At 66.6% G+C, this 101,301-nt stretch carries 75 protein-coding genes and 1 pseudogene; 50 read left to right on the top strand and 26 right to left on the bottom strand.

Translation table 11 applies throughout. The features are described 5' to 3' along the window. From Q0672_RS03970 to Q0672_RS03945, 6 genes are all read left to right on the top strand, one after another. Positions 1-1,604, top strand: a 1,604-nt coding sequence (locus Q0672_RS03970; protein WP_298619974.1) for a DNA polymerase III subunit gamma/tau C-terminal domain-containing protein, incomplete at its 5' end; no start/stop codon positions are given. Positions 1,605-1,628: 24 nt separating this feature from the next. Next, positions 1,629-1,952, top strand: coding sequence for a YbaB/EbfC family nucleoid-associated protein (locus Q0672_RS03965; RefSeq protein ID WP_284187768.1), 324 nt, complete (start codon positions 1,629-1,631; stop codon positions 1,950-1,952). Between the two features lie 6 nt (positions 1,953-1,958). Then, positions 1,959-2,555: a recombination mediator RecR gene (recR, locus tag Q0672_RS03960; RefSeq protein WP_298619971.1), complete on the top strand. Its 597-nt coding sequence runs from the start codon at positions 1,959-1,961 to the stop codon at positions 2,553-2,555. A 25-nt stretch (positions 2,556-2,580) separates the two neighbouring features. Then, the gene (locus Q0672_RS03955) at positions 2,581-3,780 is read left to right on the top strand and encodes a CaiB/BaiF CoA-transferase family protein (RefSeq protein WP_298619969.1); all 1,200 of its coding nucleotides are present in this window, start codon (positions 2,581-2,583) and stop codon (positions 3,778-3,780) included. Between the two features lie 81 nt (positions 3,781-3,861). Continuing rightward, positions 3,862-4,881 (top strand): UDP-glucose 4-epimerase GalE, encoded by a 1,020-nt coding sequence (gene galE, locus Q0672_RS03950; RefSeq protein WP_298619966.1) that lies wholly within the window; start codon positions 3,862-3,864, stop codon positions 4,879-4,881. Next, the gene (locus tag Q0672_RS03945; RefSeq protein ID WP_153161202.1) at positions 4,878-5,261 is read left to right on the top strand and encodes a DUF2237 domain-containing protein; all 384 of its coding nucleotides are present in this window, start codon (positions 4,878-4,880) and stop codon (positions 5,259-5,261) included. The genes galE and Q0672_RS03945 overlap by 4 nt, the downstream gene beginning before the upstream one ends. On the opposite strand, the gene dacB is transcribed toward Q0672_RS03945, so the two are convergent. After that, positions 5,262-6,692 carry a D-alanyl-D-alanine carboxypeptidase/D-alanyl-D-alanine-endopeptidase gene (gene dacB, locus Q0672_RS03940; protein ID WP_298619961.1) on the bottom strand — a complete coding sequence of 477 codons (1,431 nt, stop codon included), beginning with the start codon at positions 6,690-6,692 and terminating at the stop codon, positions 5,262-5,264. 266 nt (positions 6,693-6,958) lie between these two features. Here dacB and petA point away from each other — a divergent pair, with 266 nt between their 5' ends. The 8 genes from petA to Q0672_RS03900 all read left to right on the top strand — a co-directional run bounded on the left by petA (position 6,959) and on the right by Q0672_RS03900 (position 12,842). After that, entirely contained in the window at positions 6,959-7,552 is a 594-nt protein-coding gene (gene petA / locus Q0672_RS03935; protein WP_153161204.1) for a ubiquinol-cytochrome c reductase iron-sulfur subunit, read from the top strand. Positions 7,553-7,555: 3 nt separating this feature from the next. After that, entirely contained in the window at positions 7,556-8,821 is a 1,266-nt protein-coding gene (locus Q0672_RS03930; RefSeq protein ID WP_284187773.1) for a cytochrome bc complex cytochrome b subunit, read from the top strand. Beyond that, positions 8,821-9,579: a cytochrome c1 gene (locus tag Q0672_RS03925; protein ID WP_153161206.1), complete on the top strand. Its 759-nt coding sequence runs from the start codon at positions 8,821-8,823 to the stop codon at positions 9,577-9,579. Before Q0672_RS03930 ends, Q0672_RS03925 begins: the two co-directional genes overlap by 1 nt. A 108-nt stretch (positions 9,580-9,687) precedes the next feature. Continuing rightward, entirely contained in the window at positions 9,688-10,284 is a 597-nt protein-coding gene (locus tag Q0672_RS03920) for a glutathione S-transferase N-terminal domain-containing protein (RefSeq protein ID WP_153161384.1), read from the top strand. 148 nt (positions 10,285-10,432) lie between these two features. Beyond that, complete coding sequence (locus tag Q0672_RS03915; RefSeq protein ID WP_298619957.1) at positions 10,433-10,879, top strand: ClpXP protease specificity-enhancing factor; 447 nt, start codon at positions 10,433-10,435, stop codon at positions 10,877-10,879. 104 nt (positions 10,880-10,983) lie between these two features. Further along, positions 10,984-11,490, top strand: coding sequence for a hemerythrin domain-containing protein (locus Q0672_RS03910; protein WP_298619954.1), 507 nt, complete (start codon positions 10,984-10,986; stop codon positions 11,488-11,490). 24 nt (positions 11,491-11,514) lie between these two features. Further along, the gene (locus tag Q0672_RS03905; protein ID WP_298619952.1) at positions 11,515-11,907 is read left to right on the top strand and encodes a DnaJ family domain-containing protein; all 393 of its coding nucleotides are present in this window, start codon (positions 11,515-11,517) and stop codon (positions 11,905-11,907) included. 53 nt (positions 11,908-11,960) lie between these two features. Further along, on the top strand, positions 11,961-12,842 hold the full coding sequence (locus tag Q0672_RS03900; RefSeq protein WP_298619949.1) for a flagellar brake protein: 882 nt from the start codon (positions 11,961-11,963) through the stop codon (positions 12,840-12,842). A gap of 19 nt (positions 12,843-12,861) precedes the next feature. Here the strand turns inward: Q0672_RS03900 and Q0672_RS03895 are convergent, their stop codons facing one another. Beyond that, positions 12,862-14,127 carry a D-amino acid dehydrogenase gene (locus Q0672_RS03895; RefSeq protein WP_298619946.1) on the bottom strand — a complete coding sequence of 422 codons (1,266 nt, stop codon included), beginning with the start codon at positions 14,125-14,127 and terminating at the stop codon, positions 12,862-12,864. A gap of 132 nt (positions 14,128-14,259) precedes the next feature. Here Q0672_RS03895 and Q0672_RS03890 point away from each other — a divergent pair, with 132 nt between their 5' ends. From Q0672_RS03890 to Q0672_RS03875, 4 genes are all read left to right on the top strand, one after another. Further along, the gene (locus Q0672_RS03890; protein ID WP_298619944.1) at positions 14,260-15,261 is read left to right on the top strand and encodes a class 1 fructose-bisphosphatase; all 1,002 of its coding nucleotides are present in this window, start codon (positions 14,260-14,262) and stop codon (positions 15,259-15,261) included. Between the two features lie 69 nt (positions 15,262-15,330). After that, positions 15,331-17,070, top strand: a complete 1,740-nt coding sequence (locus Q0672_RS03885) for an autotransporter assembly complex family protein (RefSeq protein WP_298619941.1) — start codon at positions 15,331-15,333, stop codon at positions 17,068-17,070. A gap of 151 nt (positions 17,071-17,221) precedes the next feature. Then, a complete protein-coding gene (locus Q0672_RS03880; protein ID WP_153161213.1) occupies positions 17,222-17,536 on the top strand; it encodes a c-type cytochrome in 315 nt (104 codons plus the stop codon). 500 nt (positions 17,537-18,036) lie between these two features. Next, positions 18,037-19,218 (top strand): porin, encoded by a 1,182-nt coding sequence (locus Q0672_RS03875; protein ID WP_298619938.1) that lies wholly within the window; start codon positions 18,037-18,039, stop codon positions 19,216-19,218. A gap of 177 nt (positions 19,219-19,395) precedes the next feature. On the opposite strand, the gene proB is transcribed toward Q0672_RS03875, so the two are convergent. The 9 genes from proB to Q0672_RS03830 all read right to left on the bottom strand — a co-directional run bounded on the left by proB (position 19,396) and on the right by Q0672_RS03830 (position 29,554). Beyond that, on the bottom strand, positions 19,396-20,514 hold the full coding sequence (gene proB / locus Q0672_RS03870; RefSeq protein ID WP_298619935.1) for a glutamate 5-kinase: 1,119 nt from the start codon (positions 20,512-20,514) through the stop codon (positions 19,396-19,398). After that, the gene (gene obgE, locus Q0672_RS03865; RefSeq protein ID WP_298619932.1) at positions 20,495-21,661 is read right to left on the bottom strand and encodes a GTPase ObgE; all 1,167 of its coding nucleotides are present in this window, start codon (positions 21,659-21,661) and stop codon (positions 20,495-20,497) included. Before obgE ends, proB begins: the two co-directional genes overlap by 20 nt. A gap of 87 nt (positions 21,662-21,748) precedes the next feature. Further along, the gene (gene rpmA / locus Q0672_RS03860) at positions 21,749-22,012 is read right to left on the bottom strand and encodes a 50S ribosomal protein L27 (protein ID WP_153161217.1); all 264 of its coding nucleotides are present in this window, start codon (positions 22,010-22,012) and stop codon (positions 21,749-21,751) included. 12 nt (positions 22,013-22,024) lie between these two features. Beyond that, complete coding sequence (gene rplU / locus Q0672_RS03855; RefSeq protein ID WP_153161218.1) at positions 22,025-22,336, bottom strand: 50S ribosomal protein L21; 312 nt, start codon at positions 22,334-22,336, stop codon at positions 22,025-22,027. A gap of 84 nt (positions 22,337-22,420) precedes the next feature. After that, positions 22,421-23,281: a nuclear transport factor 2 family protein gene (locus Q0672_RS03850; RefSeq protein WP_298619928.1), complete on the bottom strand. Its 861-nt coding sequence runs from the start codon at positions 23,279-23,281 to the stop codon at positions 22,421-22,423. A 152-nt stretch (positions 23,282-23,433) separates the two neighbouring features. Next, entirely contained in the window at positions 23,434-23,850 is a 417-nt protein-coding gene (locus Q0672_RS03845; protein ID WP_228111850.1) for a hypothetical protein, read from the bottom strand. A 22-nt stretch (positions 23,851-23,872) separates the two neighbouring features. Next, complete coding sequence (locus Q0672_RS03840) at positions 23,873-25,117, bottom strand: hypothetical protein (RefSeq protein ID WP_298619926.1); 1,245 nt, start codon at positions 25,115-25,117, stop codon at positions 23,873-23,875. Between the two features lies 1 nt (position 25,118). Then, positions 25,119-27,560: an EAL domain-containing protein gene (locus Q0672_RS03835; RefSeq protein WP_298619924.1), complete on the bottom strand. Its 2,442-nt coding sequence runs from the start codon at positions 27,558-27,560 to the stop codon at positions 25,119-25,121. A 269-nt stretch (positions 27,561-27,829) separates the two neighbouring features. Then, a complete protein-coding gene (locus Q0672_RS03830; RefSeq protein ID WP_298619921.1) occupies positions 27,830-29,554 on the bottom strand; it encodes a glutamine--tRNA ligase/YqeY domain fusion protein in 1,725 nt (574 codons plus the stop codon). Between the two features lie 262 nt (positions 29,555-29,816). Here Q0672_RS03830 and Q0672_RS03825 point away from each other — a divergent pair, with 262 nt between their 5' ends. The 4 genes from Q0672_RS03825 to Q0672_RS03810 are packed head-to-tail and all read left to right on the top strand — an operon-like array spanning position 29,817 to position 37,306. Beyond that, the gene (locus Q0672_RS03825; protein ID WP_298619919.1) at positions 29,817-31,841 is read left to right on the top strand and encodes a TonB-dependent receptor; all 2,025 of its coding nucleotides are present in this window, start codon (positions 29,817-29,819) and stop codon (positions 31,839-31,841) included. A gap of 10 nt (positions 31,842-31,851) precedes the next feature. Then, the gene (locus tag Q0672_RS03820) at positions 31,852-32,409 is read left to right on the top strand and encodes a YfiR family protein (protein ID WP_298619916.1); all 558 of its coding nucleotides are present in this window, start codon (positions 31,852-31,854) and stop codon (positions 32,407-32,409) included. Further along, complete coding sequence (locus Q0672_RS03815) at positions 32,409-35,162, top strand: response regulator (RefSeq protein ID WP_298619912.1); 2,754 nt, start codon at positions 32,409-32,411, stop codon at positions 35,160-35,162. Before Q0672_RS03820 ends, Q0672_RS03815 begins: the two co-directional genes overlap by 1 nt. Continuing rightward, positions 35,159-37,306, top strand: a complete 2,148-nt coding sequence (locus Q0672_RS03810) for an EAL domain-containing protein (protein WP_298619909.1) — start codon at positions 35,159-35,161, stop codon at positions 37,304-37,306. The genes Q0672_RS03815 and Q0672_RS03810 overlap by 4 nt, the downstream gene beginning before the upstream one ends. A gap of 12 nt (positions 37,307-37,318) precedes the next feature. Here Q0672_RS03810 and Q0672_RS03805 read toward each other — a convergent pair whose 3' ends face one another. From Q0672_RS03805 to Q0672_RS03785, 5 genes are read right to left on the bottom strand one after another with little or no spacing between them, the layout of a single operon-like run. Further along, the gene (locus Q0672_RS03805; protein ID WP_298619906.1) at positions 37,319-38,641 is read right to left on the bottom strand and encodes an HD domain-containing phosphohydrolase; all 1,323 of its coding nucleotides are present in this window, start codon (positions 38,639-38,641) and stop codon (positions 37,319-37,321) included. Then, positions 38,638-40,440: an ATP-binding protein gene (locus Q0672_RS03800; protein ID WP_298619903.1), complete on the bottom strand. Its 1,803-nt coding sequence runs from the start codon at positions 40,438-40,440 to the stop codon at positions 38,638-38,640. Before Q0672_RS03800 ends, Q0672_RS03805 begins: the two co-directional genes overlap by 4 nt. A 7-nt stretch (positions 40,441-40,447) precedes the next feature. Continuing rightward, entirely contained in the window at positions 40,448-41,287 is an 840-nt protein-coding gene (locus tag Q0672_RS03795) for an HDOD domain-containing protein (RefSeq protein ID WP_298619900.1), read from the bottom strand. Further along, a complete protein-coding gene (locus tag Q0672_RS03790) occupies positions 41,284-41,598 on the bottom strand; it encodes a hypothetical protein (RefSeq protein WP_153161231.1) in 315 nt (104 codons plus the stop codon). Before Q0672_RS03790 ends, Q0672_RS03795 begins: the two co-directional genes overlap by 4 nt. Continuing rightward, the gene (locus Q0672_RS03785; protein WP_298619897.1) at positions 41,595-43,139 is read right to left on the bottom strand and encodes an EAL domain-containing protein; all 1,545 of its coding nucleotides are present in this window, start codon (positions 43,137-43,139) and stop codon (positions 41,595-41,597) included. The genes Q0672_RS03790 and Q0672_RS03785 overlap by 4 nt, the downstream gene beginning before the upstream one ends. A gap of 115 nt (positions 43,140-43,254) precedes the next feature. Between Q0672_RS03785 and crcB the strand changes: the two genes are divergently transcribed. From crcB to Q0672_RS03765, 4 genes are all read left to right on the top strand, one after another. Further along, positions 43,255-43,659: a fluoride efflux transporter CrcB gene (gene crcB, locus Q0672_RS03780; RefSeq protein WP_298619895.1), complete on the top strand. Its 405-nt coding sequence runs from the start codon at positions 43,255-43,257 to the stop codon at positions 43,657-43,659. Between the two features lie 27 nt (positions 43,660-43,686). Further along, complete coding sequence (gene hrpA / locus Q0672_RS03775) at positions 43,687-47,766, top strand: ATP-dependent RNA helicase HrpA (protein WP_298619892.1); 4,080 nt, start codon at positions 43,687-43,689, stop codon at positions 47,764-47,766. Between the two features lie 548 nt (positions 47,767-48,314). After that, positions 48,315-50,948, top strand: a complete 2,634-nt coding sequence (locus Q0672_RS03770) for a GAF domain-containing protein (protein ID WP_298619890.1) — start codon at positions 48,315-48,317, stop codon at positions 50,946-50,948. Next, positions 50,941-52,668, top strand: a complete 1,728-nt coding sequence (locus Q0672_RS03765; RefSeq protein ID WP_298619888.1) for an EAL domain-containing protein — start codon at positions 50,941-50,943, stop codon at positions 52,666-52,668. The genes Q0672_RS03770 and Q0672_RS03765 overlap by 8 nt, the downstream gene beginning before the upstream one ends. A gap of 97 nt (positions 52,669-52,765) precedes the next feature. Here Q0672_RS03765 and fusA read toward each other — a convergent pair whose 3' ends face one another. Beyond that, positions 52,766-54,817 (bottom strand): elongation factor G, encoded by a 2,052-nt coding sequence (fusA, locus tag Q0672_RS03760; RefSeq protein WP_298619886.1) that lies wholly within the window; start codon positions 54,815-54,817, stop codon positions 52,766-52,768. Positions 54,818-54,919: 102 nt separating this feature from the next. Beyond that, on the bottom strand, positions 54,920-56,662 hold the full coding sequence (locus Q0672_RS03755; RefSeq protein WP_298619884.1) for a SulP family inorganic anion transporter: 1,743 nt from the start codon (positions 56,660-56,662) through the stop codon (positions 54,920-54,922). A gap of 301 nt (positions 56,663-56,963) precedes the next feature. On the opposite strand from Q0672_RS03755, the gene Q0672_RS03750 reads away from it, so the two are divergent. Together Q0672_RS03750 and Q0672_RS03745 are read left to right on the top strand one after the other, a co-directional pair. Further along, entirely contained in the window at positions 56,964-61,688 is a 4,725-nt protein-coding gene (locus tag Q0672_RS03750) for a PAS domain S-box protein (protein ID WP_298619882.1), read from the top strand. Positions 61,689-61,752: 64 nt separating this feature from the next. Continuing rightward, on the top strand, positions 61,753-62,982 hold the full coding sequence (locus Q0672_RS03745; RefSeq protein WP_298619878.1) for an MFS transporter: 1,230 nt from the start codon (positions 61,753-61,755) through the stop codon (positions 62,980-62,982). On the opposite strand, the gene Q0672_RS03740 is transcribed toward Q0672_RS03745, so the two are convergent. The 3 genes from Q0672_RS03740 to Q0672_RS03730 form a co-directional block, all read right to left on the bottom strand. After that, complete coding sequence (locus Q0672_RS03740) at positions 62,983-64,113, bottom strand: GNAT family N-acetyltransferase (protein ID WP_298619876.1); 1,131 nt, start codon at positions 64,111-64,113, stop codon at positions 62,983-62,985. It lies immediately after the preceding gene. A gap of 72 nt (positions 64,114-64,185) precedes the next feature. Further along, complete coding sequence (locus Q0672_RS03735) at positions 64,186-64,629, bottom strand: hypothetical protein (protein WP_153161242.1); 444 nt, start codon at positions 64,627-64,629, stop codon at positions 64,186-64,188. Positions 64,630-64,871: 242 nt separating this feature from the next. Continuing rightward, positions 64,872-65,351: a M23 family metallopeptidase gene (locus Q0672_RS03730; protein WP_194271193.1), complete on the bottom strand. Its 480-nt coding sequence runs from the start codon at positions 65,349-65,351 to the stop codon at positions 64,872-64,874. 202 nt (positions 65,352-65,553) lie between these two features. On the opposite strand from Q0672_RS03730, the gene Q0672_RS03725 reads away from it, so the two are divergent. Continuing rightward, positions 65,554-67,173 carry an NAD+ synthase gene (locus Q0672_RS03725; protein ID WP_298619872.1) on the top strand — a complete coding sequence of 540 codons (1,620 nt, stop codon included), beginning with the start codon at positions 65,554-65,556 and terminating at the stop codon, positions 67,171-67,173. Between the two features lie 71 nt (positions 67,174-67,244). Further along, positions 67,245-67,583: a P-II family nitrogen regulator gene (locus tag Q0672_RS03720; RefSeq protein ID WP_284187328.1), complete on the top strand. Its 339-nt coding sequence runs from the start codon at positions 67,245-67,247 to the stop codon at positions 67,581-67,583. 86 nt (positions 67,584-67,669) lie between these two features. Here Q0672_RS03720 and Q0672_RS03715 read toward each other — a convergent pair whose 3' ends face one another. Continuing rightward, positions 67,670-68,533 (bottom strand): peptidoglycan-binding domain-containing protein, encoded by an 864-nt coding sequence (locus tag Q0672_RS03715; protein ID WP_228111851.1) that lies wholly within the window; start codon positions 68,531-68,533, stop codon positions 67,670-67,672. Positions 68,534-68,557: 24 nt separating this feature from the next. Next, complete coding sequence (locus tag Q0672_RS03710; protein WP_298619867.1) at positions 68,558-69,643, bottom strand: hypothetical protein; 1,086 nt, start codon at positions 69,641-69,643, stop codon at positions 68,558-68,560. Positions 69,644-70,183: 540 nt separating this feature from the next. Between Q0672_RS03710 and gltX the strand changes: the two genes are divergently transcribed. Then, on the top strand, positions 70,184-71,581 hold the full coding sequence (gltX, locus tag Q0672_RS03705; protein ID WP_153161247.1) for a glutamate--tRNA ligase: 1,398 nt from the start codon (positions 70,184-70,186) through the stop codon (positions 71,579-71,581). Between the two features lie 97 nt (positions 71,582-71,678). Here the strand turns inward: gltX and Q0672_RS03700 are convergent, their stop codons facing one another. Together Q0672_RS03700 and mnmC are read right to left on the bottom strand one after the other, a co-directional pair. Next, positions 71,679-72,497: a glycine zipper 2TM domain-containing protein gene (locus tag Q0672_RS03700; RefSeq protein WP_298619861.1), complete on the bottom strand. Its 819-nt coding sequence runs from the start codon at positions 72,495-72,497 to the stop codon at positions 71,679-71,681. A gap of 100 nt (positions 72,498-72,597) precedes the next feature. Further along, positions 72,598-74,511, bottom strand: coding sequence for a bifunctional tRNA (5-methylaminomethyl-2-thiouridine)(34)-methyltransferase MnmD/FAD-dependent 5-carboxymethylaminomethyl-2-thiouridine(34) oxidoreductase MnmC (gene mnmC / locus Q0672_RS03695; protein WP_298619858.1), 1,914 nt, complete (start codon positions 74,509-74,511; stop codon positions 72,598-72,600). A 211-nt stretch (positions 74,512-74,722) separates the two neighbouring features. On the opposite strand from mnmC, the gene Q0672_RS03690 reads away from it, so the two are divergent. The 19 genes from Q0672_RS03690 (at position 74,723) to Q0672_RS03600 (ending at position 100,518) form a co-directional block, all read left to right on the top strand. Then, positions 74,723-75,658, top strand: coding sequence for a glycosyltransferase family 2 protein (locus Q0672_RS03690; protein WP_298619856.1), 936 nt, complete (start codon positions 74,723-74,725; stop codon positions 75,656-75,658). Positions 75,659-75,822: 164 nt separating this feature from the next. Beyond that, positions 75,823-76,599 (top strand): ABC transporter permease, encoded by a 777-nt coding sequence (locus tag Q0672_RS03685; RefSeq protein ID WP_298619854.1) that lies wholly within the window; start codon positions 75,823-75,825, stop codon positions 76,597-76,599. Continuing rightward, entirely contained in the window at positions 76,589-77,941 is a 1,353-nt protein-coding gene (locus tag Q0672_RS03680) for an ABC transporter ATP-binding protein (RefSeq protein ID WP_298619852.1), read from the top strand. The genes Q0672_RS03685 and Q0672_RS03680 overlap by 11 nt, the downstream gene beginning before the upstream one ends. A 3-nt stretch (positions 77,942-77,944) precedes the next feature. Continuing rightward, a complete protein-coding gene (locus tag Q0672_RS03675; protein ID WP_298619850.1) occupies positions 77,945-80,644 on the top strand; it encodes a methyltransferase domain-containing protein in 2,700 nt (899 codons plus the stop codon). Between the two features lie 46 nt (positions 80,645-80,690). Beyond that, entirely contained in the window at positions 80,691-83,045 is a 2,355-nt protein-coding gene (locus Q0672_RS03670; protein WP_298619847.1) for a glycoside hydrolase family 99-like domain-containing protein, read from the top strand. Beyond that, positions 82,945-83,391, top strand: coding sequence for a glycoside hydrolase family 99-like domain-containing protein (locus Q0672_RS03665; protein WP_367179929.1), 447 nt, complete (start codon positions 82,945-82,947; stop codon positions 83,389-83,391). Before Q0672_RS03670 ends, Q0672_RS03665 begins: the two co-directional genes overlap by 101 nt. A 99-nt stretch (positions 83,392-83,490) precedes the next feature. Next, a complete protein-coding gene (locus tag Q0672_RS03660; protein WP_298619845.1) occupies positions 83,491-86,199 on the top strand; it encodes an acyltransferase family protein in 2,709 nt (902 codons plus the stop codon). A gap of 58 nt (positions 86,200-86,257) precedes the next feature. After that, on the top strand, positions 86,258-87,922 hold the full coding sequence (locus tag Q0672_RS03655; RefSeq protein WP_298619843.1) for a hypothetical protein: 1,665 nt from the start codon (positions 86,258-86,260) through the stop codon (positions 87,920-87,922). A 63-nt stretch (positions 87,923-87,985) separates the two neighbouring features. Then, complete coding sequence (gene rfaE1, locus Q0672_RS03650) at positions 87,986-88,924, top strand: D-glycero-beta-D-manno-heptose-7-phosphate kinase (protein ID WP_298619841.1); 939 nt, start codon at positions 87,986-87,988, stop codon at positions 88,922-88,924. A gap of 9 nt (positions 88,925-88,933) precedes the next feature. Further along, the gene (rfaD, locus tag Q0672_RS03645) at positions 88,934-89,935 is read left to right on the top strand and encodes an ADP-glyceromanno-heptose 6-epimerase (RefSeq protein WP_298619805.1); all 1,002 of its coding nucleotides are present in this window, start codon (positions 88,934-88,936) and stop codon (positions 89,933-89,935) included. A 13-nt stretch (positions 89,936-89,948) separates the two neighbouring features. Beyond that, positions 89,949-90,545: an SIS domain-containing protein gene (locus tag Q0672_RS03640; protein ID WP_298619802.1), complete on the top strand. Its 597-nt coding sequence runs from the start codon at positions 89,949-89,951 to the stop codon at positions 90,543-90,545. 70 nt (positions 90,546-90,615) lie between these two features. Then, positions 90,616-92,049 carry a UbiA family prenyltransferase gene (locus Q0672_RS03635; protein ID WP_298619800.1) on the top strand — a complete coding sequence of 478 codons (1,434 nt, stop codon included), beginning with the start codon at positions 90,616-90,618 and terminating at the stop codon, positions 92,047-92,049. Beyond that, positions 92,046-93,368 (top strand): FAD-binding oxidoreductase, encoded by a 1,323-nt coding sequence (locus tag Q0672_RS03630; RefSeq protein WP_298619798.1) that lies wholly within the window; start codon positions 92,046-92,048, stop codon positions 93,366-93,368. The genes Q0672_RS03635 and Q0672_RS03630 overlap by 4 nt, the downstream gene beginning before the upstream one ends. Continuing rightward, positions 93,365-94,102 carry an SDR family oxidoreductase gene (locus Q0672_RS03625; protein ID WP_298619796.1) on the top strand — a complete coding sequence of 246 codons (738 nt, stop codon included), beginning with the start codon at positions 93,365-93,367 and terminating at the stop codon, positions 94,100-94,102. The genes Q0672_RS03630 and Q0672_RS03625 overlap by 4 nt, the downstream gene beginning before the upstream one ends. A gap of 55 nt (positions 94,103-94,157) precedes the next feature. Continuing rightward, a complete protein-coding gene (locus Q0672_RS03620; RefSeq protein WP_284187344.1) occupies positions 94,158-95,096 on the top strand; it encodes an NAD(P)-dependent oxidoreductase in 939 nt (312 codons plus the stop codon). A 3-nt stretch (positions 95,097-95,099) separates the two neighbouring features. After that, positions 95,100-96,389 carry an NAD(P)/FAD-dependent oxidoreductase gene (locus tag Q0672_RS03615; RefSeq protein ID WP_298619789.1) on the top strand — a complete coding sequence of 430 codons (1,290 nt, stop codon included), beginning with the start codon at positions 95,100-95,102 and terminating at the stop codon, positions 96,387-96,389. Next, entirely contained in the window at positions 96,386-96,787 is a 402-nt protein-coding gene (locus Q0672_RS03610) for a GtrA family protein (protein ID WP_298619786.1), read from the top strand. The genes Q0672_RS03615 and Q0672_RS03610 overlap by 4 nt, the downstream gene beginning before the upstream one ends. 6 nt (positions 96,788-96,793) lie before the next feature. Continuing rightward, complete coding sequence (locus Q0672_RS03605; protein WP_298619783.1) at positions 96,794-97,726, top strand: lysylphosphatidylglycerol synthase transmembrane domain-containing protein; 933 nt, start codon at positions 96,794-96,796, stop codon at positions 97,724-97,726. Positions 97,727-98,046: 320 nt separating this feature from the next. Then, positions 98,047-100,518 carry a hypothetical protein gene (locus Q0672_RS03600; protein WP_298619781.1) on the top strand — a complete coding sequence of 824 codons (2,472 nt, stop codon included), beginning with the start codon at positions 98,047-98,049 and terminating at the stop codon, positions 100,516-100,518. Between the two features lie 667 nt (positions 100,519-101,185). On the opposite strand, the pseudogene Q0672_RS03595 reads toward Q0672_RS03600, so the two are convergent. Further along, positions 101,186-101,301: pseudogene (locus tag Q0672_RS03595) on the bottom strand (protein translocase subunit SecF); the annotation flags it as partial.

The raw sequence follows: 101,301 nt of genomic DNA, 5'->3' as shown, positions 1-101,301 counted from the left end.
TCTACATGATCGACGAAGTGCACATGCTCACCGGGCATGCCTTCAACGCGATGCTGAAGACGCTCGAAGAGCCGCCCGAGCACGTCAAATTCATCATCGCGACCACCGACCCCCAGAAGATCCCGGTCACCGTGCTGTCGCGCTGTCTGCAATTCAACCTCAAGCAGATGCCGCCGGGCCACATCGTCGGCCACCTCACGCGGCTGCTCGAGGCCGAGGCCGTGCCCTTCGAGCCGGGCGCGCTGCGCCACATCGCCAAGGCCGCCAACGGTTCGATGCGCGATTCCCTGTCGCTGCTCGACCAGGCCATCGCCCACGGCGCCGGCAAGGTCGAGGAACAAGCCGTGCAGGACATGCTCGGCACGGTGGGCGACGACCACCTCTACGCCGTGCTGGACGCGCTGGTCGCCAATGACGTGGCCGCGCTGATGGCCGCTGTCGATGGCATGGAGGCGCGCAGCCTGTCCTTCGAATCCGCGCTGCAGTCGCTGGCCGCGCTGCTCCACCGCATCGCGCTGGTCCAGCTGGCGCCGGCGGCGGTTGCCGACGAGTTCGAAGCGGCCCGCCTCGCGCCTTACGCGCAAGCCTTCGACGCCGAGTTCCTGCAGCTTGCCTACCAGATCACCATCCACGGCCGCGACGAGCTGCCGCTGGCCCCCGATGAGACCACCGGTTTCTCGATGACCCTGCTGCGCCTCTTCGCCTTCCGCCCGGATCAGCCGGCCGGACTGGGCGCGGTGATGGCGGGTGGCGGTGGTCAGGGGCAGGCGCGCCCGGTGCCGGCCCGTCCTGCGGCACCCGCACCCGCTGCGCCTGCGCCGCGGCCGGTTGCCGCTCCGGTCGAGCCGCCTGCTGCTGCGCTGGCGCCCGTGCCCGCACCGGAACCCGTGCGTGCGCCCGAGCCTCCGCCCGTCAGCGCCGAGGTGCCGCCGCCTGAGCCGGTTCGTGCCCCCGAGCCCGCCAAGCCGGCCGAAGTCGCCAAGCCGGTCGAATCCAGTGGCCCCGATTACGGCAGCAGCGTGCCGCCCTGGGAGGATCTCCCGCCGGAAGCCCACGAGATCGCGCCGGCGCGCCCGGTGCCCCAGCCGGCGCCGCCCCGCGAAGCGCCGCCGGTCGCCGTCGCCCCGGAGCCCGAGCCCACCGCGATCCGCCAGCCGGAACCTGAGCCCGAACCCGCCAGGCCTGCGCCGCCCGCAGCCCGTCCGGCGCCGGCGATGTCCGGCAGCGTCGATTGGCACGGTCTCCTCAACGAGCTGGGCCTTGGCGGCCTCAACCGCGAACTCGCCCAGCACTGCGAGCTGCTGGGCACGGCCGACGACACCTTCAAGCTGCGCCTGTCCCACACCCATCGGCACCTCTTGCAGATCAACAAGGGCGGCGCCGAAAAGCTGCAGGACGCGCTGAGCGCCCATCTCGGCCGCCCCATGCGGGTGGCCATCGAGGTCGGCGAGATCGCCACCGAAACTCCCGCCCAGCGCAACCAGGCCGAGAAGGCCGAGCGCCATGCGGCGGCGGTGGCGGCACTGGAGCAGGATCCTTTTGTTCGCGAACTGATCGAACGATTCGATGCGACGCTCGAGGAAGCGTCGGTCAAACCCCTCTGAACCCAACTCTCTGGAGAAGTCACCATGATGAAAGGCGGCATCGCCGGCCTGATGAAACAGGCCCAGCAAATGCAGGAAAACATGAAGAAGATGCAGGACAGCCTCGGCGGCATCGAGGTCGAAGGCCAGTCCGGCGCTGGCATGGTCAAGGTCCAGATGACCTGCAAGTACGACGTCCGCCGGGTGAGCATCGACCCGTCGGTGATGGACGACAAGGAAATGCTCGAAGACCTGCTGGCCGCCGCGGTGAACGACGCCGTGCGCCGCGTCGAGACCACTACCCAGGAGAAGATGTCCGGCTTTACCGCCGGCCTCAATCTGCCGCCGGGCTTCAAGATGCCGTTCTGATCGGCCGTGAGCGCACCTTCCAGCCTCGACGCCCTCATCGAAGCCCTGCGCTGCCTGCCGGGCGTGGGGCCCAAGTCCGCCCAGCGGATGGCCTACCATCTGCTGCAGCGTGACCAGCGCGGCGCGGCGCGGTTGGCCACCGCCCTCGGGCATGCCCTCGAGGTGCTGCGCCACTGCGCCCGCTGCAACACCTTCTGCGAAGACGAGGTGTGCGCCCGCTGCGCCAACCCGCAGCGCGACGCCAGCCAGCTGTGTGTCGTCGAGATGCCCGCCGATCTGGCGATGATGGAGCAGACCCACAGCTTCCACGGCCTGTATTACGTGCTGATGGGCCGGCTGTCGCCGCTGGACGGCATCGGCCCGCGTGAGCTGGGGCTGGAGAAGTTTCTCCATCGCGCCTGTGACGGCGTGGTGCAGGAAGTGATCCTTGCCACCAACTTCACCAACGAGGGCGAAGCTACCGCCCACATGATCTCCGAGCTGCTGCGTAGCCGCGGCATCAAGGTGAGCCGCATCGCCCGGGGCATTCCGGTCGGCGGCGAGCTGGAGCACATCGACACGGGCACCATTGCCCAGGCGCTGGTGGAGCGCCGCGCCCTCTGATTTCGTCCCCTTCGGGAGTCCCACGATGGTCCAACCGGCCAAACCCCTCGCCGGCGTCAAGGTGCTGGAACTCGGCACGCTGATCGCCGGCCCGTTCTGCACCCGCATCCTGGCCGAATTTGGCGCCGAGGTGATCAAGGTCGAATCGCCCGATGGCGGCGACCCGCTGCGCCAGTGGCGCAAGCTGCACGAAGGCACGTCCCTGTGGTGGTCGGTGCAGGCGCGCAACAAGCGCTCCTTCACGGCGAACCTCAAGGACCCGGACGGCCTCGCCGCGGTGCGCAAACTGGCGGCCGAGGCCGACATCGTGGTCGAGAACTTCCGCCCCGGCGTGCTCGAAAAGCTCGGCCTGGGCTGGGACGTGCTCTCCGCGGCTAATCCCGGCCTGGTGATGGTTCGCCTGTCCGGCTTCGGCCAGACCGGGCCGTACAAGGATCGCCCCGGCTTTGGCGCCATCGGCGAATCCATGGGCGGGCTGCGCTACATCACGGGCTTTCCGGATCGTCCGCCGGTGCGCACCGGCATCTCCATCGGCGATTCGATCGCCGCCCTGTGGGCCGCCATCGGCGCGCTGATGGCCTTGCGCCACCGCGAGGTGAACGGCGGCGCCGGGCAGGTGGTGGATGTGGCGCTTTACGAAGCCGTGTTCGCGATGATGGAAAGCATGGTGCCGGAGTTCGACGTGGCTGGCTTCGTGCGCGAGCGCACCGGCAACGTGATGCCGGGCATCACCCCGTCCAACACCCACACCACGCGGGACGGCCGCCACATCATCATCGGCGGCAACGGCGATGCGATCTTCAAGCGGTTGATGAACGCCATCGGCCGCGCGGATCTGGCCGACGACGCGAGCCTTGGCAACAACGCCGGCCGCGATGCCCGCGCCGACGAGCTCTACGCCGCCATAGACGCCTGGGTGCGCGAGCACGACGGCGATGCCGTGCTCGCGGCGATGGAGGCAGCCCAGGTGCCCGCCAGCGCGGTGCTCTCGGTGGCCGACATGTTCAAGGACGCCCAGTTCATCGCCCGCGACATGTTCGAGCAGGTCAATCTGCCCGGCGGCCAGCCCATGAAGATTCCCGGCATCGTGCCCAAGCTCTCGGATACGCCGGGCAGCACCGAATGGCTCGGGCCGAAGCTCGGCGAGCACACCGACGAGATCCTCGCCAGCCTCGGCTACGCCCCGCAGGAAATTGCAGCCCTGCGTGAAAAAGGCGCGGTCTGATCGCTTTCCAGCAGGCCAGTCGACGGCGCTGCCGCGGTATCATCCTGGCATTCCCGATCACTCTTCATCGCGACTGATTCAATGGCTACCATCCTCGTGACCGGCGGCGCCGGCTACATCGGCTCCCACACCTGTGTCGAACTCCTCGCGGCCGGCTACGACGTGGTCGTGGTGGACAACTTCAGCAACAGCAAGCCCGAGGCCCTGCGCCGCGTCGAGGAGATCGCCGGCCGCAAGCTGGCGGCCTTCCACCGCGCCGACATCCGCGACAAGGCGGCCCTGCGTGAGATCTTCGCCGCCCACGCCATCGAGTCGGTGATCCACTTTGCGGCCCTCAAGGCGGTCGGCGAATCCGTCGCCAAGCCTTTGATGTACTACGACAACAACATCGCCGGCACGGTGGCCCTGGCCGAGGTGATGGCCGAGGCGGGCGTGAAGTCGCTGGTGTTCAGCTCGTCGGCCACGGTGTATGGCGACCCGGCCAGCGTGCCGATCCGCGAGGATTTTCCCACCGGCCCGACCAATCCCTACGGCCGCACCAAGTGGATGATGGAGTTCGTGCTGTCCGACCTCGCCGCGGCCGACCCGGAATGGCGCGTGGCGCTGCTGCGCTATTTCAACCCGGTGGGTGCCCACGCCAGCGGCCGCATCGGCGAAGACCCCAACGGCCTGCCCAACAACCTGATGCCCTACGTGAGCCAGGTGGCCGTCGGCCGCCTGCCGCAGCTGCGGGTGTTCGGCGGTGATTACCCGACGCCCGACGGCACCGGGGTGCGCGACTACATCCACGTGGTGGACCTGGCCGTTGGCCATGTGGCGGCAGTGCGCCGTCTGGCCGAACGCCCGGGCGTGCTCACCGTCAATCTCGGCACCGGCGCCGGCTACAGCGTGATCGACGTGATCAAGGCCTTCGAGAAGGCCAGCGGCCGTCCGGTGCCCTACGAGATCGTCGCCCGACGCCCAGGCGACGTGGCTCAGTGCTACGCCGAGCCGACCCTTGCCGCTGAGGAGCTCGGCTGGCGTGCCACCCGTGGCATCGACGAGATGTGCGCCGACGCGTGGCGCTGGCAGAGCAGCAACCCGCAGGGGTATCCGGATTGAGCGACCTTCCTCCCAGCGACGCCCTCAACGTGCTCGGCGGGCCGCTGCTCGCCTGCAGCTACGCGCCCCTCACCGGCTGGATGCGCACCGGCTGCTGCGAGGCCGACCCCAACGACATCGGCCGCCACCACGTGTGCGTGAAGGTGACGGCCGAGTTCCTGGCCTTCAGCAAGATGCGCGGCAACGATCTTTCCACGCCGCGGCCCGAGTTCCGCTTTGTCGGCCTCAAGCCTGGCGATCGCTGGTGCCTGTGCGCCCTGCGCTGGCGGGAGGCCTGGGAGGCGGGCATGGCGCCACCGGTGGTGCTTGAATCCACCCACATGGCGGCGCTCGAGGTCATCCCTTTCGACGCCCTGCGGCGCCACGCCTACCAGGGCTGATCACAGCCCGGCGACCCACTCCATCAGCGCGTCCTGCGCCTCCCGCGCCGCGCCGGCGTTGGGGTGATTGATCATCAGTACCACCACGTAGCGCCGGCCGCTGTTGGCGAGCACGTAGCCGGCAATGCTGCGCACGCCGTCAAGGGTGCCCGTCTTGACGTGGGCCGAACCCGCCGCGGCGCTGCCGGCCAGCCGTTTGCGCGCGGTGCCGTCGATGCCGGCCACCGGGAGCGACGAGATCAGCTCCGGCATCGTCCGACTGCGCCACGCCGACTGCAGCATCTGGCCGAGGGTGGCGGCGGTGATCCGCTCGTTCCGCGACAGCCCGGCGCCGTTCTCGATCACCAGCCCGGCGGTCGGGATGCCGTTGCTGGCCAGGCTGCGCTGGGCCGCCCGCGCGCCCGCGGCCACCGAATCCTCGCCCGGTTCGCTCACCGCGCCGAGGGTGGCGAGCACCTCCCGGGCGATCACGTTGTTCGACCACTTGTTCATGTCCCGCAGCACTTCCGGCAGCGCGGGCGAGACCGTCTCGACCAGCAGGCGGGCGTCGGGCGGCGTGCGGCCGTCGCGGAAGCGCCCGCCGATCTCGCCGCCGAGCTCCTTCCAGATCGCCCGGAACATGCCCTCGAAGAGGCGGTCCGGCGGCAGCGGCGCGAGGTTCCAGTCGAAGGCCTCGGTGCAGCCCTGGGGAAGTGCACCTTCCAGCGTCAGGCGGACGCCGCTGGCGCCTTCGGCCTTGGTGGCCACGAGGGTGTTGGTCGGATCGCCGCAGCTGCCGTTCTGGCCGCGGCGGATCCGGTTGTCGATGACAAGGCCGGCCGGCATGGGCTCGCTGCTCACCCCGGCGCCGCCAGCGGTGGGCTGCACGCGCACCCGGATCGCCCCGTAATCGATGGAAAGCGCGTCGGCGCCGGCGTTGTAGGGGCGCAGTGGGCGCTGGTCGAAGACGCCCGGGTCGTGGGGCGGCAGGCGGAAGAAGCTGCGGTCGGTGATCACGTCGCCGTCGATGCGCCGCACACCCTGGGCGCGCAGGTCGCGCAGGGCCAGCCACAGGCGCTCGCGGGACAGCCTCGGATCGCCGCCGCCGGTGATGTGAAGATCGCCGTGGAGCGTCTGCTGGCGGATCTCAGCGCGGGTGGCGAAGCGGGTCTTCCAGGTGAAGGCCGGCCCGAGGCGGTCGAGGGCGGCGAAGCTCGTTACCAGTTTCATCACCGAGGCCGGGTTCATCGGATCCTGGACACGCTGGGCGATGACCGGCGGCGTGGCGTCCATGTCCTGCACCAGCACCGCTGCGGCGCTGCGGGGAATGCCGGCCCGGGCGAGGCTGGCGTCCAGCGTCGCGGGCCAGCTCTCCGCGAAGGCGGGCAGAGCGCCGCCGAGCAGGGTGGCGAAGAGGATCCTTTGGGCGAGGCGGCGGGTCAGGGCGGGCATCAAATGGCGTTCCGGCGGCAACAGGGAGGCGGCCGCGATTATGCCCGACGGCCTTCAAGCCCTTGCTGCGGCGCCAAAAAAATTGCGCCTGACAGGGCGCAAAGTTCGATCCGGATGCCCTCCGGTTAGCCCCGAAACCCGAATAATCTCCAATGCTGGCGCGGGTTTAGCAGGCTGGCCCTTTTTTTAGGGCGGGTATTTCGCTATACTCCGCAGGTTTTCCGTATTGCGATCTTCGAAGTCTCTTTTATTGAGGTTAGTGGGCCATGAGCGTGGATCAAAAAGTGGATGCGGGTCGGCGCCAGCTGTTGCTGGTGACGTCGGCTGCGGGGGGCGTGGGCGCTGTAGCCGCCGCCGTACCGTTTGTCGCGAGCCTGACGCCGTCCGAACGAGCCAAGGCAGCCGGTGCTCCGGTTGAGGTGGATATCAGCAAGCTGCAGCCCGGTCAGATGATGACCGTCGAGTGGCGCGGCAAGCCGGTCTGGATCATCAACCGGACCAAGGAAATGCTGGATTCTCTGAAGAAGACCGATAGCGAGGTCAGCGATCCGAAATCCGAGAAGCCGATGCAGCCGGCTTATGCCCAGAACGAAACCCGTTCCATCAAGCCGGAAATCCTGGTGGCGGTCGGTATCTGCACGCACTTGGGCTGTTCGCCGTCCGATAAGTTCAAGACTGGCGCCGAAAGTGGTGTCGCGGCCGACTGGCCGGGTGGCTTCCTGTGCCCCTGTCACGGTTCGACCTTCGACATGGCTGGTCGGGTTTACAAGAGCAAGCCGGCGCCGGACAACCTCGAGATCCCGCCGCACAAGTATCTGAGCGACGCCAAGATCATCATCGGCGAAGACGGAAAGGCATAAACGATGACGACCAAATCTCAAGCGGTTTTGGACTGGATCGACGCGCGCTTCCCGCTGACGTCGACCATCAAGGGCCACCTGACCGAGTATTACGCGCCCAAGAACTTCAACTTCTGGTACTTCTTCGGCTCGCTGGCCCTGCTGGTGCTGGTGATCCAGATCGTGACCGGCATCTTCCTGGTCATGCACTACAAGCCGGATGCCTCCCTGAACGCCTCCGGCGTGCCGGTGGCCTTCGCCTCCGTCGAGTACATCATGCGCGACGTGCCGGGCGGCTGGATCATCCGCTACATGCACTCCACCGGCGCTTCGGCGTTCTTCATCGTGGTGTACCTGCACATGTTCCGCGGCCTGCTCTACGGTTCCTACCGCAAGCCCCGCGAACTCATCTGGATCTTCGGTACCCTGATCTTCCTGGCGCTGATGGCTGAAGCCTTCATGGGCTACCTGCTGCCCTGGGGGCAGATGTCCTTCTGGGGCGCCCAGGTGATCGTGAACCTGTTCTCCGCGATCCCCGTCATCGGTCCCGACCTCTCCGTCGTGATTCGTGGCGACTTCGTGGTGTCCGACGCGACCCTGAACCGCTTCTTCTCCTTCCACGTCATCGCCGTGCCGCTGATCCTCATCGGCCTGGTTGCCGCCCACATCGTTGCCCTGCACGAAGTCGGCTCCAACAACCCGGATGGCGTCGAGATCAAGAAGAAGAAGGGCGCTGATGGCCACCCGCTGGACGGCATCCCCTTCCACCCGTACTACACCGTGAAGGACATCGTTGGCGTCGTCGGCTTCCTGATCGTCTTCTCCTTCATCGTGTTCTTCGCGCCTGAAGGCGGCGGCTACTTCCTGGAGTTCAACAACTTCATCCCGGCCGACCCGCTGAAGACCCCGCCGCACATTGCGCCGGTCTGGTACTTCACCCCGTTCTACTCGATCCTGCGTGCCGTTACCTACCCGCTGTTCGGTATCGACGCCAAGTTCTGGGGTGTGGTCGCCATGGGCGCCGCGGTGGTGATCATCGCCTTCCTGCCGTGGCTCGACCGTAGCCCGGTGAAGTCGATCCGTTACAAGGGCGGCCTCTTCAAGCTGATCCTGACGGTCTTCATCATCGCCTTCTTCATCCTCGGCTACCTGGGCGTGCTGCCTCCGACCCCGGGCCGCACCATCGTTTCGCAGATCTGCTCGGTGATCTACTTCGGCTTCTTCCTGCTGATGCCGTGGTACTCCAAGATGGACAAGTGCAAGCCCGAGCCCGATCGTGTGACCGGTTAATGAGAATGAAAGCCATGAAAAAACTTTTGACGTCTCTTCTGTTCGCACCGCTGCTTGCGCTGGCCAGCGGCCCCGAACTGCACCTGGACAAGGCTCCGGTTTCCACCGAGCCGGCTGCGCTGCAAAACGGCGCCAAGCTCTTTGTCAATTACTGCCTGAACTGCCACGGCGCCAGCTACATGCGCTACAACCGGCTGCAGCAGATCGGTTTGTCCGAACAGATGATCAAGGACAACCTGATGTTCACCGCCGACAAGATCGGCGAGCCGATGCGCATCGCGATGCAGCGTGACGAGGCCAAGGTCTGGTTCGGTGCTGCGCCTCCGGATCTGACCGTGATCTCCCGCTCCCGCGCTTCCGAGTTCGGCAGCGGCGCCGACTGGCTGTACACCTACCTGCGCGGTTTCTACCGTGACAGCGAGCGTCCGACCGGCTGGAACAACGTGGTTTTCGAGAACGTCGGCATGCCGCACGTCCTCTACGAACTGCAGGGGGAGCAGGTTGCCAAGGTCGAGGAAAAGGATGACGGTCACGGCGGCAAGACCAAAGTGATCCATCTCGAGCAGGGCAAGCCCGGCACCATGTCCAAGGAAGACTACGACAAGTCCGTTGCCGACCTCGTCTCCTTCCTGACCTGGATGGGTGAGCCGATGGCTGAAACGCGCAAGTCGATCGGTTCGATCGTCATCGCGTTCCTTGGTGTTCTTTTTGTCCTGTCGTATCTTCTGAAGAAGAACTACTGGAAGGACATTCATTAATCGGCCGGTGCATTCAAGCCGATGCAATCTCTTGCTGCAACTGAGCAAGACGCACCACGCGCCCGGCGCGTGGTGCGTGATTCAGAGTATCCGTGGGGTAACACAACGATGATGAATTTGTATTCCGGAACGACAGATCCTTTTAGTCACCGGTGTCGTATCGTGCTCTTTGAAAAGGGCATGGATTTCCAGGTGATTGATGTCGATCTCTTCAACAAACCGGAAGACATCGCCGTCATCAACCCGTACAACCGGGTTCCTGTGCTGGTTGATCGTGATCTCGTGCTTTACGAGTCCAACATCATCAACGAGTACATCGACGAGCGTTTCCCGCATCCCCAGCTGATGCCGCCCGACCCAATCATGCGTGCCCGGGCCCGTCAGTTGCTGCATACCTTTGAACTTGAGCTGTTCTCCCACATTGACGCCCTCGAAAAAAATCCCAAGGGTGCCGAGAAGGAACGTGCTCACGTTCGCGACCAGCTGACCCAGCTGGCGCCCATGTTCACCAAGCAGAAGTTCCTGCTGGGCGAAGAGTTCTCGATGCTCGACGTGGCGATCGCACCGCTGCTGTGGCGTCTGGATCACTACGGCATCGAACTGCCGCGTTCTGCGGCGCCGCTGATGAAGTACGCGGAGCGCATCTTCAGCCGCCAGGGTTTCATCGACGCGATGACCCCGTCGGAGAAGGTGATGCGGCGCTGATTGCCGATTCGGGGCCGCTTCAGACGTTGCGGCCCCGATGCTTTTCTGGTGCCCGTTCCGACCGCCTTCAGGCAGTGTCCTTCAAGCAATTCCCGCGACCACCGGACGGTCGGCTCGTCAGGGTTAAACTGGCTGGAAAGTTCGACTCATGAGTGAAATCTCCACCAAGCCTTATCTGGTCCGTGCCATCTATCAGTGGTGCGCCGATCAGGGTCTGACGCCCTACATCTCGGTCGCCGTCGATCGGCACACGATGGTGCCCCGGCAGTTCGTCCAGGATGGGCAGATCGTCCTCAACATCAGCCCCGACGCCACCCAGAGCCTCGTGATCGGCAACGAGCTGATCGCCTTTCAGGCGCGTTTTGGCGGCATCGCGCAGAACATCTCGGTTCCGGTCGACAACGTGACCGCGATTTACGCCCGCGAGAACGGCCACGGCATGGCCTTCGAGGTGGCCGGTGTGCCCACTCACGACGCCGAGCTCGAGGCCGAGACCGAATCCGTCGTTTCCGGCGAGGCGCCTGAACTGTCCGCAACCGATGAGCGGCCCGAGCCCCCGAAGGGTGGCCGCAGCCACCTGAAGCTCGTCAAGTAAGGTCTGCCGCCGGCGGCTTGATCTGGCTCAGGGAGCAGCGTGTCCGCGCGGGCGTAAAGTAGCTCCCCTTATCCGCATTAACCCACGCTTTGAGGTTTCCCGACATGGCTGCCATGGAATGGTCTGAAAAACTCGTTCTCGGTCTGGCGCCGATGGATCAGACCCACGTCGAATTCGTCGACGCCTACAATCGTCTGCTCAATGTTTCGGGTGCCGAACTGCTCGCCGAGATGGACGTGTTCATCGCCCACACCGTCGAGCACTTCGACCAGGAAAATCGCTGGATGGAGCAGATCGGCTTCCCGGCCTGCCACAAGGCCGAGCATGATCGTGTGCTGGCCGTCTGTCAGGATGTGCGCAAGCGCATGGAGCGCGGTGACGAAGCGCTCGGCCGGCAGCTGATCCGCGAACTGCCCGTGTGGTTCGACAATCACGTGGCGACGATGGACGCGGCCCTTTCGTCCTACATCGAATCCATCGGTTTCGATACCGAGACCGGCGAGGTCCGCAACCCGCCGCAGGCCGACTGCGAGGATGGCTCGTCCTCCTGCTGCACGCCGCCCGCCAAGGCGGAAGAGGGCGCGCCGGCGGCTGAAGGCCAGCCGGCCTGATCCTCGCGTTTGGCGGGGCTGGCGATGAGCATCTTCGACGTCCTTGCCGAAGAGCGCATCCGCGCAGCGCTGGCCCGGGGTGAGCTGTCCGGGCTGCCCGGTGAAGGGCGGCCGCTGGTGTTCGAGGATGACTGCCTCGTCCCCGCCGAGGCGCGGATGACCAACAAGATCCTCCGCAACGCCGGCTATGTTCCTCCGGCCCTGGCGGACCTGAAGGAACTCCGGACCCTCGTCCAGAGCCTGGCAACGGTGCAGGATGCAGCCACGGCGGCCCGGCACATGCGCCGGATGACCCGGCTCCTGTTGCAGCTCGAGGCAGCCGGACTCTCGCATGTGTCTTCGGCACTCCTGAAACGCGTTGGCGGGCCCGCCGATTTGCCGAAATTGCATTCCTCTGGCGAATTGCCCCTAAAGTAGTGGCGCCCTGCTGACGATATGTCGCTCACTCGTGTTCACATGGCAGGTGGGTGATGTCTTTCGTTCGTGTCAATAGTGGTGAAGTGGAGATCGGGCAACCGGTTCCTTGGGCGCTATACGACGACAGGAAGCAGCTGCTGCTTGCTCGTGGCGTTGTCGTCGAGACGGAAACCCAGAAGAGGGCGCTGATGGAGCGTGGCTTGTTCCGCAAGCTGCAGATCAGCGAGACCAAGCTCAACACCGAGAGCGGTGGTGACAAGCCGAGCGAAAGTTCGTTTGCCTTCGATGACGTACGGCTCGATATCGGCGACACCCTCCAGCTCCAGTCCCAGGGCGACACGGCCCAGTCGCGCTACTACGTCAAGCTGATTGGCTATCTCAAGGGCAAGAGCATCATCGTGTCCACGCCCTCCGTGGATGGCAAGGTGCTCCTGATGCGTGAAGGGCAGGCCTTTGTCGTCCGGATGTTCTCCGGCAAGAGCGTCTACGCTTTTGGCACGACGATCTACAAGGTCGCCAACGTGCCGTTTCCGCATCTTCATCTGAGCTATCCGAACCAGGTGCGCGGGCTGGTGGTCCGTCGCGGGGCCCGGGCGTGGGTCAATCTGATCTGCGCGGTCACCGGCTCGGATGGTCGCGCCCACGCTGCGTCGTTGGTGGATCTGAGTACCGGCGGTGCGATGCTCACCGCCAAGACGCCGGTGGGGAAAAAGGATGACAGTATCTCGATCAAGTTTCGGGTGACGGTGAGTGATGTGGAGGAATATCTCACCGTACCGGCCGTGCTCCGTTCTGTGCATGCTACCGCGGTCGCCGAGGGCGAAGTTCCCCAGGTGACTCACGGCGTTCAGTTTGGCGATATTCCCTATTCCGAGCAGGTCGTGCTCTCGGCCTTCGTCTATCGCGCCCTGTTCGAGGAGACCGCCGAGGTCTGATTTCGTCGGACCTCGGGCCTCAGCGGCCCTTGTCCAGCAAAAACGGAAAGTCGGGCCGGGGCTGCCGGCCGGTGACGATGTCGCTGAGTGCCTGGCCCGAGCCGCAGGCCAGCGTCCAGCCGAGGGTGCCGTGGCCGGTGTTGAGGAACAGGTTATCCACCCGCGTCCGCCCGATCAGGGGCACGTTGCTCGGCGTTGCCGGGCGCAGGCCGCACCAGTGTTCAGCCTGGCCAAGATCGGCGGCGCCGGGCAGGTGATCTTCAATCCATTTCACGATGGCCGCGCTGCGGGCGGGGTTCGGTTCCAGGTTGTAGCCATTGAGTTCTGCCGTTCCCGCCACCCGCAGGTGATTGCCTAGCCTGGAACACACGATGCGGCGGGATTCGTCGGTCAGGCTGAGGCGTGGCGCCCGGTCGGGATCGAGGATGGGCGCCGTGATCGAATAGCCCTTGACCGGGTAGATCGGCAGGTGGATGCCCAGCGGCCGGGCGATCTCCGGGCTGTAGCTGCCAGCAGCCAGCACGACGGCGTCGGCCCGCAGCACGCCCGCCCGTCGGGCGCCGTCCAACACGCGCACGCCGGTGATCCTGCCGTTGATGGTGTCGAACGACTGAAGAATGCTGTTCAGGCAGAAGCGTACGCCGGCGGCCTCGGCCCGCTTTGCGAGTTCGGTGCAGAACAGGTGCGCGTTGCCGGTTTCGTCGTCGAGGCCATGCAGGACGCCGGCCAGGCGCGGACGTAGCCCCGCCAGCGCGGGCTCGAGGCTGATCGCTTCGTCCGGGTCGAGAATCCTGCCGTGGATGCCGAGCTTTTGCAGTTGGTGAAGCTTGGCGGGCAGGTGGGCAAGCTCCCGCCGGGTTTCGAACAGGTGCAGGATGCCGCCGGTGCCGGCTTCGTATTCGATGCCTGTTGCTTCGCGCAGCGCCCGCAGCTCATTGCGGCTGTAGACGGCCAGGTTGGCGATGGCCGCTGTGTTGCGGGCCGTGCGTCCGGGCAGGCATTCGCGCAGGAAGGAGAAGGCCCAGCGCCACTGGGCGGCATCGGCCCGCCAGCGGAAAAGCAGCGGGGCGTCGCTGCGGCCGAGCCAGCGCAGCACGGTGGCCGGCGCCGCCGGATTGGCCCACGGTTCGGGGTGGCTGACCGAGATCTGCCCGCCATTGGCGAAGCTGGTTTCCATGCCCGGGCCGGGCTGGCGATCGATGACGGTGACGCGACATCCGGCCTGGGCGAGGTACCAGGCACTCGTGACGCCGGCGAGGCCGGCGCCTATGACCAAGACTTCCATGATGACTTGCGAAGAGTGCTTCTCGAGGGGCGGTGGCCCGCTGCCAAAAATCGATCCGCAATCATAAACGACGGAAGGCCCTGATCCGGGCGATAATCTCCACTTTTACTGGTTATTCCGGAGATCCGAGTCATGCGTCGAGTCACGCTCACCCAATTCCTGATCGAGCAACAGCGCAAGGGCCTGATGGGCGCCGATCTGCGCCTGCTGATGGAAGTCGTCGCCCGTGCGGTCAAGGCCATTGCCGTCAATGTTTCCAAGGGCGCCCTCGCCGGCGTGCTGGGCGAGGCTGGCAGTGACAATGTGCAGGGTGAGGCCCAGAAGAAGCTCGATGTCATCGCCAACGACATCCTGATCCAGGCCAACGAATGGGGCGGCCACCTGGCGGCGATGGCCTCCGAGGAAGTCGAGGAGATCCGCCCGATTCCCAGCGACTACCCGAAGGGTGGCTTCCTGCTGCTGTTCGATCCGCTGGACGGTTCGTCCAACATCGACGTGAACATCTCTGTCGGCACCATCTTCTCGGTGCTCCGCTGTCCCGAAGGCAGCGCGGCGGCTACCGAGGCCGATTTCATGCAGCCGGGTACGGCGCAGGTGGCGGCGGGTTATTCGGTATATGGCCCGTCCACCCAGCTCGTCCTCACCGTGGGCGATGGCGTGCATGGCTTTACGCTGGATCGCGAGATGGGCAGCTTCATCTACACCCATCCCTACATGACGATTCCCGAAGACACCAAGGAATACGCCATCAACGCGTCCAACCAGCGTTTCTGGGAGCCGCCTGTCCAGCGTTACGTGGCCGAGCTGCAAGCCGGCAAGGAAGGCCCCCGCGAGCGCGACTTCAACATGCGCTGGGTGGCCTCGATGGTGGCCGACGTGCATCGCATCCTCACCCGTGGCGGCATCTTCATGTATCCGCTCGACAGCAAGATGAAGGACAAGGGTGGCAAGCTGCGCCTGATGTACGAAGCCAACCCGATGGCGATGATCGTCGAAGCCGCTGGCGGCGCCGCCACCACCGGCCGCGAGCGCATCCTCGACATCCAGCCGAATCAGCTCCACCAGCGCGTACCGGTGGTGCTCGGCTCGAAGAATGAAGTCGAGCGCGTCACCCGCTACCACCTCGAAGGCTGATCACCTTCAGCGCAGCCCGGCACACCCCGTCCAGCCGGGTGGGGGCGGGTGCCTGCTAGAATCCGCCCCGTGCCGTTTCATGTCCTTGTCCTTCGCCTGCTTTGCGTGCTGATCGCCCTTGCGCCGATCGGTGCGCGCTCGGCAGAAGGTGGCGTGACGCTGGTGGCGCCCGACGAGCTGAGACCCCTGCTCGTCAGGCATCTGGATTTCCTCGACCGCAGCGCCGATGGCGCACTCGACGAAGGCGGGCGGGTGGCGCTGCTGCGCCGGGCCCGCAAGGAAATCGGCGACATCCTCGCCACCGAAGGCTATTTCTCGCCTGGCATCGAAGGCGAAGCCGGGTCGGACGGCGGATACCGGATTGTCGTCAAGCCGGGGCAGCGAACCCGGATCGCCCGCGTCGAGATCGGCGTCACCGGCGATCTGGCCCGCGACGAGGGCGACCGGGCCGCAAGGCTCGCCGCCATCAAGGCCCGCTGGGATCTGCCGGTGGGGCAGCCCTTCCGGCAGGCCGACTGGAGCACCGCCAAGCAGCGGCTGCTCGACGCCATCAGCACCCGCGACTACGCCGCGGCAACGATCACCGACAGCGAGGCGGTGATCGATCCGGTCTCCGCCGAAGCCGTGCTGACCGTGCAGGTGGATTCCGGGCCGGCCTTCCGTTTCGGTCCGCTGGAGGTGACCGGGCTGGTGGATTACGACCAGTCCCTCATCGAGCGTTATCGCCCACCCAAGGCTGGCGAGCCCTACAGCCAGGAACGCCTGCTGCTTTTCCAGACCGCGCTCCAGAACACCAGCTACTTCGCCTCGGTGGTCGCCGACATCGATCGCCACAGCGAAACCCCTGGCGCGGCGCCTGTCCGCGTGCAGGTCATCGAGGCCAAGCCGCGGCGGCTCGGATTTGGTGTGGGCGTGAGCAGCAATACCGGCTACCGGGTCGAGACCAGCTACCGGGATGCCAATTTCCTCGGCGAACCGTACAACCTCGTCAGTGGCCTGCGGATTGAGCAGCGCCGCCAGCTGGGTTACATGGACGTGTTCCTGCCGCCTACCCCGGATGGCTACCTGGACAGCGTCGGCGCGCTGGCCGAGCACACCAACATCGCCGGCCTGCAGACCCGCCGGCAGTCGATTGGTGTCGTTCGCACCATTCCGCGGGGAAAGATCGAGAACCGCTTCTCCCTCAACTACCAGCACGAAGTGCTGATCCCCGAAGGTAGCCTGCGCACCAGCCGGGGCGCGCTGACCGCGAACTGGTCGTGGACCCATCGCAACGTCGATAGCGTCCTCGATCCCCGCCGGGGCCATGTGTTCAATGTGCAGGTCGGCGGCGCGTCCCAGGCGCTGATGTCCGACCGCAACTTTGCCCGCTTCTACGGGCGCTACCAGCGCTTCATCCCGGCCTTCGGGCGCGACGTGGTGATCGTGCGCGCGGAAGGCGGCATCACCGCGGCGCAATCCCGCGAGGGGGTTCCCCAGGATTTCCTCTTCCGCACCGGCGGCGCCCAGACCGTGCGGGGCTATGCCTACCAGAGCCTCGGCGTGCAGGACGGCAACGCCACCGTCGGCGGCCGCTACCTCGCCGTGACCAGCGCCGAATACGTCCATTGGGGCTGGGGCGACTGGGGCATTGCCACCTTTGTCGACGCCGGCAACGCCAACGATGAGCGCAAGCTCTTCAAGATGAATGTCGGCTATGGCTTCGGGCCGCGCTGGAAGAGCCCTGCCGGCCCGATCGCCGTCGATCTGGCCTACGGTCAGAGCGACCACCGGGTGCGGCTGCAGTTTGCGGTGGCGATCGCGTTCTAGCCTGCGGACGTCAACGTGCCCGGGCTGCCGCGCGTTGTCGGCATGCGACTGTTTTCAACGGACGGTGCGATTTCGGGTCGCATTGGCAAACGTCCGGGCTGGGTTTAGACTCCGTTAATATTTCCCTGCATCACCACTTGAGAGGATCACAATGAAAAAACTCGTTGCTGTTGCCGCCATCGCTGGCCTGATGGGTTCCACCGCCGCCTTCGCCGACGCCGGCGCCGATCTGGCCAAGGCCAAGAACTGTCTCGCCTGCCACGCCGTCGACAAGAAGCTCGTCGGCCCGGCTTACAAGGACGTGGCTGCCAAGTACAAGGGTGACAAGTCCGCTGAAGCCAAGCTGATCGAGAAGGTCCAGAAGGGTGGCGTTGGTGCCTGGGGCCAGGTTCCGATGCCCCCCAACCCGCAAGTCAGCGCGGCTGACGCCAAGACCCTCGTGGCCTGGGTGCTCAGCCAGAAGTAAGGCTGCCGCGGGTCGGCAGGAAGAGAACGCCCCGGCATCTCTTCTCTGCACTCGGCAACAACGCCCTGCTCACGCAGGGCGTTGCTTTTTGGGGACGCAGATCAGCCATTGTGGATTGGCGTGGCGACGCAGGCTGAGCGGGGATGGCTGATGGCGTCCAGCTTTTCCATGGGCTACGGAGGTGGCTTCAGTGGCCGTCAGGGTGGCGTCCTTCGTGGCTTTTCAGGCGAATGGAAGGCCCGGTTGCCAACCTGGACAGGCGCTTCGACGCCCCTGATCCCGGCCGTCCGTTGCTGCTTGAGTACCCCCGCGCCGGCGCCGCCTTGTCTTGTTGCGAACTTGCAACAGTCCACCCGGCGGGCGCATCCAAAAAACAACGCTGTCCTTGCCCTGGGCTTCCCTTCGCACAGACAATGCAGTCCAACTTCTCGTTAGAGAGGTGAAATTGGTCGGCCCCGCGAAAGCGGCGCGTGCCAGTCTTCAATCAAGAGGAGAATCATATGCAAAAGAAACTGATCGCTCTGGCCGTTGCTGGCCTGGCTTCCACCGGCGCCTTCGCTCAAGCCAACGTCACCGTCTACGGCGTGGCCGACGCTTCCTTCGACGTTGTTCGTACCTCCAACGCCGTCAGCGAACTGGGCAACACCACCCGCGTTTCCACCAACTCGTCCCTGATCGGTTTCAAGGGCGCTGAGTCCCTGGGCAACGGCCTGACCGCCGTGTTCCAGTACGAAAGCGGTGTCGGTTTCGACAACACCGGCGCTCTGGGCGCTACCCGTGACAGCTTCGTCGGCCTGGCTGGCGGTTTCGGTACCGTGGTTCTCGGTAACCTGACCGGCCCGACCCGTGCTCTGGGTGCTGCTGTCGACGTCAACGCTGGCGCTACCGGCATCGGTGCCAACTCCGCGCTGCTCGGCAAGCTGGGCAACAACCTGCTGGGCACCACCAACACCACCAGCGGCAGCTACACCGCGGCTGGCAATGCCAATTGTGACCGCAACACCACCTGCACGTCGATCTTCGACACCCGTTGGAAGAACGCCATTGCCTACGTCTCCCCGACCTTCGCTGGCCTGAACGTGACCGCTGCTTACGTCGCCAACGAAAACAAGACCTTCAACAACAACGGGTTCGGCACTGCCTACAACCCGTCCAACACCAAGGGCTACGACGTTGGTCTGAAGTACGCCAATGGCCCGGCCATGGCTGCTGTCACCTACAATGCCGTTTCCCTGGGTAACGAAGCCAACACCGACGTCAGCGACTTCCGCGTTGGTGGTGTGTATGACTTCGGTATGGCTTCCGTCCGCGCCGTGTTTGATCGCGCTCGTGCTGACCACTTCGGTGGCAACACCGTTACCCAGAACGTCTTTGGTCTGGGCGGCACCTTCAACGTGACCCCGGCTGGCAAGCTGCTGGCTCAGGCTTACTTCGCTCGTGACCTGAAGGTCAACGGCTCCTCCTCCAAGGACTCCGGTGCCAAGCTGTTCGAAGTTGGCTACGAGCACAGCCTGTCCAAGCGCACCATGCTGAAGGCTGTTTACGCTCACCTGAACAACGACGACAAGGCCTCTTACGACTTCGGCATCAACGCCGTTGGCGTGAATTCCACCTACAATGGCGGCGCCACCGGCGGTGCGACCATTCAGGGCGTTCAGCTGGGCCTGCGTCACTCCTTCTAATTCAGACTTCGTCTGAGTCAGAAATCAACGGGCACCTTCGGGTGCCCGTTTTTTCGTTTACGAAGGCTGCTGGCTGTGACGTGATGCCGACAGTTGCCTGCCTGACGTGACGAGTGTGTCACCCCAAATGAAAAGGCCACCCGGAGGTGGCCTTTTCATTTGGGGCTTGAGTCGATCTCAGCCTATCAGGATCAGATTGTCCCGGTGGATGAGTTCGGGCTCTTCGATGAATCCCAGCAATGACTCGATCTCGCCCGAGCCGTGGCGGACGATTCGGCGGGTGTCGTTGGCTGCGTAGTTCACCAGGCCGCGGGCGATCTCCCTGCCGTCGCGGGTGCGGCATGCGACGACCGCCCCCCGGGTGAAGTCGCCATCTGCCGCGATCACGCCGATCGGCAGGAGGCTCTTGCCGGACTTCAGGGCTTCGATTGCGCCATCGTCGAGGGTGAGGCTGCCGGCCAGTTGCAGGTGGTCGGCCAGCCATTGCTTGCGGGCAGCGAGCGGGGTGCTGGTGGCGTAGAGCAGGGTACCGAGCTGCTCGCCCCGCGCGACACGCAGCAGGGCGTCCGGCTCGCGGCCGCTGGCGATGCAGGTGTGAGCGCCACTGCGGGCCGCGCGTTGGGCGGCACGCACCTTGGTGATCATGCCGCCTTTGCTGATGCCGGAGCCGGCACCGCCGGCCATGGCTTCCAGGGCGGTGTTCTCGGCGCGTTCCTCGCTGATCAGCGTGGCGGACGGATCCTTGCGGGGGTCGGCGGTGTACAGCCCCTGCTGGTCGGTGAGGATGACCAGCGCGTCAGCGTCGATCAGGTTGGCGACGAGGGCGCCGAGGGTGTCGTTATCGCCGAACTTGATCTCGTCGGTGACGACAGTGTCGTTCTCGTTGATGATCGGGATGACGCCGAGTTCGAGCAGGGTGACGAGGGTCGAGCGGGCGTTGAGGTAGCGCGTGCGATCGGCCAGGTCGGCATGGGTCAGCAGGATCTGGGCGGTGTGCAGGCCGTTGGCGGCAAAGACGCTTTCGTAGGCCTGGGCAAGGCCCATCTGGCCGACGGCGGCCGCTGCCTGCAGCTGGTGCATCTCTTGGGGGCGGCTGGTCCAGCCGAGGCGCTGCATGCCGGCGGCGATGGCGCCCGAGGAGACCAGGACGACCTCGCGGCCTTCGGCGCGCAGGCCGGCGATCTGCCGGGCCCAGTCGGCGAGGGCGTCGATGGCGAGGCCTTCGCCGTTGTTGGTGACGAGGGCGCTGCCGACCTTGGCGACCAGCCGGCGGGCGTTACGGATTGCGGTTCTCATCGTCGTCTTCGTCTTCGTCGTCGTAATCTTCGTCGTCGGCGTCATCGGTGGGGATGTCGTCGTCTGCTGCTTCGAGGTCAGGGTTTGCGGCGGCCTCGAGGGCGGCGGCGTCGGCCGCGGCCTGGGCGGCAGCCTTCTCTTCGTCGAGGAGATCCTGGATTGCGAAGACCACTTCCTGGCAGCCCTGGCGGCTGATGGCCGAGACTTCGAAGTGGCGCTCGATGGGGCCGTAGGCTTCGAGGAAGGCGGCGATGCGTTCCCTGCGCTCTTCTTCGTCGGGGATCAGGTCGAGCTTGTTGAGGACCAGCCAGCGGCGCTTCTGGTAGAGGCTTTCGTCGTACTTGCGCAGCTCTTCGACGATCGCGTGGGCGTCATGGACCGGATCGGCTTCGGGGTCGAAGGGGGCGAGATCGACGATGTGCAGCAGGATGTGGGTGCGCTGCAGGTGGCGCAGGAACTGGTGGCCGAGGCCGGCACCGTCGGCCGCGCCTTCGATCAGGCCGGGGATGTCGGCGATCACGAAGCTGCGGTTTTCGGAGGTGCGCACCACGCCGAGATTGGGGGCGAGGGTGGTGAAGGGGTAGTCGGCGACCTTCGGCTTGGCGGACGAGACCGCGCGGATGAAGGTGGATTTGCCGGCGTTGGGCATGCCCAGCAGGCCGACGTCGGCCAGCACCTTGAGCTCGAGGTTGAGGCTCTTGCGCTCGCCTTCCTGGCCCATGGTCTTCTTGCGCGGGGCGCGGTTGGTGCTGGTCTTGAAGTGCAGGTTGCCCAGGCCGCCGCGACCGCCCTTGGCGATCAGGACGCGTTTGCCGTCGTGGTCCAGGTCGGCGATGATCTCGCCGGTTTCCTGGAGCGAAACGATGGTGCCGACAGGCATGCGCAGTTCGATGTCGTTGCCGCCCTTGCCGTAGCAGTCGGCGCCACGGCCGTTCTCGCCACGTTCGGCGAGGAAGGTGCGCTTGTAGCGGAAATCGATCAGGGTGTTGAGGTTGCGGTCGCCGACGGCATAGACGTCGCCGCCCTTGCCGCCGTCACCGCCATCCGGGCCGCCCATGGGGATGTATTTTTCGCGGCGGAAAGTGGCGGCGCCGTTCCCGCCGTCCCCGGCGATGACTTCAATTCGGGCTTCGTCGAAAAATTTCATGGGTGCTTCCGGTGTTGGGGGATTCGGGCCCCCGAAAGAAAAAAAGCCCTATCGTTGGATAGGGCTTTGGCAACCTGCTGTCGGCGCTTATTCAGCGGCGGCGACGATGCTCACGGTGCGACGCTTGTTGGCGCCTTTGACGGTGAACTGGACGGTGCCTTCGGTCAGCGCGAACAGGGTGTGATCCTTGCCGATGCCGACGTTTTCGCCCGGGTGGTATTCGGTGCCGCGCTGGCGAACGATGATGTTGCCGGCGAGGACGAACTGACCGCCATAGCGCTTGACGCCAAGGCGTTTGCTTTCTGAGTCGCGACCGTTACGGGAACTGCCGCCAGCCTTTTTGTGTGCCATGTGGGTTGCTCCTTAGGCAGTGATGGCTTCGATGCGAAGCTCGGTGTAGTTCTGACGGTGACCCTGATGCTTCTGGTAGTGCTTGCGACGACGCATCTTGAAGATCTTGACCTTGTCGTGACGGCCGTGGGAAACCACGGTAGCCGTGACGGTGGCGCCGGCAACCACGGGGGTGCCGATCTTGACCGACTCGCCTTCGCCGACCATGAAGACTTGGTCGATGGTGATCTGCGAGTCCACGTCAGCCGGTATCTGTTCTACTTTGAGTTTTTCGCCGACGGTGACACGGTACTGCTTACCGCCGGTTTTTATGACCGCGTACATGGATGTACTCCGAGTGATGGTTTTCAGGAAACGCGGAAGTTTATCGGTTTCCGGCCCTTGAGTCAAACGGTTTTGCGTTTTGCTTCAGTGGCCTATGCGTTCCTGAACGATCTGCCAGGTGCTGCCGCTGCGGGCCAGCTCGATGGTCTTGGGCTCGGTGAGCTTGAGATTGCCGGAGCGGTAATGCTGGATGAAGCGGGCGCTGGCCTTGTCGCCATCGACGCGGATGTCGATGGCGTCGAGCTTCACGGTGATGTCGCCGGGGCGTGCGATGCGCTGGCGCCGCTGCTCGGCCCAGGCGCTGCGGTCGAGGTCGCCGGCCGGCTTGAAGCTGCTGGCGTAGTGGCTGAGGTAGGCGTCGACATTCTTGGCGGACCAGGCGCTTGCCCAGGCCTGGAGGGTGGTCTGGATGGTGTCGCTGGCGGCGGGCGCGGCGGGTGTCGCGGGCTTGGGCGCTGCGGCCGGGACGGTCGGGTTGGCGGCAAGCGGTGCGGTGGTCGCGGGTGCCGGGGGCGCGGCGGGAGCGGTGGCCACGGGCGTCGGTGCGGCGGGGATCGGCGGCGTCGGCGGGGTGTCGTTGCTGGCAGACGGGGTGTCGAGGGCGCTGGTGTTCCTGGCCAGGTGGGAGACTTCGGCCGGCAGGATGTTTTCGGCGCCGGAGACGAAGGTGGCGCCCGGCGCGGCGGCCTGGGCGCTGCGGATCGCCGGCGCGCTGCTGGCGGTGACCGGCGGCGTGGGGGCGGCAGAGGCCGGCACCTGGGTGGCGGGTTGCTGCGCATCGGAGAACGGCAGATTGCCTTCGAGGCCGAGCTTGATGGCGAAGATCGTCGAAACGAGAGCGAACATGCCGGCGATGCCGGCGATCAGCCAGAGGACGGTCTGCACCGCGGAAAGCGGGCGCGGACGGCTATAGGGGGGCTGCGGGTTGGTGTTGCTGGTGGTCATGTGTTGCTGGCGAGAAGTGGGTTCCGGGGGATTTTAGGCGGCTGGCCGGATCGCGTTTGCAACATTCCTCCGCATCGGGGGTTTGCTGACGCAAGTTCACAGACCCTTCCGTGAAATGCTGACGCGTCCCGCGTTGCGGCTTGCGTGAGGGTTCAGGGCAGGCGCAGGAGGACGCGCATTCCGCTGGTGATGTCGGTGCGTTCGAGGTAGCCGATGAGGTTGGGCGTTTCGGCGAGCCACTGGCGGGCTTCGCCGACGTTGTCGGCTTCGATGGGCGGGGTGGCCCGGCCGTTGAAGACCAGCCGGGATCGGTAGGCGACGATCTGGGCGGGGTTCTTGTTGGTGAGCTTGAGGTAGAAGTCGTCGCGGGTCGCGCCGTTGGGCAGATCGACCAGCTTGACCGGGGTGCCATCGATGAGGGTGGTGGCCCGGCCGAGGTAGAGCTTTTCGGCCTGTTCGCGGCTGAGCTCGATCGCACCGCTGCGCTGGCTCGTGACGATGACGATCTCGGCCTGGGCGGCCGCGGGCAGCAGTGCGGCAGCGAGTGCGAGGAGTCGGATCAGGCGCATGGGTGACATGGTCGGGTGGCCTTCAGAAGACGAAGTCCACCGACAGGCTCAGGACATGGACCGGCGTGGTGGGCCGGAGGTAGTCCGCCAGGGTGTCCGAGGGGAACAGGCCGCGGCTTTGCGGCGCCGGGGTGATGCGTTCGATCTGGCCCTTGAGGGCGATGCGGCGGGCCACGTCCCAGCGGGTGCCGAAGGCGAGGGAGTGCTGGGCGGTGTTGCGGGAGTTGTTGTAGATGCCGACCAGCGGGGCGTGGATGGCCGGCACGGGCGTGCAGAAGGCGGGGGTGTCCTGGTTCTGGTTGGCGTAGGTGACGTAGGGCGTGAACGCGTCGATGCGGTGGCCGACGGTGAGATACCAGCCGTGGGCGGTGGAGATGTAGCGGTCGACCTTGCGCTTGGCGAATTCGGCGATGGTGATCCAGTTATTCTTTTCCCACTGGAAGCCGGCGGAGAAGAACTCGGCGCTGGCGTGGGTGCCGGAGAGCTCGTCGGCGGCATCGGCTTCGCCGGCAGCGATGAGCTGGCGGCGCAGGGCCTGGTGGAAGCCGTCGGTCCAGTTGAGGTGCAGATCGGTGCGGGTGTAGCCGGCCTGGGCGCTGAAGCCGGTGCCGGCCAGGCCGACGCGCAGGGCGCGGGCGTTGCGCAGGCGACCAGAGGCCGAGCGGGTGAGTACGGCGCTCTGACCGACGAGGCCCTGGATCTCCAGGTCCATCTGGCCCAGTGGTGCGCGGTAGATGGCATCGACGCCGTCGAGATCGGAGAAGGGGTTGAGGCTGTAGACCTCGGCCGGCGGGCGCAGCCACGGGGTGGCGTAATTCACGTTCAGGGAGTCGGAGAACATGAAGAACGGGGTGGTGGTGCGGCCAGCCCGCAGGGAGAGGGCTGGCGTGGGGCGGTAGTGCAGGTAGGCCCAGGTGATGTGGGGCGTGTAGTCGTAGCCGGCGGCCTGCCGCGAGACGGCCTGGACGGTGAGGTCGAACTTGTCGGACAGGCGGGCCGTGCCCTGAACGCCGAGGACGCTGTCGGTGGATGGGTCGAAGTTCTGGCCCGGCATGGTGCTGGGCTGGGTGCTGCTGCTGTGGAAGCGGTAGTTGTCCTTGTCGCTGCGGGTGAGCCCGAAGGTGCCGAACCCGGACAGGGCGAAGCGCGGTGGTTCGTCGGCAGCGGATGCGCTGCCGGCGAGGCTGAGAAGGATGGCCGCCAGCAGCGGCCGGAGGTTCCGGCGGCGTCGGGGTGGCAGGGCTGGAGCGTTCTGGAAGCTGTCCATCCTAGACTCCGGTGGGGATGTGTTGCGTGGTGAGCCAGCGGGCGGCCTGGTCTTCGGGCTCGGCGGGGGCGAAGAGGTAGCCCTGGCCGTAGTCGCAGGCGAGTTCGCTGAGGATGTTGGCCTGGGCCTGGGTCTCGATGCACTCGGCAACCACCTGCATGCCCAGTTCGTGGGCGAGGTGGATGGTGGCACCGACGATGGCGCGCAGGCGGGTGTCGTGCTCGATCTCGCGGATGAAGGAGCCGTCGAGCTTGATGGTGTCGCAGGGGATCGAGTGCAGGTAGCTGAGGGACGAGTAGCCGGTGCCGAAGTCGTCGATGAGGATCTTGAGGCCCTTGGCGCGCAGCTTGCCGAGCTGGCTGATGGCGAGTTCCTTGCGGGTGACGAGGGTGCTTTCGGTGACTTCGAGCTTGAGGGTGCTGGGCGGCAGGCCGTGGCGTTCGATGCAGGCGACGACCTGGTCGGCGAGGTCCACCTGCATCAGCTGGCGGGCCGAAAGGTTGACGCTGATGGAGAGGTTTTCGTCGGCGAGGCCCCGCTCGCGCCAGGACTTGAGGCGCGCACAGCTCTGGTCGAGCATCTGCATGCCGAGCTCGTGGACGAGATCGAGGGATTCGGCGACCGGGATGAAGACGTCGGGGCCGATGCGCCGGGCGCTGGCCTGGGGCCACCGGACCAGGGCTTCGAAGCCGGTGGCCTGGCGGGTCTTGAGATCGACGATGGGCTGGAAGTGGGCGACCAGCTGGTGGTCGCGCAGGGCGGCGCGGAGCTGGGATTCGAGCTGCAGATCGCGCATGACCTGCTGGTGCATGGCCGACTGGAATACGGTGATGGTGTTGTCGGCGCTGCGGCGGGAGCGCTGCATGGCGTTGTCGGCGTCGCGCATGAGGTCTTCGGCGTTCTGGAAGCCGCCGCTGCCCAGCGCCACGCCGATGCGCGTCTTGGGATAGAGGATGTGCCCGTTGAGCTCGGCGCTCTCGGCGAGGTGGGTCTGCAGGTTTTCGGAGAAGCGGATGGCTTCGCTGGCGTCGGCGATGTCGTTGAGGAGCACCGCGAATTGATCGCCGCCGACCCGGCCGACCACGTCGCCCGGGCGGGCGAGGGCGCGGATGCGGGCGGCCACGAGGCGCAGCAGGTCGTCGCCAGCGGAGTAGCCAAGGCTGTCGTTGACGACGTGGAAGCGTTCGATGTTGATGTGCAGCACCGCAAACAGGCTGCCGGTGACCCGGTCGGCGTGGCGCAGGGTGTTCTGCAGGTGTTCGGCGAACAGGGCGCGGTTGGCGAGGCCGGTGAGGCCGTCGTGGAGGGCGTCGTAGAGGAGCTGGTCTTCGACGCGCTTGCGCAGGTGGATGTCGCTGATCGAGCCGGCCATCCGCACGGCGCGACCGGTGCGGGGATCGTGGACGGCCATGCCGCAGGTGAGGATCCAGCGGTAGCTGCCGTCGGCGTGAAGGATGCGGTGCTCGATGGTGAGCTGGGTGGATTCGCGCTTGAGGTGGGCGATCATGCGCAGGCGGAAGGCTTCGCGGTCTTCCGGGTGCAGGCGGGCGTAGAGGGCCTGGCTGTCGTCAAGCACGGCGCTGGGCGGGATGCCGAGGATTTCGGCAAAGCGCGGGGCGAAGTAGGTCTTGTCGCCCACGATGTCCCAGTCCCACAGGCCGTCGTTGGCGGCGCGGGTGGCGAGGGCGTAGCGCTCTTCGCTGTTGGCGAGCTGGCGGGCGGTGGCTTCGAGCTCGAGGATGCGTGACTGCAGGGCGCTGGCCATGCGGTTGAAGTGCTGGCACAGCTGGGAGAGTTCGTCCTTGCCTTTTTCGGGCAGGCGGTGGGAGAGCTGGCCGGCGGCGATGGCCTGGCTGCCGCGGAGCAGACGACCCAGGTTGCGGGTCATCAGATAGCCCACGGCACCGAGCAGCAGCAGGGTGAGCAGCACCTCGGCGCTGGCGATGGCGATGCCCTGGCTGAGGATCTGGCGCTTGGCAAGGGTGAGCGCCGCGACGGACACCCCGAACTGCACGAAGCCGACCTGGTTGCGTTCGAGCAATACGGGGCGGCGGACGTGGATGAGGTTGTGGGCGACGCCTGCGTCGACGCCCAGCGCGCTGGCATCGTCGGGGGGCGGGAGGGTCTGCATGTCGGGCAGGCCGGCGCGGACGCGGGTCTTGCCGGTGGCGTCGACGATGCGGACGTAGATCAGGCCTTCGTTGGTTTCGTTGAGCAGTTCGCCGAGGGCGTCCTGCAGATCGTTGTAGCGCCCCTGGGGCACGAAGGTGGCGGTGACGACATTGAGGATGGCTGCGTTCTGGGCGATCAGCGTGTTGAGGCTCGCCGTCGTCGCCTCGTTCATGAGACGCCCGCTGTTGGTGAGCAGCAGCGTGAGCATCACGACCTGGACCACGGTGCTGGCCAGCAGGAGGCGAACGCGGATCGAGAGGTTGCTCAGCATCTGAGGCGGGTATCGTGCAAGGCGAGGGGCATTTGCGACTGGACTTTGCGTTGCCGGGTTACAAAGCGATGAGCCTACGAGGGGCGTCCGGGTGTAATCGGCACTAACGACAGAAGCTTAAGCGGAGCCGGCGCGGGGATCTCCGTATGACAACCGGCGCCCCCCTGCATATATCTTGCGATTATCGCTTGATCCATGCCGGGGCGGGGATGGAAAGACGGGGCCGTGGTGCCGCCACCTGCGTGGCTGGCACCACCTGAACGGCATGTCTATTTCTTCCACGCGTCACGCAGGGTGACAGTGCGGTTGAAGACCGGCGCGCCCTCGACGGAATCGACCCGATCGGCCACGAAGTAGCCGTGGCGCTCGAACTGGAAGCGGGCTTCCGGCTTTGCGGCGCGCAGGGCGGGTTCGAGCTGGGCGGTGATGACCCGCAGGCTGTCCGGATTGATGTCGCTGATGAAATCCCGCTCCAGATCTTCCGGGTCGCCCTCGCGGCGGTTGCCCGGGTAGGCGTGGGCGAACAGCCGGTCGTAGAGGCGCACCTCGGCGGCATAGGCGTGTTCGACGGAAACCCAGTGCAGGTTGCCCTTGACCTTGTAGTTGTCGGCACCGGGCGTGCCGGATTTGGAGTCGGGCAGGTATTCGCACAGCACGGCGGTGATGTTGCCGTCGGCGTCCTTCTCGCAGCCGGTGCACTTGACCACGTAGCCGTAGCGCAGGCGGGCCATGTTGCCCGGATAGAGGCGGTGGTAGCCCTTGACCGGGGTTTCCATGAAGTCTTCGCGCTCGATCCACAGTTCGCGGCCGAAGGGCATCTCGCGCTTGCCGAGTTCGGCGTGGAGCGGGTGGTTGGGGGCGTGGCAGCGCTCGCTCTGGCCGGCGGGGTAGTTGGTGATGATGAGCTTGAGGGGATCAAGCACCGCCACGCGGCGTTCGGCAGCTTCGTTGAGGTGCTCGCGCATGCAGTCTTCGAGCACGCTCATGTCGATCCACGAATCGGCCTTGGAGACGCCGATGCGCTCGGCGAACAGGCGGAAACCTTCGGCGGTGAAGCCGCGGCGGCGGGCGCCGACCAGGGTGGGCAGGCGCGGGTCGTCCCAGCCGGCGACGTGGTTTTCATCGACCAGCTGGATCAGCTTGCGCTTGGAGAGCACCACGTAGGTGAGGTTGAGGCGGGCGAATTCGAGCTGGCGCGGCACCGGGCGGGGGAAGAAACCGCCTTCTGCCAGGTTGTCGAGGAGCCAGTCGTAGAACGGGCGCTGGTCTTCGAACTCGAGGGTGCAGATCGAGTGGGTGATGTCTTCGAGCGCGTCTTCGATGGGGTGCGCGAAGGTGTACATCGGGTACACGCACCAGCGGTCGCCGCTGCGGTGGTGGGTGGCGTGGCGGATGCGGTAGATGGCCGGGTCGCGCAGGTTGATGTTGGGCGAGGCCATGTCGATCTTGGCGCGCAGGATGTGGGTGCCGTCGGGGAACTCGCCGGCCTTCATGCGCTGGAAGAGCTCCAGGTTCTCGGTGACGCTGCGGTTGCGGTAGGGGCTGTCCTTGCCGGGGGCGGACAGCGTGCCGCGGTAGGCGCGCATCTCCTCGGCGGAGAGCGAATCCACGTAGGCCTTGCCGACCATGATGAGGTGCTCGGCCATGGCGTACATCTTGTCGAAGTAATCGGACGCGAAATACAGGTGCTCGGCCCAGTCGAAACCCAGCCACTGGACGGCCTCGATGATGGCGTCCACGTATTCCTGGTCTTCCTTCGTCGGGTTGGTGTCGTCGAAGCGCAGGTGACAGGCGCCGCCGTAGATCTGGGCGAGGCCGAAGTTCAGGCAGATGCTCTTGGCGTGGCCGTAGTGCAGATAGCCGTTGGGCTCCGGCGGGAAGCGGGTTTCGACGCGGCCACCCCATTTGCCGAGGCGGCGGTCTTCGTCAATGATGTTGCGGATGAAGTTGCTGGGTGCTGCGGCGTCGGCGGCCGGCGTGGTTGGAGCGGTCATCTGGGTCGTACCTTGCTTGGCGCGGGCGGTGGTCCGCCGTTGGTCTGAGTAATCCCGGGATTGTAGCCGATGGCGGCCTTTGCGCAGGGTTGCGACAGCTTTGGGGGTGGGCGTGATCTGGTTCATGGGAATGGGTATGCAAATCGGCAAAATCACATGAATGCCAACTGTTTGGCGGCGATGCTTGTGTGATTTTGTTAAAAATGCGAACTTGATGGCTGCGCGCCTTGACTCCATCCGCCCTTTTCCGAGAGCTGCATTGATGCCCTGCAATCGTGTCCGTCTTGTCCTGCCCCTTGCCCTGAGTGTCCAGCTTGCCTGGGCCGACGATGCCGTCCTCGCCGACCTGGCGCTGGAGGATCTCGCCCGTCTCGATGTGGCGACCGTCTCGCGCAAGACGCAGAAGCTCTCGGAGACGCCGGCGGCGGTCACGGTGCTCACCGCCGAGGACATCCGCCGCAGCGGCGCCCGCAGCGTGCCCGAGGCCCTGCGCGAGGTGCCCGGGGTGTCGGTGGCGCAGATCGGTGCCGGTAGCTGGGCGGTGGGTGTGCGCATGGCCGAGGGGCGCTTTTCGAACAAGCTGCTGGTCCAGATCGACGGGCGCAGCGTATACAACCCGCTGTTTTCCGGTGTGTTCTGGGAATCCCTCGATCTGCTGATGGAAGACATCGAGCGCATCGAGGTGGTGCGGGGGCCCGGTGCCTCCCTGTGGGGCGCGAACGCCGTCACCGGGGTGATCAACATCGTGACGCGCAAGGCGACCGCGACCCCGGGCTCGCTGATTTCGGCGCGGGTGGACCATAAGGGCCATCCGGCATTGGCGGTCCGCCAGGGGTTCGACATCGGGGAGCTCGGGGCTGTGCGGGTGTATGCCAAGGGCAGCGAGATGCTGCCATCGCGCAGTGCCGATGGCCGCTCGGAGGTGGATCACAACCGGGGCTGGTCGGCCGGTTTCCGGATGGACAGTGCCGGCTCTGCGGGAAACACCTGGATGGTCCAGGGCAACAGCTTCCGCCGCACCACGTCCGAAAGCCTCGTGACGACGGGGCTTGACGGGTCAGCCGGGCTGTATCCCCTGAGTCTCGAGTTTGAGGGGTCGAGCCTGCTCGGCCGCTACAGCTGGGGGCTGCTCGGTGGTGAGGCATCGGTCCAGACCTACTTTGACAACCTGAACGCATCTGTCGGTGAGTCTGGCCGCGGCGGTATCAGCACCTTCGACCTGGATTTCCAGCACCGCCTCGCGCCGGTCGGGCGGCACGAGTTGATGTGGGGCGCCGGCGGTCGCTATGTGAAGACCGACATCGACGCCGCCACGCCCATCCTGACCATCTCGCCGGCCGAGCGCAGCCTCCAGGTGATGAGCGCCTTCGTGCAGGACGAGATCACCCTTCAGCCGCGCACCTGGAAGGCGACCCTCGGCGCCCGCCTCGAGCACTCGACCCTGTCCCACTTCGAGCCCCAGCCCACCGCCCGCCTGATGTGGACGCCGACCGAATCCGACAGCGTTTGGGCGAACTGGTCGCGGGCCACCCGCACGCCTTCGGTGGGCGAGATCGGTGCGTCGATCCTCTTTGGCGCAAAGCCCACCGGCAATCCGATGTTGCCGATCGTGTTCGTCCGCTCCACGCCGGGGCAGGGCTGGAGCCCCCGTGCCGAACGGGTCGATGCGCTGGAGCTGGGCTATCGTCGCACCCTGCGCAACGGCAGCTTCGAGGCGGTGTTGTTCCACCATGACTACCGCCGTCTGATTGCCGGCTATCTCGATCCGAACGGGCTGATCCTGCCGGGCATCCCGCTGCCGATCCCGCCTTACTTCATTCCGGTCCAGAACATTTTCCGGGGCAACGTCGGCAAGGCCCGATCGACGGGCGTCGAACTGGGGCTGGACTTGCCGGTGAACGACCGCTTCCGTTTCCAGGCGAGCTACACGGCCGTCAACCTCAAGGGCGCCCGCAGCAGCGACCCGGTCACCGATGCGGCGGGGGCCGAGCTTGAAGAGGCCTCTCCGCGATACTGGGGCACCCTGCACGGGGTGATCGGCCTTGCGCGGGGGCACGAGCTTGACCTGATGGTCCGGCGCACCGGCGCCATCACCCACGGCAACGTGCCGGCCCACACGAGCTTCGATGTGCGTTACGGCTGGCGTCCGGGGCCGGGGTTCGAGCTGACGGTCATGGGCATCAACCTGTTCCACAAACAGCACCTCGAATACATGTCGAACTTCCTCCCGACCCAGCCGGCCTACCTGAGCCGGCAGGCCTATGTCCAGGGTGTCTGGCGGTTCTGAGGGAACAGGGGTGATCCGCCGTCTCATGGCCCATCGGGCCCTCAAAATACTCTGCGTCGCGGCTGCCTGCCTCGGCATCGCCCCCGCGTGGGCGATGCAGCCGGGCGAGTACCAGATCAAGGCTGCCTACCTGCTCAACTTTGCGCGCTACGTGGAATGGCCCGCCCAACGCCTGCCGGCCGGCGCGCCGCTGCGGCTGTGCGTGCTCGGCCGCGACCCCTTCGGCGAGGCGCTGTCCGGCCTCGAGGGGCGGCAGGTCAATGGGCATGAAGTGAAGCCGCGTGTCGTCGATGGCGTCGAGATGGCCTCGGACTGCCACCTCGTCTTCATCACCGATTCGGAAGAGCGGCGCGTCGGCCTGCTGCTGCGCGGCCTGGCCGGGCGCAGCGTGCTCACCGTCAGCGACATCGACGGCTTTGCCGAGGCTGGCGGCGGGATCGGGCTGGTGGTGGACGAGCGCCGGGTGCGCTTCGACATCAACCTCACGTCGGTGCAGCGGGAGGGCCTGCGGGCCAGTTCGCAGCTGCTCCGTCACGGCCGCTTCGTGTTCGGCCTGAGGGCTCCCTGATGGCGCAGCTCAAGGATCTGCCCATCGGACGCAAGCTCGGCATCGTTGCCCGGCTGAGCGTGCTGATCGCCCTCGGCGTGGCGCTGCTGACGATCTTCCTGACCGAAGTGAACAGCGAGCTGCGCCGGGCCGACGAGGACGGCCGGATGCTCTCCGAGATCGTCGCCGACAACGCCATCTCGCCCCTGCGCTTCGACGACGCCAAGGTGGCGGTATCGCTGCTCGGCGCCCTGCGTCATCACGAGCGGGTGGCCGCCGCGGTGGTGCTGCGCCCGGATGGCAGCGTGTTTGCCGATTATCCCCTGGGGCTACACGCCGACACGGAGCACCTGGCCAGCCTGCGCGACAACCCGGCCGCGGGCGCGCTCAACTGGCACACCCTCAGCCTGGTCGTCACCAAGCCCCTCGAGAGCGACGGCGAGACCCTCGGCCGGCTGATCCTCGAATTCGACCTGCGCTCCATCGTCGGGCGGCTGGTGCTGTGGCTGGGCCTGGCGCTGCTCGGGCTGGTGGTGGCGCTGATCGCCGCCAGCCTCTTCTCCCGGCGCATGCAGGGGATGATCGTCGAGCCGCTGCAGAAGCTCGCCGACGTGGTGCGGGCGGTGAGCGCCGGCAAGCGCTACGACCTGCGCGCGCCGGCCGGTTACGCCGACGAGGTGGGCGAACTGATCACCGGCTTCAACGGCATGCTGGCCGAGATCGCCAACCGCGACCGGGAGCTGACCCTCCACCGGGAGCGCCTCGCCTCCGAGGTGGCCGCGCGCACCGCCGAGCTGCGGACGATGATGGAACAGGCCGAGGCCGCCAGTCGCGCCAAGACCCAGTTCCTCGCCAACATGAGCCACGAGATCCGCACGCCGATGAACGGCGTGATGGGCATGATCGGCCTGCTCCGCCAGACCTCGCTCGGTGAGCGTCAGAGGCGCTTTGTTGATATGCTGGACGACTCTGCGCGCGCCCTCATGGAAATCATCAACGACGTGCTCGACGTATCCAAGATCGAAGCAGGGCGGCTCGAACTGGAAGCCCTGCCATTCTCCCTGCGGGACACCCTCGATCAGGTGGCGACCCTGTTTGCCACCTCGGCCTACGCCCGTGGCCTGCAGCTTGGCCTGCACGTGGACCGGTGCGTGCCCGACCGGGCCGTGGGCGACGCCCTGCGCGTGCGCCAGGTGCTCAACAACCTGGTCTCCAACGCCCAGAAGTTCACCGAGAAGGGCAGCATCTCCATCGCCGTGCTGCCCGTGCCCTGCGAGCGGGAGGGCGCCCTGCGCCTGCGCATCGAGGTGCGCGACACCGGCATCGGCGTGCCGCGGGAAGCCGGCGCGCGCCTGTTCCAGTCCTTCTCCCAGGCCGACAACTCGATGGCCCGGCGCTTTGGCGGCACCGGGCTGGGGCTGGCCATCGCCCGCCAGCTGGTGGAGCTGATGTCCGGCGAGATCGGCTACGTCACCGAACCGGGCTGCGGCTCGTGCTTCTGGGTGGAATTCGAACTGACCCGCGACGTGGCCGGCGAGACGCAGGAACGCCCGCTGGTCGGCCGCGCGGCCCTGGTGGCGGTGGGCGACTCCCACCTGCGCGACGCAGTGTTGGAGCAGCTCGCCTTTGCCGGTGCACGTTCCGAGCTGGCCTATGACCGTCTGGCGGTGGATGAAATGCTGGCCATCGGCACCGGCTACGACTGGCTGATCGTCGATGCCAGCTTCGACGGCGGCAGCGGGCGGCAGCTGCTCGCAGATCTGCGCTACCGGGCCGGGCGCCCGGCCCTCGCGGCGATCGTCGGCATCGGCCGCGAAGAAGTCGCCGCGATGCGCGACATCGGCGCCGAGATCATCCTCAGCCGGCCCGTCACCAGCAACGAGATCCGCCAGGGGCTGGCGGGCGCCAGGCCGGCCGATGTGGCGCCGCCGGTCGGCCACAAGCTGGCCGCGCACCTGCTGGTGGTCGAGGATCACCCGGTCAACCGCGAGGTGGCGGTGGCGGTGCTCCAATCCCTCGGCTGCCGGGTGTCGGTGGCGGTGGATGGGCGCGACGCAGTGGAAGCCTGCCGCCGGCAGCGCTTCGATCTGGTGCTGATGGACATCCAGATGCCCGAGATGGACGGCCGTCAGGCCACTCAGGCGATCCGCGTCGACGAAAAGGCCCGCGGCCTGCCGCGGATGCCCATCATCGCCCTGACCGCCAACGCCCTGCGTGAAGACCGCGACGCCTGCCTCGCGGCGGGCATGGACGACTACGTGGTGAAGCCGGTTTCCGGCGAACAGCTGTGGGTGGTGCTGAGCCGCTGGCTGCGGGCAACCCTGCCGCCCGATCCCCCGCCCGCTCCGGCGGCCCCCGCGGCCCCTGCAGCCAGCCCGAACGCCGAGCCGGTGCTCGACATGAACATGCTGATGGGCCTGCCCGGCGTCAATGGACGGCGGGACGCGCCGATGCTCAAGCGCATCCTGACGCTGTTCATCAGCGAAACCGACCGCAACGTGGGTGGTATCGTCGATGGCGCTGCGGCCGGCGACACCGCCGCCGTGCAGCGCCTCGCCCACAAGATGAAATCCGCCTGCCTGGCGATGGGGGCGGTGCAGCTGGGCGTGCGCGCCCGGGCCCTGGATGAACGGACGAAGGCTGGCGTGCAGCCCGACGCCACCGACGCCGCACGGCTCACCGACGCCTGGGACGCCTGCAAGCGGCGCCTGGTGGAGGAAGGGCTTGCGAGCCTGGACGAGATTACCCGGGTGGAAGGCCCGATCAACCCATGACGGCGACACCCAATCCCCACATCCTGGTCGTGGACGACGACCCCCTGACCCGCATGATGGCCACCGAGGCCCTCCGCGAAGGCGGCTTTGCCACCTCCGAGGCCGAAGACGGCGTGCGGGCGCTGGCGGCCTTCGAGGCATTGCACCCGGATCTGGTCCTCCTCGACGTGATGATGCCGGGCCTCACGGGCTTCGAGGTGTGCCGCCGCGTGCGCGCCACCCCGGCCGGCGAGCTGGTGCCGATCATCATGCTCACCGGCCTCGACGACAGCGAATCGGTGGAGCAGGCCTTCGACGCCGGCGCCACCGACTTCATCTCCAAGCCGATCAACTGGACGCTGCTGCGCTTCCGCATCCGCTACGTGCTGCGCTCGGCCCAGTTGCTCAAGGAGCTCGTGCGCAACAAGGAGAGCCTCTCCAGCGCCCAGCGCATTGCCCGCCTGGGCAGCTGGGAGTGGTTCGTGCCGGCCGACGAGGTGCAGCGTTCGGCCCAGTATTACCGGCTGTTCGGCCAGCAGGTCGAAACCTTCGGCGACGGCATGGAATCGCTGGTGAACCACGTCTATGGCCCCGACCGGCAGATGGTCGGCGCGGCCCTGGCCGGCGCGCGCAAGGGCGTGGGCTACCAGCTGACCTACCGCGTCGTATGGCCCGACGGCAGCGTGCGCACCCTCCTCGAGACGGCGGAGCGCACCGACGAAGCCGGCGATCCCCAGTCCATCCTCATGGAGGGCAGCGTGCAGGACATCACCGAGCAGGTCGAGGCCCAGCGGCGCATCCGCCAGCTCGCCTATTTCGATCCGCTCACCGGCCTGCCGAACCGCGAGTTCTTCCGGGAGAGCCTGCTCTCCGCCGCCGCCCGCTGCCTGCGCAACGACAGCCGCTGCGCGGTGATGGTGGTGGATATCGACCGCTTCGCGCGGATCAACGACAGCCTGGGCCCCGAGCGGGGCGACCAGGTGCTGCAGGTGATCGGTCATCGCCTGCGCGAACGCATGGGCGACCGCACGCCTGCCGAGCCGGCGGGTGGCGGCGGGCTGCCGCGGCTCAAGGTGGCCCGCCTGGCGGCCGACGAGTTCGGCATCCTGGTGAGCGATGCGGGTTCGGTGGACGAGGTGCTGGCCACCGCCCACGAGCTGCTCCAGGTGGTGCAGGCGCCGATCCGCGTGCCCGGGCAGGACATCACCCTGTCGGCCCGGGTGGGCGTGGCGGTGATGCCCGACCACGCCACCGAGGCCGAGGCGATCCTGAAGGCCGCCGAGACGGCCCTCAACCGGGCCAAGCGCGTGACCCGCGAATCGGTGGCGCTGTTCTCGGAAGAGATGAAGGTGGCGGCCTTCCTGCGTTTCACGCTGGAGGGCGACCTGCGCCGGGCCATCGGCGAAGAAGAGCTGCAGGTGCTCTACCAGCCCATCGTCGATGTGGCGCAGAAGGCCATCGTGAAGGCCGAGGCGCTGGTGCGCTGGCCGCACCTGGCCCGCGGCTCGGTGCCGCCGCCCGAGTTCATCTCCCTGGCCGAGGAAACCGGGATGATCGTGCCGCTCACCCGCGCGGTGATGGAGCGGGTGTGCAACGACATCGCCGAGCTGGGCGATGCGCTGCCGCCGGATTTCCGGGTCAGCATCAACCTGTCGGGCGTGAACTTCATGGACGCCCAGCTGATCCCCACCGTGCGGGCGGTGCTCGACGGCGCCGGCGTGCCGGCCTCGCGGATCGAGTTCGAGCTGACCGAAACGGTGCTGATGCGCGATCTCGACTACGCCACGCTCATCCTCGCCCAGCTGCGGGAGATGGGCATCCGGGTGGCGGTGGATGATTTCGGCACGGGCTACTCGTCGCTGGCCTACCTGCGCCGGCTGGCGGTGAATACCCTTAAGATCGACCGCTCGTTCGTGGGCGAACTGAACGAAGGGCAGGGCGTGGCGATCGTCAAGGCGGTGATCGGCCTCGCGCACAGCCTGGGGCTGGAGGTGGTCGCCGAGGGCGTCGAGACGGCCGCCCAGCTGGAGGCCCTGCGCGAGCAGGGCTGCGACCTGATCCAGGGTTACCTGTTTGCCCGGCCCATGTCGAGCCGGGCGCTGGCCCAGTCCCTCAGCCGCGCCTGCGTGGTGCTGCCCCAGAGCCCGGCGCCGGCCGAGGAGTGACCGGACCGCGCCTCAGCGCCGTTCGGGCTGGATGGCGATGTTGAGGCGCACGCCTTCCGACGCCTCCAGTTCGCGCAGCTGGCGGATCAGGTTTTCGTCGAGCACGAAGTCCGCCGCCAGCAGCATTACCCCGTCGCGGGTCACCAGATCGCGGGCCAGCACCATGCCGGGCCGCAGGGACGTGGCGGTCACTTCGTTCATGGGGGGCGGCATGTTCTCGGCGGTTGACCCGAGCACCTCCAGGAAGGCATCCACTACCTGCGGGCAGTAGCGCTTGCCGCGGTTCTGCTGGATCAGGGTGATCGCCTCGGCGGGCTTGAGCTTGCGCGGCGAGAGGGTGCCGCTCTGCATGTCGTCGTAGTCGTTCACCACCGCGATCACCCGTGCGCCGTACGGGATCGCCAGCCCTGACAGGTGATCCGGGTAGCCCTGGCCGTCCCAGCGTTCGTGGTGGCTGCGGATCAGGGTGGCGGCGCCGCGCATGTTCTCGAGGCCCATCAGGGCGGCCTGGCCGGTGATCGGGTGCTTGCGCATCACCCCGAGCTCGTCGCCGGTCATGTGGGAGACCGGTTTGGCGAGCAGATCGTCGGGCAGGCCGATCTTGCCGATGTCGTGGAGCAGGCCGGCCAGCATCACGTCCTGGACTTCGGCCGGTGCAAAATTCAGGCGGACGGCGACCTTGCGCGCCAGATCGGCGACCCGCTTGGCGTGGCCGGCGTTGCTGCCTTCGCGCAGCTCGATGAGATTCGAGAACACGCGGATCGAGGTGAGGAAGTTCTGCTTGAGCTTCTCATGGGCGCTCTTGAGTTCGGCGGTGCGGGCTTCGACCTTTTGCTCGAGGCTGGCGTTGAGCGATTTCAGCTCGTCATTCTGCTTCTGGGTGAGGGCTTCGAGGCGGGCCTTCTCGCGGGTCAGGGCCTGGCGTTCGAGGGCCTCGCGGACGGTGAGCAGCACGTCCTGGTCGTTCCAGGGCTTGGAGATGTAACGGGTGATCTGGCCGCTGTTGATGGCCGCGACGGTCGATTCCATGTCGGCGTAGCCGGTGAGCAGCAGGCGCACGGTGTCCGGGTGGCGCTTGCGGGCTTCGGCCAGGAAGGCGGCGCCGTCCATCACCGGCATGCGCATGTCGGAGATGATCAGATCCACGTGCTCGCGGTCGAGCAGCTCGAGGCCTTCCGCGCCGCTGTTGGCCACATGCACGGTGTAGCCGTGGGGGCGGAACAGCCGGCGCAGGGCCGACAGGATGTTGGCTTCGTCATCTACGCACAGGATCGAGAAGGCGGGGGCGGGCGCCGCGCTCCGGTCGGGCGTGGCGGGGGCGGTGGCAAGGGTCATGGGGATACTCCCGGTACGGCCATGTGATGGACGGGCAGGGTGATACGGAAGCAGGTGCCGGTTTCCGGCGAGCTGCTGGCGGTGATGTGGCCGTGGTGCTTCTGCACGATGCCGTAGGAGAGTGACAGGCCGAGGCCGGTGCCCTTGCCCACGGGCTTGGTGGTGAAGAAGGGGTCGAAGATGCGGTCGAGGACGTCCGGCGGGATGCCGCTGCCGTCGTCGGCGATCTCGATCCACACCGTGTCGCCGTCGTGGCCGGTACGGACGTGGATCGTGCCGCGCCGGTTGTCCGGCATGGCCTGGGCGGCGTTCACGAAGAGGTTCATGAACACCTGGTTGAGCTGGGAGGGCAGGCACTCCACCACGGGCAGCGTGCCGTATTCGCGCACCACGTCAGCCTTGTACTTGATCTCGTTGCTGGCGATGTTGAGGGTGCTGTCGAGGCCCTGGTGGATGTCGGCGGGCTGCCAGTCCTGGCTGGCGTCGGTGCGCGAGAAATCACGCAGGTCCTGGACGATCTTGCGGACCCGGGCGGTGCCTTCGGCAGATTCGCTGATGAGCTCGCCGATGTCGTCGCGCAGGTAGGTGAAGTCCACCGCGCGCTTCACGGTTTCGATGGCATCGGCGTCGGCGGGCGGCAGGGCGCTTCGGTGGGCTTCGTAGGCATCGAGCACCTCCAGCAGCTGGCCGACGTAGGTCTTCAGGCTGTGCAGGTTGGAATTGACGTAGCCGATGGGGTTGTTGATCTCGTGGGCGACGCCGGCGGCGAGCTGGCCGATGGAGGCCATCTTTTCGGACTGGACAAGCTGCTGCTGGGTGTCGTGGAGCCGGCAGTTGAGATCGGTGAGTTCGACATAGCGCTTGAGGAGCTCGGTCTCGGCCATCTCGCGGCGGGCGATGTCCTCCTCGAGGGTGGCCTTGGCGTCCTGCAGGTCGCGGGTGCGCTGGACGACGGTGGCTTCCAGGTCGGCGCGCATCTGCAGCAGGGCGTTTTCGGCGTTCTTGCGTTCGGTGATGTCCTGCAGGGTTTCGATGGCGCCGATCATGGTGCCTTCGGCGTTGTGGAGCGGGGCCGCGGTGAAGTACAGCCAGCGCCCGGTGCCGCCCACGCGGGGGAAGAAGTCCTCGGCCTCGTAGGCGCCGGTGATGACCTGCGAGCGGCGCAGGTTCTTGGTGCCGTACAGCCCGATGATCTCGTCCACGGTGCCCGACACGATGAGGTCGGCGAGGATCGGGCGTTCGCTGTCGTAGAAGGCCTCCCACTGGCGGCGGGTGCCGACCATCGCTGCGGCGGGCTGCCCGAGGATCTGTTCGCAGGCGCGGTTCCAGTGGGTGACCACGTGGCTGGCGTCGATCACCAGGGTGGGCACCGGGTCGCCGTCGATGATCTGGGCGAGTAGCTGCTTGGCCTGCTTCTGGGCGGCTTCGGCGAGCTTGCGGTCGGTGATGTCCACCAGGCTGCACACGGCCGTGCATTGGCCGTCGATGTCGGTGCGGGCGATGGACAGCTCGACCCAGCGCGTCTCGCCGGTGCGGGTGACAATGTCGGTCTCGTGGCGGTTCGGCGGGGCGTCCTTGATGGCGCTCCGCGCCAGCTCGCAGACGCAGTCCCGGACACCTGCCGGGAACAGCCGCGAGAAGGGCATCCGGGCGAGTTCGGCCTCTTCGTAGCCGGTGAGCCGGGTGAAGGCCTGATTGGCGAACAGGATGGTGCCGCCCCGGTGCAGGGCAAGGGCTGTCGCCACGCACTCGGCGAGGGGGAACAGGCTGGCCTGGAGGGAGTAGGTGGGGGCGCTCATCGGGTGTTCAGCCGAGCAGGGGAAGGTGGGCCTCGAAGCGCCCGTGGGTTTCGGCCAGCACGGCGGTGAGGGTTTGCCAGTCGAGCCCGAGGGCGTCGATGGCGGCAGGCTGCAGCCGGGCCATCTGGGTGTTCTCGGCGCCTTCCAGGTCGAGCGCCTTGGCGATGCCGTCGGCGTAGTGGATGATCGCCGCGAGGCTGCCCGGTGCGGTCTGCGCCGGGTTGTGGTGGAAGGCCAGGGCCTCGACGATATCGGCCGGGAAGTTCCAGTGCTGGGCGATGGCGGCGCCGACGGCGGTGTGGTCGCAGCCGAAGATCTCGGTCTCCACGTCCACCAGGTGGCAGTCCCGTTCGGTGGCGATCTGGATGACCCGGGCGAAGCCCTCGGGGTTGGCCGACAGCATCACCAGCCGGCCGATGTCGTGGAGCAGGCCGGCGATGAACAGGCTCTCCGGCTTGCGGCGCAGGGGGCGGGCCAGGGCCTGGGCGGCGACGGCGGTGCCCAGCACGTGGCGCCAGAAGCGGTCGGCGGAGAACCCGGCGCACTTGCCGGCCGGCAGGGTGGTGACCACCGCACTGGTCAGCACCAGCGAGCGCACTGCCGAGAAGCCGAGCACGACAATGGCGTCGTGGATCGAGCCGACGCGCATCTGCAGGCCGTAGAAGGGTGAGTTGGCCACCCGCAGCACGCGGGCGGTGATGGCCTGGTCGCGGGCGATGCGGCTGGCCAGGGCGTCCACGTCGGGGTCGCCGCCGGAGAGGGTCTGGAGCAGCTCCAGTGCCACCGCCGGCATGGCCGGCAGGCTGTGGATGTGGCTGACGATGTCGGCGAGGCTCGGCTGGCTCACTTCAGTTGCTCCTCGCGGAAGGCCAGCACCGCGTGCAGCAGGGGCTGGGCGGCCGGGTCGTCGGCGGTGTGGCGGAAGATGTGCATCACCCGTGCCCGGGCGGCTTCCCGCTGGCGGGCCTTGGCGTCCGGCGCCTCGGGCGGCGTGATGGAGAGCTTGTCGATGCCGCGCCGGCGCAGGCTTTCGATGTGGTTTTCGGCCAGGGTCAGCCCGGCCGGCAGCAGCACCTGGCCGTTGCGGTCCACCACCGCAGCCGCCAGCGCCATGCCGGGCTGGACTTCGTCGAGGGGGCGTTCGAGGGCGTCGCTCATGGGGACTTCGTCGTCCGGTTGAAGGTCAGCAGCGTGCCGCGGGTACTGCGGCTGCCGCCGAGGGGATGAACTTCGATGCGGCCGCCCAGTTCCGGGCAGTCGACCCCGTCGCCATCGCTGGCGGCGCTGATCTGTTCGAGCAGGCCCGCGGGCAGCACCTCGACGGCGTCCAGGCCGATGAGTGGTGCCCGTCCGGGGAACAGCCGCTCGGCGGCGCCGTTGGCCAGGGCGATCATGCCCGTCGGGTCGAGGCCCATCAGCGGCAGTGGGATGGTGGCGAGGGCTTCCTGGGCCAGCCCGAGGGAGGCTTCGCCCATGCCCAGGCGGCGCTCCCGGTCGGCCAGCACGCACTTGAGCTGGGCGTTGATGCGTTCGAGCTCGCTGTTGGCCCGGGAGAGCTCCGCGGACAGGCGGCGGTTCTCGTCGGACAGCAGCTTGCGGCGGAAAGCCTCGTCGATGTTGGCGACGAGCATCGCGTCGTCCCACGGCTTGGTGAGGAACTTGTAGATCGCGCCTTCGTTGATGGCGTCGGTGACCGACTGCAGGTCGGTGTAGCCGGAGAGCACCATGCGCACGGTGTCGGGTGCCATGTCCTTGGCCTTGCGCAGGAACTCCACGCCGGTCATGCCCGGCATGCGCTGGTCGGAGATGATCACGTCCACGCTGTGGGTGGCCAGCAGCTCGAGGCCTTCCTTGCCGCTGGTGGCGGTGAGGATGGTGTAGCCCTCGCGGCGCAGCAGCCGGCGCAGGGAGGCGAGGATGTTGCTCTCGTCGTCCACCAGCAGCAGGGTGCGTTCGGTGTCGGCGGCGCGCTGGAGGTTGCCCTCAATGCGCAGGCCGGCCTTCATCAGGGCCTCGAAGCGCGCTGCGGGTTCGGGTGCGCCGAACAGCGGGCCGCGGGTCTCGTCGCAGCCGGCGGCGGTCATCACCGAGGCGGTGTGGGCGTCCACGATGCCGGCGGCGCACACCGACAGCCCCATCTTGTGGGCGCGGTTGACCAGCGCCCGGACGATGGCCACGCCTTCCGGGTCGACCACCACGTCCTGCACCAGCCGCGAGGGCACGTCGAGGCTGTCCAGCGGCAGGCGGCGGGCCCACGCCAGATGGGCGTTGGCCGGGCTGGCGGCGTCGATGGACAGGCGGATGCCGAAGCGCTTGAGGTGCTGGAGGGCGGCCTCCTCGGCGTCGGTGAGGGTGTCGCCGCTGGTGATGATCGCGAATTCGAGGGAGCAGGGCGTGAGCTGGGTGTCCAGCAGCACGCGGGAGAGTTCCTGGGCGAAGGCCGGGTCGCACAGGGCGTCGAGGCGGGCGCCCAGCGACAGCACGAAAGGCCGCGTGCGGCCGCGGGTCCAGGCGACCACCTGGGTGCAGGCGGCGCGCAGGGCAAGCACATCCCCGGCCGAGGCGATCGCCGCATCGACAGGGCCCGCCGGCCCGGTGACGTGGAGCCGGGCTCCCGCAAGCTCGCCGCTGCTGCATTCGAAGCGGGGCTGGTAGGCCAGCGGGTCGGGCGATTCGGGGATTTGGCTGAGGTGTTCCATCTTTCCTCCAGAGTACGTGGCGGTGCCGGCCGCCACGCCAGCTGACAGGCTATCGGCCGAAGTCGCGCGGTCTTTAGCGGGCAACGACGGGGCGGGCGGGTTAAAATCCTGGCCCATGTCCGATCACGCCCACCATTTTCCCGTCCTTGCCCTCGTCGCCATCGGTGTCGGTGCTGCGCTGGGTGCCTGGCTGCGCTGGTGGCTGGGGCTGCGCCTCAACCCACTGTTCGCCCACATGCCGCTGGGCACCCTGGTGGCCAACCTGCTGGGGGGCTACCTCGTCGGCGTGGCGGTGGCGTGGTTTGCCCTGCGCACCGATCTGCCGCCCGAGGCGCGACTTTTCATCGTGACCGGCTTTCTCGGCGGGCTGACCACCTTCTCGTCCTTCTCGGCCGAGGTCGTCCATCTCATCGACACCGCCCGCTACGCCTGGGCCCTGGGCGCCGCCGCGCTGCACCTGGGCGGCTCCCTGTCCATGACCGCCCTCGGGATGTGGACCGTCCACGTCCTGCGCGCCTGACCTCCCGCTTTCCTGCTGCACCTCCGCATGGCTTCTCCGCAAGACTCCCAAGACCCGTATCGCCTGCTCGAACACTGCCTGTCGGCCGATCGCCCGCGCCTGCGCCGGGATCTGCGCAAGCTCGCCCGCCGGCCGCGCACCCTGGCTGACGTGCCCGAGGCGCTGCGCCTCGCCATCGCCGATTCCGCCGCGAAGCTGATCGCCCGCCGCGAGGCGCTGCCGAAGCCGGATTTTCCGCCGGATCTGCCCGTCAACCAGCGCCGGGACGAGATCGCCGCGGCGATCCGCGACAACCAGGTGGTGATCGTCTGCGGCGAGACCGGCTCGGGCAAGACCACCCAGCTGCCCAAGATTTGCCTCGAGCTTGGCCGTGGCGTGTCCGGCCTCATCGGCCACACCCAGCCCCGGCGGATCGCCGCCCGGGCCACCGCCACCCGCATCGCGCAAGAGCTCAAGAGCGAGCTCGGCGCCACCGTCGGCTTCAAGATCCGCTTCACCGACCGCATCGGTCCCCAGAGCTACATCAAGCTGATGACCGACGGCATCCTGCTCGCCGAGACCCAGGGCGACCCGCTGCTGTCGGCCTACGACACGCTGATCATCGACGAGGCCCACGAGCGCAGCCTCAACATTGATTTTTTGCTCGGCTACCTGCGCCAGCTGCTCGTCAAGCGGCCGGACATGAAGCTGATCGTCACCTCGGCCACGCTGGACGCCGAGCGCTTCGCCCGTCACTTCGGCACGGCCGACAAGCCCGCGCCGGTGATCGAAGTCTCCGGCAGGCTTTACCCCATCGAGATGCGCTACCGGCCCGTCGAGCGCGACGAGCCCAAGCCGGCCCGCCCGGGCGAACCCGCCCCGCGCCAGGACAGCCGCGGCCCCGACCGCGACCTCTACGACGCGCTGGTGGATGCCGTGGACGAAGCCCACCGCAGCGGCCCCGGCGACGTGCTGGTGTTTCTGCCCGGCGAGCGCGAGATCCGCGAGGCCGCCGAGGCCCTGCGCAAGGCCCACCATGCTGCCGGCACCGAGGTGCTGCCGCTCTTCGCCCGCCAGTCGGCCCAGGAGCAGGCGCGGGTGTTCGCGCCCTCCAAGGGCCGCCGGGTGGTGCTGGCCACCAACGTGGCCGAAACCTCGCTCACCGTGCCGGGCATCCGCTACGTGGTCGATACCGGCCTCGCGCGGGTCAAGCGCTACAGCCACCGCAACAAGGTCGAGCAACTGCAGATCGAGAAGATCGCCCAGTCGGCGGCCCGCCAGCGCGCCGGCCGCTGCGGCCGGGTGAGTGACGGCATCTGCTTCCGGCTCTACGACGAGGACGACTTCAACAAGCGCCCGGCCCACACCGATCCGGAAATCCTGCGCTCGTCCCTGGCCGGCGTGATCCTGCGGATGAAGTCCCTCAAGCTGGGCGAGGTGGCCGAGTTCCCCTTCATCGACGCGCCGCTGCCGCGCATGGTGGCCGACGGCTACCAGCTGCTGGCCGAGCTGGGCGCCGTCGAGGAGAAGGACGGCGAGGCGGTGATGAACCTCACCCCCATCGGCCGCGAGCTCGCCAAGCTGCCCCTCGACCCGAAGATCGGCCGGATGATCCTCGCCGCGCGGGATCGTGGCAGCCTCGCCGAAGTGCTGGTGATCGCCGCGGCGCTGTCGACGCAAGACGTGCGCGAACGCCCGCCCGAGCGTCAGGCCGCCGCCGACCAGGCCCACGCCCGCTTCCGCGGCCCGGAGCAGGAGCAGGAGCAGAAATCCGAGTTCCTGTGGTACTGGAACCTCTGGAAGGCCTGGGAGGAAGTCCAGCGCCACGAAACATCGAGCAAGCAGAAAGCGTGGTGCAAGAGCAACTTTCTGTCGTGGCTGCGCCTGCGCGAATGGCGCGACGTGTTCACCCAGCTCCACACCCTGTGCGCCGAGCACGGCTGGAAAGAGAACGACAAGCCCGCGAGCTTCGAGGACATCCACAAGGCGCTGCTCACCGGCCTGCTGGGGCACGTGGGCTGCAAGATCGAGGACGCCTCGGGCCCCGCTGCGGGCAGCTACCTGGGCGCCCGCGGCATCAAGTTCTGGCCCCATCCAGGCTCCGCCATCGCCAAGAAGGCCGGCAAGTGGATCATGTGCGCCGAGCTGGTGGATACATCGCGGCTGTTCGGCCGCTGCCTTGCCCGCATCGAGCCCGAGTGGCTGGAGGAAGTGGGTGGCCACCTGCTCAAGCGCAATGTCTCCGAGCCCCACTGGTCGAAGGCCAGCGGCGCGGTGCGCGGCTGGGAGCGGGGCACGCTGTACGGCCTCACGGTGTATCCGCGCCGGGGTGTGAGCTACCGCGAGATCGACCCGGCCCTGTGCCGCGAGCTGTTCATCCGCGAAGGGCTGGTGCAGGGCGAGATCGCCGAAGGCCCGGCCCGCGGGATGGCCTTCCTGGGCCACAACCGCCGGCTGATGGCCGAGATCGAGCGGCTGGAGCACAAATCCCGCCGGCCCGACGTGCTGGTGGATGAAGAGCTGATCTACGCCTTCTACGACGCCAAGCTGCCGCCCGAGGTGCTCGACCTCGCCAGCTTCGAGGCCTGGCGCAAGGCCGCCGAGAAGAAGGCGCCCAAGGTGCTGCAGCTCACCCGCGACCAGCTGATGCGCCACGACGCGGAAGGCATCACCACCGACCGCTTCCCGTCCAGCCTGGAGGTGCTCGGCCAGAAGCTCAAGCTCGCCTATCTGCACGAGCCCGGCGAGGCCGACGACGGCGTGACGCTCACCGTGCCGCTGGCGATGCTCAACCAGATCCCCGCCAACCGCTGCGAGTGGCTGGTGCCCGGCCTGCTGGAAGAGAAGGTCACCGCGCTGCTGCGCACCGTGCCGCAAAAACACCGACACCGCCTGCAGCCGATGGCCGACAGCGCGGCGGATTTCATGGCCAAGTTCGACGCCGGCGAGTTCGACCTGGACGACCCGCTCATCAAGGCGCTGCAGCGTTTCGTGGAAGAGCGCGTGTCGCTCAAGCTGCCGATGGAGAGCTTCCGGCCCGAGAACCTCAACCCGCACTGCTTCATGAACTTCCGGGTGCAGGACGAGCACGGCCGCATCCTCGGCCAGTCGCGCAATCTGGCCGAGCTGCGCACCAGGTTCCGCGATCAGGTGGCGGCGCGCTTCCAGAGTGCGCGCATCGTGCCGGCGGCCGAACCCGCCGCCCCGGCCCCGAAGAAGGGGGCCGAGCCTGCGCCCGGAAAGGCTGCCGCGCCCGCGCCTGCGGCCGACAAGCAGCTTGCCGGCTTCACCGACTGGACCTTCGGCCCGCTGCCCGAGCTGCTGGAGGTGAAGGTCGCCGGCCGCGAGATCGTCGGCTTTCCGGCGCTGCATGACGATGGCGCCAGCGTCTCGCTGCGCCCCTACGACACGCCGGAAGAAGCCGCCAAGGTGCACCGCGGCGGTCTCGCGCGGCTCTTCGCGCTGGCGCTGTCGGCCCAGGTGAAGGCCATCGAGAAGCTGCCGGGCATCCGCGAACTGGCGCTGCAGTTCATCAGCTACGGCTCCGAAGCGGAGCTCAAGGCCCAGCTCGTCACCGCCACCCTGGAGCGCTGCTGCCTGCTCGAACCGCTGCCGACGGATGCCGACAGCTTCGGCAAGCGCTGCCAGGAAGCCAAGCCGCGCATCACCCTGGTGGCCCAGGAGCTCATGCGCCTCACCGGCCAGCTGATCGTCGAGCACGGCACGCTCACCAAGCGCCTCGCCGGCCTCAAGACTTTCCCGGACGTGGTGGCCGACATCAACGCCCAGGTGGCCAAGCTGATGCCGAAGCACTTCCTGGTCGCGCTGCCCTACGAACGCATCGCCCAGATCCCGCGCTACCTCAAGGGCGCCACGGTGCGCATCGACAAGCTGCGCAACAACCCCGCGCGGGACGCCGAGTTGATGGCCGACTGGAAGAAGCTCGCCCAGCCCTTCGAGCGGGAATGGCTCGCCAAGGCCAAGGCCGGCGTCACCGACCCGCAGCTGGAGGAGTTCCGCTGGCTGCTGGAAGAGCTGCGCGTGGGCCTGTTCGCCCAGGAGCTCCGGACGCCCATGCCGGTGTCGGTCAAGCGCCTGCAGAAGATCTGGGAAAGCCGGCCGCGCTGAGGGGCGGTTTTCTCCGCCGGATGCGCTCCGCGATGCCAGGGTGTGATGAAGTTGGCAGCGCGGAGGGCGACCGGGTTTTGCACTGCCGATCGACATCTTATAATTTGTTAAATGTTGTGAACGACATGGCGCTGTCCGGCTGGGCCATGTGGCCGCGACTTTGACGGGCAGGGTTCCATGGGCAACCCAGAACGTGCCGCCGCGCTGTTCAAGCGCTGTTCAAGATTAGCCTGAGGCGGACGTTATCAAGGGCCGGGACACGGATTTTTCAGGGAGCAGGCCGCCAGGCCGGGCTTCTTGGGGCAAGGAATTCCGCTGGCACAGCCGGAGAAAATCGGCTTGCAGTGGGGGCGAGGAAAACGGGGAGGCGAAAGCCTCCCCGTTTTCCTTTCCACGTTACCCGGACGCATGCGGCTGGCGTGTTTCACTCAAGAGAACGCGCCCGCCGTCGATAAGACGGGGAGGCCGCTACCGGCCGTCCCGCGCGCCCGAGGACACCGGTGGGGGCCGCAAGACGCGCCACCGCCAATCTCCACTGGTCTGCCCCGATGCAATCTTCCCCCGTTCCGGCCGACGAAGCCGCCCGGCTGCACGCGCTTCGCGCCATCGGCTTGCTCGACACCCCGGCCGATCCCGCGTTTGACAATCTGGTCGAACTGATCCGCTCGGTCTTTGACGCATCCATCGTGGCCATTTCGCTGGTGGATGCCGAGCGGCAGTGGCTCAAGGCCGTGCTGGGCATCGACGTGCGCGAGACGCCCCGGTGCGACGCCTTCTGCGCCCACGCCATCTGCCAGGACGGCCCGCTGCTGGTGAGCGATGCGACAACCGACCCGCGCTTTGCAGGCAATCCGCTGGTCTGCGGCGCGCCGGGCATCCGCTTCTACGCCGGCATGCCCCTGCGGCCGGTGGATGGGCGGGCGGTGGGTGCACTGTTCATCGCCGATGCCGCGCCGCGGACGCTCTCGGTGGCCGAGCAGGATCGCCTGGCCCGCTTCGCCCGGCAGGCCGAGGCGCTGATCCGCCATCATCAGGCGGCGCTGGAGGCCCGGCGGGAGCACGACGCCCTCGAACGCGCCATCGCCCGCAAGCAGGCGGTGCTCAACCGCGCAGCGGTGGGGATAATCCGCATCACCTCGCGGGGCATCATCGAGCAGGTCAATCCCTTCGCCCAGCAGATCCTCGGCTACACGGCGGACGAGCTGCTGGGCCGCAACGTGCGGGTGATCATGCCCAGCCGCTGGGCCGACCACCACGACGAATACCTCGCCAGCTACCTCAAGGGCCGCCCGCCCAGCGTGATCGGCATCGGCCGCGAGGTGCAGGCCCTGCACAAATCCGGGCGGACGATCCCGGTGCATCTGGCGGTGAGCGAGGTGACGATCCCCGGCCAGGAGGAGGTGGAGTTCATCGGCATCCTCTCCGACCTCTCCGAGCTCTACCGCGCCCGCGAGCGCGAGCAGGCCCAGCACCGCCTGCTGCACGTGCTGCACCGGGGCATGACCGACTTCGCCACGCTGATGTCCAGCGACCAGCTGTGGTCCTTCCTGAAGGACGCCCTGTGCGACCTGACCAGCAGCGACTACGCGCTGATCGGCGAGGTGGTGCCGGTGGAGGGCAAGCCCGGGCTGAAGATCCACGCCATCACCGATCTTTCCTGGAACGAGGATTCCCGCCGGCTGATGGAGCGCCTCAGCTCCGGCGACATGATGCTCACCAACCCGGATTCCATGCTCGGCCGGGTGTTTGCCGGCGGCGAGGTGGTGATGACCAACGACCTCGGCGCCGAGACCCGCCGCACGGGCTTTCCCCACGGCCATCCGCCGCTCCACAACTACCTGGGCGTGCCCATCGTCGATCAGGGGCAGGTGATCGGCATGTACGCCATCTCCAACTCCCGCAACAGGGTGGATGAAGAGCTGCTGGCCTGGCTGGAGCCCTTCACCGCCACCTGCGCGCTGCTCATCAACCTTTACCGCCGGATCAACGAGCAGGCCCGCTTCACCCGCGAGCTGGAGATCGCCCACGCGAAGCAGGCCCAGGCCAGCCGCGCCAAGACCGAGTTTCTGTCGTCCATGAGCCACGAGCTGCGCACGCCGATGAACTCGATCATCGGCTTCTCGCAGCTGCTCCTCAACAACCGCCGCCAGCCCCTGCCCGAGCGCCAGGCCGGGCAGGTGGAGCAGATCCTGAAGAGCGGCCAGCATCTGCTCACCCTCATCAACGACATCCTCGACCTGGCCCGCATCGAGGCCGGCCGGCTGGTGTTTTCCATCGAGCCGGTGGAGATCGCCTCGGTGATCGAGGAATCCGTGGCCTCGGTGAGCGCCCTGGCCGAGGCGCGGGGCATCGACATCCGCCTGCCGCCGGTGCCCGGGCGCCATCGGGTGCTCGCGGATTTCACCCGCACCAAGCAGGTGCTGATCAACTTCCTGTCCAACGCCATCAAGTACAACCGCGACGGCGGCCGGGTCGAGCTCGGCTGGGCGCCGGTGGAAGATGGGGGCCTGCGGGTCGAGATGCGCGACACCGGCATCGGCATCCCGGCCGACCGGATCGGCGAGCTGTTCCAGCCTTTCAATCGCATCGGTGCCGAACATTCCGGGGTCGAGGGGGCCGGCGTGGGCCTCGCCCTCACCAAGCAGCTGGTCGAGCAGATGTCCGGCCGGGCGGGGGTGGAGAGCGTACAGGGCGAAGGCAGCTGCTTCTGGTTCGAGCTGCCCCTGGCGGCCGGCGACGAGGCGGTGCCGATGGTGGCGCCGGCCGCCGCCCAGCCCCTGGCCGACGACGACGAGGCCCTGCGCCCGCGGGTGCTCTATGTCGAGGACAACCCGGCCAACCAGCGCCTGATGACCGACATCTTCGAGGACTTCGGCCGGGCCCAGCTCAGCTGCGCCCACGAGGCCGCGCTGGGCATCGAGCTGGCCCGCGCCGAACAGCCGGCGCTGATCCTGATGGACATCAACCTGCCGGGCATGGACGGCTACGCCGCGCTGGCCGCCCTCAAGGCCGACGCCGCGACCCGCCACATCCCGGTGGTCGCCCTCTCGGCCAACGCCCTGCCCGCCGACGTGGAGCGGGGCCTCGCCGCCGGTTTTGCCGACTACCTCACCAAGCCGCTGGACTTCAGCCGTCTGTACGCGGTGCTCGAACACCACCTGGGAAACCCGCCCGATGCTTGAAGACTACCTCGCCGACGCCCGCATCCTGGTGGTGGACGACACCCCGGCCAACGTCGAGCTGCTGCTGGACATCCTCGACGACGCCGGCTATCGCAACACCCTGGGGCTCACCGACCCCCGCGAGGTGGCGCCGGAGATCAAACGTTGCCCGCCCGATCTGGTGCTGCTCGATATCCGCATGCCGCACCTGTCGGGCTTCGACGTGCTGCGCCAGATCCGCTGGCAGCTGGGGGTGATGGCGCCGCCGGTGGTGGTGCTCACCGCCCAGACCGACCGGGAGACCCGCTCAGAATCCCTCGAGCTGGGCGCCATCGACTTCCTCAACAAGCCCTTCGATCAGGGCGAGGTGCAGCAGCGCATCCACAACATCCTGGTGGCCCACTGCCAGTCCCGCGATCTGCGCGGCCAGACCGAACTCCTCCAGACCCTGGTGGATCGCCAGACCGCCGAGCTGCGCAGCATCGCCCTCACCGACAGCGCCACCGGCCTGCCCAACCGGCGGGCGGTGCTGGCCAAGGTGGATGGCCTGCTGGCCATCGCACGGCAGGTGGCGGTGTTCTTCATCGTGGCCGACGAGGTGGAGGACATCGCCCGTCTGCAAGGCTACCCGGCGGCAGAGCGGCTGCTCCAGTCGCTGGGCGAGCTGGCGGGCGGCAGCCCGGTGGCGCAGGGCGGCATCGTCGGCTGCTGGGGCAGCAGCGAGCTGGTGCTCGTCCAGCCTTCGGACGACCCGGCCGCGCTGGAGAAGACCGCCCAGCGCCTGCTGCGCCTGCTCGAAGGCGACCACCGGGTGGATGACCTGCTGCTCGCCACGCCGATCCGCATCGGGATCGCCCATTCCAGCGACGGCATCACCGGCTCCATGGATCTGCTGCGCAAGGCCGCGGCGGCGATTCCCGCGCGCTTTGCCGGCGTGGTGGGGCGCTACGGCCCGGGGCTGGACGAAGCGCTGGCGCGTCGTCGGCAGCTGCGGCAGGCGCTCAAGCAGGCGGTGTCCGGAAACGAGCTGGCGCTGGTCTTCCAGCCCAAGATCGACCTCGCCAGCCGCCGCCTGATCGGCGCCGAAGCGCTGCTGCGCTGGCACTCGGCCAGCGTCGGGGCAGTGCGGCCGGACCTGTTCATCCCGCTGGCTGAAGAGACCGGCGACATCCTCGCCATCGGCGACTGGGTGCTGGACGAGGGCATCCGCCACCTGAGCGGCTGGCACGCGGCCGGCCGGCTGGGCGACGACTTCGCGCTGGCCCTCAACGTGTCGAGCCGGCAACTGCAGCACGACGGTTTTGTGGAGGGCGTGCTGCGCCGCGTGGCCGAATCGGGCCTGCCGCCGGCGCGGATCAAGATCGAGGTGACCGAATCCGGCTTCATCCACGACCTGAAGGAAGCCCAGGCGCGCCTGGGGGCGCTGCGGGCGGCCGGCGTGGGGGTGTCGATCGACGATTTCGGCACCGGCTATTCGTCGCTGTCGTATCTCAAGTCGCTGCCGGTGTCGGAGCTAAAGATCGACCGCAGTTTCGTGCGCGAGATCGGCCACGACGCCGACGACCAGAAGCTGGTGGAGACGATCATCGTGATCGCCCACCTGTTCGGCTGCTCGGTGGTGGCCGAGGGGATCGAGACCGAGGCGCAGCTGGAGGTGCTGCGTCGGCTGGGTTGCGACCAGGGGCAGGGCTACCTGTTCTCGCCGCCGGTGGCGGTGGAGGACTTCGGCCGCATGCTGTAGCCGCCGGGGTGATTTGATGCAAAAACAGCAACAATGATGGGCTCATTGTTGCTGTTTTTGTTTGAAACGGGGCGCCGGCCTGCGCCCCGGGTGAAGCTTACTGCTCGCCGCCGCGCTTGCCCTGGTGTTCGCGGGCGAGGCGTTGCTGCACGTCGTTGGGGGCGGGCTCGTAGTGGCTGAAGGCGATGCTGCAGCTGCCGTCGCCGCCGCTGATCGACTTGAGGCGCGACTCGAAGCCTTCCATCTCGGCCATCGGTACCTGGCTGGTGATCTCCGTCCAGCCCGGCTGCGGGCTGTCGGTGCCGGTGACGCGGCCGCGGCGGCCCGAGAGCTCGGCGCTGATGCCGCCGAAGTGCTCGTCCGCCACCCGCACCGTGAGGGTGATGAGCGGCTCCAGCACCACCGGGCGGGCACCCTGGACGGCTTCCTGCACCGCGTGGCGGGCAGCGGTGACGAAGGAGATCTCGTTGGAGTCGACCGCGTGGTGTTTGCCGTCGAACACCGTCACCTTCAGATCCTGCAGCGGGAAGCCCGCCATCACGCCTTCGGCGATGGCCTGGCGCACGCCCTTCTCGACGGCCGGCATGAAGTTGTAGGGGATGGTGCCGCCCTTCACTTCGTCGGCAAGCTCGAGGCCGGCGCCGCGCTCCAGCGTTTCGACGCGCAGGGCGACCTCGCCAAACTGGCCGGCGCCGCCGCTCTGCTTTTTGTGGCGATAGCGGGCTTCGGCGCTGCCGGCGATGGTCTCGCGGTAGGGGATCGCCGGCGGGCGGGTGCCGAGGCTGAGGTTCCAGCGGGTCTTGAGGGCTTCGAGCACGGTCTTGAGGTGCACGTCGCCGACGCCGCGGATCACGGTTTCCTTGGCCTGGATGTTGTGCTCGACGGTGAGGCAGGGGTCTTCGTCGAGCAGGCGGTGCAGGGCTTCGGAGAGCTTCTGCTCGTCGCCGTGCTTCTCGGGCTGCAGCGCGAGGCCGAACACGGCTTGCGGGTAGCGCGGCGGGGCGAGGTGGAAGTGGTCTTCGTCGTGGGAATCGTGCAGCACGGCGTCGCGGTGGATGTCGTCCACCCGCGCCACGGCGCAGATGTCGCCGGGAATGCCTACGTCGATCTCGGTCTGGCTCTTGCCCTGGATGCGCAGCAGGTGGCCGACCTTGAAGGGCTTGCGGGCGTCGCCGATGAAGAGCTGGGTGCTCGGAGTGACGGTGCCCTGGTGGATGCGGAACAGGCCAAGCTTGCCGCGGAAGGGGTCGTTGCTCACCTGGAACACGTGGGCGATGACGTGCTTGTCGGCGTCGGTGGTGGCAGTGACCGCTTCGGCGGCCGGGCCTTCGCCCTTCAGGAAGCGCGGCGGGTTGCCTTCGGTCGGGTCGGGCAGCAGGCGGCCCATGATGTCGAGGAGCTCGGTGACGCCGGCGCCGCTGCGGGCGGAGGTGAAGCACACGGGAATCAGGTGGCCTTCGCGCAGGGCGATCTCGAACGGGTCGTGGAGCTGCTCGGGCTGGAGGGATTCGCCCTGCTCGAGGTAGAGAGCCATCAGGTCTTCATCCACCTCGACCACCTGGTCGACGATGTTGTCGTGGGCGGCGCGGACACTGGAGAAGGCCGGCTGGGCGTCGTAGTCGGGCTTGAAGAAGCAGTCGATGACGCGGCCGCCGTCGGCGGTGGGCAGGTTGATCGGCAGGCATTCACGGCCGAAGGTGGCGGTGATGCGTTCCATCAGGGCGGCAAAGTCCACGCCCGGGGCGTCGATGCGATTGACGACGATCATCCGGCACTTGTCGGCGGCGGCGTCCATCACCTTGCGGGTGACGGTCTCGACACCGGCGGCGGCGTTGATGACCACCACCGCGGTCTCGACCGCCGGCAGGGTGGCCAGCGCGCGGCCGAGGAAGTCGGGCAGGCCCGGGGTATCAAGCACGTTGACCCAGTGTTCGGCCCATTCCAGGTGGGCGAGGGCGCTGTTGAGGGAGTGACCGAAGGCTTTTTCCTGCGGATCGTAGTCGCTGACGGTGTCGCCCTTTTCGACAGACCCGGCGGCACTGATGGCACCTGCGGCGGCCAGCAGTTTTTCCAGCAGCGTGGTCTTGCCGCTGCCGGACTGGCCGAGGAGGGTGAGGTTGCGGATGTCGCGGACCGAGGTGGGTGTCATGCTTGCTCCCTTTGCAGTTATTTTTGAAAGCCGAAACACGAGATTCCAGAAGTATCTGCCTGCAAGGCCCGCAGAACAACGATCCAGGTCAACAAAGCGGCGCTACCACTCGAAGCCGCGGCGCTGGGGGGCGGGTGCGGCATCGCCGCTGCTCAGGCCCGGGAGAAACTCGCGCAGGGCGTCGTCCTCGGTGCGGTAAGCGGCGTGGGGGGTGAGGTCGTTCCACAGTCCGGTGCGCTCCAGCACGTCGATGACCTGCTTCTTGAGGCCGCAGCAGGCAAGCTGGCGGCCATCGGCCAGCAGCTGGCGGCGGACGCGGCGCAGGGCCTCGACCCCGCTGGCGTCGATGGCGTTGATGCCGGCGCAGGAGAGCACCAGCACCGCCATCTGCGGCTGCCCGCGGCAGGCGGCGAGCACGGCGTCTTCAAAGGTGGCGGCGTTGACGAAGTGCAGCGGGCCGTCGAAGCGCAGGATCGCCACCTGCGGGTGGGGCGGCGGCAGGCCGAAACGCGCCGCGTCGCGCCAGGTGCCGTCCGGGTGGCGGCCGAGCAGGGCGACCCGTGGCGTCATGCTGCGGTAGATCAGCAGCGCCAGCGACAGGAAAAGCCCGGCGAGGATGCCGATCTCCACGTGGGGCGCGAAGGCCAGCGTCGCCACGAAGGCCACCGTGCCGGCCAGCCCGTCGTCGCGCCCGGCCTGCCAGGCTTCGCGCAGCTGGGCGACGGACAGCAGCTTGGCCAGGGTGACGAGGATCACCGCCGCCAGCACCGGCCGGGGCACGTGGGCGATGGGTTCGGGCACCAGCAGCAGCGCGCCCAGCACCACCAGCGCGCCCACCACCGAGGCGAGCCCGGTGCGGGCGCCGGCTGCCAGCAGGAAGGCCGAACGGCCGAACGATCCGCTTACCGGATAGGCCTGGCACACCGAGGCGGTGAGCTTGGCCAGGCCCTGGCCGATGAGCTCCTGGTTGCCGTCCCAGCGCTGGCCGGTGCGCGCCGAGGCCAGCTTGCAGCTCGACATGGCCTCGATGAAGCTCACCAGCGCCAGCACGAAGGCCGAGGGCAGGAGATCGGTGATCTGCGCCCAGTCGGCCTTGGGCAGGGCGAAGGCGACGGTCTGCTCCGGCAGCCGGCCGACCACCCGTCCGCCGGTGGCTTCGAAATCCGCCAGCCAGCCCACCGCGGCCAGCCCGGCCACCACCGCCAGCACGCCGGGTCCGCCCACCTTGAAGCGCTGGAGCACCAGCAGCAGCACCACCGCCAGCCCGCCCAGGGCGGCGGAGGGCAGATGCACGTCGGGCAGCGTGCGCACGATGTCGACGATCGCCTCGACGAAGGGCTTCTGCCCCGCCGAGGGCAGGCCCAGCAGGGTGGGCAGCTGGGCGGTGATGATGAGCAGCGAGCAGGCGTTGATGAAGCCGTGGAGCACCGGGTGCGAGAGCAGATCGGCGAAGTGGGCGAGGCGCAGCAGCCCGAAGGCCAGCTGCAGGATGCCCGCCAGCAGCGCCAGCTGGACGGCCAGCAGCAGCCAGGTTTCGGAGCCGGGCAGGGCCAGGGGCGACAGGGCGGCGGCCGTGAGCAGGCTGGTCAGGGCCACCGGGCCGGTGTTGAGCTGGGCCGACGAGCCCCACAGGGCGCCGACGATGGACGGCAGCAGCGACGCGTACAGCCCCACGTAGGCGGGCAGGCCGGCGAGCTGGGCGTAGGCCAGGGCCTGGGGGATCGCCACCAGGGCTACCGTGAAGCCGACCACCAGATCGTTGCGCACGGTGGCCGCATCGAGCTGGCTGCGCCAGGCGAGGAAGGGCAGCAGGCGGCGCAGCAGCGGGGGCAGAGCAGGGGGCATGGCGGGCGTTCCGGTTCGGGCGGATCGGCGGGAATCCAAAATTTTAGCGTGCTGGCATGGCGCCGGTCACGCGGGCGGATGCCTTGACCGCGTCGGCCTTCGGTGCCACGTTAAAGAAAGGCACCTGCCGGGACGATAACCCGACAGATCAACGTGACGCGTACGTCGGATTTCCGCTTCTCCATGACCCCCGCAACTGGAATGACTCTCCCGGTGATCCACCTGATGCCGAACCTGCCCCATGTTGCCGCCGTCTGCCCGCAGGTCGCTGGCGCGATATCCGCTGCGAGGGTGCGCGCCCGTGGATAGCCGGATCATCCGGGTTGTCCTGATCTACGCGGTGTTCGCGTCGGGGTGGATCCTGTTCTCGGATCTGCTGGTGACGAGCGTGCTGTCCGACCCCCAGGCAATCCACCGGGCCAGCACGGTCAAGGGCTGGGTTTTCGTGGGGGTGACCTCGCTGCTCCTGTGGGGCCTGCTGCGGCGGCTCACGCGGTCGGGGGCCGCGGGCGTCGCGCCGGCCGAAACGCGGCCGGGGCTGGCACGCTGGCGATCACTGGTGCTGCCGCTGGTGCTCCTGTCCATCGGCGTGGTCGCGCTGGGTTACCTGAGCGTCCTCTTCATCGTGAAGCAGCATCGGGCCGAGGAATACCGTCGCATCGAGGCGATTGCCGACCTGAAGGTCGGGCAACTGGCGATGTGGGTTAACGAGCGGCAGAGCGACGCCCTGGTGATCGAGCGCAACGCCGGGCTGCGGGAGCTGCTTGCCCGGTGGCAGCGGGATAACGACGGGCGGGCCCGGGCATCGCTGCTGAGTTCCATCGAGGCGATCCGTGGCACTTACCGCTATGCCCAGGCGGCGCTGGTGGACGCGGACGGCAAGGTGGTGCTGAAGACGGGGGGCGATCTCGTGCCCGCCCCGCAGTTGCTGGATGCGGCGCGGCGGGTGGCGACCCGCCCCGATGGGCCTGCGCCTATCCGTTTTTTGGGTGATCCAGGCGACCAGGGCTCCGTGCCGGTGACCCTGGATTTCCTCGCCCGTCTGAGCATGCCTGAAGCCGGCCGCGCGGTGGCGGTGATCCTGCAGGCCGATCCGGCCGTTTTCCTCTACGAAAGCCTGAAGCGCTGGCCGGTGCCCAGCGACTCGGCCGAAACCCTGCTGCTTCAGCGGGAGAACGGCAAGCTGCGCCTGGTTTCGCCGCTGCGTCACCCGCCGTCGCCGCCTTTCGGCCAGCAGATGCCCCTCGATGACCGGGATACCCTGTCGGCGCGCATCGCCAGCGGGCCGGCGGCGCTGGGGGTGCCCATCGAGGCCGAGGATTACCGGGGCGTGCCGGTGGTGGGCATGGCCCGCGAAGTGCCAGGAACCGACTGGGTGCTGGTGGTGAAGATCGACGTCAGCGAGATCAAGGCGCCGACCAGCGGCTACATCTGGTCCATCGCCCTGGCTGCCGGCTTTGCGCTGCTCAGCATCGGCGTGGCGGCGGTGCTGCTGTCCCAGCGCCGGGCGCTGGTGATCGCGCGGGAGCGGGATGAACGCCAGACCCGTCAGTTGCGCGAGCTGCGCCTGCTCGATGCGATCGCCAACGGCTCGACCGATGCGATCTTCGCCAAGGATCAGGAAGGCCGCTATCTCTTTGCCAACCGGGAGGTGGCCCGGATCATGGGCACTACGCCGACCGGGCTGATGGGGCAGATCGACGACTCGTTCTTTCCGCCCGCCGAATCCGCCGCCATCCGTCGGCAGGACCGCGTGGTGATGGAGACCGACTCGGTTGCGACCTGGGAAGAGGCGCTGACCACCGCCCACGGCACGGTGATCTTCCAGACCACCAAGGGCCCGCTCCATGACGAGACCGGCAAGGTGCTGGGTGTGTTCGGCATCGCCCGCGACATCACCGAGCTGCGCCACGACGAGCAGGCCCTGCGGGAGCGGGAGGAGATCTTCAGCGCCATCGTCAGCCAGGCGGCCGACGGCATCGTGCTGCTGGATACCGAAACCCTGCGCTTCGTCGAGTTCAACGATGCGGCCTGTCAGGGGCTGGGGTATTCGCGCGAGGCCTTCGCGGCGCTCACGGCGCTCGACATCCAGGCGACGCTGACCCCCGAGCAGGTGAAGAGCGTGATCCGTGACCTCGTCGAGCATAAAGGGGGGCTCAACGTCGATCACCAGCATCGCTGTGCCGACGGGAGCTGCCGCGACGTGGAGCTGAGCTACCGGCCCATCGAGATCCGCGGCCGGCAGTATCTGGCCGGCGTGTGGCGCGACACCACCGAGAAGCGCCATGCCGCCGAGCAGCTGGTCAAGCTGTCGCTGGCGGTGGAGCAGAGCCCGGCCAGCGTGATCATCACCGACACCCGCGGCTGCATCGAATACGTGAATCGCGCCTTCGAGCGGACCAGCGGCTACACCTGCGACGAGGCGATCGGGCAGCGGGTCGGCTTCGTGAAGTCGGGTCAGACCCCGCCGGAAACCTACGCCGCGCTGTGGGCGGCGCTGAAGGCCGGCCAGCCGTGGGAGGGCGAGTTCATCAACCGCCGCAAGAATGGCGAGGAGAGGGTGGAGTTTGCGCGCGTCTCGCCGATCTTTCGGGACGGCGGCGAGGTGACCCACTACCTCAGCATCCAGCAGGACATCACCGAGCGCAAGCAGGTGGAGGCGGAGCTGGCCCGCTACCACGACCAGCTCGAACAGCGGGTCGCCGAGCGCACCCGCCAGCTCGAAGAGACGAATCTGATCCTTTCGCAGCGTTCTGCTGAACTCGAAGAGGCGAAGGAGCAGTCCGACGCGGCCAACCGGGCGAAGAGTGCCTTCCTCGCCAACATGAGCCACGAGATCCGTACCCCGATGAACGCCATCATCGGCCTGACCCATCTGCTGCGCCGCAGCGTGGCCGACCAGGAAGCCCAGGTTCGCCTGCAGAAGGTGAGCGACGCGGCCGGCCACCTGCTGACGATCATCAACGACATCCTCGATCTGTCGAAGATCGAGGCCGGCAAGCTGACCCTCGACGACGTGAACTTCCGCCTCGAGGACGTGGTGCGCAAGGCCTGCGCCCTGGTGGCCGACCGGGCCTACCAGAAGGGGCTCGAGCTGGTGGTGGACATGGGCGACGTGCCCGACCGGCTGCGCGGCGACGCCACCCGGCTGGGGCAGATGCTGCTCAACTACCTGGGCAATGCGGTCAAGTTCACCGAGCAGGGGGTGATCCTGCTCAGCGCCCGGATCGAGGAAGAAAACGACGATTCGGTGCTGCTGCGCTTCGAGGTCATCGATACCGGCATCGGCATCGAGCCGGAAGTCCGGCAGCGCCTGTTCAAACCCTTCGAGCAGGCCGACGGTTCCACCACCCGGCGCTTCGGTGGCACCGGGCTGGGGCTGGCGATCACCAGCCACCTGGCCCGCCTGATGGGCGGTCAGGCCGGCGTGGATAGCGAACCCGGCCGGGGCAGCAACTTCTGGCTCACCGCCCGCCTCGTCAAGGGCACCAGCAGCGTGTGGCGCACCCGTCCGCTGCCAGCGCTCCACGCGCTGGTGGTGGACGATCTGGCTGCATCCCGCCAGGTGCTGGGCTCGATGCTCACCACACTGGGGGTGCGCGTTGCCAGCACCGATTGTGGCGCCGACGCGCTGACGCAGGTCAAGAGCGCGGTGGCCGCTGGCGACCCCTACGATCTGGTGCTGGTGGACGACGGCATGCCGGGCATGGACGGCAGCATGGTCGTGGCGCAGATCGGTCAGCTGGGGCTCAGCCCGGCGCCCCGCTGCATCCTGCTCACCGTTGGCGACAGCCCTGGCAAGCGCGAGGAAGCCCGGGCCTGCGGGGCGAGCGGGGTGATCGCCAAGCCGGTCAGCCTCTCCGATCTGCACGACGCGATCCAGTCGCGCTTCAATCAGGTCTCGGCCCAGGACGCGATGCCCCTCGATCAACTCCCCGGCGAGACCGCCATCGCCCGGGATCACGCGGGTGCCCACGTGCTGCTGGTGGAAGACAGCCTGATCAACCAGGAGGTCGCCCTGTCGCTCCTCGAGGGCGTCGGCCTGAAGGTGGATGTGGCCTGTAACGGCGCCGAGGCGGTGAGCAAGGTCAGCCAGGGCGGCGCCTACGACTTGATCCTGATGGACATGCAGATGCCGGTGATGGATGGCGTCGAAGCCACCCGGACGATCCGCGGTGCAGGTTACCGGGACGTGCCCATCGTCGCGATGACCGCCAACGCCTTCGGCGAGGATCGCCAGCGCTGCCTGGACGCCGGCATGAATGACCACCTCTCCAAACCGGTGGACCCCGCTGCCCTCTACGCCGCGCTGATCCAGTGGCTGCCCCGGCGTGCGCCGGCGCCCAGCCCGGCCGCGCCGCAGCCCGAACCTGCGCCTGCGCCTGCGCCCGAACCCGCCGTCGCCCCGGCGCCGGCCGTCCCCGATGGCCCCGAACCCGACATCCGCACCCGTCTGGAGCGGGTGCCCGGCCTCGACGTGGCCTACGGCCTCAAGAACCTGCGCGGGCGGATTCCCAACTACCTGCGCCTCCTGCACAAGTTTGCCGACGGTCACGCCGACGACCCCGAGCGCATCCGCGCCGAGCTGACCGCAGGCAACCAGCCGGAGCTCCGGCGCCTGGCCCATTCCCTCAAGGGCGTGGCCGGCATGATCGGCGCGGTGGGCGTCCAGCAGCTGGCCGCCGCGCTGGAAGCCGCCATCCGCGAGGAGCATGACCTCGCCGTGGTGGCGGCCCGGCTTGAGGACGTGGCCCTTGCCCAGGCCGCCCTCGTGACCGCCATCCGGGCCCTGCCGGTCGATGTGCCGCCCGAGGCCGTCGCCCCCGACCCCGCCGCGGTCGAGCAGGCCGTGGTGCGGATCGACGCGCTCCTGGCCGACGGCAACGTGGCCGTACAGCGCATGGTGCGCGATTCCGCCGCGCTGCTGGCGGCCCGCCTGGGGGCCGACATGGGCCGCTTCGAGCAGGCGGTTGAAGGTTATGACTTCGCCGCAGCCCGGGTGATCCTGGATGCTCACAAGCCCTGATTGACCGGGCCGGGCTTTCGGTGGATGCTGGCCGGCTGTTTTTCGTCAGCCCCCGCGTTTTCCGATGACTCCGTCCCAAGCCAATCCGCCGACGCCAACGTCGTACTGGACCCTCATCCTGGCCGCCTCCGCGGTGCTGATGGTGACCGTGGGCGTGCGTCTGTCCCTCGGGCTCTACGTGTCGCCGATCAACACGGCCACCGGCATCGGCATCACCGGCATCAGCTTCGCGATGGCGGTGTCGCAGTTCGTGTGGGGGGCCTCCCAGCCGGTGTTTGGCGCCATCGCCGACCGCTACGGCCCCGCCGGATCGCTGTTCGGCGGCGCGGCACTGATGGCCCTCGGGCTCGCGCTCACGCCCTTCGTCGACAGCCAGTTTGCGCTCACCGTCACCGTCGGCCTGATGGTCGCAGCCGGCGCCGGGGCGGGCAGCTTCTCGATCCTGCTGGGCGCGGTGTCCCAGCGCCTGCCGGCTGAAAAGCGGGCGTTTGCGTCGGGCTTCATCAACGCCGGCGGTTCGTTCGGGCAGTTCGTCTTCGCGCCCCTGTCGCAGTTTTTGATCGGCGCCTACGGCTGGGTGACGGCGCTGTTCAGCCTCGCCGCGGTCACCCTGCTGACGATCCCGCTCTCGTGGCCGCTGCGCCACAAGGCCGAGCACCCGGCGGGCGGCGCGGCGGTGAGCATGAGCCTCACCGAACAGTTGCGCGTCGCCTTCCGCGACCGCAGCTACTGGTGTCTGCACGCGGGCTTCTTCACCTGCGGCTTCCACATCGCCTTCCTCGTCACCCACCTGCCCGGCGCGGTGGATCTGTGCGGCCTGCCGGCCAGCGTGTCGGCCCTGTCGCTGGCGCTGATCGGGCTCGCCAACATCGTCGGCAGCCTGTCGGCCGGGGCGCTGGGCCAGCGTTACCGGATGAAGTGGCTGCTGGTGTGGATGTACGCCTCCCGGGCAGTGATGGTGGGCATCTATCTCATTTCGCCCAAGACGGACCTGACCTTTTACGTCTTCGCCATTGGCCTGGGCCTCACCTGGCTCGCCACCGTGCCGCCCACCGCCGGGCTGGTGGGCAAGCTGTTCGGCCTGCGCTACCTGGGCACGCTGTTCGGGCTCACGCTGCTGTCCCACCAGATCGGCGCCTTCTTTGGCGCCTGGCTGGGTGGCATCGCGCTGGTGGAATCCGGCAACTATGACTGGATGTGGTACGCCGACATGGTGCTGGCGGGCCTCGCCGCGCTGGTCAACCTGCCGATCCGCGAGGAAAAGCTCCAGCCCGCCGCCTGCGGCGTCCGCTGATCATTCGCCCTGCCGCCGGAAGGGCAGGTGCTCGGTGAGCTCGTCCAGATAGCCATCCACCCCGTTGCGCTCCTGGGCCAGGAAACGTCGCACCGCATCCCGGAAGCGCGGGTCGGCGATCCAGTGGGCGGAGGTGGTGCGCACCGGCTCCAGCCCGCGCGAGAGCTTGTGCTCGCCCTGGGCGCCGCCCTCGAAACGGGCGAGGCCCTGCTGGATCGCGTAGTCGATGGCCTGGTAGTAGCAGGCCTCGAAGTGCAGGCAGGGGATGAATTCGGTCGCGCCCCAGTAGCGGCCGTAGAGCGCCTCGGCATCCTGTAGAAAGAGGCTGGCTGCCACCGGCTGGCCAACGCGTTCGGCGATCATCAGCACGCAGGACTCGGGCCGGGCGTGGTGGAAATCCTCGAAGAAGCGCAGCGTGAGATAGGGCGACGAGCGGTGCTCGGCGTAGGTGCGGCAGTAGCAGGCGTGGAAGAACGCCCAGTCGTCCGCGCCGATGGCCGCGCCCCGCAGCACCCGGAAAGTCACCCCCGCATCCGCCACCTTGCGCCGCTCCTGGCGGATCTTCTTGCGCTTGGGCTGGGCGAGGCGGGCGAGGAAGTCGTCGAAATCCCGGTAGCCGGCGTTCTGCCAGTGAAACTGCACCCCGTGGCGGATCTCCAGCCCGGCCTCGGCGAGCCAGCCGGTTTCCTCTTCGGTGGGGAAGAGCACGTGCAGCGACGATGCGCCGGAATCCCGCACCTGTTCGATCACCCGGCTGATCAGCGCCCGCCGGCTTGCCTCATCCACCCCCAGCACCCGCAGGCCCGGCACCGGCGTGAAGGGCAGGGCCGACAGCCACTTGGGGTAGTAATCCAGCCCGTGGCGTCGGTAGGCGTCGGCCCATGCCCAGTCGAACACGTATTCGCCGTAGGAGTGGTGCTTGAGGTACATCGGCATCGCCGCCAGCAGCCGCGGGCCGTCCCACAGCGCCGCGTGCTGCGGCACCCATCCGGTGCCCGGCGCCACGCAGCCGCTGGTTTCCAGCGCCGCCAGAAAGGCGTGGGACAGGCAGGGCTGATCGCCAGCGAGGGCATCCCACTGATCGGCGGGGATCTCGGCGATGGCGGGGTGGAGGCGGAAATCGTGGAGCACCGTGGTGTCGCGGTCGGTAAAGACAGGCGCTTACTGTTGCCAATGGTGGCCCGTCGTCGGGTTGCAGACGTCTTAGTTGCCTGATTGCGTCCAGCGCTCCGTGCCGATGTCGTAGTGGTAGGTGGTGGGGCGGGCTCTGCCCGGCAGTCCATTGCGGTCGAGCCTGATCAGCGGGCGGCTGAAGCGCAGTTGAAAGCCGGCCGACGTGCCGAGGACGCTGACGTAGCGGCTCGGTGCGGCAGCGTCGTCGTCGTCGTCGAGCGCCACGCCGTCGATATTGCCGACCAGACGCGGCAGGCCGTGCTCGCGCAGGAAGAATACCTGTGTTCCGTAGTGAAACTCGGCAGCGAAATCCACCAGGATGACCTGGCTGCCGGAGCGGGGTAGGGCGAAGACGGTGAGGTTCGCGGTGTACGCGTCGCCGCCGCCGAACGGGCTGCGGAAGCGAATGTGCTCGCCGTTCGGATCGTGATGCACGGCGATCAGGCGCAGCCCCGGGTTCTTGCCGCGATCCATCTCCGGATCCCGGCAGATGGCCAGGATCAGGCCTTGAACTGCTTGGCGTGCGACCCGGCAGTCGGTTAGGCCTAGGCGGCTGCCATCAAAACCCACTGCGTCGGCCGGTGCTAGTCGGGCGGCCGGAGCGGTGATGGGACGGGCGGGCGCAGGCGGAGCGTCGGGCCGTGCGTCTTCCGCGGAAAGGCTTGTGGCAATGATCACGCCTAACAGGGAGGCAAGGCGATTCATCGAGTGCGGGCTCATCCGGCGATCTCTTTGTGGAGTGGGCATTCACCAAATACGCGGAGGGGGCTCAGCCGGTTTGCCAGGCCGAGCCCCGCCTGGGCTTTGGTGCGGATTTCAAAGTGGAGGTGCTGGTCGTTCGCGGGCATCCCCTTGGCGTTTCCGCTTTCCCCCGATGCCGCGATTTGATCGTTACCTTTGACGGCATCGTCCTCACGCACGAATACCTTGAACAAATGGGCATAAAACGCGTACAGCGTGGCCTCCTCGAACTCGAACTCGAGGCATAACTGCAGGCCGTAGTCGCCTTTGTCCCGCACGAAAGCCACGCGTCCGTCGGCGATGGCGTAAACGGGGGTCTGGACTCTGGCCGCAAAATCCCAGCCTTGATGCGGTTTGGGCGTGCCGTCAGCGAACTTGCGCACCATGCCGAAGGTGTTGTTGGTCGAGCATCGACGGATGATGTTGCTTTGCAGCGGCCAGAAGATCGTCGTCATGTCCTGCTCCTTTTGGAGTGATGGCGGGGATGGCTTTCCCCGGGATGAGTGCATGCAATCAATTTATGTCATATCGCGTGCGAATTCCATGTCCGGATTGCGGGGTTCCGCCCGTTGATCGATGTGCGCGAGCGGGGCCTGGGCGCTGGCTGCTGCGTGCGGGGCGGATCGTGACTGGGCGCCTGCGGTATAGTGTCGCCCCATGAAAACCCCACTTTGCGTCGCTGTCGCCCAGATCAATGCCGTCGTGGGCGACATCTCCGGCAATGCGCGCCGGATACTGGAAGCGGTGACCCGGGCCAAGGCCGCGGGCGCCGATGTGGTCCTCACCCCTGAACTCGCCCTGTGCGGCTACCCGGCCGAGGATCTGCTCCTGCGGCCGGCCTTCATCGACACCTGCGCCGATGAGCTGGCGGCCCTCGCCACCCAGGTGCAGGGCATCACCGTGCTGGTCGGCTATCCGGCCCTTTACGGCGGCGAGCGCTACAACGCCGCCGCGGTGATCCGCGACGGGCGCATCACCCACACCTACTTCAAGCATCGCCTGCCCAACTACGAGGTGTTCGACGAAGAGCGCTACTTCGAGCCCGGCACTGAAGCCTGCGTGTTCGAGCTGAAGGGCGTGAAGATCGGCGTGAACATCTGCGCCGACGTGTGGGAAGCCGGCGCCGCCGACGGTGCCCGCGAAGCCGGCGCCGAGCTGCTGCTGGTGCTCAACGCCTCGCCCTTCCACATGAACAAGCAGCAGCTGCGTTACGACGTGCTGCGCGAGCGCATCGCCGATACCGGCCTGCCGGTGGCCTATTGCAACCTGGTGGGCGGGCAGGATGAGCTGGTCTTCGACGGCGGCTCCTTCGCCCTCGACGAGGACGGCACGCTGGCCTGGCAGGGCGCGATGTTTGCCGAGGCGCTGTCGCTGCTGCACTTCGCCGACGGCCGCTGGCAGGAGCGCAGCGTGCCCGCCGAACGCCCCGTCGAGGCCGACGTGTATCAGGCGCTGGTGCTGGGCGTGCGCGACTATCTGGGCAAGAACGGCTTCCCGGGTGCGCTGATCGGCCTCTCCGGCGGCGTGGATTCGGCGCTCACCCTGGCCATTGCCGTGGATGCGCTGGGCGCCGACAAGGTGCGTGCCGTGATGATGCCGTCGCCTTATACGGCCCAGATGAGCTTGGATGATTCCCGCGAGATGGTCCGCCGCATCGGCGTGCGCTACGACGAGATCGCCATCGAGCCGGCGATGAAGACCTTCGCCGCGATGCTGGCGCCGCAGTTTGCCGGCCTGCCCGAGGATACGACCGAGGAGAACCTCCAGTCGCGCATCCGCGGGATGATTCTGATGGCGCTCTCCAACAAGACCGGCGCCATCGTGCTCACCACCGGCAACAAGAGCGAGATGGCCACCGGCTACGCCACGCTCTACGGCGACATGGCGGGCGGTTTCGCGGTCATCAAGGACATCTACAAGACCTTCGTCTATCGCCTGTGCGCCTGGCGCAACGCCCAGCCCGGCGGCCCGGTGATCCCCGACAACATCCTCACCCGTCCGCCTTCGGCCGAGCTCAAGCCCGACCAGTGCGACCAGGATTCCCTGCCGCCCTACGAGGTGCTCGACGCCATCATCGCCGCCTACATGGAAGACGACCTCTCGCCCCGCGAGATCGTCGCCCAGGGCTACCCGGAGGTGGACGTTTACCGCGCCGTGGCGATGCTCCGCCGCAACGAGTACAAGCGCCGCCAGTCGCCGCCGGGGGTGCGCGTCACCCAGCGCGGCTTCGGCAAGGACTGGCGTTACCCGATCACGTCCCGCTACCGCGACGCCTGAACCTTCCCGTCCGCATCCCGATGGCCCGGCCTTTCGGGCTAGAATGCAGAATCGTTTCCTGGAGACCGCCAATGAAAAAAATCGAAGCCGTGATCAAGCCCTTCAAGCTGGATGAAGTCCGCGAGGCCCTGTCCGAAGTCGGCATCACCGGCCTGACCGTCACCGAAGTGAAGGGTTTTGGCCGGCAGAAGGGTCACACCGAGCTCTACCGCGGCGCCGAATACGTCGTGGATTTCCTGCCCAAGATCAAGATCGAGGTGGTGGTTGCCGGCGACGTGGTCGAGCAGGCCGTGGACGCCATCATCAAGGCCGCCCGCACCGGCAAGATCGGCGACGGCAAGATCTTCGTGATGCCGGTCGAGCAGGTCGTCCGCATCCGCACCGGTGAGACCAACGAATCGGCGATCTGATCTGCACACAGATCAGCCCAAGGCAGAAGGCCCGGTCATGCACCGGGCCTTCTGCTTTCCGGCGCCCCGCGAGGGCGCGCCGGAGCCTAGAGCTTGAGCGCCTTCCAAGTCGTCGGACCGACTTCGCCGTCGGCGACGAGTCCTTGGTCGGCCTGGAAGCGTGCCACCGCATGGGCCGTCTGGGGCCCGTAGATGCCGTCCGCCGGCCCCACGGCGTAGCCAAGTACGTTTAGGCGTTCCTGGACCTGCGTGACCCGAGGCGCGCGCGTCAGCGGCTGGGTTAGGCGGATCACCTTGGCGGGTGGTGTGGGCGAAATGTCCTCGTCGCCGCGGTAGTAGCGGATGCCCGGAATCATCACCCCCACGTCCCAGCGCCGGCCGCTGGCCGTGCCACGGATCACGCCAGTCTTGCTGCTGTGGGCCTCGATCGTGCCGCCCGCGCCATCGGAAAAGGCGATGTGGCCGATGGCGCCGGGCAGCGGGTAGCGCAGCAGGATCGCGCCAGCGGTGACCAGCGCGTCGGCGACCGGCACCGTGATGCCGGCTGCTCTGGCCTGTTGCGCCCAGTAGCCGGTGTAGGCGTCGGCGTGGAGGGGGTCGTGACGGGGCTCGGTGCCGAACAGGATGCCCGCCCGCTGGTAAACGCACCACGATACGAACTCGGCGCAATCCCACGGCCCCTTCCAGCCGGCGTCGCTCATTGGCGCGCGGGCGCCGAGGATGTATTGCTCGCCTTCGTGCTTGAAGGCGAGTTCGAGAATGTCAGTGCCGGTGATCTCCTGACCGTCTTTCTGCAGGGCGACGGGTATTTCGATCGGACTGAGGGTACTGTTGATGTTCTTGGGCCAGCTCGGCTGGCTTGGAAAACCGGGTTGTTGCGGCCATCCGGCCTGGCTAGGCCAGCCTGCGCTGCTTTCGGCGGTGGCCAGCGTGGTTTTCTGTTTTTTCATGGCTCGCTCCTCAAGGGTGGATTGCTACTTTTGGGTGTCGGCAGGCTTCTTGTCGTCCTTGGCTTTGGCGGTTGCGCTGTCGGTCTTCAATTGCCGCTCAATGAGCGCCTCAAATCCGTCGGCTAGGTTGCGTGCGGCAAGGCCGGTCGAGAAGAAGCGGCTCAGGCCGTAGTCGATTGACTGCGCCTGGGTGGATGCGCTGAACTGACCAAAGACCGAGTACGCGTCCACTTCCCGCGAATCCTCCGGGTTTTCCATCGGCTTGCCATCGACTCCGTTGCTTGTAGTCGACTGCCCGTCGACGCCGGTCTGGTCACGCGCCGTGAGTCGCGCACTGCCACCGCTGGCGTTCCAGTCCATTGTCGGAATGATTGCGATGTCGCGACCCGAGTAGCCAATGGTGAAGTTCGGCCCCTGCTCGGATGTTGTCGTCTGAACGCTGATGCCGATCCCCACGGTCATGCTCTGGCCATAGACGAGGCGGCGGACATGGTGTTGTTCTGGAGGCTTTCCCAGGGCTGAGGGTGGCTGCGGTTTCTGGCCCTCGTTTGTGGCGTTGGTTTGCTTGTTGGCGGTGTGCTCGGTTGTTGAGGTGTTCTTGGGCTTTGCGGCCGGCGCAGGGGCTGAGTTGGCCGTTTCCTTCTTGTCACATTCGTCGTTGTCCGCCGGGACTGTGTTTGCCAAGCCCCTCCGATAGCCGTTGGCCAAGTGCGACGCCGCGATGCCGGTCGCGAAGAAGCGATCGAGCTTGACATGGCCTTTCTGGCTCTTTGCTGCAGTCGCGTCGGTGCTGCTCCCGCCGAGGAGCGCCCAGTCGCCCTTGCTGGTGAACTGGCCGAAGACAGAAAGCGCATCGCGCTTGTCGCTGCAGGTCTTGGACCATGCGGTGATCTCCTGAACCGATCCATCCGTCGTTACGGCCACCGGGACGATGGCGAGATTCTTGTCCTTGTATCCGAGCGTGAAATCGAAGCCCTGGGTGTCGGGCGTGGCGTTGACTGACATGCCGAAGGTTGTGGCACTGCCGAAGATCAGTGGCGTTCCCGATGAAGCGCAGGCGCATAGACCGAGAACGGGCAAGAGTGCGATCAGACGTGGGGCTGTGTTCATGATGTGTTTCCTCCTGTCAGTGGGTGTTGGGGCTCACGACACAGACCCCGTTGGTGGACGCTTGCAGACGTCTGGCTGCTTCGAGATGTTCGGCCTCGCTAACCCAGATCACCAGCCTGCATTCCGGCCCGAGGGAAGCCCAGCTCTGCCGCGTGATACCAGCGCTCCAGCCCATCGGTGTCGAGGTGATGCCCAAGCCTTGTATTTCGGCGACATGGCTCGTTGTAGGCCCGTCTACGACCACGCTCAAAACGCCCCACCGATGCTCAAGCCGGACTTCACCTGAAGGGGAGTCAATACGGACACTCGCACAGCCAGCGGTGATAAATGCGACGAGTAGGGGTAACACAAGCCTGTACATCCTGCGAGTCTCCCTCTAGCGGTTTGGAATTAGTGAGGTGTTTTGAATATAGATGTCGGATACGCTAATCGCATCCTAATTTTTTGAGGCACGTGGTTCCGGGTCTGCCGGGCTGGAGTCCTCTGCGAGTGAGGGCTTTTGATAGAATCGCGGCTTTCGTCTTCACCCGGATCTCCGCCATGGCTTCTACCGTCCGCACCCGCTTCGCCCCCAGCCCCACCGGCTACCTGCACATCGGGGGGGCGCGCACGGCGCTGTTCTCGTGGGCCTACGCCCGTCGTCACGGCGGCACCTTCATCCTGCGCATCGAGGACACCGACGTAGCCCGCTCCACGCCCGAAGCCGTCCAGGCCATCCTCGACGGCATGAGCTGGCTCGACCTGAACTGGGACGAAGGCCCGTTCTACCAGATGCAGCGGATGGACCGGTACAAGGAAGTCATCCAGCAGATGCTGGCCGCCGGCACCGCCTACCCCTGCTACATGCCGCCCGAAGAGCTCGACGCCCTGCGGGAGGCCCAGCGCGCCCGCGGCGAGAAGCCCCGTTACGACGGCCGCTGGCGTCCCGAGGCGGGCAAGGAGCTGCCCGAGCCGCCCGCCGGCGTGTCGCCCGTGATCCGCTTCAAGAACCCGACTGACGGTGTGGTCGCCTGGGACGATCTGGTGAAAGGCCGCATCGAGATCGGCAACGCCGAGATGGACGACCTCATCATCGCCCGCGCCGACGGCACGCCCACCTACAATTTCTGCGTGGTGGTGGACGACTGGGACATGGGCATCACCCAGGTCATCCGCGGCGACGATCACGTGAACAACACCCCGCGCCAGATCAACATCCTCAAGGCCCTGGGCGCCACTGTGCCCCAGTACGCCCACCTGTCGATGATCCTCGGCGACGACGGCCAGAAGCTCTCCAAGCGCCACGGCGCGGTGAGCGTCACCCAGTACGACGACGACGGCTACCTGCCCGAAGCCGTCATCAACTACCTGGCCCGCCTGGGCTGGAGCCACGGCGACGACGAGATCTTCTCCCGCGAGCAGCTGGTGGAATGGTTCGGCCTGGACCACATCACCCCGTCCGCCGCCCAGTTCAACACCGAAAAGCTCAAGTGGCTCAACGCCCACTACATCAAGCAGACCGACAACGCCCGGCTGGCCGCGGATGTGTCGCGCCGGCTCGCCCAGCGCGGTGTCGATCCGGAAACCGGCCCGGCGCTCGAGGCGCTGATCGCCCTGTACAAGGATCGCGTGTCCACCCTCGTCGAACTCGCCGACGCCGCCGAGCCCTTCTACATCGACCTGCACCCGGCGCCCGAGCTCATCGCCCAGCATCTCACCGACGCCGCCCGCACCGCGCTCGCCACCCTGCGCGGCAAGCTGGCCGACGTGGCCTGGGAGAAGGCGCTGCTGAGCGGCGCGATCAAGGAAACCTGCACCGCCCACGGTATGAAGATGCCCCAGGTGGCGATTCCCCTGCGCGTCGCGCTGCTGGGTCAGCCGCAGACGCCGTCCATCGACGCGGTGCTCGAAACCATGGGCCGCGAGCTGGTGCTGGCGCGGCTGGATCGGGTGCTGTAAGCCCGGCCGTCGACAGGCGTTCGACAAGTAAAAAGCGCGGCCCTCGGGTCGCGCTTTTTGCTTGGGGCGGCCGCTTTGCGAGTCGGCCGGGGGAGGATCAGAAGTCCGCGCTGCGGCGGGGTTGTTCGGCACCGGCGACGATCTGGCCGTTGCGCACCCGCACCGGGTCGCCCACGCGCCACACCGGCGCGCTCTGCTGCTCGATCACCCGGCGGGTGCCGTCTTCGAGCTTCACGGTGATCTGGTAGTGGCTGATGGTGCGGTAGCGGCGCTCGGCCTCGTTGCCAGCCAGGCCGCCCAGCACCGCACCGCCGATGCGGGCGATCTGCTTGCCGGAGCCTTCACCCACCTGGTGGCCCAGCACGCCGCCGAGGATCGCCCCGCCGATCGCGCCGATGCCGCTGCCTTCACCCTTCTGCTGGATCGCCTCGATGTGCTCGATCACGCCACAGTCGCGGCAGACGGGGGGCGGCGCAGGAGGCGCATCCGCCACCCGGCGGCCGGCGTGTTCGCCCGGGGGCGGTGCGTCGCGAGGTGCAGGCACTGCGTCGGCCGGCGGCGGATCGCCGATGACGGCGGCCTGGGCTGGCTTGGGATGGGGCTTGGGTTTAGGGGGCGCCGTCTTGGCCGGGGTGGGCGCGACGTGCTCTGCCTTGGAAGCGGGCGGCTCGGGTTTGGTCTCGACTGCGGGCGCCGGCGCCGGAGCAGGTTCGGCGGCTGCGATGGGCGGGGGCGCCTCGATCGGCTTGATGGGCGTTGCGGGGGCGGTCACCACGCTCTCGGGGGCGGCGGGCTTGCTGAAGTCAGGCAGGACGCCCGCCAGCTTGGCGACGCCGGCCAGGCTGACGGCGGTGACGGATGCGGCGGCCACCCACAACATCGGGTGCAGGCCGGGTTTGTTCGGGGTCGTGCTCATGGTGGGTTCTCCGTTCGAGTTGACAGCTTAACGCTGCAACCCGGGTATGGCGCACCGTGGCAAAGGCCGCTTACAAAATCATCCGGTATGACGTGTGGGCCTAGTCTTCGCTGCCGGCGCCGGGACGCGGCGGTTTGAGCAAGTAGCGGGCCGGGTCGAGTGCGTCGACGAGATCCCGCTCGAGGGGCAGCGGATCGCCATTGATCTGGCTGGCCAGCAGCTCGCCGACCAGGCTTGCCCACACCAGCCCGCGGGCGCCAAAGCCGGTCGCAGCAAACAGCCCGGGCTGGCGGGGGATGTCGGCCAGTGGCGTGGTCCGTTCGGCGTTTGCCACCGCCGGCACCGCGCCGACCATCGGCAGACGATCCGGTGAGGCAGGACGGAAGCCCACCCGGCCGTCGAGGCTGGCCGGATCGAAGGGGGCTGAGAAGCCGGGCAGGATGAAGTCCAGCTTGGTGAGGTTCTCGCGGTGCTCGGCCTCACGCAGTTCGGTGCCATCGTCGTCGGCGATGAAGGTGGCGCCGGCGCAGCGGACGCCGTCCACCTCGGGACTCACGTAGCCCAGCCGGCACACCACGACCTCCGGCGCACTGTCGGGCGTGGCAGGTAGATGCGACACCTGGCCGCGGGCCGGCCGCACGGGCAGGCTGGCGGCTTCGGGGATGGCGCGGATGCCGACGCCGTTGGCGAGCACCATCACCGCCGCCCGGGCAATCTCGGCGCCGGATTCGTCGAAGGCGAGCCAGTCGTCGCCGCGCCTTTCGAGCCGGGCCAGACGGCGGCCGAACACAGTGGTGATGCGGTCGCCGCCCGCCGCCAGATTGGCCGCGCAAAGGGTTGGCGGCTGGATCCACCCGCCCTGCGGAAACCACCAGCCCCCCTGCGCCATCGGCCAGTTGGCGAGGCGTGAGGCCTCGTCCCGATCGGCGAAGCGCAGGTAGTCGGTGGGGTACTGGTGGGTGTCGACGACGGCCTGCATCTTGGCGGCCTGCTTGTCGTCGCGGGCCAGATGGAGCACGCCAGTGGGCGCCCAGCGAACCGGGTGGCCAGCTTCGGCGAGGCGGGCGAGGTGATGCCGGCCGTACAGGAAGCCGGCCCGGGTGATGCGGGCGAGGCGGTTGTCGTCGAGGCTGGGCAGGGGCCGGAACACGCCGGCCCGGTTGCCCGAGGCGCCCTGTCCGGGACCGTCGGCTTCGTCGATCACGGTGACCTGCCATCCGCGGGCGGCGAGGCGTTCGGCCACCGATGTTCCGGCGACTCCGGCGCCGATCACCAGCGCCCGGCGGGGTTGGTCCTGGTTGGCGGCGGGGGCATCCGCACGGTGGCCGGTGAGCATCTCGCGCTTGCCGCCAAAGCCAGCGCGCCGCTCCAGCGTGAAGCCGGCGGTCTCAAGACCACGGCGGACATTGCCGTTAACCGACCAGGTTGCCAGCGTGGCCCCCGATGCGGCCAGGCGGGCGAGCTGCGCAAACACGGCCGGCGACCACAGATCAGGGTTGCGGGCGGGGGAGAAACCGTCGAGGAAGAAGGCGTCGGCTGCCGCGTGCAACTGGGGCAGCGCGTCGACGGCATCGCCAAAAATGAGCGTCAGCACGACCCGCCCGCCGTCCAGATGCAGCCGGTGTACGCCCGGCGTTAGCGCCGGCCAGTGGCGCTGCAGTTCGCCGGCCAGCGGGGCGAGTTCGGGCCAGGCTGCGTGCAGGCGTGCCAGGTCGTCGGCGCAGAAGGGGTGCTTCTCCACCGAAACGAAATGGAGCTGCGCGCAACGCGCCGGATCGCTGCGCCAGGCGTCCCAGGTGGCGAGGAAGTTCAGGCCGAGGCCAAAGCCCGTCTCGATGATGGTGAAGCGCTCGCGCCCGATCCAGCGCGAAGGAAGCCTGTTGCCATCCAGGAAGACCTGCCGCGCCTGCCCGAGTCCGCCCGAGGTGGTGTGATAGACGTCGTCATAGGTGGGCGAGTAAGGTGTGTTGTCGTCGGTCAGGACGATCCGGGCGGGGACGATGGGGTGAAACATGGGCAGTCTTGGGGGGGGAGGGTCGGTCTGCGGGTACGCTTTTGGTGCGCCGCAGCAGGCTGGTTCGTGATAAATTTGACAGGTTTTTGCAAGGCTGCATGCGGCCGGCCAGCGGTGCCGGAGGAATCTGGAACTCGGGGGCTCTGGCGTTGGTTGTTTGTGCTTGCTTCGGTGGGTTGAGCGTTCGGACGTTGCGCGAAAGGATGCCGGCATGACCCGGCCCGACGTGGCCATCCTGATGGGCACCTACGAGGGGCCGGAATTCTTCGGGCGCCAACTCGAATCCATTATTGCCCAGACCGTCACCGGCTGGAAACTCTGGATTTCCGACGATTCTTCCTCGACTGTCATGCGCGATGCGCTCTGTGATTACGCGGGAGCGCTTTCCGGGCGCGTGCAGTGCGATGCGGGGCCGAAGGGTGGGTTCGTGGCGAACTTCCTGCACCTGGCGTGCCGTGCCGATATCGACGCGCGTTACTTCGCCTTCGCCGATCAGGACGACATCTGGGATGCGGACAAGCTCGAGCGGGCCCTGGCCTGGCTCGAAACCGTGCCGGAGTCGGTGCCCGCGCTTTACTGCGGGCGGGTCCGGCTGGTGGATCGGGATGGCCGCGAGCTGGGTCTGTCGCCGCTGTTTGCAAGGCCGCCGGCGTTCCGCAATGCCCTGGTGCAGAGCATTGCCGGGGGCAATACGATGGTCTTCAATGCGGCCGCGCGGCGCCTTCTGATGAAGGCCGGCGCCGACGTAAATGTGGCAGTGCACGATTGGTGGATTTACCTCGTCGTCTCGGGGTGTGGCGGTGTGGTCAGGTATGATGCCTGCCCATCGCTGTCTTACCGTCAGCATGAAGGCAATGTCATCGGTGGCAATTTCACCTGGGTTGCCATGGCGTCCCGAGTGCTTCGGGCGCTGGGCGGTGGTCAGCAGAAATGGCACGACGGCAACCTGCGGGCGCTGGCGCGGCTGTCAGATAGCCTCACGCCCGAGAGTCGGGCTTGCCTGGCGGCATTCGAGGGGGGGGCGCGGCCGGTGGCTGGTGCCACGTGTGGCTGGGTTTTTGCGCGCGGGCGTGTATCGCCAGACATGGCGCGGAAGCCTCAGCCTGTTTGCGCTGGCACTGCTGGGGCGGCTCTGAGCGTCGGATGAATTGAAGAGGCGCGCGGCCTGATGCGGGCTGCTGCGATACAAGAAAGAAAACGGATTCTTGCTGTGGGTTTGATTTTGGTAAATAGCGCGTTGTCGGGAAGCGCTGCGGAGGCGTGCTGCTGATGCGGGCTTTCTCGATCAGTCCGGGCGAGTTGATCGCCTCCGTGGTCCGAAACCGGGCCCTCATTGCCGCGCTGGTGAAGCGGGAAGTCATCGGCCGCTATCGGGGTTCGATGCTCGGCATCCTGTGGTCCTTCTTCAATCCGGTGTTCATGCTGGCGGTGTACACCTTCGTGTTCAGCGTGGTGTTCAAGGCGCGCTGGGGGGCGGGCAGCGACTCGAAGACCGAGTTCGCGCTGGTGCTGTTCACCGGGATGCTGGTGTTCGGCCTGTTCTCCGAGTGCGTGACGCGCGCGCCGGGTCTGATCCTCGCCAATGCCAATTACGTCAAGAAGGTGATCTTTCCGCTGGAGATCTTGCCGTGGGTGGCGTTGGGCTCATCGGTCTTTCACATGCTCATCAGCCTCGGCGTGTGGCTGCTGTTCTACGTGCCGCTGTTCGGGGTGCCTGGCATCACGGCGCTGCTGTTTCCCGTGGTGCTGCTGCCGTTGGTGCTGCTCACGCTGGGCCTGTCGTGGTTCCTCGCCTCGCTGGGGGTGTATCTGCGTGACGTGTCGCAGCTTATCGGCATCCTCACCACCGCATTGATGTTCCTGTCGCCGATCTTCTTTCCGGTCACCGCCCTGCCCGAGGAGTTTCGTCCGCTGCTCAACCTCAATCCGCTCACGCCGGCCATCGAGAGTGCCCGGGATGTGCTGATCTGGGGGCGCGAGCCCGATTGGACGCTGCTCGGCGCGAGCCTGGCGGCGAGCACGCTGGTGGCGTGGCTGGGTTTTGCGTGGTTCCAGAAGACGCGGAAGGGGTTCGCCGATGTCCTCTAGATCCGTCGTCCTGACCCTTGACGACGTGGGCAAGTGCTACCAGACCTACGCCAATCCGAGGGATCGTCTCAAGCAGTTCATCCTGCCCCGGGCCCATCGCATGCTGGGCCTGCACCCGAAGCACTACGCCCACGACTTCTGGGCCCTGCGCCACATCTCGCTGGAGCTCGAAAAGGGCGAGTCGGTGGGCATCGTCGGCAAGAACGGCAGCGGCAAGAGCACCTTGCTGCAGATCGTCACCGGCGTGCTGTCGCCCACGGAAGGCCGCGTCGAGACCCGCGGGCGGATCGCGGCGCTGCTCGAGCTCGGCTCTGGCTTCAATCACGAATTCACTGGCCGCGAGAACGTCTTCCTCAACGGCGCCCTGCTGGGTTTCAGCCAGGCCGAGATCGAGGCCCGCTTCGACGACATCGCCGGCTTTGCCGACATCGGCGAGTTCATCGACCAACCGGTCAAGACCTACTCCAGCGGGATGTTCGTGCGCCTGGCCTTTGCGGTGCAGGTGCAGCTGGAGCCGGACATCCTGATCGTCGACGAAGCTCTCGCGGTGGGCGACGCGCTGTTCCAGAAGCGCTGCTACCAGCGGCTCGAACGCTTCCTGTCGAGTGGCGGCACGCTGCTGTTCGTCTCCCACGACCAGGAAGTGGTACGCACCCTCACGTCCCGTTCGGTGCTGCTTGATGGCGGCCACTGCCGTTCCATCGGCCCGTCGTCCGAGATCGTCCTCGAATATCGCCGGCGCCTCCACGAAGAGGAAGTCCGCTACGCCAGCACCCACAAGCCGCAGCCCGAAGCGCCGGCCGAATCCGCCAATGTCGCGGCGCCGGTGCCCGAGGTGGTGGAAGATAAATCCTCCTTTGGCGATTTCGACGCCTACATCAAGCGCGTGGATGTCTTCGTGAACGGCAGCCCTTCGCTTGGCACCGTGCACCCCGACGACGAGATCCGGGTGAGCATCACCTACCACTTCGTGAAGCCCCAGACCCGGCTGTCCTTCGGCATCCGCCTGCGCAACCGCGAGGGCGTCAAGGTGTATTCCGGTGGCACCTTCGCGGCCGATCTGAATGCCGCCCAGGGCAACCCGGGCTACGAGGGCGTGTGGCACAAGAAGTTCGAGGCGGGCGAGGAGTTCGTCGTGGACATGACTTTCCGCTGCCTGCTGGGCGAAGGCTTTTATGAGGTGCAGGCCTACGTCTGCGAGGAGGAGATGTTCATGCCCGGCTACCAGCGAATGCTGCACTGGAAGGACGAAGCGGCCTTCTTCAACGTGGCGATGGACCGACTGAAGCGCTGGTATGGCGGTGTCTGCGACATCCAGCTCAACTACGCGTTTTCCAAGTAGATGATGACTGCCGATTACCTTGATTCGCTGGGCGAAGCGGTCTTCAACGCGCTGGGCGTGTGCCGCGTCGGGCTGGCGGGCGATGCGGCCGCGCTTGCCGGACGCCTCGCCGCCCGCGGCATGGCCTGCCCGGCGGCCGGCCCGCGGGATGCGTGGGTGATCGTCACCACGCTCGACGAGCTGGTTCGTGGCGAGGTGATCCCCGCCGATGCCGGCGCCCATCCGGCCTTTGTGGTGTGTCGCGATGCCGCCACCGACGGCGTCGCGCCGCTGCGGGCGCGGGTCGAGGCTGCGATGATCGGCCGTGGCTACATCAAGCACCCTGCCACCACCGAACTCTTCGGCTATGCCCGGCTCGACGCCAGCAACACCGAATGCTGGGCCCTGTTCGACTACCGGCCGCCGGTGTTTGCCGACGGCGACACCCCCGACCGGCTAAAGCGCGAGCGCGACCTGCACAGCGACATGCTCCGCGAAGCCGGCGTGCGCTCCGACGCCCACGTGGTGCGCTACCAGCTTGCGGCAACGCTCATTCGTCCGGGTGACACCGTGCTCGACGCTGCTTGCGGTCTCGGCTACGGCAGCCACGTGCTGGCCAGCCTGTCGCCGGCGGCGCGGATCACCGGCATCGATCTCTCCGACTGGGCCGTGGATTTCGCCCGGCGCAACTACGCCAGTGATCGCGTCGACTTCCGCTGCGGCTCGCTGCCCGAAGCGCTGGTCGACGTAGCGGACGCCTCCGTCGATTTCGTGGTGTCCCTCGAAACGCTGGAGCACGTGACCGACCCGCAAGCCCTGCTGGCGGCTTTCGAGCGCGTGCTCAAGCCCGGCGGGCGGATCTTCGTGAGCGTGCCCAACGACTGGGCCGACGAGACCGGCGAAGACCCGAATCCCCATCATCTGCACGTATACGACTGGGCGCGGGTGCGCGACGAGCTCGCCGCGCACTTCGTGGTGGAATCCGCCTGGAGCCTTACCGCCAGCGGCTGCAAGACCGGCGCCGACCGCGTCTGGCGCCCCCAGCCCCGCAAGCTCGACGCCGTCGGGCTGGATGCCGCTGCCACCACTGAAGGCGAATGGTGGCTGGTGTGCGCCAGCAAGTCGCCCCTGGTTGACGCACCGCAGCCCTACGACGAGACCGTCCACGCCGGCTTCGAAGGCAAGACCCACCTCGTCGATTTTGCCGAGCACTACGACCGCCCGTGGCTGGTCCATGCGATGGTCGAGCTACCCTGGCGCATCCGCGACAAACCCGCGCTGCTGCTGCTTGCGCAGGATGTGGTGGCCGGCGCCCGCGCTGGCTCCGCCGATCTGGGCGCCGGGCTCACCGTCACCGGCTGGCGGATTCTCGAAGACGCCGGCCCCGCTGGCGCGGCCGCCGACGACTGGCTCGCCCGGGTTGGTGCCTATCTCGACGCCGGCCACGCCGACGCCAACCCCCACGTGCGTCGCTGGTGCGTGTCGCTGGATTACCTGCGCGCGCGCTTCCTCGAAGCCCGAGGCGATGCGGCCGGCGCCGATGCCGCCTATCAGGCAGTGGTGGACGCCGACGTGCTGCACATCACGCCCACTCTTGGTACCAAGCAGGCCGACGCCGCCCTGCGCGCCGGTGTGCTGGCCTTCCGCGAAGGGCGCGCCGACCAGGCCGTCGCCCGCTGGCAGGCCGGGCTCGATGCCGCCTTCCGCTGCCTGCGGGCCGATGCGCTGGAGTTTGTCGGCAACCGCAACAAGCCCTTCATCTTTGCGATGAACGATCTCGTCGAGATCGCCGACGGCGCCACCCGCCTGGGCAACGCCATCCGCGCGGTGGCGAGCCACGGGCCGGACGAGCGGATGACCGTCGCCCGTCTGCTTGGCGGGGTCACCCAGCGCTCCCTGCGCAGTGCCCTGGGCGAATTGCAGACCCGCGTCGGTCAGCTCTCGGCCGATCTCGACCGTCACGGCGAGGCCCTCGCCACGGCCCAGTCGCTGGCAGAGGAGCGGGGCGCCCAGGTCGAGCACCTGCAGGCCGCCCTCGACGACGCCCAGGCGCTGGCCCGTCAGCGTGGTGGCGACCAGCACGAACTGATCGCCCGGCTCGACCAGACCCAGGCGGCGCTGGAAGAGATCCAGAACCTCGCCCGGTTGCGGGCCGACGAGATCGCCGATCTGACGGGCCGCCTGGATCGCACCCAGGCGGCGCTGGAAGAAGCCCAGGCGCTGGCTGCCGCTCGCAATACCGAGACCGCTGCCGTTGCGGCGCGGTTGGATCAGACCCAGGCAGCCCTCGAGGATGCCCAGCGGCTTGCCGCAACCCGCGTCGACGAGACCGCCGCGTTGTCGGCGCGGCTCGATCAGACCCAGGCGGCGCTGGAGGAAACCCAGCGGCTCGCCGTGGAGCGTGCTGCCGAGGCCGAGAAACTGCAGGCGGCCGTCGAGTTCCTGCAAGGCCTCGTGGCCGAGCGGGACGCGACGATCGGCGCCCTCGAAGCCGCAATCACCGAGCGGGATGCGAGCATCGGCCGCCTGGATGTTGCAGCTGCCGAGCGGGACATGCGTCTTACCGATCAGGCTGCGCACATCGACGCGCTCACGGCGGCTGTTGCTGCCGCCGACGAGGAAACCCGCGTCTGGCAGGGCCGGCACGCGGAAGTGGTCAACTCCCGCGCCTGGCGCGCCGTTTCGGCGCTCGGCCTGACGCCCAAACCTTCCGGTGGGCGCTGAGCGCGGCCCGACCGATCACCCCATTCAATACTTCAAGAGTCGCAAAATGTCCCAAGTCTGGATGAACCTTCCGCTGACACCGACCAACGATCTCGTCAAGGACGAGGCGTCGGGCACCTGGACGTCTGTCGGTGACGATCCCCAGCTTTACGTTGATCTCGAAGCCAACGGCCAGGGCGGCCTGCAGGGCTGGGTGCACATCGAGCTTGAACTCGAGTTCATCGAGAACGCCCGCCGGCCCCAGCTGTTCTGGGACGACGGTTCGGGCTTCAGCGAGAGCAAGACCTGCCTGATGCCGCTGCCGGTGGGCGGGCGCAGCAGCCTGTTCCTGTTCTTCCACTACCCGCTGCGCGCGCTGCGGGTCGATCCGACCAACTGCGAGGCGAAGTTTCGCCTCGGCTCGCTGAAGGTGCGGCGCACCTCGCGGGTGGCGGCCGCTGCCTCGGCGGCGCGGCCCTACGTGCGCCGGGCGATCAAGAACCCGGGCCTGTACTGGCGCTTCGGCCGCGACGTGGTCGAACTGTGGCGCCTGAAGGGCTCGCACTCGGTGCGCCTGGCGGTGCAGGAGCTCATCTCCACCCAGAGCGGCGCCCAGATGCGCCAGTACGTGGGCACCCAGCTGGCCTTTGCCCGTCAGGGCATCGGCCGCAGCAAGTCCGAAGGGCGCAGCGGCGGCGGGGCGGTGAGCTTCGGCCACGGCCGGATGAAGAGCGCCGGCAAGAGCGAACGCATGCACATCGGCATCGGCCTCGTCGAGCACTTCGGCGACATCGTGGCCTGCGAGCCGGTGGTGCGTCACCTGCGCAAGCAGTACCCGGATGCCGAGATCTCGTGGGTGGTGCGCGACATCTTCCGCGAGCTGATCGACAACCATCCCGAGATCGACAACACCATCGCAGTCGACTGCCTGACCGACTGGATCAAGTGGCGCTCCCATGGCGCCTTCGACAAGATCGTCGACCTCCACGTGAATGGCCGCATCTGTCAGAGCTGCCGGATTCCCCTCAACAAGACCGAGGGCGATCTCACCATCACCGGCGACACCCATTTTGTTCACGGCAACCTGCTGCAGGCCATGACCAAGGGCGCCGGCCTCGAAGTGCCCGACGACGCGCCGCGCATCTACATCCCGGAAGTGGCCCGCACCACCGTCGATGGCCTGGGCCTGCCCGAGCGTTACGTGGTCTTCCACACCAAGTCGAACGCCGACGAGAAGGACTGGAACTTCGCCAACTGGAAGCGTCTCGCCCTCGAAGTCATCGAGATGGGCTACGACGTGGTCGAGATCGGCCTGTCGCCGAACATCCACGACGTGCCCAAGGGCTACCACAACTTCTGCGGCCGCACGACGCTGCTGGAGGCCGCCGAGATCATCCGCCGCGCCGCGCTGTTCGTCGGCGTCGAGAGCGGCCCCGGCCACTTCGCCAACGCGGTGGGCACCCGCTCGGTGATCCTCATCGGCCAGCTCCAGCGCTTCAAGACCTACAACCCCTACAGCGGCGATTTCGGCAAGGAAAAGAACATCATCTTCGCCCGCAACTCCGATGGCCCCGCCGCTGCGCTGGGCTACGAGCCGGTGCGCGACGCGGTGGTGAAGGGCCTGGGCGAGGGCGCTGCGGCGCCGGTAGCGGCCGTCTCGGTGGTCGAGCCGGCCAGGCCGACGGCGAGCCAGGACGTCGATCCGCGCCTGATCGCCTTCTACCTGCCCCAGTACCACCCGATCCCCGAGAACGACCACGCCTGGGGCAAGGGCTTCACCGAATGGCGCAACGTGGGCAAGTCCGGCGCCTTCTACGAAGGCCAGTACCAGCCGCGCCTGCCGGGCGAACTCGGCTACTACGACCTGCGCCTGCCGGAAGTCATGGAGCATCAGGCCGAGCTGGCCAAGGCCCACGGCATCCACGGCTTCTGCTACTACTACTACTGGTTCAACGGTCGGCGCCTGCTCAACAAGCCCCTCGACCAGATGCTGCGCAGCCGCAAGCCGGACATGCCCTTCTGCTTCTGCTGGGCCAACGAAAACTGGACCCGCCGCTGGGACGGCATGTCGAAGGAGATCATCGTTCCGCAGAACCACTGCCCGGAAGACGACCTCGCCTTCATCCGCAACCTCTTCCCGGCCTTCGAAGACCCCCGCTACATCCGCGTCGACGGCAAGCCGCTGTTGATCGTCTATCGCACCGATCTGTTCCCCGATCCGGCGATGACCGCCGAGCTGTGGCGCAACGAGGCCCGGAAGGCCGGCTTCGGCGATCTCTACCTGCTACGCTGCGAGAGCAACGACCCCTTCACCACGCCGGATTCCATCGGCTTCGACGCCTCCTACGAGGTGCCGACCTTCATCCTGCCGGACGAGCTCAAGCTCGACGACCTGGGCCCGCTCAAGGTGTCGCCGGATTGATTTCGTCGGCCGCATCTTCGACTATCGCAAGATCGTCGATTACTACTGCAACCGCCCGCCGGTTCCGTACAAGCGCTACCGCGACCCGATGCTGGCCTGGGACAACACCCCGCGCCACGGCAACCGCGCCACGATCTACCACAACGTGACGCCGGAGCTCTACGAGCGCTGGATGCGCGACTGCTATGAAGATGCCCGCCGCAAGTTCGTCGGCGAGGAGCGGCTGGTGTTCGTGAACGCCTGGAACGAGTGGGCCGAAGGTTCGTATCTGGAACCCGACCTGAAGTTTGGCCGGGCCTATCTGGAGGCGACTGCCCGAGCGGTGGGCCATCCTCTGGGCCGCTGAGCGGCGAGGACGCCATTTTCCCCGTTCGAGGTTTCCCGCCACGGCCCCCAGCCGGACGTGGCGGGGTCGCCTGAAGGCACTGCAGAGACAGGATCGGCCATGTTCTATTCCATCAACTTCCTCCGGTTCATCGCCAGCGTGGGCGTGGTGATCCACCACGCCCTCGGCTTTACGGGCACCCAGATCAGCGTGGGTGCGGCCGGCGTGGATGTGTTCTTCATCATCAGCGGGATCGTCATCGGTTTCTCCACCGGAGAAAAGACGACCCCCTATGCGTTCTTCGCCAAGCGTTTCATCCGGGTTCTGCCCTTGTACTGGCTGGCGACCTTTGCCTACCTGGGCTTCAAGTTCCTCGAGTGGAACGACCTGCCCCAGTCCGAGACATTCTGGCGCTCGATGCTGCTGTGGCCGGATTTCGGGACCGGCTGGCACCCGATCTACTACCCGGGTTGGACGCTGGGCTATGAGCTGTTCTTCTATCTGGTCTTTGGCACGATCTTCACCTTTGCCCGAAAGAACGCCGCCGCCCTCTGTGCGCTGGTGATGTGCTGCGTGTCGCTGGTGCTGATCCCGGTGCCGGGCAAGACGGGTGTCCATTTCGATAGCCGTCTGTGCTTCGAGTTCGTGTTTGGTCTGATCTTTGCCCACCTGTTCCTGAAGCGCCGGATGGTCATCGATCCGAAGCTCGGGACGGCCAGCGCCGTGGCGGCGCTCGTCATCTTCAGCCTCAACTACACCTCGAACGGGATCGACCGCGTGCTTGCCTGGGGCGTGCCGAGCCTGCTGCTCGTGATCGGTCTGTTCGCCCACGAGCGCTCGCCTTTCTTCCGTCGTCGTTTTGCCGTGATCCTGGGGGACGCCAGCTACTCCGTCTATCTCGTGCATATCACTGTCATCGAGTTCATCCTCGAGACGCTCAAGCGTAACGACGTCTCCGCTGAGGCGATCAAGGCACAGTGGCCGCTCACGCTGTTGGTGCTGGTGGGGGCGTCGGTGGCTGTCGGCGTGATGGTTCACCGATTCGTGGAACAGCCTCTCCTCGAATACCTGCGCCGCGTGCTGCTCGGCGGTGAGCGGTTGAAGACGCCGGTTGCCGATGTCGAGGCCGTCCTGCCGGTGGCGGAGGCGCCCGCGGACGTGCTCCCCGAGCCTGCTCCGTCGCCGGTCGTGCCGGCTGTTGCCGCGCCCAAGCCAGAGCCCGTTGCCGCACCGCCGCGCGTCCGCAAGCCGGTGGTTGTCGATGAGCGTCGTCTGCCGCTCCGGCTCGACTGGAAGCCGCTCGCGCTGCCCGTCCTGCTGGTCGGGGTCTTCCTGGCGTGGGTCATCTCCCGCGCCTTCGACTGGCCTCAGGCGGACGATTTCCTCCTCGTTGACTGGTTTCGTCGGCTCTTCATCACCGGCGAACTGGGCATTGGTGACGTGCTGACGCTCAAGAACGGACCGCACCCGGTCGGCTTCCAGGCCCTCGTCACGGTGCTGCTCTTCAAGGTCTTCGGGGTCAGCTTCAACCTGCTGGTGGGGCTCAACCTGCTCATCGCGGCCGCCTGCGGGCTGCTCCTCTCGGCCCTCGTGCTGTCCGACAGCAACAGCCGTCTCGTGAGATGGGTTGCGCCCGTCCTGCTGATGGTCGTCTTCCTGCATCCGATCCAGATGAACCACCTGGTGTGGCCTTTCGAGCTCGGGTTGTTCATGGTCAGCCTGGCCCTGGTGGCGAACGTGGCGCTGGTGGAATTCCGTGGTGTCCGGGCGGTTCCGTGGGTCGCCGCGGTGTGCCTGCTGGGCACCATGTCCACCGGACAAGGTGGTTTCCTGTGGGTGCTGGCGGGCCTGCACTTCCTGCTCTTCGGCGGCCCCGGGCGTTATGGCCGGGCCGGCGGCTTCCTGATGGCGTTCGTGGTGGTTTCGGCCTACCTGACGTCCAGCACCGGTGAAGTGAGCGGGCTGATGAACGATGGGGTCGGCGGCTTGATCCTTTACTTCGCGCAGCTGTTCGGTGGCGTCTTCGGTGTGCGCGGCACGCGCAGCACCTGGGTGCTCGGCGCGCTGGTGCTGGCTGTCGCCCTTGGCCTGGCAGTGGCCGCCATCGTTCGTCGGCAGGCAGCCCGGCCGATCGAGCGGGCGGGCGTGGTGCTGGTGGCAGGCGCCTTGCTGATGGCGGTCGGTTTCACACTGGCGCGCTACAAGTTCGGCATCGTGTGGGCGCTCGACCGTTTCCACGCAGCGCCGCTGCTGGTGCCGGTGCTGGCGGGCATCGTGCTGCTCGCGTCCCGCTATTTCGAGACGGGCGCATCCCTCGCGGCGCGCGGCCTTGCCTTGTTCGCCCAGGCCGGCGTTGTGGCAAGCGTGGTGATGGCGGTTCCGTACGCCACGGGGCGTTTCGACGAGCAGATCACCGCCCGGGGCTTCGGCATGGCCGTGGCGTGCGATCAGCAGGACGACCCTTACCTGGAAACCTCGGCGAGCGGCCTGGCCGACTGGAGCTTCTTCCTGCTGACCAAGAACCGTGACGTCCTGGCGCCCCTGTGTACCGACCGGCTGCCGGTCGATGCCCGTGCGTTGCTGAAGCTGCCGGACGACTTCGCTGGCTGGATCAGCCGCGAGCCGGCCACCGCCGATGGCCTGACCGCCCTGTGGCGGATCTACCAGACCCACGGCGACCTGCAGCGGGCTTTCCCGCCGAGCCAGCCCGACGTGGGCAAGAACCTGCTCATGTTTGCACGCAACAACGCGCTGACTGGCAGCCAGTACGAGAAGGACGTCCTTGGGCCCCATGCAGACCTTTACGTCCGGCTGCACGACGCCAAGTGATGGTGCTGATGAATGAACCGGCAGGCTTCCACCGGGCAAATCGTGGTGAGGTGAATTGATGACTGAAAACAACCTGGCTGTGACCGCTTATCCCGGTCGTGCACAATGGGTCGGCGCCGGCGCCGTTGTCGGGCTGGCCTTCCTGCTGTGCCTGTACTTCGTGCTGGCCTTCGGGGTGAATGTTCCGTTCTGGGATGAATGGGAGCTGCTGGCCCGCTTCCGCGAGATCTACGCCGGACGGATGAACTGGTGGGATCTCGCCCTCAGCAAGCACAACGAGCACCTCATCGGCTTTGCCTTCCTGGTGGGCAGCCTGCAACTGCTGCTGAGCGGTTTCGATTCAAAGCTGCAGCTGGTGTCGGGCGTGCTGATCCAGGCCCTGGCCTTCGGCATCATGGCCGCGGCGCTGTGGCGCAGCGTGCCGGAAGACCGCCGGCCGCTGTGGCTGGCCCTGTCGTCGCTGATCTGGTTCTCCCTGTCCCAGCACAAGAACCTGCTGTGGGGGTTTCAGACCGCGTGGTTCCTGGTCACCCTGCTGCTGGCGATCACCCTGGCGTGCCTGCATCGGGCCAAGAACCTTGAAGGCCGTGCCGGCGCCGGTCAGTGGGTGGCCCTGGCGGCGGCCAGCGCGCTGCTGGCGAGCTTCACGTCCACCCAGGGGGTGATCGTGTGGCTGGCGGCAGCGGTGTATCTGCTGGTGCGCGAGAGCTATCAGCTCGGCGCCTTCTTCCGCAGCCGCATCAGCCGTCTGTGGATGGTGGCGGCGGTGCTGGCCGGTGGCGCCTTCGTGTCCGTCTGGCTGCTCAAGGGCGGCGGCGGTGCGGGCGGCGGCGGCGACTTCTCGATGCGCGCCTTCGGCTACATCTTCGTGGGCATCCACGGCGCCTTCCTGGGCGACGTGGGCGTGCTGGGCGTGGCTGGCTTTGGGGCGGTGATGCTGGTCTTCGTGGGGCTCGCCCTCATCAAGGCGCTGGCCGCCCAGGACAAGGCGGGCTACGCGCTGCCGGTGGCGCTGATCGTCTTCGGGCTGGTGTTCGTGCTGCTGGTGGCCATCGGCCGCGCCAAGTTCGGCACCGGCGCTGCCCGCGATCCCCACTACACCGCCTATTCGCTGATGACCTTCTTCGGCGCGCTGACGATCTTCCTGCGCCGGGACGCCGCCGTGGCGGGCCGGGGCCTGATCGGGCTCGGTGCCGCGCTGTTCCCGGCGATGGTCGTGGTGGCCACCTTCGCATCCACCTACGACGCCGTGCTCAAGGGCATCGACTGGCGGCGCAGCCAGGGCCTGTCGGCCGCGACGCTGCTGAAGTTCCGTGATGCGCCTGATTTCGTCCTCGCCAGCCTGCTGTTCGGTGACGCGGGGCTGGTCCGCAGGAATGCCGAGTTCCTCGAATCGAACCGCCTCGGCGTGTTTGGCGATCCTCACCCGGTGCCCGAGGCGGTCAAGCCCTACGTCGACATGCCGCCGACCCTCGTCGCGTGGCAGGAGCGCTATCCGGATCGAAAGGCGGCCATCGTCCGAGCCTGGTGGGTGTATCAGATCGGCAACGACCTGCGCCGGGCTTTTGACCCGATGGCGGGCGATTTCGCCGAGCGCCTGATGGGGTGGTCCTACGGCGCATCGCGGGATGGCGACCACTACCTGAGTACCCACCTCAAGGATTTCGCGGCGGACTTCGAGGCCATGCACAAGGCCGAGGATGCGCGGAAGTCTGTAAAATAATGACGCTATGGTCGGTTCCGCTGATGCGGTGCTCCGGCATGTATGCAATTCGAAAGGATAGGGGTGCAGACCTGTTCAAAATTTGAGCCGCGCAACTGCCGGGTGCTGGTGGTTGGTGACGTGATGCTGGACCGCTACTGGTTTGGCGAGGTGAACCGGATTTCCCCCGAGGCGCCGGTGCCCATCGTGAAGGTGGGGCGCACCGAGGAGCGTCTTGGCGGGGCGGCCAACGTGGCGCGCAATGCGGCGGCCCTGGGTGCGCAGACCACCCTGCTGTCGGTGATCGGCTGCGACGAGGCGGGGGCGATCCTCCGTCGGCTGCTCGTCGAAGGCGGCATCGAGGCGTCCCTCAAGGAAGACCAGGAGTTCGACACCATCGTCAAGCTGCGGGTCATCGGCCGGCAACAGCAGCTCTTACGCATCGATTTCGAGACCACGCCGTCCCACGAGATCCTCCAGGCCAAGCTCGCCGAGTTTGCCCAGCGGGTGGCCGAGAGCGATGTGGTGATTTTGTCCGACTACGGCAAGGGCGGCCTCGCCCACATCGGCGAGATGATCCGCATCGCCCGTGCTGTCGGCAAGCCGGTGCTGGTCGACCCGAAAGGCGGCGACTACAGCAAGTACGCCGGCGCGACCGTCATCACCCCCAACCGCGCCGAACTGCGCGAGGTGGTTGGCGACTGGTCGTCCGAAGAGGAACTCGTCGCCAAGTCGCACAAGCTGCGTGCTGAGCTGGGCATTGATGCGCTGCTGCTCACTCGCAGCGAGGAGGGCATGACGCTCTTCACCGCCGATCAGGTGGTCAGCCACAAGGCTGAGGCGCGGGAGGTGTTCGACGTCTCCGGCGCCGGCGATACGGTGATCGCCACCCTCGGCGCCATGCTGGGGTCGGGCGCAGACTGGGCAGAAGCCATCCGGGTGGCAAACGTCGCGGCGGGCATCGTCGTCGGCAAACTGGGAACGGCCGTCGTCTCGCGGGAAGAACTCGCGGCGGCCCTGTAAGGGAACAACATGCATATCGTGGTTACCGGCGCAGCCGGCTTCATCGGCGCCAACATCGTCAAGGCCCTCAACGAGCGCGGGCTGACGAAGATCATCGTCGTGGACAACCTCTCCAAGGCCGACAAGTTCAAGAACCTCATCGACTGCGACATCGTCGACTACCTGGACAAGCAGGATTTCCTCGCCCGCCTCAAGGCCGGCGAGTTCGACGGCAAGGTCTCGGCGATCTTCCATGAGGGCGCGTGCTCCGACACCATGGAGACCGACGGGCGCTACATGATGGAGAACAACTACCGGTACTCCCTCGCGCTGCTCGACTGGTGCCAGGCCCAGGGCGCGCAGTTCCTGTATGCCTCCAGTGCCGCCACCTACGGCGCCAGCACTGTGTTCAAGGAGGAGCGCCAGTACGAAGGCCCGCTCAACGTCTATGGCTACTCCAAGTTCCTGTTCGACCAGATCGTGCGCCAGCGTCTGGCGGCCGGGGCCACCTCGCAGATCGTCGGCTTCCGCTACTTCAACGTCTATGGCCCGCGGGAATCCCACAAGGGCCGCATGGCGTCGGTGGCCTTCCACAACTTCAACCAGTTCCGGGCCGAAGGCAAGGTGAAGCTCTTCGAGGGCTCCCACGGCTATCCGGACGGCGGCCAGATGCGCGACTTCGTGTTTGTCGGCGACGTGGCCAAGGTCAACCTGTTCTTCTTCGACAATCCGGGCAAGTCGGGCATCTTCAACCTTGGCTCCGGTCGCGCCCAGAGCTTCAACGACGTGGCCGTGGCGGCCGCCAATGGCTGCCGCCGTGCCGCCGGCGAGGCACCTCTGTCCTTAGCCGATCTTCGGGAGCAGGGCGTGCTCGAATACGTCGCCTTCCCCGAAGCCCTCAAGGGCAAATACCAGGCCTTCACCCAGGCCGACCTCACCCGTCTGCGGGCCGCCGGTTACGAGGCGCCGATGACCACCGTCGAAGACGGCGTGGCGCAGTACGTGGATTGGCTTAACAGTTGCAATGCCTGAGGCCGGAAGCGACATGGGAGCCATGGAATCGGTGGTGATGGCCAGCCTGCGCGAGGCGCGGCAGGCCCTGGACGCAATGCTCGACAGCCCGGCCGTGGTGGCCGCGGTGGCCCGGGCCGGCTCGGCGCTGGCCAAGGCGCTGGACGCTGGCGGGCGGGTGTATTCGTGCGGTAACGGCGGCTCGATGTGCGACGCGATGCACTTCGCCGAAGAGCTCTCCGGCCGCTACCGGCAGGATCGCCCGGCCCTCGGTGCCGCGGCGATCAGCGATGTGGGCCACCTGACCTGCGTCGGCAACGACTACGGCTACGACCGGGTCTTCGCCCGCTACGTCGAGGGCCACGGTCGCGCCGGTGACTTCCTGCTCGCCATCAGCACCAGCGGCTCGAGCCCCTCGGTGCTCAACGCCGTGGCGGCAGCCCGGGCCCGGGGCATGCAGGTGATCGGCCTGCACGGCCGGCCGGGTTCGCCCCTCGCCCAGATTTGCGACTTCGACATCTGCACACCCGCTGGCGCTTTTGCCGACCGGGTCCAGGAATGTCACATCAAGGTGATACACATCCTGATCGAGATCGTCGAGCGCCAGCTTTTTCCACAGAACTACGCGTGACGGCGTAGCGCGCCGCACCGGTATGGAGAGCCGTACATTTGAATTGCCTGCTGGATTTCGAGGGGATGCGATGAGCGACGACGCAAACATCCCCCTCTGCGTCGACCTCGACGGCACGCTGCTGGATTCCGATCTGCTGGTCGAAGCCGGGCTGGCCTTCGTCCGCGCCAATCCGCTGCGGGCGCTGGCGCCGGTGGGCTGGCTGGCGTCGGGCGGCAAGATCGGGCTGAAGGCGCGCATCGCCAGCGAGGTGGATCTCGACGTCACCTGCCTGCCCTACAACAAGGCGGTGCTGGCGGTGATCGAGGCGGAGAAGGCCAAAGGGCGGCAGATCGTCCTCGCGACCGCCAGCCACATCAGCTACGCCCGGCGCATCGCCGAGCACCTGCAGGTCTTCGACAGGGTGCTGGGTACCGAGGATGTAAACCTCTCGTCCCGCCGCAAGGCCGAGCGCCTGATCGCCGACTACGGCGACAAGGGCTTCGACTACATGGGCAACTCGTCGGTCGATCTGCCGGTCTGGAAGCACTCCCGAAAGGCCTGGGTGGTCAATGCCTCAAAGGCGGTGGTACGGCTGGCCGAAGGGCAGGGCAACGTCGAGAAAGTGATCGACACCCGCGGCAACGTGCTGCTCACCTGGGCCAAGGCGCTGCGCTTCCACCAGTGGATGAAGAACCTGCTGGTCTTCGCGCCGCTGCTGGCCGCCCATCAGGTCGGCCACCTCGATCTGGTGCTGCGCGGCATCTTCACCTTCTTCGTCTTCGGGCTGTGCGCGTCCAGCGTGTATGTGCTGAACGATCTGCTCGACCTGCCCGACGACCGCCATCACCCCACCAAGCGCAACCGGCCCTTCGCCGCCGGGAAGCTGTCGGTGTTTGCCGGGCTGGCGGTGGCGCCGCTGTTGCTGATCGCCGCCTTTGGCGGTGCGCTGTGGCTGCTGCCCTGGAAATTCACCGCCACGCTGGCCACTTACTACGTGCTCACCCTGGCGTATTCGCTGGTGCTCAAGCGCGTGATGATGGTCGATGTGATCGCCCTCGGGATGCTCTACACCATCCGCATTGTCGGCGGCGCCTTCGCTTTCGGGCTCGATCTGACGTTCTGGATCCTGGCCTTCTCGATGTTCATCTTCCTCAGCCTGGCGCTGGTCAAGCGCTATGCCGAGCTGGTGGATGCCCGCAAGAAGGGTAAGGAGGCCAAGGCCCGCGGGCGCGGCTACTCCCCGTCGGATCTGGAAATGCTGTCGTCCCTCGGCGCCGCATCCGGCTACCTGTCGGTGATGGTGCTGGCCCTGTACATCCAGGATGAGCACACTATTTCCTTGTACCGACACCCCGAGTTCATCTGGCTGAGCTGCCCGCTGCTGCTGTTCTGGGTGTCGCGCACCTGGATGCTCACCCATCGGGGCGAGATGCACGACGACCCGGTGGTCTTCGCGATCAAGGATCGGGTGAGTCTGGTGGTCGGCGTGCTGTTCGGTGTGATCTTCTGGATGGCCCGATGAGCATCGGCAAGCTGAGCTCCTGGGGCCGCTACCCGCGCTTCCCGCAAACCGGCCACGGCATCGGCTGGCGCTCTGAAGTGCCGGGCGAGCTCGCCCGCGTGGCAGCCGAGCACGGCACGCTGCTGCCCTTCGGCAATGGCCGCAGCTACGGCGACAGCTGCCTCGCGACGAGCGATCAGGTGCTCCATCTGCGCCCCCTCGACCGCTTCATCAGCGCCGACTGGCAGACCGGCATCATCCGCGCCGAAGCCGGCGTGACGCTCGACGAAGTGCTGCGGCTGGCGATTCCCCGCGGCTGGTTCCTGTTGGTCACGCCGGGTACCAAGTTCGCCACCCTCGGCGGCGCCGTCGCCAACGATGTGCACGGCAAGAACCACCACGTGCGCGGCAGTTTCGGCTGCCACGTGCGGCGCTTCGGGCTGGTGCGCTCGGATCGCGGCCGGCTCGAGGTCGCCCCCGGCGACGCCGACGGCCTCTTCGCCGCCACCATCGGCGGGCTCGGGCTCACCGGCATCATCGACTGGGTCGAGCTGCAGCTCATGCCCATCAAGAGCAGCCTCGTCGATGTGGTGAACATCCGCTTCAATTCGCTGGACGAGTTCTTTGCCCTCTCGCGGGAGCTCGACGGCCAGCACGAATACGCCGTGGCCTGGATCGACTGCGCCGCCCGCGGCGCATCGGCGGGGCGGGGCATCTACATGGTGGGCGACCACGCGCCGGAAGGCGGGCTCGCCTACGACGACAAGCCCAAGCTCAGTGTGCCGCTGGTGCCGCCCATCTCGGCGATCAACTCGGTGTCGCTGCGGGTCTTCAACCACTTTTATTACAACGCCGCCAAGCCCGGCCGGCACCCGGGGCGCGTGGGCTACGAGCCGTACTTCTATCCCCTCGACCGCATCCTCCACTGGAACCGCATTTACGGCCCCAAGGGCTTCCAGCAGTACCAGTGCGTGATCCCGGAATCCGCTGGCGGCGCGGCCATCGGCGACATGCTGGACGCCATCGCCGCGGCCCACAGCGGCTCCTTCCTGGCGGTGCTCAAGCGCTTCGGCGACGTGGCCTCGCCGGGCCTGTTGTCCTTCCCCGAGGCTGGCGCCACGCTGGCCCTGGATTTTCCCGAGCACGGCGACGCCACCGCGAAGCTCTTCGCCAACCTCGACGCCATCGTGCGCGCCGCCGGCGGACGCATCTACCCGGCCAAGGACGCCCACATGGGCGGCGAGTTCTTCCGCGCCTGCTACCCCCAATGGACACAGCTCGAAGCCCTGCGCGATCCGGCCCTGTGCTCCCGTTTCTGGAAACGAGTCACCCAAGCATGAAAAACATCCTGATCGTCGGCGCCACATCCGCCATTGCCGCTGCCTGCGCGAGGCGCTGGTGCGAGGGCGGGGCGCGCTTCTACCTCGTCGGCCGCAATGCCGACAAGCTCCGCCAGGTGGCGGATGATCTGTCGGCTCGTGGCGCCGAGGTGCACACCTGCGAGCTCGACCTGAACTTCCTCGAAAGCCACGCCAGCCTGGTGCGCGAAGCCTTCGCCTGGCTCGGCCGGGTCGATGTGGTGCTCGTTGCCCATGGCACCCTGCCTGACCAGAAAGCCTGCGAGCAGGACGCCGAGCTGGCGATCCGCGAATTCACCAGCAACGGCCTGTCGGTCATCAGCCTGCTCACCCATCTGGCCAACCCGATGGAAGCCCAGGGCTCCGGCAGCATTGGCGTGATCTCGTCGGTGGCGGGCGACCGCGGCCGGCCGTCCAACTATCTGTACGGCTCCGCCAAGAGCGCCGTCACCGCGTTTTGCGGTGGCCTGCGGGCGCGGCTGTTCAAGGCCGGCGTCAATCTCACCACCATCAAGCCGGGCTTCGTGGATACGCCGATGACCAAGGGCCTGCCGCTCCCGGCGCCCCTGGTGGCGACGCCGGAGCAGGTGGCCGCCGACATCGCCAAGGCCATGGACGCCGGCAAGGGCACGCTCTACACCCGCTGGTTCTGGCGCTACATCATGCTCATCATCATCCACATCCCGGATCGCATCTTCCGCAAGATGAGCATGTGACGCGCGCCGGCCCGTCATCCCGAATTCCGTAACGCAGAAATCCAAGCCGACACCCATGAACAAGAACATGAAGATCGTCCTGCCCGGCGGCGCTGGCCTGGTGGGCCAGAACCTCGTCGCGCAGCTCAAGCGCCAGGGTTATACCAACCTGGTGGTGCTCGACAAGCACGTCACCAACCTGGGCATCCTGCGCAAGATGCACCCGGACATCGTCGCCGAGCTCGTCGACCTCGCCGACCGCGGCGACTGGGAGAAGCACCTCGCCGGCGCCGAAGTGGTGGTGATGCTCCAGGCCCAGATCGGCGGCACCGACTACACCGAATTCGAGCGCAACAACATCACCTCGACCAAGAACGTCATCGAGGCCATGCGCGCCCATCAGGTGCCGTACTACGTGCAGATCAGCTCGTCGGTGGTCGAATCGGTGGCCGACGACTGGTACACCAACACCAAGAAGGCCCAGGAAGAGATCGCGCTGGCCAGCGGTTTCCCGCTGGTTGTGCTGCGCCCCACGCTGATGTTCGGCTGGTTCGACCGCAAGCACCTGGGCTGGCTGTCGCGCTTCATGCAGAAGGTGCCGGTGTTCCCCATTCCCGGCCACGGCCGCTACCTGCGCCAGCCGCTGTACGTGGGCGATTTCTGCCGCGTCATCATCAGCAGCATCGAGCACCGCACCCAGGGCGTGTACAACATCTCGGGGCTTGAGGAGGTCGATTACATCGACATCATCCGCGAGATCAAGAAGGCCACCAAGGCCGGCTGCTGGATCGTCAAGATTCCCTACAGCCTGTTTCACGGGCTGCTGGCCACCTGGGCGCTGTTCGACAAGAAGCCGCCCTTCACCACCCAGCAGCTCGCCGCGCTGGTGGCCCGGGATGTGTTCGAAGTCATCGACTGGCCGGGCATCTTCCAGGTCAAGGCCACGCCCTTTGCCAAGGCCATCGACGAAACCTACAACGACCCCGAGTACGGCTCGGTCGTGCTGGAGTTCTGAGCCATGGCCAAACAACGCATCGCCGTGCTCGGCGCCGGCCCGATGGGGCTGGCGGTGGCCTACCAGCTGGCCCGCGACGGACATCAGCCGATCATCTTTGAAGCCGACGACCGGGTGGGCGGCATGACCGCCACCTTCGATTTCGGTGGCCTCGACATCGAGCGCTACTACCACTTCCACTGCATCTCCGACACCGCGTTCTTCCAGGTGCTCGACGAGCTGAAGCTCGCCGACAAGATGCGCTGGGTGTCCACCAAGATGGGCTACTACTACCAGGACAAGGTGGTGCCCTGGGGCAACCCGGTGGCGCTGCTCAAGTTCCCGGGGCTCAGCCTCGTCGCAAAGTTCCGCTACGCGCTGCACGCCTTCCTGTCGGTCAAGCGCGACGACTGGAAGCCGCTGGATCACCTGGAGGCCTCCGCGTGGATCCGCCGCTGGGTGGGTGCCGAGGCCTACGAGGTGCTGTGGCGCCGGCTGTTCGACTACAAGTTCTACGACCACGTGGGGAATCTGTCTGCCGCGTGGATCTGGAGCCGCATCCGCCGCATCGGCCGCTCCCGCTACAACATCTTCAAGGAAAAGCTCGGTTATCTCGAGGGCGGCTCCAACACCTTCCTGTCGGCCATGAAGGCCGACATCGAAGCCCGCGGCGGCGAGTTCCGCTTCAGGCAGGCCGTCACCCGCGTGCGCATGGAAGGTGGGGCGGTGAAGGGCGTCGAGACGGCCCAGGGCTTCGAGGCCTTCGACCGCGTGGTGAGCACCATCCCGCTGCCCTACGTGCCCGGCGTGATGCCCGACCTGCCGGCCGACGTGCTGGCCAAGTTCAAGGCCCAGAAGAACATCGCCGTGGTGTGCGTGATCTGCAAGCTCAAGAAGCCGCTCACCGACAACTTCTGGCTCAACGTGAATGATCCGGCGATGGACATCCCCGGGCTGGTGGAATACACCAACCTGCGCCCGCTGGATCACCACATCGTGTATGTGCCTTACTACGTGCCGGGCGAGCATCCCAAGTTCCAGGAGCCCGACGAAGTCTTCCTGGCCAAGGTGAAGCGCTACCTCCAGGAGATCAACCCGGCCCTTGCGGACGATGACTTCATCGACATCCGCGCGAGCCGCTACCGCTACGCCCAGCCCATCTGCCAGCCGTCCTTCCTCGACAGCCTGCCGCCGGTGGCGTTGCCGGTGAAGGGCCTGTGGGTGGCGGATACGTCGTACTACTACCCCGAAGACCGGGGCATCTCCGAGAGCATCGGCTTCGGTCGTAACCTGGCGAAGCAGGCGGCGGCGTGATCCGTCACTTCGCGTCGCGCCAGTTTCTGGTCTTCCTGCTGACCGGCGGCTTTGCCGCTGCGGTCAACTTCGGCAGCCGCATCGTCTACAACCAGTGGACGGATTTTTCGGTGGCGGTGGTGCTGGCCTACCTCACGGGCATGGTCACCGCCTTCGTGCTGGCCAAGCTCTTCGTGTTCAAGGAGAGCACCCAGTCCGTCAAGCACTCGGCCCTGTGGTTCTGCCTGGTCAATGGGGTGGCGGTGGTGCAGACCTGGCTCATCAGCATGGGCCTCGCCTATTACCTGCTGCCCTGGCTTGGCGTCACTCGCTTCGTGCCCGAGATCGCCCATGCCGCCGGGGTGATCTTTCCGGTGTTCACCAGCTACATCGGCCACAAGCGCTTCTCCTTCCGGTAAGCGCCCATGAAGATCAGGCGCGCCATCGGCGGCTGGAGCATCGTCGCCGGGCTGTATTTCGTGGCGCTGCTGTGGGCTGATTCCAAGACCGGCGTGCTCCGCCGCCTGCCCGAACTGGCGCCCATGCTGCCGGTGCTGGTCGCCGCCACCCTGGCCTCCATCGCCCTGCGCTTTGCCCGTTGGCAGTGGCTGCTGCGCCGGGCCGGTTACGCGGTGCCGGTGGGGCACAGCCTGCTGGCCTACGTGGCCGGCTTCGCCTTCACCGCCACGCCAGGCAAGGTGGGCGAGCTGCTGCGGGTGCGCTACCTCGTCACCGCGGGCGTGCCGGCGTCGCGGGTGGTGAGCGCCTTCGTCTATGAACGCCTGTTCGATCTGGCCGCGGTGCTCCTCATCGCGCTACCGGCGGCGGCGGAATTCCATGTGTTTGGCGTCGCGGCAACCTTCGTCGGGCTGGTGTTTGGCGCCGTCGGCCTGATGGCCGCCAATCCGCGCCTGGGGCAACGGGTCGTCGTAGCTTTCCGCCGCGCCGGCATGCTGCGCATCGCCCGGGTCGTCCGCGCCATCGTCGCCGGGCTCGCCAACATCCGCCTGTGGGCCACGCTGCCGGACATGCTGCTGTCCCTCGTCGCCGGCATGGGCGCGTGGCTGGTCACGTCCTGGTCCTTCGTCTATCTGCTTGCCGCCCTTGGCATTCATCTTGAGGGCTTCAAGGCGCTGGCGCTGTTCCCAGTTGCGATGCTCGCCGGCGCCGCGTCGATGCTGCCCGGCGGGCTGGGCTCGACCGAAGCCACGCTGGTCGCATTGCTCACCCTCGGCGGCGCCGCGCTGGTACCCGCCACCCTGGCGGCCGTCGGCATCCGCCTCGCCACCCTGTGGCTGGCGACGGTGATGGGGATGGGGGCTTTTGGGTGGTTGGAGGCGCGGCGGGGGGAGGGGTAGGTGGCCGGTGATCGGCCTTAGCCGACGTTCATGCTGATGCGCTAGAATGCTGATTGTCGGCCATAAGCGGACGGTCACCTGCCTCAGTGAGCAGATGTCTGAGCGACTGCTTGAATCTAAAACATGCCAGAAAGCGTATCCCCGCCGCTCGACGACGACAGACCTAAAGTTAGGTATCACATTGACAGGCTCGCTTTGGCGAGCGATTTCGTCTCGGGGCTGAGGGTTTTCTCCACCGATTGTTAGTTAACTATACAAAATCTATAGATTTGGCAACGCGATTTTTAAGCGCATTTCAATAAACCATCCAAGATCCAAAGATGATCGACTACGAAATTGCACGTAAGAACCTTGAAGCTTTGACGCAGAGGTACGCTGAGTTCGGGGTAAAGAACGAAGCGGAAACTCGATTCCATTTCATTGATGTCTTGTTAACCGACTGTCTCGGTTGGGATAGGGCTGATATCGACCTCGAAAAATACCTCAGCGGCGAACGAAGTGATTATGAGCTTGGTAGTCCTGTCGCTCTGATTCTGGAAGCAAAACGCGACGCTGTAAGTTTCGAAATTCCTTTACGGAAACGCGGAAAGTTGCTGGTACCTTTACGACAGCTAATGGACCTTAGCGACGAAGCTCGGGGAGCCGTCGAGCAGGTGCATGGGTACTGCTCTCGACGTGGGGTTAGATATGCGGCTATTTGCAATGGCCCTCAGCTGATTGTCTTTGTCGCTGTACGCACGGATGGAAAGTCGCCACTCGAAGGGCAGGCGTTGGTCGTCGACGGGTTTGAGCAGATGCGGAAAGAATTTTCGACCATCTTTAACCTGATCTCGCCTCTTGGAGCGATGTCAAATAAGCTTCTTGCTTACCTTGACGCTCACGGTATCGTGGGAATCCCCGAAAAAATATCTACACGGTTACAGAGCCACCCATCGTTTAGGTATCAGAGTGCATCACAAAACAGCTTACGTATGGTGGCAGAACTTCTTCTTGAGGACATCGCACGTACGGCAGACCTTGAAAAACGTTTCTATCGCGAATGTTACTGCGAAAGTGGTCCATTAGCGCAGGATGCGCTGATTAGCAAAAATCTACTTAAAACCCGGTACGCGGCGCTTTTTCATCCAAGTGAGGAAGCTCCCGCGGTTGTTCCTGTTAAATCGAGGGACAAAGCTGCATCATCGGACATGCTCGCCGAGAGCTTGTCACGTCGGCCGATTATATTGCTGGGAGATGTTGGTGTAGGGAAGACCTCATTCATCAAGAATCTGATGCTTGTTGAGGCTGAAGAAGAGTTCAAACGATCAATTTATGTATATTTGGATTTGGGCGTTAATGCATTTCTGCACGATGCTTTGGAAGACTATGTGCGCAGAGAAGTGGAGCGGCAGCTTTACGAAAAATATAATATTGACACGAGCTCAGATGGCTTTATAAAAGACGTCTATCGTGAAGATATAAAGCGTTTTAAGAATGGACTGTACGGGCAATACGCTAATTCAAATCCAGCCTTGTACGAGGAGAAGCTGGTCGATTTTCTTAGCAAGAAAATTGCCGCAAGCGAAGAGCATCTGAGTTTGGCGATCAAGTACATCCAAAAGTCCACTAGCAAACAGGTGATCGTTATTTTCGACAACGTCGACCAGCGAGAACTGAATATACAACAAAAAGCGTTTATTGTTTCACAAGGTGTTGCGCAACACTGGGGGGCTATCGTTTTTCTTTCGGTGAGGCCGAATACTTTTCACCAATCCAAGCGAACCGGAGCGCTTTCGGCATATCCTAATAAGGTGTTTTATATAATGCCGCCGCGACCTGAGCTTGTATTAGAAAAACGGCTCATATTTGCTCTAAATGTCGCGGAGGGGCGCTTGCCTATCGAGTCAATATCAAGCGTCAGCTTAAACCTGGAAAGCATAGCTTGGTTTTTGAAAGCGCTTCTATACGCATTACGCAACAACCCAGCTGTTGCCGAATTTCTATCGAACATTACCGGAGGAAATGTTCGATCAATGATTGACTTTGTAACTAAGTTTACTGGCAGCCCCAATGTCGATAGCGACAAAATAATAGAGTTGTACAGGGAGACGGGGGAGTATCTCATACCTGTTCACGAGTTTTCTAAAGCCGCACTCCTTGGTGATTACTCAAACTATGATCCTCACTCATCGCTGGCTATGAATATTTTCGATGTCAGGTTTCCTGATTGTCGAGAGCATTTTTTGTGCCCTTTAATTTTGGCCTATCTCAATTACGACTCCACACACCGAAACAAAGAGGGCTTTGTTACAGCAACCAAGATAAAGCAGGAGATGCAGTCGCATGGCTTTGGGGTTGAACAGACTGAAAGTGCGCTGCGTCGAATGACAAATAAAAAATTAATTGAGACCACGCTGCGAATAACGTTTGAGGAAACGTCTGGAACGGAATGTGCGGAAAATCTAACCGACTCCTTTAGAATTACTACGATTGGAGCCTACCATCAAGTGCGCTGGTGTAATACTTTTGCATATATTGATGCAATGGTATTCGACACCCCAATCTTCGAGTCTAACGCTGCAAAGCAGTGTGGGACAGAGATTGAGTCATTTGATATTCGTCATCGATACTTTCGGGCGACGAATTTCCGCGATTATCTTTCGCACAGTTGGGATTGCGCCGGAATCGCAGCGCCGTATTTTAATTGGAAGACATTGCTCGCGGCAGGAGCTGCAACATTTGAAAGTGTTGCCAGACATATCGATGGAAGGAAGCATTCTGGCGCGTCAGTACGCGGTAGTGGTAGACGTTAGAGATTAAGAAATATTGGTATCTTATCGGGAGTCCTCGAACAAAACCAGTTGCTCGCAATAGCTACATCCGTGGCTCCGCCGCACTATACGACGGTCACCGGAGACGTGTGATATGGCTTAATTCTGAAATGTGCAAAGTGGCAGTTGTGGACCAGATAGCAGACTTTTAGTTAACTGGCTCAAACGGCCGCTCAGGCCGATAACCCGTCACTCACCTCAGTCTCAAATGGGCTTGATGGTATCGCCTGATCTGGGCGTTGATGGCGCAGTCTGGAGTGGAGTGCCCGCCGTGCCCTTGATTCGCTCTTCAGACTGGCGCACCCACCTTGCAGCATCCCAGAATCCCTTGCCTGGCACGGGTTTCGCGACGTTCGCTGGTGGCGTAGGGCGATTCACGATTCACGCCGGGCACTTTGTCGACGCTCTCCGTGCCCAGGTGGCGTCTCCCGGCGATTGCGTGGCGACGCTGGATCGTTGCGTCACATGACAAAACCTTCGAGAGGCGTGTAGCAATGATTGCGAGGCGGCTCTGGACGATTGAGTCATGCCTCCCGGAGGTTTTGTCACGTCACTCCGGCGTCGGGAGGCGGGGCTGGATGCGTGCTTGCGCCAGCGCCAAAAAAAAGGCTGCCCTGGGGCAGCCCTTGATGCTGTGCAGTGCCGGGGATCAGACCACGGCTTCCTGCTTTTCCTTCTTCACCTGCATGAACTGTTCGCGGCTCACGCCGAGCCACATGACCAGCGGGCTGGCGACGAGGACGGAGGAGTAGATGCCGAAGCAGA

Origin of the sequence: uncultured Zoogloea sp., from assembly GCF_937894855.1 — a bacterium.
GTDB lineage: Bacteria > Pseudomonadota > Gammaproteobacteria > Burkholderiales > Rhodocyclaceae > Zoogloea > Zoogloea oryzae.
The sequence above is the reverse complement of the archived record's forward strand: the minus strand, read 5'-3'. Positions and strand labels throughout refer to the sequence as shown.

What these genes read in the sequence shown, in the direction of transcription:
- Q0672_RS03965 (WP_284187768.1), top strand. Translation starts at nt 1,629, where the DNA reads ATGATGAAAGGCGGCATCGCCGGCCTGATGAAACAGGCCCAGCAAATG.
- Q0672_RS03955 (WP_298619969.1), top strand. Translation starts at nt 2,581, where the DNA reads ATGGTCCAACCGGCCAAACCCCTCGCCGGCGTCAAGGTGCTGGAACTC.
- galE (WP_298619966.1), top strand. Translation starts at nt 3,862, where the DNA reads ATGGCTACCATCCTCGTGACCGGCGGCGCCGGCTACATCGGCTCCCAC.
- dacB (WP_298619961.1), bottom strand. Translation starts at nt 6,692, where the DNA reads ATGCCCGCCCTGACCCGCCGCCTCGCCCAAAGGATCCTCTTCGCCACC.
- petA (WP_153161204.1), top strand. Translation starts at nt 6,959, where the DNA reads ATGAGCGTGGATCAAAAAGTGGATGCGGGTCGGCGCCAGCTGTTGCTG.
- Q0672_RS03930 (WP_284187773.1), top strand. Translation starts at nt 7,556, where the DNA reads ATGACGACCAAATCTCAAGCGGTTTTGGACTGGATCGACGCGCGCTTC.
- Q0672_RS03925 (WP_153161206.1), top strand. Translation starts at nt 8,821, where the DNA reads ATGAGAATGAAAGCCATGAAAAAACTTTTGACGTCTCTTCTGTTCGCA.
- Q0672_RS03920 (WP_153161384.1), top strand. Translation starts at nt 9,688, where the DNA reads ATGATGAATTTGTATTCCGGAACGACAGATCCTTTTAGTCACCGGTGT.
- Q0672_RS03915 (WP_298619957.1), top strand. Translation starts at nt 10,433, where the DNA reads ATGAGTGAAATCTCCACCAAGCCTTATCTGGTCCGTGCCATCTATCAG.
- Q0672_RS03910 (WP_298619954.1), top strand. Translation starts at nt 10,984, where the DNA reads ATGGCTGCCATGGAATGGTCTGAAAAACTCGTTCTCGGTCTGGCGCCG.
- Q0672_RS03905 (WP_298619952.1), top strand. Translation starts at nt 11,515, where the DNA reads ATGAGCATCTTCGACGTCCTTGCCGAAGAGCGCATCCGCGCAGCGCTG.
- Q0672_RS03900 (WP_298619949.1), top strand. Translation starts at nt 11,961, where the DNA reads ATGTCTTTCGTTCGTGTCAATAGTGGTGAAGTGGAGATCGGGCAACCG.
- Q0672_RS03895 (WP_298619946.1), bottom strand. Translation starts at nt 14,127, where the DNA reads ATGGAAGTCTTGGTCATAGGCGCCGGCCTCGCCGGCGTCACGAGTGCC.
- Q0672_RS03890 (WP_298619944.1), top strand. Translation starts at nt 14,260, where the DNA reads ATGCGTCGAGTCACGCTCACCCAATTCCTGATCGAGCAACAGCGCAAG.
- Q0672_RS03880 (WP_153161213.1), top strand. Translation starts at nt 17,222, where the DNA reads ATGAAAAAACTCGTTGCTGTTGCCGCCATCGCTGGCCTGATGGGTTCC.
- Q0672_RS03875 (WP_298619938.1), top strand. Translation starts at nt 18,037, where the DNA reads ATGCAAAAGAAACTGATCGCTCTGGCCGTTGCTGGCCTGGCTTCCACC.
- proB (WP_298619935.1), bottom strand. Translation starts at nt 20,514, where the DNA reads ATGAGAACCGCAATCCGTAACGCCCGCCGGCTGGTCGCCAAGGTCGGC.
- obgE (WP_298619932.1), bottom strand. Translation starts at nt 21,661, where the DNA reads ATGAAATTTTTCGACGAAGCCCGAATTGAAGTCATCGCCGGGGACGGC.
- rpmA (WP_153161217.1), bottom strand. Translation starts at nt 22,012, where the DNA reads ATGGCACACAAAAAGGCTGGCGGCAGTTCCCGTAACGGTCGCGACTCA.
- rplU (WP_153161218.1), bottom strand. Translation starts at nt 22,336, where the DNA reads ATGTACGCGGTCATAAAAACCGGCGGTAAGCAGTACCGTGTCACCGTC.
- Q0672_RS03850 (WP_298619928.1), bottom strand. Translation starts at nt 23,281, where the DNA reads ATGACCACCAGCAACACCAACCCGCAGCCCCCCTATAGCCGTCCGCGC.
- Q0672_RS03845 (WP_228111850.1), bottom strand. Translation starts at nt 23,850, where the DNA reads ATGCGCCTGATCCGACTCCTCGCACTCGCTGCCGCACTGCTGCCCGCG.
- Q0672_RS03840 (WP_298619926.1), bottom strand. Translation starts at nt 25,117, where the DNA reads ATGGACAGCTTCCAGAACGCTCCAGCCCTGCCACCCCGACGCCGCCGG.
- Q0672_RS03835 (WP_298619924.1), bottom strand. Translation starts at nt 27,560, where the DNA reads ATGCTGAGCAACCTCTCGATCCGCGTTCGCCTCCTGCTGGCCAGCACC.
- Q0672_RS03830 (WP_298619921.1), bottom strand. Translation starts at nt 29,554, where the DNA reads ATGACCGCTCCAACCACGCCGGCCGCCGACGCCGCAGCACCCAGCAAC.
- Q0672_RS03825 (WP_298619919.1), top strand. Translation starts at nt 29,817, where the DNA reads ATGCCCTGCAATCGTGTCCGTCTTGTCCTGCCCCTTGCCCTGAGTGTC.
- Q0672_RS03815 (WP_298619912.1), top strand. Translation starts at nt 32,409, where the DNA reads ATGGCGCAGCTCAAGGATCTGCCCATCGGACGCAAGCTCGGCATCGTT.
- Q0672_RS03810 (WP_298619909.1), top strand. Translation starts at nt 35,159, where the DNA reads ATGACGGCGACACCCAATCCCCACATCCTGGTCGTGGACGACGACCCC.
- Q0672_RS03805 (WP_298619906.1), bottom strand. Translation starts at nt 38,641, where the DNA reads ATGACCCTTGCCACCGCCCCCGCCACGCCCGACCGGAGCGCGGCGCCC.
- Q0672_RS03800 (WP_298619903.1), bottom strand. Translation starts at nt 40,440, where the DNA reads ATGAGCGCCCCCACCTACTCCCTCCAGGCCAGCCTGTTCCCCCTCGCC.
- Q0672_RS03790 (WP_153161231.1), bottom strand. Translation starts at nt 41,598, where the DNA reads ATGAGCGACGCCCTCGAACGCCCCCTCGACGAAGTCCAGCCCGGCATG.
- Q0672_RS03785 (WP_298619897.1), bottom strand. Translation starts at nt 43,139, where the DNA reads ATGGAACACCTCAGCCAAATCCCCGAATCGCCCGACCCGCTGGCCTAC.
- crcB (WP_298619895.1), top strand. Translation starts at nt 43,255, where the DNA reads ATGTCCGATCACGCCCACCATTTTCCCGTCCTTGCCCTCGTCGCCATC.
- hrpA (WP_298619892.1), top strand. Translation starts at nt 43,687, where the DNA reads ATGGCTTCTCCGCAAGACTCCCAAGACCCGTATCGCCTGCTCGAACAC.
- Q0672_RS03770 (WP_298619890.1), top strand. Translation starts at nt 48,315, where the DNA reads ATGCAATCTTCCCCCGTTCCGGCCGACGAAGCCGCCCGGCTGCACGCG.
- Q0672_RS03765 (WP_298619888.1), top strand. Translation starts at nt 50,941, where the DNA reads ATGCTTGAAGACTACCTCGCCGACGCCCGCATCCTGGTGGTGGACGAC.
- fusA (WP_298619886.1), bottom strand. Translation starts at nt 54,817, where the DNA reads ATGACACCCACCTCGGTCCGCGACATCCGCAACCTCACCCTCCTCGGC.
- Q0672_RS03755 (WP_298619884.1), bottom strand. Translation starts at nt 56,662, where the DNA reads ATGCCCCCTGCTCTGCCCCCGCTGCTGCGCCGCCTGCTGCCCTTCCTC.
- Q0672_RS03745 (WP_298619878.1), top strand. Translation starts at nt 61,753, where the DNA reads ATGACTCCGTCCCAAGCCAATCCGCCGACGCCAACGTCGTACTGGACC.
- Q0672_RS03735 (WP_153161242.1), bottom strand. Translation starts at nt 64,629, where the DNA reads ATGGATCGCGGCAAGAACCCGGGGCTGCGCCTGATCGCCGTGCATCAC.
- Q0672_RS03730 (WP_194271193.1), bottom strand. Translation starts at nt 65,351, where the DNA reads ATGACGACGATCTTCTGGCCGCTGCAAAGCAACATCATCCGTCGATGC.
- Q0672_RS03725 (WP_298619872.1), top strand. Translation starts at nt 65,554, where the DNA reads ATGAAAACCCCACTTTGCGTCGCTGTCGCCCAGATCAATGCCGTCGTG.
- Q0672_RS03720 (WP_284187328.1), top strand. Translation starts at nt 67,245, where the DNA reads ATGAAAAAAATCGAAGCCGTGATCAAGCCCTTCAAGCTGGATGAAGTC.
- Q0672_RS03715 (WP_228111851.1), bottom strand. Translation starts at nt 68,533, where the DNA reads ATGAAAAAACAGAAAACCACGCTGGCCACCGCCGAAAGCAGCGCAGGC.
- Q0672_RS03710 (WP_298619867.1), bottom strand. Translation starts at nt 69,643, where the DNA reads ATGAACACAGCCCCACGTCTGATCGCACTCTTGCCCGTTCTCGGTCTA.
- gltX (WP_153161247.1), top strand. Translation starts at nt 70,184, where the DNA reads ATGGCTTCTACCGTCCGCACCCGCTTCGCCCCCAGCCCCACCGGCTAC.
- Q0672_RS03700 (WP_298619861.1), bottom strand. Translation starts at nt 72,497, where the DNA reads ATGAGCACGACCCCGAACAAACCCGGCCTGCACCCGATGTTGTGGGTG.
- mnmC (WP_298619858.1), bottom strand. Translation starts at nt 74,511, where the DNA reads ATGTTTCACCCCATCGTCCCCGCCCGGATCGTCCTGACCGACGACAAC.
- Q0672_RS03690 (WP_298619856.1), top strand. Translation starts at nt 74,723, where the DNA reads ATGACCCGGCCCGACGTGGCCATCCTGATGGGCACCTACGAGGGGCCG.
- Q0672_RS03680 (WP_298619852.1), top strand. Translation starts at nt 76,589, where the DNA reads ATGTCCTCTAGATCCGTCGTCCTGACCCTTGACGACGTGGGCAAGTGC.
- Q0672_RS03675 (WP_298619850.1), top strand. Translation starts at nt 77,945, where the DNA reads ATGACTGCCGATTACCTTGATTCGCTGGGCGAAGCGGTCTTCAACGCG.
- Q0672_RS03670 (WP_298619847.1), top strand. Translation starts at nt 80,691, where the DNA reads ATGTCCCAAGTCTGGATGAACCTTCCGCTGACACCGACCAACGATCTC.
- Q0672_RS03660 (WP_298619845.1), top strand. Translation starts at nt 83,491, where the DNA reads ATGTTCTATTCCATCAACTTCCTCCGGTTCATCGCCAGCGTGGGCGTG.
- Q0672_RS03655 (WP_298619843.1), top strand. Translation starts at nt 86,258, where the DNA reads ATGACTGAAAACAACCTGGCTGTGACCGCTTATCCCGGTCGTGCACAA.
- rfaD (WP_298619805.1), top strand. Translation starts at nt 88,934, where the DNA reads ATGCATATCGTGGTTACCGGCGCAGCCGGCTTCATCGGCGCCAACATC.
- Q0672_RS03640 (WP_298619802.1), top strand. Translation starts at nt 89,949, where the DNA reads ATGGGAGCCATGGAATCGGTGGTGATGGCCAGCCTGCGCGAGGCGCGG.
- Q0672_RS03635 (WP_298619800.1), top strand. Translation starts at nt 90,616, where the DNA reads ATGAGCGACGACGCAAACATCCCCCTCTGCGTCGACCTCGACGGCACG.
- Q0672_RS03630 (WP_298619798.1), top strand. Translation starts at nt 92,046, where the DNA reads ATGAGCATCGGCAAGCTGAGCTCCTGGGGCCGCTACCCGCGCTTCCCG.
- Q0672_RS03625 (WP_298619796.1), top strand. Translation starts at nt 93,365, where the DNA reads ATGAAAAACATCCTGATCGTCGGCGCCACATCCGCCATTGCCGCTGCC.
- Q0672_RS03620 (WP_284187344.1), top strand. Translation starts at nt 94,158, where the DNA reads ATGAACAAGAACATGAAGATCGTCCTGCCCGGCGGCGCTGGCCTGGTG.
- Q0672_RS03615 (WP_298619789.1), top strand. Translation starts at nt 95,100, where the DNA reads ATGGCCAAACAACGCATCGCCGTGCTCGGCGCCGGCCCGATGGGGCTG.
- Q0672_RS03605 (WP_298619783.1), top strand. Translation starts at nt 96,794, where the DNA reads ATGAAGATCAGGCGCGCCATCGGCGGCTGGAGCATCGTCGCCGGGCTG.
- Q0672_RS03600 (WP_298619781.1), top strand. Translation starts at nt 98,047, where the DNA reads ATGATCGACTACGAAATTGCACGTAAGAACCTTGAAGCTTTGACGCAG.